This is a genomic window from Pseudomonas sp. NPDC087346 (assembly GCF_044744235.1).
Lineage (GTDB): Bacteria > Pseudomonadota > Gammaproteobacteria > Pseudomonadales > Pseudomonadaceae > Aquipseudomonas.
The window spans coordinates 61,835-177,177 of the sequence record NZ_JBIUXX010000003.1 but is presented as its reverse complement, the minus strand read 5'-3'; the positions used below and the strand labels follow the sequence as shown (position 1 = coordinate 177,177).

The following is a 115,343-nucleotide window of genomic DNA, read 5'->3' as shown; positions in this document are numbered from 1 at the left end:
TCCGCGCCGCAGACATGAACGGCCCGTGGACGTTTACCCCGGCGGACAAACTGCCAGCGGACTTCGCCAACATCCCGGACGACAGCCCGAAGGAAAACGTCAAAGCTTCGGTCGCCGGAACGCCTCAGGCCAAGGAAGCGGCAATTGCCGCCACGATTCCACAGACCTCGGCAATCAAGAAAAGCGCAGTAAAAATGACCGCGCCGCAATTCGACGGCGAGCCACAACTTAAAGCCATCAACAACACTCCACTGCAATACGTGATCAACAGCGCCACGCCGATCATCCGTGTCGACAACAACAGTTGGTATGCGGTGGAAAACGGCATCTGGTTTAACGCCAGCTCGGTGAATGGTCCCTGGACCGTCGCCAGTTCGGTGCCGGCGGTGATCTATTCGATTCCGCCAAGCTCGCCGATGCATTACCTCACCTACGTCAAAGTCTATGAGTCCAGCGGCGATACCGTAGTGGTCGGTTATACCCCCGGTTATCAAGGCTCGACGCTGGACCCGAACACCGGCGTGGTGGTTTACGGCACCGGTTATCCGTACACGCCGTGGGTCGGTAGCGTCTGGTACGGCCCGCCGGTGACTTACGGTTTTGGTGTCGCCATACGCTATACGCCATGGACCGGCTGGACCTTCGGTTTCGGTTTTGGCTGGAGCTGGGGCGGCAATACCGCTGCCATGGGTTGGGGTTGGGGCGCCTATCCGTGGTGGGGCAATTACGGCTGGGGTTATGCCTGGGGCCCGCACTTGTATCCGGCGCCACTGGCGTGGGGTGGAGCTGCTTACGGCTATCACGGCGGCGCGGTTGCCTGGGGGCCAGGCGGATGGGCTGGTACTACCGGCAACATTTATCACCAGTGGGGAGATCGCGCGACGGTCAGCCGCACGGGTGCGGGTTACAACGCCTGGACGGGCAATCGCTGGGCGGGTCAGGTCGGTTCTTCCTATAACTCGCGCACCGGGGTTGCTGCGGCCGGCCAGCGTGGCGCGGTGCACAATGTCTACAACGGCAACTATGCGGCCGGACGCAGCGGCGTAGTGGCAGGACCCAATGGCGGAGCAATTGCCGGCGAGCGAGTCACCGCAGGCAATGCCCGCAACGGTACTCAGGTAACGGCCAATCGCGGTGCCGTGTACAACCCCAACACTGGCAACACCACTCAATATGGCGGGATTCACGGACGCAACGGTGGCGCGGCGCACTACGGAGACAACGTGTACGCCGGCCATGACGGCAACGTCTACAAGAAGACCGACAGCGGTTGGCAGTCGATGGTCCAGGGTGGCGCAACACGAACGGCGCCGGTCAACAACAATGCCCAGTTGCAAAACCTCAACCGCGAATCCGCTGCTCGTAACTTCGGTAATCAGCGGACCAACAATTTCAGCAACTCCTCGCAGTTCATGAATCATTCGTTCGGTGGGGGCAGCGGTGGCGGACTGCATCGCCGCTAAGCGCGTGCGAACGCTGAAACGGAAAAACAGGGCTGGCCTTGCATCCGGGTTTGCTGTTAAAAAAACCCGGGCCAGCGCCCCTGCCCTGTTTTGTCGTCGGAGAGTTATTCCCATGAGCCAATGGCCAGATACCCGCATTCTTGATCTGCTCGGCATTGAATTGCCGATCATCCAGGGCCCGATGGCCGGGGCTACCAACTCGTCGATGGTGATCGCTGTGTGCAACGCTGGCGGCCTCGGCTCAATGCCGGCAGCCATGCTGAGCATCGAGCAACTGCGCGATGAGTTGAAGACCATCCGCCAGCAAACGAACAAACCGTTCAACGTCAATTTCTTCTGCCACCAGCCGCCGGCCGCTGATGAACAGCGCGCGCAAGACTGGAAGAACCTGCTGGAACCGTATTACCGCGAACTTGCCGTCGATTTCGATGCACCGACACCCGTTTCCAACCGTGCGCCGTTCGATGCTGCAGCATGTGAAGTGCTGGAGGAATTTCGCCCGGAAGTGGTGAGTTTCCACTTCGGCCTGCCGGAAAAATCCTTGCTGGATCGGGTCAAGGCTACCGGTGCAAAAATCCTCTCCTCAGCAACCACCGTCGATGAAGCGGTGTGGCTGGAGCAGAACGGCTGCGACGCGATCATCGCCATGGGCTACGAAGCCGGAGGACACCGCGGGATGTTTCTCAGCGATGATCTCAGCAGCCAGGTTGGCACTTTCGCGCTGGTGCCGCAGATCGTCGATGCCGTGACGATTCCGGTGATTGCCGCCGGGGCGATTGCCGATGCTCGCGGGGTTGCGGCGGCGTTTATGCTCGGAGCTTCGGCGGTGCAGGTAGGTACGGCGTATCTGTTCACTCCTGAAGCGAAAGTCAGCGCCTCACATCACAAAGCCCTGCGAACCGCCAAGGAAAGTCAAACCGCGATCACCAACATCTTTACCGGACGCCCGGCACGCGGCATTCTCAATCGAGTGATGCGCGAACTGGGGCCGATGTCGCCTGATGCCCCGGCGTTCCCGTTGGCCGGTGGGGCATTGATGCCCTTGCGCGCCAAGGATGAAGCAGACTTCAGTAACCTCTGGGCGGGTCAGGCATTCACGCTGGGCAAGGACTTGAGCAGCGCTGAATTGACTCGGCAATTGGCGGACGGTGCGTTGGGGAAACTGGCTGCCAAACACGCGTAAAACAACATCCAAAGATCGCTGCCTCGTTTCACTCGTGAGCGCCTACAGGTCGAGCTGCCGAGGGGTGCGATCTTTTGACTCACCACGTTTTCACCAATGCTTTCCGTTTAGCGGCATTTCGCTATATATTTCACTATATAGCGTTAACCCCCTCGCATCGGCGCAGTACACCCCTAACAATAACTGCCCTCTGCACTAGCCAACAACGGAGCTGTTACATGACCACTCGTGCCTCACGCTTTGCCCCAACCTGCCTCGCCTCCCTGCTCGCGGTATTCGCCATCGGCGCCGCTCAGGCCGATGACGTGCAGGTCGCTGTTGCAGCCAATTTCACCGCGCCGATTCAGGCCATCGCTGCCGACTTCGAAAAAGACACCGGGCACAAACTGGTCGCAGCCTACGGCGCCACCGGGCAGTTCTACACCCAGATCAAAAACGGCGCGCCGTTCGAAGTGTTCCTCTCGGCAGACGACACCACGCCTGAGAAACTCGAAAAAGAAGGCGACACCGTCAAAGGCTCGCGCTTCACTTACGCGATCGGCACTTTGGCCTTGTGGTCGGCCAAAGAAGGTTACGTCGATGCCAAGGGTGACGTGCTGAAGAAAAACGAATATCAGCATCTGTCCATCGCCAACCCGAAAGCCGCGCCATATGGTCTGGCCGCCACTCAGGTGCTGGAAAAGCTGAAACTGACCGAAGCCACCAAAGCCAAGATCGTTGAAGGCCAGAACATCACCCAGGCGTACCAGTTTGTCTCCACTGGCAACGCAGAGCTGGGTTTTGTAGCCCTGTCGCAGATCTACAAGGACGGCAAAGTCACCAGCGGTTCGGCGTGGATCGTGCCTGCCAGCATGCACGACCCGATCAAGCAAGACGCGGTGATCCTCAACAAAGGCAAGGACAACGCTGCCGCCAAAGCACTGGTTGAGTACCTCAAAGGTCCGAAAGCCGCTGCCATCATCAAGTCTTACGGCTACCAGCTCTAAATGTCGCTGACGAGTGCCGACTTCGCGGCGATCTGGCTGACCCTGAAACTGGCGTCCCTGACCACCGCAATCCTGCTGGTCGTCGGCACTCCGATTGCCCTGTGGTTGTCGCGCACCAGTTCCTGGCTGCGCGGCCCGATCGGGGCCATCGTTGCTCTACCGCTGGTGCTGCCGCCCACCGTTATCGGTTTCTATCTGTTGCTGACGATGGGACCCAACGGTTTTCTCGGGAAGTTCACCCAATGGCTGGGCCTCGGCACGCTGACGTTCAGCTTTACCGGGCTGGTCATCGGCTCAGTGATCTACTCCATGCCGTTCGTGGTGCAACCGTTGCAGAACGCGTTCTCGGCGATTGGCACCCGTCCTCTGGAAGTCGCGGCGACCTTGCGCGCCAACCCATGGGATACCTTTTTCAGCGTGATACTGCCTTTGGCACGCCCGGGTTTTATCACCGCGGCGATCCTCGGTTTCGCGCATACCGTCGGCGAATTCGGCGTCGTGCTGATGATCGGCGGCAACATTCCCGACAAGACCCGAGTGGTCTCGGTACAAATCTACGATCACGTCGAAGCAATGGAATACGCTCAGGCCCATTGGCTGGCGGGCGCCATGCTGGTGTTTTCATTTGTGGTATTGCTGGCGCTGTACTCCAGCCGCAAGACCCGCGCAGGCTGGAGCTGATCGATGATAGATGCGCGTTTGAAAATCGCTTATTCGGCGTTCAGCCTGGATGTCGACCTGCACTTGCCGGGTCGTGGCGTCACCGCGTTGTTCGGTGCCTCCGGTTCAGGCAAAACCACTTGCCTGCGCTGTATCGCTGGCCTTGAGCGAGCGGAACAGGGTTTCGTCCAGATCAACGACGAGATCTGGCAGGACAGCGACAACGGCATCTTCGTCCCGCCGCACAAACGTGCGCTCGGTTACGTGTTCCAGGAAGCCAGTTTGTTTCCGCATCTGTCAGTGCTGGCCAACCTGCAATTCGGCCTCAAGCGCATTGCCAAGTCGCAACGTCGGGTCGATATGGCGCAAGCCACCGAACTGCTGGGCATCGGCCACTTGCTGGAGCGTCATCCGCAGCATCTGTCCGGCGGTGAGCGCCAGCGGATCGGCATCGCCCGGGCGCTGTTGACCAGCCCGAAACTATTGCTGATGGACGAACCCCTCGCTGCGCTCGACAGCCAGCGCAAAAGTGAAATCCTGCCCTACCTGCAACGCCTGCATGACGAATTGGACATCCCGGTGCTCTACGTCAGCCATGCTCAGGATGAGGTGGCGCGCCTCGCCGATCATCTGGTCCTGCTGAGTGACGGCAAGGCCCTCGCCAGCGGCCCGATTGGCGAAACCCTCGCGCGTCTGGACTTGCCGATGGCCATGGGCGATGACGCCGGCGTGATCATCGAAGGTCAGGTCAGCGACTACGACACCGACTATCAACTGCTCAGCCTGCAATTGCCGGATACGCGGCTGACTATTCGTGTCACTCACGCACCGATGAAGGTCGGTCAGGCGTTGCGCTGCAAGGTGCAGGCACGGGATATCAGCCTGACGCTGCAAAACAGTGAATTCAGCAGCATTCTCAATCGGCTACCGGTGACGGTGGTCAGCGAGCAAGCTGCCGACAACGCCGCCCACGTGCTGATTCGACTCGACGCGGGTGGCACCCCGCTGGTGGCGCGGATAACACGGTTCTCCCGGGATCAACTCGGAGTGCACGCAGGCCAGCAATTGTGGGCGCAGATCAAGGCAGTCGCGGTACTGGCGTAAATCCTTTGGCACGACGGCCATGGCGTGCGGTCAATCGCTGTAACAGACCGCTTCGCCGCCAGGAACACCGCCATGCCAGACACCGCGCAACTTGATGTGCTGCCGCCAGACCTGCATTACGTCGATGACACCCAACCGGGCATCAGCCGTAAAAAACTGCGCGGCAAATTCGCTTACTTCGATCCAGACGGACAGCGCATCAACGATGCCGACGAAATCCAGCGCATCAACTCTCTTGCCGTGCCACCGGCCTACAGCGATGTGTGGATCTGCGCCGACCCGCGTGGTCACCTGCAAGCCACCGGCATCGACGCTCGTGGTCGCAAGCAATATCGTTATCACCCACGCTGGCGCGAAGTGCGTGATGCCGATAAATACTCGCGTTTGCGCGAGTTTGGTCTGGCCCTGCCCAAGCTGCGCAAACAACTCGAAACGCTTTTGAGCGCACCCGGCTTCAGCCGCGACAAAGTCATGGCCACGGTGATTACCTTGCTGGATGCAACATTGATCCGCGTCGGCAATACGCAATATGCCCGCGACAATCGTTCCTATGGCCTGACCACCCTGCGCAGCCGCCACGTCGAGGTCAATGGCAGTGCGATCCTGTTTCAGTTTCGCGGCAAGAGCGGCATCGAGCATCAGATCACCGTCAAGGATCGGCGTCTGGCGCGGATCATCAAGCGCTGCCTGGAGATTCCGGGACAGAATCTGTTCCAGTATCTGGACGAAAACGGCGAGCGGCACACTGTAAGCTCGCACGACGTCAACACCTACCTGCAAACCCTGACCGGCGCCGACTTCACCGCCAAGGACTACCGCACCTGGGCCGGCAGCGCGCTGGCATTGGCAGTATTGCGCGAGTTGCAGTGGGAGTCGGAAGCCGAGGCAAAACGGCACGTGGTCGAGATGGTGAAAGGCGTCGCCAAGCAGTTGGGCAACACGCCAGCGGTATGCCGCAAGTGCTACATCCACCCGGCCGTGGTCGAGCGTTTCATGCTCGGCGCATTGGCGGAACTGCCGCGCCCACGAGTGCGCAAAGGTCTGCGATCCGAAGAGGTGGCGCTGGCGATGTTTCTCGAACGAATGATCGACGCGCCTTGATCGAACACAAACCGTCGTTTAGGCTACCGACCTTTCTTCTCTCAGGACGACCGCAGAAGTGAACAACTAAGCCTTCAAAAATGTAATCGCGACACGCGTTCTGTAGCGCTTGTCAGTGTTCACGACATTTTTTGGAGGTGCCGATGACTCACGTCTCGCGTACGTCTGCACTCGTCTCCCTGAATCAATTGGGTTTTCAGTTCGCCAATGGCGAGACGATTTTCAATGAATTGAATCTGCAGTTTGATCACGTCCCTACGGCTATTGTCGGGCGCAACGGCGTCGGCAAAAGTGTCCTCGCACGGTTGGTCGCGGGGTATTTCGAGCCTACGGCGGGCAGTGTCACGCGCACTGTTCCGGTGACTTACGTGGCTCAAACCTTTAGCGCCGAACCTGGACAGACTGTGGCCGATGCGACCGGAACTGCCGCAGTTCTCAATGCGCTGAGTCGCCTGCAACATGGCAGTGTTGCGGCAGAAGACTTCGAGATCATCGCCGATCGCTGGGACTTGCCCGAGCGTCTGCGCCAACGCCTCGATGACGCTGGACTCCTCGACGTCAAACCCACCGACCTGACAAGCAATCTCAGCGGCGGCCAACAAGCCCGACTGGCATTAATTGGCGCGCTGCTCAAGCCGCAACATTTATTGCTGCTGGATGAACCGACCAATCATCTCGACGCCTCAGGCCGCCAGTGGCTCATCCAGCAACTGGAACAGTGGCGCGGTGGACTGATCGTCATCAGCCACGACCGGCAACTGCTTGAGCGTATGCAGCGCATTGTCGAGCTGACCCCGTTGGGCGCCACGGTATTCGGTGGCAACTACTCGGTGTATCAAGCGCAACGACAGATCCATCAGGCCGCCGCCCAGGCATCGCTCGATCAAAGCAGGACCGAGCGGCGGCGCGAACAGCAGCGCTTGCAACGCGAACACGACACTATCCAGCGCCACGCCGCCCATTCCAAGCGCAATGCCGAAACAGCCAACGTTTCCAGAATCGAACGAGCGAGCATGAAAGGCGCGGCTAGGGAAGTCATGGGCAACGTGCGTTATGACCAGCAGAAACGTAAATCCGAACTCGATGCCCAAGTGCGCGAGGCTTACGCCAAGGTCACGCCCGAACAAGTCGTGCTGATGAACTTGCCTGGCAGCGTCATCCCTGCATCGCGCCAGGTGTTTACGCTGGTCGAAGCACGTTTGCCGTGGGTTCCTTCGAGCCCGCTCACACTCACGCTCACTGGCCCCGCGCGCATCGCAGTCAGCGGCCCGAATGGCTGCGGAAAATCGACCTTGCTGAAAATGCTCGCCGCCGAACTAGAACCTGCCAGCGGCGAATGCATCACTCATGTGCCGGCCGCGTTTCTAGATCAACATCTGACGCTGCTGGATGATCACATCAGCGTCGTTGAACAGTTGCAGGCACTGAATAGCCCATTGAGCGAAAGCGAACTGCGCAGCCAGTTGGCGCACCTGCAACTGGACGCCCGACGAGTCACCCGGCCCAGCGGCTCTCTCAGCGGCGGTGAACGCTTGAAAGCCGCACTGGCGGTGGCGTTGTGGCGCAAAACGCCAGCGCAACTGCTGTTGCTTGATGAGCCAACCAATCATCTGGATCTGGCCTCAGTGGAAGCTTTCGAGCAGGCGTTGCAGACGTTTCCCGGAGCAATTGTCGCGGTTTCCCACGACCCGCACTTTCTTCAGGCGCTGAACCCGACTCATCACTTGAGTTGGCAGCACGGAGAATGGCTTCTGCAACCGACGAACTGACCTGGCTATTTTTTGCACGATTCGTCAGGTCTTCTATAGTTGAGTGGATACGAACCCGCCGCGGTGAAGCCATGGAAGACATTTTCGTCGTGAAGCGCTGCAACAAGATCGTCATCCATGGTCGACGGGAAGGAGAAACCCTCCACGAGCCGGCCGAAGCCAGCAGTTGGTATCGCATCAACGATACCCGCACCGGCGGATTCATTGGCGATGGCTACGATCTTGAAGAGGATGCCAAACGTGAATGCCGGCGCCTCAACGAGGTCAGCTCGCCGCCAACTGTTCGAGAGTATTCCGGCCGCTGATATTTATGGGCGGGTCTATACTCAAATCAGCTGAAGGATCAGCACCCCAACGGCAGACAGCTCGCACCCTTGCGGGCTTTTTGCTGCCCCAAAACGGTTTCTCTTAACGGAGGTGATCCATGTCCGAGAAAGAGTCCATCACCACCCTCCTCACCCTGCTCGATGTTCGTCAGGTGCGCCTCGCTGCCGCCTGCAAGGAGATCGCCGACTGGGTCGATCATCAAGGCGGACACCCGACTGCCCTGCGCATTCGTGATCGCCTCAACGACATCGAAAAAGACACACCGCAGATTCGCAGCACACTCTCTGCGCTCAAACCGGTTGACCGGCCACTGCCTCGATTCAGATAAGCCTGAACCGGTAAGCAAGAGCTTCCAGGTGTGCAATTTGCCCGATGAAACGAACGTCCTTGGTCGCGTGCGGTCACTACTTATGCACGTCACCAAGGAGACTTTTCATGGTTATCCATTTCAAGGTAGCGGGTCATCTGGCCTGTGGTCACAAGGGCAGCAATCTTACTTCGAGCAATGAACTCAACCGAGTGAAATGCCGCAGCTGCCGTAATACCGACGCCTACAAGAATGCGCGCAAAGATCAACGTAACGCCGCGCGCCGCGCATCCCGTCGCACTCAAGCCGTTCATGGTGCCTCGAACTGGCGCTCGGAGTGGACTGAGCGGTTGACCGCCCTCGCCGGCCGTCAACGATTGCCAAGAGGCTTTGCCGGACAAGCGTTTGTCTGAAGCTGAAGTCAAATATGCATAAAGGGCCGATTTTTCGGCCCTTTTCACGACTGTAGATGGCTGGATACTCAGCCGCAGAGTGCCGTTATTTGAAGCGTGTCACCCTAAGCGCAACTACCGCGATTCGCTCAACCAGTTCATACCCGGGCTCAAGCAGTTCTTCGCCGAACACATCCGGATCGAGTTCGCGATAAGTCCAGCCGAACTGCTCTCCAGATAACATTGGCTCGATGGCGTCGGCAAACGGGTCATGCCCGGCGATCATCGCCACGCCGGTATACAACAGCAACGTTCCGCCAATGCTCAACCGAGGTAATGCCTCACGGACAATTCGCACCGACAATGCCTCGCCCAGTGCTCCCCCTCCATGGCGATAGGCCCGTTGATGTTGATCATTCATATACGGGGGATTGGCAACAATCAGATCAAAAAAACCCTCGACACTGGTCAGCAAATCGCTGTGATACGCCGTCACATTGATGACGCCCGCCAGCTCGGCATTGACCGCCGTCAGGCGCAGCGCCCGTGGGTTGATATCGACGGCAACCACCTCGGCCTCGTGCCGCGCCCGGGCTATCAGCACTGCGCCGACGCCAGCGCCGCAGCCGATATCTACTGCACGCCGAATCGGTTCGAAACGCTGCTGCAGACAATCCTCGATCACCAAGGCGAATCGATAGGTGTCCGGGCCAAAAAATACCGAATCATTCTGCGTGGTTGGATACGCGGAATGCGCAAACAACAGATCGCCCAGCGAAGACCAGCGCACCGTACTGCGCCACAACGAACCACTTTGCTCAATGATTCCGGCCTGCTCCAGGGCACGCAGTTCATCAGCCGAAAACAACTCGTTATCGAACGGCATCGACCAGCCGAAAACATCACGCTGATCCTTGGCAAGTGGTGTGGCAGAGCGCTGATAAACTCGCTGGTGCGTGAGCGGCGTCGGCGTGATGAATCGATACCCGCTGCGGCGCAGGCGCTGGCCAAGCTCAAGCAATCCTCGATCGACTGTTTCTTGTACAGACATGGGTTCTCCTTGTATCAACGCAATTGCGCACGCAACTCAATGAAGCGCCGGGTGGCGTAAAGCCCGGCAGGACGCCAATGGCGCAGTGGCGAAAGCCATGGAATCAGCGCGTGCAATTGATCAGCCGGAGTCAGGTCTGCGAGGCGCAGCTTCAAACTGTCGGTTTCCGGATCGGCGGACTCGTCTTGCTCATCCTGAACCTGCTTGCGCGACGCACGCGTACAACGCTGCGAATCCTGTGAACCATCAACAATCCAGTCGCTCAACAGTTGTTTTTCATAGCCACTGAACACACCAAACATCGCCGCGTCACTGCCTTCGATCAGTTTCCAGAATCGACTTTCCTCAGGCGCTACACCACGTTTGATCCAGCCCTTGCGCTCCAGCGCGGCCAGAAAGCCGCCCATCTGGCCCGGCGTCGACAGCCACTGATTGATGGTGCGGTTTTCGACGCGGCAATAATCGGAATGCATGTGCTGCCCGAACAGCGCTTTGCGTTCAAGCATCGACACCACTTCACGATGCAGATCGAAGTCTTGAATGACTTCCGTTGAGCCGATTCCCAGATCATTCAGGCGATAACCCAACGTCACGCGCCGATAGAACTCATCGCGCCCTTCCCCGACCGGCATTAAGTCGAGCAACGATTGCACGGCTTTGCGTGCATGCCCGGTACTGGCGTTATCGATGGTCACATGTAGCCGAAAGTAATGCGGGTCGATGCCCAATTCGCCAAGTTCATAGGCACTGATCAGCAAGTGCAGCGGCAACTGTTCGTAACCGAGGTTGTAGCCGATGACCTCCGGTAAAAACTCGTCGTTGCAATGGCCCAGCGCCAGTTGCACGGCGCCTTGTAGAAAGTGTTCATCACTGAGGTCGCGCGGATTGTCACAAGCATTCTCCGAAAGCAATTTGCGGTAGATCACTACGTGATTCTGCCGCGCTACGCCGTCGCCCAGCTCTTCGAGATAAGTGTCGATCAAGCCATCGAAGCGAACGTCCCGCCAATGCTTCAAGACACCTGCCAACCAGGCGCCATCAACCTCTTTAGTCGGTGCGACATGCCGCAAAAAATACAGAGCATGAGATTTTTTGTGAAAGTATCGCCGTGGCGCGCCTTGCTGCCGGGACGCCAGATACTCCGCATATTCGCGTGCCACCGCTGCACAGCGAGTTTGCGACCATTGCAGCAGTTGCTCGGCATCGGTGGGCAATTCGTTTGGCAGATCGGCAGCACGCGCCAGTTGTCGCCGCAGGAAACGCCGGGCCGCAACGTTAGGGTCCGGCACGTCCTTGAGCAGCATTTCATACAGTTGGCGATTCGGGCTGTCAGCCGCGATAGACAGCGGGACATCGGCTCCAACCGGGGATTCAATCAGTGTCATGACGTCTACCTCAAGTTGGCCGCAACTACGGCGTCATGATCAAAAGAGCTCGGGGATTGGCGCAAATTCCATCTTTTTAACCAGCATACGACGTACCGCTGGAAACGAATCGAACCTTGGCATGAACGTTTTCGCCGAGCAGATCCCTTGGATTGCTGGAGATACGCTTGAACACCCGAAGGGTCCCCGGCTGGGCAAAAACGTCCTGAGCCAGTTGAACTGGCAACCTCTCCACAACTTCGAGGTTGCCGACGTGCGTGCACCAATCACGGAATACCTGCAAGTTCTGGCCATCAACCGCCCGGCTTGAGCACGACCTTGGTCCAGCCATTTTCACGGGCATCGAAATGTTTGTAGGCGTCGGGGCCTTCGTCGAGTGTCAGACGGTGAGAGATGATCTGTGAAGGTTTGGCGCGACCGTGATGGATCAACTCGCCGAGACGTCGGTTGTAGGCCTTGACGTTGGCCTGACCGGTGCGGATCTGCTGGCCCTTGAACCAGAACGCGCCGAAGTCGAAGGCCATCTTGCCCTGCTTCGCCAACTCGTTTTGCGCCTTTGGATCTTGCGGAACAAACACGCCAACTACCCCAATGCCACCGGTGGCTTTGGTCGAGGCGACGAGGTTGTTCATGGTCAAGTGATTGGCTTCGTGACCATGTCGGTCACAGCATTGATAACCCACACACTCACAACCGCGATCCGTGCCTTTTCCGTGGGTAAGATTGAGGATCTGGTCGACCGCTTCCTTCTCCACCGAGTTGATTGGCGTGGCACCCAGTTGCGCAGCCAGTTTCAACCGATCTGGATGATCGTCGACGACAAAAACCTGCGACGCGCCCTTGATCATCGCCGAGTGGGCTGCCATCAAACCGACCGGTCCCGCACCATAGATCGCAATGCTTTCACCGGGCAGTAATCCAGCGAGTTCGGTGGCGTGCCATCCGGTGGGAAAGATGTCGGAGAGCATCACGTAATCTTCTTCACGCTCCTGCGCGTCTTCCGGCAATACCAGGCAGTTGAAGTCAGCGTAAGGCACTCGTAACAACTCAGCCTGGCCGCCCTGATAAGGGCCCATTTCGGCGAAACCATAAGCTGCCCCGGCGCTGCCCGGGTTGGCGGTCAGGCAAAAACCGGTAAGGCCTTTTTCGCAGTTCTCGCAGAATCCGCAGCCGATATTGAACGGCAGGCACACACGGTCGCCGACCTTGACGCGCTCGACGGCGCCGCCGACTTCGATCACCTCCCCCAGATTCTCATGTCCGAATACCCGTCCCTGTTCGAACGAGGTCCTGCCCTCGTACATATGCAGGTCGGAACCGCAGATATTGGTGGTGGTGATGCGCACCAGAACGTCGGTTGGTTTCTCGATTTTTGCGTCCGCGACGTTCTGCACGCTGACATCCCGCGGGCCGTTATAGACGATTGCTTTCATGTTGTTCTCCCATTGGCCGGACGAAGGGAAATTTCGTCTGCTCAGACTTATCTGTGTGAGCACAAGGAACCTGCGTTCCAATATTTCGGGCCAATGAGTGACGAGCGGTTAATCGATACGCAACACGTCAGAATCCCGGAATCTTTTGCTGTCAGCGTTTTCTCTATCCCTTGCTGTGTTCCGGCGACGAAACCAGGGAAGCCCTGCCGAGCAAGCGCAGTAAGATGGCTCGGAACGGAGGATCAATCATGGATCTGTTATTTCTCGGCACCTCGGCCGGAGTGCCCACCCGCAATCGCAATGTCAGCGCCACTGCCCTGATCGAATCATCGGGTCGGGGCTGGTATCTGGTGGATTGTGGTGAGGCGACCCAGCATCAATTGCTGCGTACGCCATTGTCGCTCACGGAGCTGCGAGCGATTTTCATCACCCATGTGCATGGTGACCACTGCTTTGGCTTGCCCGGTTTACTGGCGAGTGCGGGGATGTCCGGGCGCACCAAACCGCTGGAAATCATTCTTCCAGGCGCATTGCATCCATGGTTGCAACTCAGCCTGGCGGCCACCCAGTCTTTCCTGCCATTCGAGCTTCAGTTGCACGACGTCGATACTCTGAAGGAGTGGCGCAATGGCAACGTGAAAATCGAAACGGTGGCCCTGTCGCATCGCGTACCCTGTCATGGGTACGTATTTGACGAGATCAATCCTGAGCCGCGCCTCGATCTGCAACGCCTGGAGGCCGACGAGGTGCCGCGCGGTCCGATCTGGGGCGAGTTGGCGCACGGGCGGGACGTCGAGCATGCGGGCCGGCGATTTTGCGCAGAACATTATCAGTGCCCTTCGCGACCGGCTCGCCGGATCATTGTCTGCGGTGACAATGACGCTCCGCAACTGTTGGCCGACGTTGCGCGCTCTGCGGATGTGCTGGTGCATGAAGCGACTTTCATTCAGTCCGCCATCGATCGCGCCCGCGCCAGTTACGGCCACAGCAGCGCTGCCGCAGTGGCGCAGTTTGCCGAGTCGGTGGGCCTGCCCAATCTGGTGCTGACCCACTTTAGCGCTCGTTATCAGCCACATCCCGAGCGCAGCCCGTCGATTGAAGATGTGCGAGAAGAAGCCGCCACGCATTACAGCGGACGGCTGATTCTGGCACGCGATCTACAGCGGTATCACATCGACAAGACAGGTTGTTTGCAACCGGTAGAGGCCGAGCGCAAGCAATAGCTTTACCCTTATTCTGCTCGATCGGCACCATCATTGTCCTGATCAGGTACTTCAGGTGCACCTCGCAGACGTGAACAGCGCACCATCGGCAAACAGATCAATCAACTATTCTTTGCTGATCGGGTTCTTCGCCAAAAAGTCTGAACAATGCACCGGTTCCACCTTCTAAACGCTTAGAACAAGGTTAAAGGCAGAGACAATGGATGCTTCCGCTCTTACCGCTCGCGTTTCCTCCCCGAGGCAAAGTGCCGTTACCAGACGTCTGGCTTTTGCAGTCGGCCTGCTGTTTATTGCCGGTGTCACGGCAGCGATCGTTGCCTTGCTGACCATTGCCAGCCATCTGGATTCGGAAGATGTCCGCGAGAACCAGTTCTATTCGGCTCGCGCTCTGGAAAACCGGATTACCGCCTCAAAAAACTACATCACCAGCTATGCCGACTGGACGACAGCGTTTGAACGCTTGAGCGGTCCGGTTGATACGGATTGGGCCTACACCGACCAGAACATGGGCAAAACGCTGTTCACCAGCGACGGTTACGACGGTGTGTTCGTGCTCGACCCACAGCGAACGAAATACGCGATGATCAGGGGGCAACTGATTCAATCCGATATTTCTGCTTTTGTTCAAATCTCCGCATCCTCGTTGTTGGATCAGGTACAAAACCAGGCGGATATCACCAAGCCAATCAGCACCTACTCGTTGTTCGAAGGATGGCCCGCGCTGATCACCGCTTCGGCGATTCTGCCTAATGACGAGCGGCCGATAGCTGACTCGAAGACAACTTCGGTTCTAGTGTTTGTCGATAAGTTGACTCCGACGAAGTTGCGCGCTCTGGGCAGTGCCTATGGCCTGGACAATCTAAACCTTGCGCTGGACGAAACCCTCGACGACAGCCATCCACGCGTCCCGCTGGACAGCACCGGATACAGCCTCATAGCGGATCTTGAACGTCCGGGACGCCAGTTGCTCTGGTCATTGATGCCTACGTTGGTCGGGACGATGTTGGTGCTGATGCTGCTGACGGCCTACTTCTTTCGCCATGCGCTGCGCTCTTCCAGATATGTCGACCGTAGCTTTTCGGCCATGCAGTCGACCAATCAGGCACTCGAGGCCGCCAATCAGGCGCTTGAAGCCAGCGAAGAACGCTTTCGGGCGGTTGCGGAAGCTGCTTCCGACTGGATATGGGAAATCGACAAGCAACAGAACATCACTTACCTGTCTGGCCGCTTCAGCGCGGTCACCGGTTTTCCTGCAGAGCAATGGCTGGGGCGCAATCTTGAGCAATTGTTGTCTTGCGATACGACACCGCTTTCGCTGTGGCTCGGCAAGATGACCGAAGACGCCAATGCGAGCGACCTGCGCTGTACTTATCGCGACCATGCCGGACAAACGCGCTATTGCCGGGTCTCCGCGAGACCGATTATCGACAAGGAAATCGTGATCGGTTATCGCGGCACGGCCAGCGATATCACCGATGAAGTGGCCGCTCACGCGCAAATTCAGCATCTGTCGATGCATGACGCACTGACCGGCCTGCCCAATCGCAACAAGCTGGCGCGTTTTCTCGAGGATGCGTTGCTGCTCAAGGAACATGCCTCGCCGCTGTCAGTGTTGATGATTGATCTGGACAACTTCAAACCGATCAACGACTCGCTGGGTCATCCTGCCGGAGACGCAGTTTTGCAGGAGGTCGCGGGGCGTTTGCGCGAATGTACCCGTGACCACGATCTGGTCGCGAGGCTGGGTGGCGACGAGTTTGTGGTGGTGCTGAGCGGAATGGACAGCCACAACGAGATCGATAAATTCTGTACGCGCCTGATCGGCAGTCTGCATCAACCCGTGATGCATGAGGGCAAGGCGTTGCACATCGGTGCAAGCGTCGGCATTGCCCTCAGCAGGCGCCAGGGATTCATGCCCAGCGAACTGATTCGTTGCGCGGATATTGCGCTGTATCAGGCCAAGTCGGATGGCAAGAACACCTGGTGCTATTTCGAGCCGCACATGAGCGACCAGATTCAGACTCGGCGGCAACTTGAGGATGATCTGCGCCGCGCGATGACCCGTGATGAACTGGTGCTGCATTACCAGCCGCGCTACAAGGTCAATGGCAAGGAAATCGTTTCCGTGGAAGCGCTGGTCAGGTGGCAACATCCGACCCAGGGCTTGCTGGGGCCTGACTTGTTCATTCCGCTGGCGGAGCAAACGGATCTGATCGTACCCCTGGGGCGATGGGTATTGCGCGAGGCGTGTGAAACCGCACTGACCTGGCCGGACGATGTGATGCTGTCAGTCAACTTGTCTCCAGCCCAGTTCACTCGCAGTGACGTAGTTGAAGACGTGCGTGAAGTCCTCGTCAACACTCGCTTTCCGGCTAGTCGACTTGAACTGGAAATTACTGAAAACGTCATGCTCAACGATACCGAGGGCGCATTGAAAAGCATGAATGCGCTGAAAGAACTGGGTGTTCGACTGAACATGGACGATTTCGGTACTGGTTACTCTTCGCTGGGCTATCTGCGCGCCTATCCTTTTGACGGGATCAAGATCGACAAGCGCTTCATCGCCTCCATCGGCAGCGGCGAGAATGATCGCGCGGTGGTGCAGGCGATCATTAGCCTTGGCAAGGCGTTGGGGCTTACGGTGACCGCCGAAGGTGTGGAGACCGAGGAACAGCTGGATATCCTCGGCGAGGATCAGTGCCAGGAAGTTCAGGGTTACCTGTTGAGCCGTCCAGTGGACAAGCATGCATTTTCGACACTTTTGAAAGCATCACGGCAAACCACAGTAGCACCCGCTGTCAGGGCGAAACGCCAAAAACTTGCCGAATGACCGTGCACTCCTATATTCATAGGCATCTGCATATCCATCGATGCTCGACGAGCGCGTCCATGCCAAGCCCCGACCAGTTGATTATCTGCGAGCACTGCGACTGCGTTTACGAAAAAGTCCCGCTCGCCAAACACCAGAAAACCCTCTGCGTGCGTTGCGGCGGCGTGCTTCAGCGCTTCAACGGTTTGACTGTCGAGCAGCGCCTGGCACTAAGTTTTACTGCTGCGATGCTGTGGCTCTTCGCCAACTTCTATCCGGTGATGAGCATCAGCATGCAAGGCCTGAAAAACAGCGCGACGCTGTGGGACTCGGTGCTGGCGTTGAGTCAGGGACCGATCACCTTTATGGCCATGGTCGCGGCGATTTCGATCATCATCGCCCCGGCGTTTCAGCTGGTTCTATTGATTTGGGTATTGAGCTACGCCCTCTCATCACGCCGGGCTCCGGGCTTCAAACTGTGTATGCGCTGGCTGGAAACGCTGCGTCCGTGGAGCATGCTGGAGGTGTGTCTGCTGGGGGCGATGGTGGCAGTCTTCAAACTGGCGGGGCTGCTCGATGTGCTGCCGGGTATTGGTCTGTTCGCTCTGGCGGTGCTGAGCCTGATGATGATCCGGATCGCCGGACGCGACATTCGTGATCTCTGGGACATTCTATGAGCCGGCCGCCGACTGCAAGCGAACTCAACCTGTGTCTGTGCCACAGCTGCGGACTCGCCTGTGACATGAGCGAAGAGCCGCACCAATGTCCGCGCTGCGACGCTCCGCTGCATCGACGCAAAACCAACTCGTTGAATCGCACTTGGGCCTACATGCTTGCTGCACTGGCGTTTTATGTACCGGCCAATCTGCTGCCGGTGATGAACACCACCATGCTCGGCAACGGCGCCGACAGTACGATCATGAGTGGCGTGCTGGAGTTTTGGGAAGGTGGCGCGTGGGATATCGCCTTGATCATCTTCATCGCCAGCATCGCGGTGCCTGGGATCAAGTTTGTCGCGCTATCGCTACTGCTGATCACCGTGCAACGCGACAGCGCCTGGGCACGCAAGCAGCGTTCGAAGTTGTTTCGTTTCGTCGAGTTGATCGGTTATTGGTCGATGCTCGATGTCCTGGTGGTCGCGCTGGTCGCAGCGCTGGTGAAATTCCAGACCCTGGGGGATATCGAGCCGCGACCGGGCATCCTGTTTTTTGGGTTAGTGGTGGTGTTTACGATGCTTGCTGCGATGAGTTTTGATCCTCGGCTGATTTGGGACAATCAACCAGCTGAAGAGGACGCGGATCAACTCACGGCTCAAGCCCAGAACAGCAACTGAAACATCTGCCACGGAGTCATCTTCATCACCATCATCAGCACAATCACAAACATCCCGGAAAACCCGACAACGCCCATCCAGAACCACTTCCGGTAAACAGACCGGTACTCGTCATCAAGCCCCTGCCCGCTTGCAGCCGCAGCCGAACTCAAGGCATGCAAGCGTGTTTGCAGTCTCAGCACGGGTAACCAGATCGTCCCTATGCACAGATAGATGATCAATGAGGTCATGACCCAGTCAGTGGTCATGGGCATATCGGCAACTCTCACCATCAGCGCACCCGACAGGATCTGAATGAAGCCTGCCGGCGTGGTGATCCAGGTATCGAATCGAATGACCATTCTGGCGACATGCGCGATCACTTGCGGATTGCCCGTTCGACTTGCGGCGATCAAATACAGGTAAGAGCCCATGCCGAAGCCGAACAGGAAAATAGCCGCGATGATGTGGATGTATTTCAGGCTCAAATAGAGCATGTCAGCGCTGCCCGTCAGAAAAGTCTACGGACAGGCTCAGGTTCTCTGGATCGTTGATCGCAGCCATGTACTCATCGACGCTGATTTCACCCACGCACGGTCGCGCGCCAGGTTCAGGCAAGTAACCTTTGTGCATTTTTGCCGCAAGGGCAACCGCGGCGCAGCTTGGGATCTCCGGGCCTTTATCGTTCAGCGCAGTGAGTTGAGCGGTCATCGATAATGGTTTGCCTTCGATCCCGAGGCCTTTGATGTCGATGTACATCGCACTTTTACCATCGCCGAAACGCTCGAACCAGGTACCCAGCCGATGCAGTCTCCCGGCCCACAGGACGTGATCTTTAACCAGTCCTGTCCTCAGCGCCTGAGCAAGCAAGTAATTGGCGACGCCGCCAAGCTGGAGGCCTGCACCCGCCTTGAAACTTAGCGTCTGGGCGCCATAGCGGCTGGCGAAAATATCCATGTCCGGCACATCGACATTGGCCAGCACGCGAGTGCCCAGATCTGGCATCTTGCGCAGGGTCAGATCCTGCCAGCCCAACACTTCGTGCACTTGGCCATTCTTGAGTTGCTTGATCGGTTTGCCTGCATAAGCCAGTACGCCTTCAATGGTCGATAGACCCGGCATTTTCGCCGAAGAGGAAATACCGTGCTCGATGGAGTCGATACGCGAAAAGCGATGACGATGCTGATCGATGATGGCCGACGATAACGTCGGCACCGAGCTGCAACCGCTTAGAATTGCCACTCCCGCCTGTTTCGCCCGCGCATCGAGTGCGCTCACGCCGTTAACGAAGGTGCGGCAATCCGACAGGTCGCAATAGTTCACACCAGCGGCAATGCAGTTTTCGGCAACCGCGTACGATTGCCCCTGAAACGGACCGCCGGTGTGGATGACCAGGTTGATGTTCATCGCACTCAGAGCTGTCTTGAAGTCAGCTCCCATTGCATCGCCGCACCAGCCTTCGCAGGTTGCGCCTGATGTGGAATTCAGCTCATCGACTTTGTGTTGCAGCTTTTCCGGGTCTCGACCAGAGAGCAGCAGAACGATGCCCGGCATCATCACCAAATGCTTGCACACGATACTGCCGAAATTGCCGTAGCCTCCGACCACCATCACCCTGAACGTCATTCAATTCTTCCCTAAAAACTCGATGGCACCGCGATCTGACTTGATGCTTGGCTCGCGGAGGCGCGAGCTTCTCTGATATCAGGTAGCCACGCAAGGGACGCTGCCACTCTCGCCCTATATGTCGATGATCGCGCGCAAAGCAGACCGATGCCGCGACCTCGTTGCTCACCCGGCCCAATAACCCGAAAATACGCCAATACCGTGCAACGGCACGGAACAACCGCAGCAGCACTTACGCCATAGAAGGCAGGAGCCAGAATAATGTTGGAACACATGTGGCGCAGCATCCACTCCCCGGGCTACTTCCCCAACGTACTGGAGTGGATGATCCATATTCTCCTGAATCCTTTCATGGTGATTATGTGCCTGATGGTCGGAGCGCTGGCCGGTAAATGGTGGAGAGCATTCTTATACGGCAGCCTGATTTGTTATGTGATATTCCTGAGCCGATCGTCATTTTATCGGTGGGAAAGCATTTTCCCCGAAGCCGGTCTGCCTGCGCTGGCGATCGTTGGTGCACTCCTGGCCCTCCTTGGCTTCTATCTGAAAGGCGTACTCAGAACTCGCTCAGAAGCAAGACCCGAAGGACACTGGCTGCGCAAGCTATATCAGAGCCTTAAAGTCGTCATGCTGACAGTCATGGTGATGTTCTGGGTAGTTGTCGTGCTGTTTGTCTTGGTCTTTACCATCTCGGTCGCTACCCAACCTTCGTTGGCGCACTGATCGACCTCCGGCTAGTTAGGACCGTTTTGGCCTGAACCGGGTTCTGCAAGGAAAAACGCAGGCAAGGCAGAGAATCGAAGTCACGGGTCAATGGAAGGGTTTGATTGATCGAATCATTGCCCGGAAGCCTGGACATTGAGTCCGCTCGGGCCTGGAGTTGCGAACCAGTGTCAAAATTGCGACCCGGAAACAAACAAGGGTTTGCATTAGCTTTCGCTCGCAAACCCTTGATTCAAGATGGTGCCCGAAGCCGGAATCGAACCGGCACGCCCTTACGAGCGGGGGATTTTAAGTCCCATGCGTCTACCAGTTTCGCCATTCGGGCGGTAGCGCTGTGTTGCAGAGGGGGAAATATATACATCAGTTCCCGGTGAAGCAAGTTTGCGATGGCTGATTTCAAGACTAAATCTTGCAGCGCACTGCAAATAAAAAAGCTCCGTAAATCATGGATCTACGGAGCTTGTTTATAGTGGAGGCCGAGGTCTGAATCCAACTGGCGTCAGCGGACTTGTAAACCACACTATAAATTCAAGCAGATCAATAGGTTAGCATCAAATACGTTTCGTAGGCTACTGATCTTTAACGGCATCCGGACCGAGAACCCCAAAGGAAAGCTTCCGGGTTGCGTAGCGCGGTCCTCTTGGTCAATCCGGCAGCCAGGCGTTTCGCCATGCCAACAGATGTTCGTCCTTGAGCACCCAGTTATCGAGTACCACATTGCGCAAAGCATCTCCGGCCTTGGCGCTGGCATCGGGTTCGGCGAGGTGTTCGCGAATCGCGGCAATCCAGTATTGCGATTTGTTCTTGACCCTCGTCACCGGGAAATCGTCCCGGTAACAGAGGATGTCTGAGCAAATCACGGGGAAACCACAGGCGCCATATTCCAACAACCGTAAATTGCTTTTGCAAGTGTTGAAAAAATTGTCCTTCAGAGGTGCCAAGGCCAGGTCCAGGTTCAAGCCAGCCAGTTTTGCCGGGTAATCTTCGATCTTCACCCCCCTATGGAACTCATGAACATAGGGGCGAAGAGCCTGTGGGCACATACCCATGAACACCCATTCAACCTCCCCTGCCAGCTCGCGAACCACTTCGGCAATGACTTGCAGGTCGCCGCTGTGACTTGAGCCGCCTGCCCAGCCGACCCTTGGCTTGCGGCCTTGTTGGCGATGGCTGGTCAGGTCACTCCACCAATGGCTTGGCAGACGGTTTTCCACCACCCGGATGTCAGCGTTGAAACCCTTCAGCGCATTGGCCAGCGGCTGAGTCGATACCACCAGCCGATCGCACAGCCCTACGGCTTTCTTCAAGCGTTTGGCGATGTCTTTAGGAAGTAATTCGAGATTTAAGTTACCGGCGGGTACGTCAAGAATGTAGTCATCCAGTTCGTAAACCTTGAAGGCATTGGAGAACGACTTGGCGTCCTGCATAGACTCCAGGTCAGGCGTTGCGTATTGCTCCTGGAAAATGATCGTATCCGGCGCCATGCGCTCCAGTTCCGTCGGTTGAAGTCCCTCGTCGGTCACCCACCCCCCGATCATTTTCGCGGCTTTCAGGGCAGCGAAGGGCTGACGCACCCGATAATGTCCGCAGCCGAAAGAGTCGAGGGGATGGCACAGCACATGAGGCAACTCACGACTGGCGAACGGGTGCCAGTCAGTATCGCGGTAGTATTTGGAGGAGAAGCCGCTACCCTCCAAGGTCAGGTTGCGGTTGTAGGCCGGGTCGCTGGCGATTTGCGCAAGCCAACGCTGGTACATCACCGACTGTTCCCGCTTGAACCGCTTGCGCTTGGCTTCTTGCTTGGTCGTGTCGACCTTGTTCTGGCTCACGCTGGCTTCATGAACCAGCACCGCGTACGGCGTCCAGACAATCAATCGCCCAGCCTGACCGACTTTCAGACACAGATCCACGTCGTTATAGGAAATGGCCAGGCCGACCTCGTCCATTCCACCCACTTGCTGGTAGAGCTCGGTGCTAATCATCAGGCAGGCAGCGGTTACAGCGCTGTAGTTCTGATCAAGATGCAAGCGGTGAAGATATCCGTTGGACTGCATTGAGTCGCCGATAAACGGGTGGTCTGCGACGCCACGCAAACCCAGCACCACGCCTGCGTGCTGAATAGTGCCATCAAGGAATAACAGCTTGGCGCCTACTATCCCCACTTCCGGCCGCTGGGCGTGATGGAGCATCGCACTAATCCAGTCGCCATCAATGATCGCGGTATCATTGTTGAGCAGTACAAGGTATTCACCACGGGCATGGCCGGCGGCAAAATTATTAATCGCCGCATAGTTGAAAGGATGCGGGTAACGCAGGATGCGCACTTTGGGGTTATTCAAGTGCTCCATACCGTTGAACCAATCCCGGGCCTCGGCGGTTTCACTGTTGTTATCAACGATGATCAGTTCGTAATTTGTATAGCTGGTTTTCTCCATGATGCTTTCGATGCAGCGAAGCAGCATCGCCAGGCAGTCCTTGGTAGGAATAAGGATGGAGACCATTGGCTGTTCCGCGTGTTGGTAGATCACACGGTTAGCCATTGGCAAAGGTCCGGCCTGCAGCTCATGAGCCACGCCCAGTCGCTGCAAGTGCGCCTCGACGATGGCCGCCGAGTTCGCGATAACCTGGGGCTCACCGAGCCACTGGGAGAAGTTGATTGTCTGGTGCACCAGCACATCAGCAAGGTGCCCAACCGTGCCCAGTCCATGAGTTTCAATCAGCCGATAAAGCAAGTCATGGGGGGCCAGTTCACTGAAGGCGGGATCAAAGCCTTCAGCAGCCAACGCGGACTCGCGACTGAAGGCCAGTGCGCGGCCGACATACGGATAACTGCGCAACATATCCAGGTTCAGATCTGGCTTGAATACCGGGTCTTGGCAGCCGGTAGCGGTCAGTGAGTCTTCATCGCTGTAGCAAACGCTGACGCCGGGATTCAGGGCAATGCCTTCGGCCAGTAAAAGCAGTGCGTGGGGATCAAGTTCGTCGCCGCCCCGCAGCAGATAACACCAGTCGACATCAATGTCCTGCAACAGCTCGTTAAGCTGGCTCGGCCAGGATGTAGCCAGCGGCAGCCAGACAAGATTAGCCGCCGGTGTCACCCCTACTGGCTCGGCATTAGAGAGCACCACGATCGCCGCCGCCCCGTAAAGCTGGCGCTCGATGCTTTTCAGGCTGGAACGCAACAACCCGATGTCGCCAGTGGTATCAGTTAACACCAATAACACGTCCGGCTGCCGTGTCCAGCTCGCTAGCCGCGCTGGTAAACCCTCAATCTCGACAGCAGCCAGTTGCCGAGTAGCTAACCAGCGCCGATAAAGGTCAATACTGCGCTGCTGTCGGCCAACATTGGCCAGCACGCCGAAAAAAAGCGCTAAAGAGTGTGCCAAGGTACCGTCGAGCTGACCGCATTCAGTTTCGAAATCTTTCTCCGCCAGCTGAATACGTTTCAGGGGCGCAAACATTTCCACGCGCGCCATGAACATGGTGCCAGCAAAAAAATCCGCCTCGTCGATTCCCTGTGGATCAATGCCCGCTCGCTCGGCCAAAGTGACAAGCAACGCGTAGTTGATTTTATTAACGTACTTGGCAACTGGCAGCTGGTATCGCGGAGTACCCAGCATTGGAGCGAGCATCGGGTCGCAAAGGTGCTCTAGCGATCGGCGAAAACGCACCGGGTTGAGCAGGTCATCGAAAAGTTCAAGGCCCCAGTCGCTCTCCGCGCCCAGGTGCACCGAACGCTTGGTATGCAACTTGACCAGCGTATGGATGTTATCGGCACGCAAAAAGGGCAGCACCCTCAGAAACGGCAGAACGTCCCTTCCGTGGTTAGGTACCCGGTATAGCGAATAACTCAATCCGCTGGCCTCTAGCTGAGCACATACCCCATCATCATGTCCGGCCACGCAGGTTACGTAGAGATGCAGTCGTTCGGGCAGCCTGAGCAAACGAACCAAGATGTCTCGTAGCACTTCGGGATAATACGCATGGATAACCACACCTACTGGCGGCTCACCGTCTTCAAGTGGTGGCTGCTGCGCAACCAGCACTTCGCACCCTTTGAGCAAGTCCGGGCTGCTGCCCGAAATGACTGGCTGAACTTCAGTAGTCTGGCAAACAGATTGGGTTGTTGGTGGAATTATCATGTTTAAACCAAATTAAATAGAGGGCGAAAATAGAGCATCGCTGGATGCGCCTTCTCAGCGGAGGCGATCGTAGGTATCCGCTTTAGTGACAGCACTGCCCCATCGCTTGGCAAAAAATAATCGACAGTAAACGAAGCTCTCGCAGCTGTTCGCAGCTTAACAACGACGGCACTTTATCCTCTGAAGGCGTCTTAAAATTCGTCGGCGAGTGTAAGCACCAGATCTTTAATGTCGGCAGTGGCGGCATTTTCTTCAAAAATCATTTCACATCCAAATGATGTCGCCTGCATGCCGCGCTTCAAAGGCTTGGATAAGGCCACTAATACTTTAACGACAGCATAATTAATAGCCCATATGAAATCTCGCCCCTGATCCGATTATCCCGCTGTTAAAGCGGATGCCACTCCAAGGCACGTCCGTACCCATGAATATCCATGAGTGAAAAATGTCAAAGCGCAGACTTTCGTATAAATGCAGCGATTGGCAACGGTGAAGACTAACCAACTGAAAGAACTTAAAGCGTGCTCGTAATCTTGTGGGTCACAGTGGTGTAACTTCATTTTGCGATAGCTGGCACGCCACCGGGGCCACCGTTGATCCTGCGAGTAATTGCTTTGACTTCATTTTGAGACTGCAGAGCAGGTTTTTGGATAGTCGGGATGACCTGATTGATCAGAGATACGGCCATGCGAAAGCTGGCAACGGATTTTGAAGCAGCATTGATCAAACTCTAAAAATCTTCCGTTCTTAAGCAGCCGAATGGAGGAGCATCTGCAAAAATTTGCGGAACACCCCACTTTTTCGCAGGCAATAAAAAACCCCGTAGATCACTGATCTACGGGGCTTTTAATAGTGGAGGCCGAGGTCGGAATCGAACCGGCGTAGGTGGATTTGCAATCCACTGCATAACCATTTTGCTACTCGGCCTCAAAACGATCGCTGTCAGTAGCACAACAACAACCGCGTACAAATTGGAGCGGGAAACGAGACTCGAACTCGCGACCCCGACCTTGGCAAGGTCGTGCTCTACCAACTGAGCTATTCCCGCTTGGTGATGCGCATTCTATAGAATTAAGAAGGCTCGTCAACCCCTTGATTCAAAAAAGTTTTATTTCTTTTGAACGTCGGTCTTCAGATGCGGCCAGGCAGCGCGCAGGTATTGCACCATCGACCATAACGTCAGGCCAGCCGAGATCATCAACAAGGCATAACCCAGCAGGACCCAGAGGCTGAAGTCCCGTGGACTACCCAGCAGGATCACCAATGCAAGCATCTGCGCGGCGGTTTTCCACTTGCCAAGATTCGACACTGCTACATGAGCGCGAGCACCCAGTTCGGCCATCCACTCACGCAGTGCCGAGATCACGATCTCGCGGCCGATGATAACTGCGGCTGGAAGGGTCAGCCAAAGGTTGCCGTGTTCCTGCACCAGCAGCACCAAAGCCACTGCCACCATCAACTTGTCGGCGACCGGATCGAGAAAGGCTCCGAAAGGCGTGCTTTGCTCCAGTCGACGGGCCAAATAGCCATCCAGCCAGTCAGTCGCCGCAGCAAAGGCGAACACCGAGGCGGAAGCCATGTAACTCCACTGGTAAGGCAGATAGAACAGCAAAATGAAGATCGGAATGAGCAGGACGCGTAGAACGGTAATCAGATTAGGGATATTCATCGGCACAACTGGCTACGAGGTGAGTTGGCATTCTACTCGCTATGCAGGTTCGCATAAATCGACTCAGCGAGCTTTTTACTGATCCCCGGTGCTTTGGCGATCTCTTCGATGCTTGCACGAGACAGCTCTTGCAATCCACCAAAATGTTTCAACAAATCGCGACGTCGGGTTGGCCCTACTCCCGCAATGCCTTCAAGCGTAGACGTTCGGCGAGTTTTACCGCGTCGTGCACGGTGTCCGGTAATTGCAAAACGGTGAGCTTCGTCGCGAATTTGCTGAATCAGATGCAATGCCGGCGAATCACCACGCAAGGTGAACTCGTGCGCGGCATCATTAAGATACAAAGTTTCGAAGCCAGCCTTGCGCGTCGCGCCCTTGGCGACGCCGAGCAGGATCAGATCCGGCACCGCCAATTCATTGAGCACGTCACGGGCCATCGACAGTTGGCCCTTGCCGCCGTCCACCAGAAGAATATCCGGCAGCTTACCCTCGCCGTCCTTCAATTTGCTGAAGCGACGGGTCAATGCCTGGTGCATGGCGGCGTAGTCATCGCCCGCCGTGACACCTTCGATGTTGTAGCGACGGTAATCGGATTTGATTGCCCCTTCCGGGCCGAACACCACGCACGATGCGACAGTCGCCTCGCCACTGGAGTGACTGATGTCATAGCATTCGAGGCGCTGCGGTGGCTCATCAAGATTCAGCACTTCAGCCAGCGCTTCAAAACGCGCAGCCGTATGCTGACGGTTGGCGAGACGCGCACCCAATGCCTGTTCGGCATTGGTGACGGCCAACTGCTGCCATCGTGCACGAGTGCCACGCACCCGATGACTGATGGTCAACTCGCGACCACGCAGCTCATGAATGGCGTCGATCAACGCGGCCGCATCTTCGGGCACCACGTTGACGATCAACTCGCTTGGCAGGTCGCGTTCCGGACTGCTGATGAAATACTGCCCAAGAAACGCCGCCATGACCTCGGCAACTTCCTCTTCAATACCGACCTGCGGGAAGAAGTTCTTGCTGCCCAGCACTCGCCCGCCACGCACACTGATCAAGTGAACGCAGGCACCGCCCGGGTTTACGAACGCGGCAATCACATCGATATCGCCGGTCCCGCCTTCCATGCTCTGCTGATCCTGGACTCGGCGCAGCAGCGCGATCTGGTCACGCAGTTCGGCAGCACGTTCAAATTCAAGATTGATCGCAGCTTCTTCCATCGCACTGGAGAGTTCGTTAGTCAGGGCATGACTGCGCCCTTCCAGGAACATCACCGAATGGCGCACGTCCTCGGCGTAGACCTCAGGCTCGACGAACCCGACGCAAGGCGCCTTGCAACGCTTGATCTGATATTGAAGACAGGGCCGGGTGCGATTCTTGTAGTAGCTGTCTTCGCATTGACGAACGAAAAAGGTCTTTTGCAGCAGACTGAGGCTTTCACGTATCGCTCCGGCACTCGGATACGGGCCGAAATACTTGCCTTTGGCTTTCTTGGCGCCGCGATGAATGCTCAGCCTTGGGAATTGGCCATCAGAAAGAAATACATAGGGGTAGGATTTATCGTCGCGCAACAGAATGTTGTACGGCGGCCGCCACTCCTTGATCAAAGTCTGCTCGAGCAGCAGCGCTTCCGTTTCGTTGGCAGTAATGGTCGTCTCGACCTGTGCGATACGCCCCACCAGCGCTGCGGTTTTAGGCGCCAGTCCGGTCTTGCGGAAATAACTGGCCAGACGCTTCTTGAGGTTCTTGGCCTTACCGACGTAAAGCAGACGCGCATCGCTGTCGAACATGCGATAAACGCCCGGGCGCCCACTGACAGTGGAAAGAAAGGCGCCGGAATCGAATGTTTCAGTCATGGTCAGAGGCTGGCATCGACCATGCCATGGCGAACCGCCAAAAGCGTCAACTCGACATCACTGCTGATCGAAAGCTTCTCGAAAATACGATAGCGGTAGGTGTTGACCGTTTTCGGCGACAGGCAGAGTTTGTCAGAAATGATCTGCACCTTCTGACAGCCGACAATCATCAGCGCGATCTGGATTTCACGCTCGGACAAGGCGTCGAACGGCGAGTCATTGCTTGGCTGAAACGACTTGATCGCCAGTTGCTGGGCAATTTGCGGACTGATGTAACGCTGACCCGCAAATACCAGCCTGATGGCCTGAACCATCTCCGGCAAACCTGCACCCTTGGTCAAATAGCCAGCGGCTCCAGCCTGCAACAGACGTGTAGGAAACGGGTCTTCTTCGCACACCGTTACCGCAACGACTTTGATGTCGGGATGACTGCGCAACAGCTTGCGAGTGGCTTCAAGGCCACCGATGCCAGGCATCTTGACGTCCATCAGCACTACGTCCGGCTTCAGTTCCCGGGCCTTGATCAGGGACTCTTCCCCGGATTCGGCCTGACCAACCACTTGTAAGCCATCGATATCGGCCAGCATCCGTGTAATGCCCGTACGAACGAGATCGTGGTCATCGACCACTAGCACCCTAATCAAGCAGACACCTCGCGAAATGGTCTTATTGGGATGCCGGACACCTTAGCAAAAAGAGTCGCCCAGACCTAGCGGCAAGCAGCATATAAAAAGTTTCAATTCATCATGGAGGGCTTACAGGCCGTGCGTTTCAGAGCACATGTGTACTGATATCCCGCTGCATTCTCAGGAAACACTCGTCCTTGCCCACAACTGCCAGGCCCTTTCGCTCATACAGGTTTCGGGCCGGATTATTTTCGAACACCGTGAGGCGCAATGCCGGTCGCCGCTCCCTTTGCGTGATCGCAATAACCTGATCAATCGCCCAGGAACCAGCCCCCACGCGCTGAAACCCCTGATCAATCTGCAATTCACGGATGTACAGCGCCCGAGCATCGCGGCTCAGGCTGAAAAAACCCGCCAATACACCATTGCTTAGAATCATCTGATTATCACGCCCGGCCCAAGCGACATCGAACGCTTCGTCCTGCCATAACAGATCGTGCTTAATGTAGTAGGGCAGCATGTTTCGGCAAGTCAGATCCCGGGCAAAGCTCAAGTCTTCGGGCACCGCTGGACGCAACTCAAACATTTTCATATTTGCGCTACTTCGATGACCTGCCCTCGCCACTGTTTGCCGTCGCGTCGGGCGATGACCAGCAAATTACCCGGCCCATCCGCAGCCATAACCAGCGTCCCCTCGGATGACCAGACCGCACTGCGCCCTGCAGAAACCCAGCCGCCCGTGACACCGCCATGATTGGCCATCAGCACCGCCATTGAATGCTCGCGCGCGTAGGCCTGCAGCAAGTTTGTGTCTGTTGCATAACCCTTTTCGCTGATCAGGACTCCCGCCGCATACAGATCCGCGCCTAGTTGCGCGGCTGCAGCGGCATGACTGGCGTGGGTAAAGTCCGCACAAACCGCCAACGCCACGGCATCACTACCGATATTCAGCAGCGATCCGCCATATCCCGCAGCAAATACGAGTTCCTCGCCGGTGTGCAGGTGTTGCTTGCTGTAGACGCTTAGCGAGCCATCTTTGTGCAGTATCAACGCGCCAATGAACGTTCCGGAGTTTTCTTTGAGTCGAACAGGCATGCCAACCACGGTCGTGACGCCAAGTTCCCGGGCAAGATCCCTTAACGGCTGCAACACCGCATCCTCTGGGTCGATCGCCTGCTTCGCCGCTGCTTCGCCCTCATAACCAGTCAGCGACAGCTCAGGAAATACCAGCAACTCAACGCCCTGCTCCGCTGCCTCCTGGATAAAACGCAGATGTCGTTTGATGTTCGCGGCAAGATCGCCTGCAACCGAGATTGATTGAGCGGCGGCGATGGTTAACTTCGACATGCTTCTTCCTTAAATTCGGCCAAAACGCACATTGCGGTACATCGTTGATGAACTCAAGCGATAGCCATTGACCCGCACATTCGATAGCATTTTGTGATTGCTGATGCGTGCCCGCCTCTAGTAAGCTCGTCGCATTCATTGGAGAAACAGCATGTTCAACGCCCTCTTACAGCTTCTGACCGTCAGCGCCCCGCGCTCGGTTGCTGCTGCCCGGGCAAATGAACTCAACGCTCCAGTAAACTTTTATTTTGGGTATTGGTTTAGCCACTGGCGCGCCTGATACCCAAACGGCGCCCATACAAACGGATCGCCTACCAGAGAATTCTAAACCCCCGGTCGGCCTCCCGACCGGGGGTTTTGTTTTTTCTGGCCCCAACCTTTTTAGCAGCACACCAGACACTTTGAGGATTTACGACATGAACTACGCCACTTATTACCGTTACGACTTTTTTACCGCTTGGCGATTTACCAGCCTCCGCTCGGGACAGCCTGCCGCCTCCGATCGGTCACCCACAGGTGGCAAGCAAACACACGTAGCCAATACGGCCAATTGTCGAACACCCCAGTAGGGCCGAGTGAGCGGGAAGCACCCGCCGCCAGCCCAGGAAGCCCGAATATGAACTCGTCCGTCTCTGCTTTGCCACTGTCCACCCTGAATTCCGCCAACGAAGCGCTGACCCTGCGCCTGCCCAGCTCGTTGCAACTCAAGCAGCAATTGCCTCTGAGCAATGCCCTGAGCCAGCAAATCGCCGCCCACCGCCAGGCGGTCCGCGCGATCTTGAATGGTGAAGACCATCGCCTGCTGGTCATCGTTGGCCCTTGCTCGATTCACGATCCGAAATCCGCAATCGAATACGCCGAAAAGCTCGCCCGACTTGCCCATGATGTCAGCGACGAAATGCTTCTGGTGATGCGCGCCTACATCGAAAAACCCCGAACTACCGTCGGCTGGAAAGGCCTGGCTTACGATCCGCATCTGAACGGCAGCGACGATATGAGCGGTGGTCTGACACTGTCCCGTGAACTGATGCTTGAAATGATCCGCCTCGGTCTGCCCATTGCCACTGAACTGCTGCAACCGATGGCTGCCGGCTACTTCGACGACCTCCTGAGCTGGGTGGCTATCGGTGCACGTACCACTGAATCGCAGATCCATCGGGAAATGTCCAGCGGCTTGAGCATGCCGGTCGGCTTCAAGAACGGCACTGATGGCGGCGTAACCGTGGCGGTGGACGCCATGCGTTCCGCTGCTCACCCGCATCGACACTTCGGCGTCGACAGTCAAGGCCATCCGGCGATCATCCAGACGCCCGGCAACCCCGACACCCACATTGTGTTGCGCGGCGGCCATCATGGGCCGAACTACGACCGCGACAGCGTTGCCCGGATACACGCCGACCTGGCTCGCGTGAAGATCCCGAGCCGAATCATGGTTGATTGCAGTCACGCCAATAGCGGCAAGGACCCGATGCGCCAGCCCGGTGTATTCAATGAAGTTCTTGAGCAGCGCCTGCAAGGTGATCGTTCGTTGATCGGCATGATGATCGAATCCCATCTGTTCGAGGGATGTCAGTCACTCAGTCCTTCGCTGCGTTACGGCGTGTCGGTCACCGATGGATGCCTGGGGTTCAGCGATACTGAACAGTTGCTGTTGAACGCAGCTGACCGGTTGCGCACGCAATCCCCAGCCTGACAACCGAAACAGCCTTTCCGGGCCCGGAAAGGCTGACGCCCCTCGGCGCATTTATTGATAATTACGCCCGCACGCGTATCCGGGTTACACGGGAGGCTTGGCTGACATCGTCAAGCCGCTCAACCGTATACGACACCTGCACCACTGTTTCCCGGTGTTCTCGCCAGAATCGGTGAGGCACGATAAAAACTAAAGGCTGCCCGGTATTCTCCCGAGTAATGTCCCGATCATCACGATGATTGAAATACTCGCCATCGCACCGCAGATAAACCAGCTCCCCCTCCAGCGCCTGAACATTGCCGATCACCACCGTGATGCCATCCACCGAATCGGCGGCCTCAAGCTCACCGTCCGGAGCTTCCAGTACATCAGGAGCTGCAAGCTCCACCCGTATCAGTGGCGCTAACAATAGGCGGACTGAAGCAGACTGCCGCACCTTTGCATCGACTGACTCCACGCGGTAGCTGATGCTGACCCTTTCCCCGGAATGCTCAGCGATACAGTCTGCGGTAATCCAGAAAGAGAGCACCTGGCCAACAGCAAAAGACTCGACCGCCAGCTCATCAAGGAATGCATCTTCCCCCGCTTCGTTCTGCAATGTCAGCACAACCCGGTCACCGCGGGCCATTCGGGCATAGGGTTGCACCATCACGCTTGTACCTTCCGAGACGCGTGCCGGGTCCAGCGTCTCCCCCACCGTTTCGTCAACAGACGGCGCAGGCAAAAAAGGCTCCGGATCGCCCACATTCAACTGCAATCGACTGGATGACACCGGCTCCGGCAATCCCGTGCTGTGCAGGGTCCAGTAAATTTCGACTGATCCCTGTTCCAGAGGTGCGATGTGAGCTGCCTTTACGACGAACACGACTTCCTGCCCCACGCGTCCCTCACTGATATAGCGGCAAATCTGGTGTTCGTGAGTCACACCCTCGGCATCGAGCCCACTCCAACTCAAGATCAGTTTGTCACCACATTTCATGTGCGGATAAGGCGCAACCCTGACAAAGGCTCTGCTCAGATTAGGGTCGAGCATGCCGCCCTCGAGCACTTCGGTAGCCGGAGCCGGCAACAGTGTGACGAACGTTGCGACTGCTGGTGGCGAAGAGCGATAGCAGAACTCAAGGCGCCCCCCTTCCGCCTTGAAACTCAGATCACCACTGCCCGTTGACAGCGTCACAGGGGAATCGATATTTGCTTTATGCATAGTCATTCGTGCCTCCACTCCTTGGATAAACACCGCCTATTTAAGACAGCGTCGAACGAATTCCATTGAACATCATCCTTCGACCAGGCGATGTCAGCTCGATGCCTTCCACCCCCGAGTCAAACGCACCAGAGTACGTAGGCATCCGGTCGTGAATAAGCCATATCGGCGTTAAAGATTGCCAAATGTTCCGACAGGCCCCGCAAACAGATCCGAAATGTCGTACGCAATCTAGTCCGGTTTCCCCTCTATATCAGGGCATCTTCAGACATCGTCAGCCTGCCGGGGTGTTTTACAGTGGCACGCAGAAATTACTGATCAAGCGCAGCTAAAGAGGTAGGAACATGCAACGGAATGCAACAACCCGGTACCCGATCCTGTTGGTTCATGGCTTGTTCGGATTTGACCGAATTGGCCGATTTGAACTCTTCCACGATGTCAAGCAGGCACTGCGAGATGCGGACTGTCAGGTGTTCGTACCGCAACTGTCAGCCGTCCATGACAACGAAGTGCGCGGACAACAATTACTGAACCAGATCGAGCGAGTTCTGGAAGGGACAGGTGCAAGCAAAGTAAACCTGATCGGCCACAGTCAGGGCGCGCTGACCTGCCGCTATGCGGCGGCGCTTGAACCACTGAAAGTCGCTTCCGTTACCTCGGTAAGCGGTCCCAATCATGGCTCTGAACTGGCTGACTCATTGCGCAAGGCCTTGGTTCCCGGGCGCCTGCCGGAACATGTCGCAGAAGAGCTCGCCACACACTTTGCGCAATGGATCTCGCTACTCAGTGGGCGACCGGCATTGCCGCAGAACGCTGTCGCAGCACTGAATGCCTTGACGACCGAAAGTGTTGGCCAATTCAATCAAAAATATCCCCAGGGACTGCCCTCTGTCTGGGGTGGTCAAGGTGCTGAACAAGTCAACGGCGTTCACTACTATTCGTGGAGCGGCACGTTGCAAGCTGATTTGATAACCAACCTGCGACCACTGGACCCTGTGCATGGTGTGTGCCGGGCGCTGTCCAGCCACTTCGTCATCGACGAAGGGCAGAATGACGGTTTCGTCGGCCGCTACAGTTCTCACCTGGGTACCGTCATCCGCTCCGACTATCCGTTCAATCACCTCGACAGCCTGCGGCGCTCGGCCGGGCTGTCTTCCGTCATCCCCGACGCAATCGACCTCTATACTGAACACGCCTTACGATTGCAGGCTGCTGGCCTGTAGGCCGACACCTATACATCTATTGGAACTTTGCCGGGAAATCGGCCACTGAATCCGGTAGGCTCCACATTTTACTGAAATAGATCGGAGATTTTTCCCATGGCTAAAGCCACTGCCCGCCACATCCTGGTTTCCAGCGAAGACAAGTGCAACGAACTCAAGGCCCAGATCGAAGGCGGTGCTGATTTCGCCGAAGTCGCCAAAGCCAACTCCAGCTGCCCATCCAGCCGTCAGGGCGGTGATCTGGGTTCGTTCGGTCCTGGCCAGATGGTCAAGGAATTCGATACCGTGGTGTTCAGCGCGCCGATCAACGTCGTGCAAGGCCCGGTGAAGACCCAGTTCGGTTATCACCTGCTTGAAGTCACCAGCCGCCAGGACTGATCCCTCGTCCGGTTTGCTGTGCAACGGCCCGCCTTTTGGTGGGCCGTTGTGTTTCGGTTACATGATACGGCTGGCGACTGGCGCGCCGCTGGCGTACAACTTGCGCTTATCGATCACCCGGCTTTAAGGCTGACAATGCGACTGGTTTTTCCCACATTGATGTTCACTGCCGTGGCCCTGCTGCTGAGTGCCGCTGGTGTGAACGCCGCACCGCAACATGCGTTGACCGTCTATGGCGAACCGGCCAAGTATCCGGCCGGATTCAGTCACTTCGACTATACCAATCCGCAAGCGCCCAAGGGCGGCACCATGCGCCGCTCAGCGGTTGAAATCGGTCACTTCGATCACATCCTGCCGTACATCGACAAAGGCATCGGCGTCTCGCAGATCGACGGCATGCTGTATTCACCGCTGGCCCAGCGCTCGATGGACGAGCCCTATACCGTCTATGGATTGGTGGCCAAACAGATGGAACGCTCGGCCGACGGTTTGTCCCTGCGTTTCTTCATCGATCCCAAGGCTCGCTTCGCTGACGGTAAACCGATTACCGCCGAAGACGTGCGCTACACCTATGATCTGCTGATGACTCAGGGTAGCCTGCGTTATCGCACCCAGTTCGCAGACGTCAAAGGCGTTGAAGTGGAAACGCCGCTGACCGTGCGCTTCGATTTCAAAAGCAACGAAAACCGCACCTTGCCGCTGGACATCGCCACCCTGCCGGTATTTCCCGAACATTGGTGGAAGACCCGCGACTTCGCTGGCGGTGGCGGATATGAACCGCCTCTAGGCAGTGGCCCCTACCGGGTCGGCAAAGTCGATTCCGGGCGCAGCATCACCTTCGAACGCAATCCCGACTGGTGGGGCAAGGACCTGCCGGTCAGTCGCGGTTTGTACAACTTCGACCATTTCAGCATCGAGTACTTTGGTGATACCGACGTCGCCCGCCAGGTGCTGCGCGGCGGTGCCTACGATTACAACCGTGAGTTCTCGGCCACCGGCTATTCCATCGGTTACGACAGCCCGGCGCTGAGCGACGGCCGCTTGCAGAAAGCCCACCTGGCTACCGAGGCGCCACAATCAGCCCAGGGTTTTGTGTTCAACACGCAAAAGCCATTGTTCCAGGATCGCCGCGTACGCCAGGCGCTGGCCATGCTCTGGGATTTCGAGTGGACCAACCGGCAGATGATGCGCAACATGTACATCCGCCAGCAGAGCTACTTTTCCAACTCCGAACTTGCTGCCCGAGAACTGCCCGACGCGGCTGAGCTGAGCATCCTTGAACCGCTGCGCGGACAGGTACCCGAAGAAGTTTTCAACAAAGTCTTCGAAGCGCCAAAAACTGATGGCACCGGGCTGATCCGCGACAAGCAATTGCAGGCGCTGGAGCTACTTGAGCAGGCCGGCTGGCAACCCGATGGCGACCAATTGGTCAACGCCCAGGGTGAGCCATTGAGCTTCACCTTTCTGGTCAGCCAAAACGGTCTCGACCGCATGCTGCTGCCGTACAAACGCTCGTTGAAGCAGATCGGCATCGACCTCAACATTCGTCGCATCGACTCCTCGCAATACGTCAATCGCCTGATGAGCCGGGATTACGACATGATCGTCACCGGCTATCCGGTCACCACCTCACCCGGCGGTGAGCTGCTCAACTACTTCGGCTCGGTTTCAGCCAACGATCCCGGCGCCAACAACTACATGGTGCTAAAGAATCCGGCGGTCGATACCTTGATCAACGGCCTGATCCGCGCCTCGACCCAGAGCGACATGCTGCATTACGCCCATGCGCTGGATCGGGTGCTGCAATGGAATTACTACTGGATTCCCAACTATTACCCGCCGGGAACCTCGACCGTCTGGTGGAATCGTTTTGGCATGCCGGCGACTCAGGCCAGTAATGACGAAGCCATCGAGAGTTGGTGGGAAATCAGCAGTACACCGCTGACCAACCAGCAGATGACCGCCGAAAAAATCGGCCGTGGCAGACCCGGAGGGCCGCACTGATGTTGGCTTATATACTGCGGCGCCTGCTGCTGATCATCCCGACGCTGGTGATCATTCTGCTGGTCAACTTCGTCATCATCCAGGCCGCACCCGGTGGCCCGGTCGAACAGGCCATCGCCCATTTGCAAGGGATTGGCGGCGCCAGTGTCGGCGGCAGTTCCAGCGAGACCATGAGCAGCACTTCCCGCGCCAGTCGCGGCCTCGATCCGCAACTGATCAAGGACATCGAAAAACAGTACGGCTTCGACAAACCGGCCCACGAACGCTTGTGGCTGATGCTGAAGAACTACGCGCAGCTGGATTTCGGCAAAAGCTTCTTTCGCGGCGCTACGGTTACCGACCTGATCCTCGAAAAAATGCCGGTGACCATCTCCCTCGGCCTGTGGGCGACGTTGATCACCTATCTGGTGTCGATCCCGCTGGGCATCCGCAAAGCCGTGCGCCACGGCAGCCATTTCGACATCTGGAGCAGCACGGCGATCATCATCGGCTACGCGATGCCGGCGTTTCTGTTTGCGATGTTCCTGATCGTGGTCTTTGCCGGAGGCACGTCGCTTAACTGGTTCCCGGTGCGCGGACTGGTTTCGGACAACTTCGAATCGCTATCAACCCTTGGCAAGATCGCCGATTACTTCTGGCACTTGGTGCTGCCGGTTACCGCGTTGGTGATCGGCGGCTTCGCGACCCTGACGATCCTGACCAAGAACTCGTTCCTCAACGAAATCACCCGCCAATACGTGGTGACAGCCCGGGCCAAAGGTTTGAGCGAACGCCGCGTGCTCTACGGACATGTGTTCCGCAATGCGATGCTTTTAGTGGTTTCCGGAATTCCTCAGGCGTTCATCAGCGTGTTTTTTGCCGGTTCGTTGCTGATTGAGGTGATTTTCTCCCTCGACGGCCTCGGGCGCATGAGCTACGAAGCAGCCGTTTCGCGTGATTACCCGGTGGTATTTGGCTCGCTGTTCATCTTCACTCTGTTCGGCCTGCTGATAAAACTGATCGGCGACCTGTGCTACACGCTGGTCGATCCGCGTATCGACTTCGCCGCGAGGAACGCCTGATGTTCAAGCTCTCGCCTCTGGGGCGTCGTCGATTCGAACGATTCAAGAAAAACCGTCGCGGCTGGTGGTCGCTGTGGTTGTTCATCGGCCTGTTCCTGTTGAGCCTCGGCGGCGAAATGATCGCCAACGACAAGCCGTTGATCGTCAGTTATCAGGGCCAATGGTATTTCCCGGTGTTCAAGCGCCACACCGAGCAGGAGTTCGGCGGACAGCTGCCGTTCCAGGCCGATTACCGCAGCGACTACGTGCAGAACCTGATCCGCAAGGACGGTGGCTGGATGCTGTTCCCGCCGATCCCGTTCAGCGATGACACGCCGAACTACGACCTCAACCAGCCTGCGCCAAGTCCACCCTCCTCGGTCAATTGGCTGGGCACGGATGATCAGGCGCGAGATGTGTTGGCACGGGTGATTTTCGGTGCGCGGGTGTCGATTCTGTTTGCCTTGATGCTGACTTTTGTCAGCGCGCTTATCGGCATTGCCGCTGGTGCGTTGCAGGGTTATTACGGCGGCTGGGTCGATCTGATCGGGCAGCGATTGCTGGAAGTCTGGTCAGGATTGCCGGTGCTGTATCTGCTGATCATTCTTTCCGGTTTCGTCGAGCCGAATTTCTGGTGGCTGCTGGGGATCATGGCGCTGTTTTCATGGCTGGCACTGGTCGATGTGGTGCGCGCCGAGTTTCTGCGCGGGCGCAACCTTGAATACGTCAAGGCAGCCCGGGCGTTGGGCCTGACCGACCGCAAAGTGATTTTCCGGCACATTCTGCCGAACGCGATGAACGCCACGTTGAGCTACCTGCCATTCATTTTGACCGGGGCGATTTCCACGCTGACGGCGCTGGATTTCCTCGGATTTGGCATGCCGGCCGGCAGCGCCTCTTTGGGTGAACTGATCGGCCAGGGCAAGCAAAACCTGCAAGCGCCGTGGCTCGGACTGACCGCGTTTTTCACTCTGGCGCTGATTCTGTCCTTGCTGGTGTTCATTGGTGAGGCGCTGCGCGATGCCTTTGATCCACGATCCTGATTTTGCAAAAGCGAGCCGGACACTTATATGAGTGAAAACCTGATCGAAATCCGCGACCTCAACGTCGCTTTCCACGGCCAGACCGTGGTGCGCAACCTGTGCCTGGATATTCGCCCCGGCGAGTGTCTGGCGCTGGTTGGCGAGTCGGGTTCCGGCAAGTCGGTGACCGCACACTCGATTTTGCAATTGCTTCCCGAAGGCGATGCGCAAACCACTGGCAGCATTCGCTATCGCGGCCAGGAAATTGTCGGTACCGAGCCCAAGGTCTTGCGCGAACTGCGCGGTAATCGCATCGCGATGATCTTTCAGGAGCCGATGACCTCGCTGAACCCGCTGCACAGCATCGAGAAACAGATCGGTGAAACGCTACTGGTGCATCGTGGCCTCGGCGGCAAAGCGGCGCAAAAACGCATTCTCGAACTGTTGGAACTGGTGGGCATCCAGAAACCGAAAGAGCGACTCAAGGCCTATCCGCATCAATTGTCCGGCGGCCAGCGGCAACGGGTGATGATCGCCATGGCCCTTGCTTGCGAGCCGGAGTTGCTGATCGCCGATGAGCCAACCACCGCCCTCGACGTCACTGTGCAGCGCAAGATTCTGCTGCTGCTCAAATCCCTGCAACAACGTCTTGGCATGTCGCTGCTGCTGATCAGCCACGACCTCAATCTGGTGCGCAGCATTGCCCAGCGGGTCTGCGTGATGAAGGCCGGGGAAATCGTCGAGCAGGCTGAGTGCGAAACCCTGTTCACCGAGCCGAAACACCCTTACAGCTGCGTGCTGCTGAACGCTGAGCCGGAGGGTGAAGCGCTGCCTCGGGACGAGCGCGAGAATGTGCTGGAGGTGGAAGATCTGCGCGTCGATTTCGTTGTCGGCGGCGGACTGTTTCAGCGTAAGCAATACCTGCGCGCCGTGGACGGGATTAGCCTGAATATCCAGCGTGGCAAGACGCTGGGGATCGTCGGCGAATCCGGCTCGGGCAAATCGACGCTGGGTCAGGCAATCCTGCGTCTGCTTGATTCCGAAGGCAGCATTCGCTTTCAGGGCGAAGCGCTCGACGGTCTCGATCAGAAGCAATTGCGGCCTTGGCGCCGGCAGATGCAGGTGGTGTTTCAGGACCCGTTCGGCAGTCTCAGTCCGCGAATGTCAGTGGCGCAGATCATCAGCGAAGGTCTGGAGGTACATTGCCAATCGACTGCCAATGAGTGCGACGACCAGGTAATTCGTGTGCTCAAGGAAGTCGGCCTCGACCCGGAAAGCCGTCATCGTTATCCCCATGAGTTTTCCGGCGGCCAACGCCAGCGCATCGCCATCGCCCGTGCTCTGGTGCTGAAACCGGCGTTGATTCTGCTGGACGAGCCGACTTCGGCGCTTGATCGCACGGTGCAGAAACAAGTGGTCGCCCTGCTCCGCGATCTTCAGGAAAAACACGGATTGACCTACTTGTTTATCAGTCACGATCTGGCGGTGGTACGTGCTTTGGCCCACGACATGATCGTGATCAAGGATGGCAAAGTGGTGGAGCGCGGGCCCAGCCATGATGTGTTTGATGCGCCGCAGCATCCTTATACCAAAGAGCTGTTGGCGGCGGCGCATCCGGGGTAAGTGCATTAATTTAAATCGCATTACGGCTATCGCGAGCAGGCTCACTCCTACAGGGAATGCGTTTCAAATGTGGGAGTGAGCCTGCTCGCGATGAGGCCCGTTCAGCTGAAAAATTCAGGACTTCTGCCCATGAACACCACCGAAAGCCTCAAGGATTACCAACGGGTTCGCACGCTGGCGATCCGTTCGTTGTTCGAGATTATCGAGCAGTCGAGCGAAGGCACGGTGATCGTCGATCGCGACGCAAACATCGTCTGGATGAACGAGCGTTACGCACGCCGCTTCGGTCTTGAATCGGCTGCGGGTGCGATTGGCAAACCCTGCGAAAGCGTGATTCCCGGCAGCCTGTTGCGCGAAGTCGTGCGCAGCGGCCGGCCGATTCTTCTGGACATGCAAGACACACCGAAAGAGCCGCTGGTAGTGATGCGTCTGCCAATCCACGACGATGCTGGCGCCGTGATCGGCGCTATCGGCTTCGCCCTGTTCGACGAATTGCGCAGCCTGTCGCCGATGCTCAAGCGCTACCTGAGCATGCAGGAAGAACTGGCCTCGACCCGCTCGCTGCTGCGTGCGCGCCAGACCAAATACAACTTCGCCCACTTCATCGGCACCAGCGCCGCCAGCCTCGAAGTCAAACGCCGCGCGCGGCGTAGTGCGAGTGCCGAGTCACCGGTGTTGCTGCTCGGCGAAACCGGCACCGGCAAGGAGTTGCTGGCTCAGGCGATCCACGGTGCGTCGCCCCGAGCGCACAAGGCTTTCGTCAGTATCAACAGCGCAGCGATTCCCGAGGCGCTGCTTGAAGCGGAGTTCTTTGGCACCGCACCCGGGGCCTTTACCGGAGCCGACCGCAAGGGCCGCACCGGCAAGCTGCAGATCGCTCAGGGTGGCACGTTGTTTCTCGACGAAATCGGCGACATGCCGCTGCCGTTGCAAAGCAAACTTTTGCGGGTTTTGCAGGAAAAAGAGTTCGAACCGGTGGGTTCCAACGAAGTGATTCAAAGCGATGTGCGCGTCATTGCCGCAACCTCTACCGATCTGGAAGCGGCGATCAAGCGTGGGGAGTTCCGCGCTGATTTGTACTATCGCCTCAATGTGCTGCCGATCAACGTTCCGCCGTTACGCGAGCGTCTGGATGATCTGCCGGCGCTCAGCGAGGCGATTCTTGAAGAGCTGCGCAGCCAACACGAACTCGACCGCGAAGCATTGGGTCTGCTTGCAGAGCATGCCTGGCCGGGGAACATTCGCGAGTTGCGTAACGTGCTGGAGCGGGCGGCGTTGCTCAGTGATGACTTGATGCTGACGGCCAATGACATTCGTGCAGCGATTGGCACGTTTACGCCCGTGGAGCGAGAGTTGGTAGTGGCACTGCAACCGTTACAGCAGGAGACGTTCAGCGAGGCGCGAGAACGATTTGATCGCCAGTTGATTCAATCAGCCCTCGCGCAATGTGGGGGCAAGGTGGTTGAGGCGGCTGCGCGGTTGGGGCTTGGACGGTCGACGCTTTACAAGAAGATGGTGGCGTTGGGGATTGTATAGTCTCAATAACGAGACTTTAGTCTTCTTTTGTAGACGGGATTTTAAAGATCAAAAGATCGCAGCCTTCGGCAGCTCCTACAGGGTTGATACAAGTCCCATGTAGGAGCTGCCGAAGGCTGCGATCTTTTCGGGCACAAAGAAAATCTCACTATTGAGACAATCTAACAACAATCAAGTCATCAAAAAGCAATAAATCTATATTTATCAAAAGGTTAGCTACTTGGCACACATCTAGCTATCGCTCATCCCCACCAGCAACACCCACAAAAATAACAATTCGAAGGAGCACTCCATGAGTGTGATCATTGCCTTGGCAGCCCTCGCGCTGCTGATGCTCGCCGCCTACCGTGGCTACAGCGTTATCCTGTTCGCCCCGATTGCCGCCCTCGGCGCTGTCCTGCTCACCGATCCTTCCGCCGTCGCCCCTGCCTTCACCGGGGTGTTCATGGAAAAAATGGTCGGTTTCATCAAACTGTACTTTCCGGTCTTTCTGCTCGGTGCGGTGTTCGGCAAGCTGATCGAGCTGTCCGGATTCTCGCGCTCGATTGTCGCCGCCGCCATTCGCCTGCTCGGCACTCGCCAGGCAATGCTGGTGATCGTGCTGGTGTGCGCCCTGCTCACCTACGGTGGCGTGTCGCTGTTCGTGGTGGTGTTTGCGGTGTATCCGTTCGCTGCGGAGATGTTCCGTCAGAGCAACATTCCGAAACGCCTGATCCCGGCGACCATCGCCCTCGGCGCGTTTTCGTTCACCATGGATGCCCTGCCCGGCACGCCGCAGATTCAGAACATCATCCCCAGTACCTTCTTCAACACCACCGCATGGGCAGCGCCGTGGCTGGGTTTGATCGGGACGATTTTCGTGTTCTGCGCCGGCATGCTGTTTCTGCAACGTCAGCGCAACAAGGCCCAGCGCGCCGGTGAAGGCTACGGCACCGAGTTGCGCAACGAGCCGGAAACCGCCGAAGACCTCAAACTGCCGAACCCATGGCTGGCCATCTCACCACTGTTGGCGGTGGGCATCATGAACCTGCTGTTCACCCACTGGATTCCGCAGTGGTACGGCAAAACCCATAGCCTCTCGCTGCCGGGCATGGCCACCCCGGTGACCACCGAAATCGCCAAACTCACGGCAATCTGGGCAGTACAAGCCGCGCTGTTGGTGGGCATTCTGATGGTGTTGGCGTTCGGCTTTCAGGCGATCCGCAGCAAACTCGCGGAAGGCAGCAAAAGTGCGGTCAGCGGTGCTCTGCTGGCGGCAATGAACACCGCGTCGGAATACGGTTTTGGTGCGGTGATTGCCTCTCTTCCGGGGTTTCTGGTGCTGGCCGACTGGCTCAAGGGCATTCCGAATCCACTGGTCAACGAAGCGATCACCGTCACCCTGCTGGCCGGCATCACCGGTTCGGCGTCGGGTGGTATGAGCATCGCGCTGGCGGCGATGTCCGAACAGTTCATCAGCGCTGCCCATGCGGCGAATATTCCGCTGGAAGTGCTGCACCGTGTGGCCGCGATGGCTAGCGGCGGCATGGACACCCTGCCGCACAACGGCGCGGTGATCACACTGTTGGCGGTGACTGGCCTGACTCACCGCGAAGCCTACAAAGACATTTTCTGTATTACGCTGATCAAGACCCTGGCGGTTTTCGTAGTGATCGGCACTTTCTACGCCACTGGCATTGTGTGAGGTATTGATGACGACTCTTTCGGGCAAAACCGCACTGGTTACCGGTTCCACCAGCGGCATCGGTCTGGGCATCGCGCTGTGCCTGGCCAAGGCTGGCGCCAATCTGATTCTCAATGGTTTTGGCGATGCCTCGAAGGTGATCGCTGAGGTCGACCAGTTCGGTGGCAAGGTCGGGCATCACCCGGCCGACGTCAGCGATCCGGCGCAGATTGCCGACATGGTCGCCTACGCCGAGCGCGAGTTTGGTGGCGTCGACATTCTGGTCAACAACGCCGGCATCCAGCACGTTGCCGCAGTGGCGGAATTCCCGGTGGAGCGCTGGGATTCGATCATTGCGATCAACCTGTCGTCGGTGTTTCATAGCACGCGCCTGAGTCTGCCGGGTATGCGCAGCAAGGGCTGGGGGCGGATCATCAACATCGCCTCGGTACACGGTCAGGTGGGCTCGACCGGCAAAGCCGCGTACGTGGCGGCGAAACACGGGGTGATCGGCCTGACCAAAGTGGTCGGTCTGGAAACCGCGACCAGCAACGTCACCTGCAATGCGATCTGCCCGGGTTGGGTGCTGACGCCGTTGGTGCAGAAGCAGATTGATGATCGTGCGGCCAAGGGTGTTGATCCGCAGCAGGCGCAGCATGATTTGCTGGCGGAGAAACAGCCGTCGCTGGAGTTTGTTACGCCGCAGCATTTGGGGGAATTGGTGCTGTTTTTGTGCAGCGAGGCCGGCAGCCAGGTGCGTGGCGCGGCGTGGAATATTGATGGCGGCTGGTTGGCGCAGTAGGCAGGCCGTAAAACCGCGTTATCGTTCATCGCGGGCAAGCCACGCTCCCACAGGATTTGGGTTGTAGCCAGGTTTTGTGAACACCACAAAACCCGTGGGAGCGTGGCTTGCCCGCGAAGCGATCTGAAGATAAAACAAGAGGCAAATCCATGTCCGAAATCCTTTGGCAGCCCGACGCCAAACGCATCGCCGAGTCACGCATGGACAGCTTCCGGCGCCTGATCAATCAGCGCCATGGCTTGAACCTGACTACCTACACCGATCTGCACTCCTGGAGCATCGAGCAGCGCGAAGCGTTCTGGCAGGCCATCGTCGACTGCTTCGACATTCGTTTTCATACCCAACCCGATGCTGTGCTGCGCGAGGGCAGCCAGATGCCCGGCGCCGAATGGTTTCCCGGCGCAACCCTGAACTTCGCCGAGCATCTGCTGCGCCGCCGCGACGATGCCGTAGCAGTGATCGCCGTGGCGGAAAACGGCCAGCGTGAACAATTGACGTGGGCTGAACTGGCAGAACATGTCGCCGGTTTCCAGGCCAGCCTGCAAGCGGCTGGTGTCGGCCTCGGCGACCGGGTGGCGGCGTGTATGCCGAACACCTGGCAAACCCTTGTGGCCATGTTGGCGACTACCAGCCTTGGGGCGATCTGGTCATGTTCTTCGCCGGACTTCGGCACGCACGGGGTGATCGACCGCTTCGGTCAGATCGAGCCGAAAGTGCTGATCACCTGCGCCGGCTATCGCTATGCGGGCAAAGAAATCGACCAGACCGCCAAGGTCAACGAGATCCTCGAACGACTGCCATCGTTGCAGCAGTTGATCATCGTGCCTTACGCCAAACCGCAGGCCCGCGCCGACGATTATCGGACCGATGCCAACGTCACCTTGTGGGACGATTTTTATCAGTCCGGTGGCGAACCGCACTTTGTACCAGTGCCGTTCAATCATCCGCTGTACGTGCTGTATTCCAGCGGCACCACGGGTGTGCCCAAGTGCATCATTCACAGCACCGGCGGCGTACTGCTGCAACATGCAAAAGAACATGGCCTGCATGTCGATCTTGGCCCCGGCGACCGTTTGTTCTACTACACCACTTGCGGCTGGATGATGTGGAACTGGCTGGTCTCGGCGCTGGCGGTCGGCAGCGCGGTGGTGCTGTACGACGGCTCGCCGTTCCATCCGGGCAACGAACGCTTGCTGGAGTTGATCGACGATGAGCGCATCAGCGTGTTTGGCACCAGCCCGAAATACCTCGCTACTCTGGAAACCAGTGGCATCAAGCCGCGTGAACAGCATGATCTGAGCAGTCTCAAGACTTTGCTTTGCACCGGCTCCGCACTGTCGCCGCAGAGCTACGACTTCGTGTACCGCGATTTCAAATCGGACGTGTGCCTGAGTTCGATGTCTGGCGGCACCGACATCGTTTCCTGCTTCGTCAACGGTAACCCGATATCGCCGGTACGCCGGGGCGAGAACATGGGCAAGAGCCTGGGTATGGCGGTTGAGGTGTGGAACGACGCGGGCAGTCCGGTGATTGGCGAGAAAGGGGAAATGGTCTGTACCCGTCACTTCCCGGCGATGCCGATTGGCCTATGGAACGATGCCGACGGTGAAAAACTGCGCAAATCGTATTTCAGCTTGTTTCCCGGGGTCTGGGCGCAGGGTGATTATGCCGAGCAGATGGCGCATGGCGGGATGGTCATTCATGGCCGTTCGGATGCGGTGCTTAACCCCGGTGGCGTTCGCATCGGTACCGCGGAGATTTACCGTCAGGTCGAGAAAGTCCCGCAAGTTTTGGACAGCGTGGCCATCGGGCAGCAATGGCAGGACGATGTGCGTGTGGTGCTGTTTGTGCGTTTGCAGGATGGGCTGGTACTCGATGACGCGCTGCAACAACAGATCCGTCAGGTGATTCGAGCCAACACCACGCCACGGCATGTGCCGGCCAAAATCCTCGCGGTTACCGATATTCCGCGCACCATCAGCGGCAAGGTGGTTGAGTTGGCGGTGCGCAATGTGGTGCATGGTGAGCCGGTGAAGAATACCGATGCGCTGGCGAATCCCGAGGCGTTGGAGCAATTCCGCAACCGAATGGAATTGGCTGACTGACCACCCGATTCACTGTGGGAGCCAGCCTGCTGGCGATAGCGGTGTGTCTGTAAGAGATTATGAAACTGACACACCGCTATCGCCAGCAGGCTGGCTCCCACAGGGGTCAGCTTCAATCCATCAAGCCCCAGTCGCCCGATGTCGGCGACGGCGGGGCCGGTTCTGTATCGGCATGCAACTTCAGCCGCAGCCGCAAATTGTTCTGCGAATCGGCATGTTTCAGTGCCTCTTCCTCACTGATCGCCCCCTCCAGCACCAGCCGGTAAAGCGCCTCATCAAAGGTCTGCATGCCCGCCTCAGCGGATTTTTCCATGATGCCCTTGAGCTCACCGAATTCGTTGCGGCGGATCAGATCAGCGATAGTCGGCGACCCCAGCATCACCTCCACCGCCGCTCGCCGCCGCCGCCCATCAATCGTGCGTACCAGCCGCTGTGAAACAAACGCTTTGAGGTGATTGCCCAACGCATGCAGCAACTGAGGACGGCGCTCGTCGAGGAACATGTTGATGATCCGGTCCAGCGCCTGATTGGCGTTGTTCGCGTGCAGCGTCGAGAGCACCAAGTGCCCGGTCTCGGCGAATGCCAGCGCATGGTCCATGGTTTCACGGTCGCGGATTTCGCCGATCAGCACCACATCCGGCGACTGGCGCAGGGTGTTCTTCAGCGCGGCGTGGAAGCTGCGGGTATCGACCCCGACTTCGCGCTGGTTGATGATCGACAGTTGATGGCGATGGATATACTCCACCGGGTCCTCGATGGTGATGATGTGCCCGCTGCTGTGACGGTTGCGATGGTCGATCAACGCCGCCAGTGAAGTAGATTTACCCGAATCGGTAGCACCGACAAACAGGATCAGCCCCTGCTTGAGCATTACCGACTCCAGCAACACCGGTGGCAGCTTAAGGTCCTCGAAACGCGGAATGTCGAGTTTGACGTTACGGATCACGATCGAAACGTCATTGCGCTGCTTGAAGATGTTGACCCGAAACCGGCCAATGCCAGTGCGGGAAATCGCCAGGTTCATTTCCAGATCCCGGTCGAACTCCCGGTGTTGTTCGGCGTCCATCAGGAATACCGCGATGGCCGCGACTTCCCCGGGTTTGAACGGTCGGTCGCTCAACGGCGTCAGCACGCCATCAAAACGCGCACTCGGTGGCGCTCCGGTGGAGAGGAACAGGTCCGAACCGTGCTGACTGGCCAGACGAATTAACAGTGCGTCGATTTCCATGGCAAAAAGCACCCGCTAAGCTTTCAATGTTCAGACATGACCCGCCGTCGTGACGCAATCGGCCGTTGAGCGTCTATCGTCCTGCAAGCATAGTAGACGCCGCCTTACCGACAGATGCCCAGGATACAAGTGATGAACGCTGCACCCACCCACGATGACGCCCAGGCATTGATCGCCCGTACCGACTGGAGTCGCAGCCCGCTCGGTGACGCCAGCCTATGGCCGCAGAGCCTGCGCACTGCGGTGGACATCGTGCTGCACTCGCCGATGCCGATGCTGTTGCTCTGGGGGCCGCAGCTCACGCAGATCTACAACAACGGCTTCGCGATGCTTGCCGGCAGCAAGCATCCGCACGCTTTCGGACAACCTGCGCACCTTATCTGGCCAGAACTTCGGGAATTCACTGACCCGATTTACAGCGCCGTCCTACAAGGCCAGGTGCGCTCCTACAATGAACGGCGCTTTACCTTGCAGCGTGACGGCAAGGAATCCGACTTCTGGCTGGATCTGACCTACAGCCCGATTCGCGACGAAAGTGCTCAGGTTGCCGGGATTCTGGTCACCGCCATCGAAACCAACGAGCGCCGGCGGATTGCCCTGGAACTCCAGCAGCGTTCGGAAAACAGCCTCAAGGCCCAGCGTGAAACCGAAGAGCGCCTGCAATTGGCGCTGGCCGCCACCGACGCCGTCGGCACCTGGGATTGGGATATCGGTGAAGACCGCTTCATCGCCGACGCGCATTTCGCGCAACTGCACGGCGTCGATCCGGCCCTTTCCGGAAAACTGCCCATCAGCGATTACCTGCAAGGCGTACACCCTGAAGACCGCGCCCTGATTGCGCGCAGCATCAAGCACTGCATCACCCACGGCACCGAATACGCCGAGGAATACCGTTTGTTGCAACCCGACGGCACGCTGCGCTGGGTGTTTGCCCGGGGCCGCTGCTACAAGGATCACCACGGCCGGCCGGTGCGTTTTCTCGGCGCGGCGCTGGATCTGACCGAGCGCAAGCACACCGAACAGGCGCTGCGGCAGAGCCAGACCGAGCTGCAACTGATCATCAACGCCATGCCGATCCTGATCAGCTATGTCGATCAGGAAGAACGCTTTCGCCTGAACAATGCCGCGTACCTCGACTGGTACGGTTTGACTCCGCAGGAGCTGTACGGCCGGACCATTCGCGAGGTGATCGGCGAAGAAGCGTATTTCCTGCGTGCGCCATACATCGCCGAGGCGCTGGCCGGGCGACCTTGCTCTTACAGCCTGTACACGCCGCATCGCGATGGCAGTTCGCGGCATGCCCTGATGAACTACCTGCCACGCCACGGGCCGGATGGCGCGGTGAACGGTTTCTACATTTTCGTGATCGATGAGACCGAACGTAAAAAAACCGAGGAAGCCCTGCGCAACCTCAACGAAACCCTCGAAGAGCGGGTCAGCGCCCGGACCGAGCAATTGGCCAAGGCCAACCAGCGTTTGCAGAATGAGATGTTCGAGCGCGAGCGCGCCGAGGACGCCTTGCGTCATGCGCAGAAAATGGAAGCGGTCGGCCAGCTCACGGGCGGCATCGCCCATGACTTCAACAACATGCTGACCGGGATCATCGGCAGCCTCGACTTGATGCAGCGCTATATCGCCAATGGCCGCGCCGACGAGATCGGACGCTTCACCGAGGCGGCGGTGTCGTCGGCCAACCGTGCGGCAGCGCTGACCCACCGACTGCTGGCGTTCTCCCGCCGCCAGTCGCTCGACCGCAAGACCCTCGACGTCAACGAGCTGATCCATTCGCTGGAAGACCTGATTCGCCGGACCAAGGGCGATCCAATCGAGCTCTCGCTGAACATGGCCGACGACGTCTGGTCGATCAGCACTGACGTCAGCCAATTGGAAAACGCCCTGCTCAATCTGGTGATCAACGCACGCGATGCGATGCCCGAGGGCGGTGAACTGCTGATCGAGACCGCCAACGTCTACCTCGACGGCACCGACATCACCACGCTGGAACCGGTGCAGGCCGGGGATTACGTGATGATCGCCGTCAGTGACAATGGCAGCGGCATGACCCCGTCCGTGCGGGCCAAGGCGTTCGATCCGTTTTTCACCACCAAACCGATCGGCCAGGGCACCGGGCTCGGGTTGTCGATGATTTACGGCTTCGCCCAACAATCTGGCGGTCACGTCAGTCTCGACAGCCTGCCGGGTCAGGGCACTTGTGTGCGGCTGTATTTGCCTCGACTTTATGCGATGCCAGCGCAGACTGAACCTGTCGCTGAGGCGTTCGAAACCCCAGAGGCGATTGCCGGGGAAACCGTTGTGGTGGTGGAGGACGATCCGGCAGTCAGAATGCTGGTGCTCGATCTGCTCAAGGAGTTGGGTTACCGCGCTTACGAGGCCGAGGATGCGAAATCCGCGCTGCCAGTCCTCGAATCAAATGTACGCGTGGATCTGCTGGTGACGGATGTCGGTTTGCCCGGCATGAATGGCCGGCAACTCGCGGAAATCGCTCGGCAGCATCGACCCGGGCTGAAAGTGCTGTTCATGACTGGCTATGCGCAGAACGCCGCCGAGCGACAGGGATTTCTCGAGGAAGGCATGGACATGGTCGCCAAACCGTTTGCCCTGGAACTGTTGGCCAACAAGATTCGCGCGATGATCGGCTAAACGCCCTGACTTGAGGCATAATCCCGCGCCCCGCCGTCACCCCGTTATCAGGTACCGCAAGATGAAAGCCCAAGCCCGCCACATTCTGGTGAAAACCGCCGAAGAGGCCGAACAGCTCAAACAACGCATCGCCAAGGGCGAAGCCTTCGATGTGCTGGCCAAGAAATTTTCCACCTGCCCGTCCGGCAAGCGCGGCGGCGATTTGGGTGAAGTTCGCCCGGGACAGATGGTCGGGGCGATTGACGCGGTGATCTTCAAGAAACCATTGCGTACTGTGCACGGGCCGATCAAGAGCAAGTTTGGCTATCACCTGGTGCAGGTGTTTTACCGCGATTGAGCGGTTGGCTTAAGGCTCTATCGCGGGCAAGCCCGCTCCCACAGGGTCGGTGGCGTTCACAAATTTTGCGTACGACTTGGTTCTTGTGGGAGCGGGCTTGCCCGCGATCCGATTGCGCAGCAAGCGGCCATTAAAACGCTTACTTTGGAATCAGTGCCCCTGGTACCTGAATCACCTGACTCGCCAACCGATGCCCCGCCTCTGCCGCCTGCTCCGGGCTGCCACCGAGCAATCGACTCGCCAGATACGCAGCGCTGAACGAGTCCCCCGCCGCCGTGGTGTCCACGACTTTCTCGACCTTCTGCGCCGGCACTTCGAACGTCTCGCCGTCACAACGAATCAGGCAAGCCTCGGCCCCGCGCTTGAGCACCACTTCCGAGGTGCCGATCTGCGCATAGGCGTCGAACACCGCCGCATCATCGGCAAACTGAAACAGCGCCTGCTCGTCATCGACGGTCAACAACGCCAGATCAACGTGCGGCAACACGCTGCGATAGGCCGCGCGCGCCTCTTCTACCGAAGCCCACAGGCGTGGCCGATAATTGTTGTCGAAGACGATTCGCGCATCGCGCTGACGGGCTTCGATCAGGGTCTGGATGAGTCTTTCACGTCCTTTTGCACCCAGTACCGCCAGGGTAATTCCGCTGAAATACAAAACGTCGTAATCCGGCAATGCCGCCAGAATCGGCTCGGCTGCAGGCGTGGTGAAGCAGTCGCGCACTGCGGCTTCGTTGCGCCAGTACAGGAAGCGACGTTCGCCGGCAGCATCGGTTTGAATGCAATACAGGCCCGGCAAACGGCCCGGCAGGCGCTGCACCAGATCCAGGCCAATGCCTTCGTCGGCCCAGATGCGGCACATGGCGTCGCTGAAGCTGTCGTCGCCCAGCGCGGTGACGTAATCGACCTGCGCCTGCTCGCCCATGGCGCGGGACAGATAGACCGCCGTGTTAAGCGTGTCGCCGCCGAAGCTTTGTTGCAGGCTGCCGTCGGCGCGTTGCTGAAGTTCGATCATGCATTCGCCGATCAGGGCGATGCGCGGGGTGTTGGGGCCCAGTGGGCTTAGGGTGGTCATGAGTACAGGATCTCTGTTGAAAGCTGTGGCGTCTGGGCAGGCCTCATCGCTGGCAAGCCAGCTCCCACAGGGGCGGTGTTGAGATAGAACATTTGTACACAACACAAACCTTGTAGGGCTGGCTTGCCAACTTCCTCAAATCCAGTGTTGAAATACTAAATCTGTAAACAACACAAACCTTGTGGGAGCTGGCTTGCCAGCGATGGCCGCACCTCGGTCTGAACCTTAGAAACAGGTTTCCATGTTCTCGATCACCGTCAGTTGCTCATCCACCAACAACCCCACTCGCCATTTATCGAATGTCAGGCACGGGTGCGATGTGCCGAAGGACACGATGTCGCCCACGCGCAAATCAACACCCGGCGCCACGGTCATAAATGCATGCTGGTCCATCACTGCCGTCACCTTGCACGCGCCGACATCGTCGCCCACGGCCGGCAGCACACCGGCCTTGTAGCGCAGCAACGGCACCGGCAGCCCGGCGTCAAACGCGACGTCACGCTTACCGAGGGCGATCACCGCAAAACCCGGCTCCGGCATCGACTGCACGTGCGCCCAGACTTCCAGCGCCGGACGCAAACCTTCCTGCAAATCGCTGCGACGATCCAGCACGCAGCACTGCGCCTCTTTATAGATGCCATGGTCATGCGCCACATAACTGCCCGGGCGCAACACGCTGAGGAAACGCCCGGCGGCATTTTGCGCTTCGAACGATTCGGCGATCAGGTCATACCAGGCCGAACCCGATGCCGTAACGATTGGTTTGGCGATAGCGAACGCGCCGCTGTCCTGCAACTGCACCGCCAGCCGCACCAGCGAAGCAGCGAACTCGCGAATGCCGTTGACCGCGTGATCGCCGTGAATCACGCCTTCGTAACCTTCGATCCCGGTCAGCGCCAGCGCCGGTTGGGCGTTGATGGCTTTGGCCAGTTCGATGACTTCCTGTTCGCTGCGGCAACCGCAGCGGCCGCCGACTACGCCGTACTCGATCATCACGTTGAGCCGCACACCACGCAATGCGAAGTAGGCGCCCAGATCGGCAACGTTGTCCGGGTGATCGACCATGCAGTAGAAATCGAAAGTCGGATCAGCCAGCAGATCGGCGATCAACGCCATGTTCGGCGTGCCGACCAATTGGTTGGCCATCAATACCCGGCGTACACCGTGGGCATAAGCGGCGCGGGTCTGAGTCGCACTGGCAAGGGTGATGCCCCAGGCGCCGGCGTCGAGCTGACGTTGAAACAGCGCCGGCGTCATGCTGGTCTTGCCGTGTGGCGCCAATTCGGCACCGCTGTCGCTGACGAACTTCTGCATCCAGCGGATGTTGTGTTCCAGCGCCTCGCGGTGCAGCACCAGCGCCGGCAGGCTGACGTCACGCGCCAGATGCGCGCCAATGGCGGCGGCGCCTTTTTCCACAGCAGTATTGATGGCAGTCGTCATGGTCGAACTCCTCACAGTCGCGGTTGCAGGCAGCCGCGTTTATTCGTTGATTCGCCGGGCGAGGCTGTTGGCGCTCTCGATCAGAACCCGGCGATAGTCGTCGTAATTGGTTTTGGCGTCGGCCCTTGGGGCGACGATGCACAAGGTACAAATGGCCACACCGCTGGGGTCTTTGACCGGGGCGGCGAAGCAATGGGTAAAGGTGTCGGCAACGCTGTCGAACGAGAAGAAACCGTCGATCCCGGCCTGACGGATTTCCACCAGAAAACGCTCCATCGGCAGGCGTTCGCCGCCCGGCAGAATGTAGTCATCGGCGTCGATCAGGTCGTTGATCTGTTGATCACTCAAGTGCGCGAGCAGCAGACGACCGGAAGCGGTCCATGGGATCGGCGCGTTTTCGCCAATGTCGGAGGAAATACGGAAGTGCCGCTCGCCCTCCTTCATCAACGCCACCGTGTATTTGCGCCCGTTGAGCAGACACATCTGCGCGGTTTCGCGGGTCTGGCTGACGATCTCCTGCAAGGCGTGATCGGCTTCACGGCTGAGGTCGAAATGACGCAGATGCGCCTGACCGAGAAAGTACAGCTGGCGACCAAGATAGACGTGACCGTCCTTGCCCACCGGCTCCAGAATCCGTCGCTCCAGCAGGGACGCGACCAGTTCGTAGACCGTGGATTTCGGGCTGCCGATGCCATTGGCGATGTCGTTCGGACGCAGCGGCTGGCCGATCTCCTTGAGGAAATCGAGAATATCGAACGCCCGGTCCAGACCGCGGGCCCGGCGTTTGATGGTGTCTTCGGTCATTTCAGTGGTTCCCATAAAAGTACCGGGAGTTTACCGAGAGTGCTGCGTCGACCGTTAGGCCGCCATCGCGGGCAAGCCCGCTCCCACAGGATCTGTGCACAGCCAAAGAATGCATGTACACCAACAATCCTGTGGGAGCGCGGCTTGCCCGCGATGGGCGCAACTCGGTTCAGGCCTTTTTCTTGTACGCGATGCAATCGATCTCAACCTTGCAATCGACCATCATGCTCGCCTGCACGCAGGCCCGGGCCGGTGCATGCTCAGGTTTGAAGTACTCGCCAAAGACCTTGTTGAAACTGGAGAAATCCCGTGGATCATCCAGCCAAACCCCGGCACGCACCACGTCTTCCAGGCCATAACCGGCCTCTTCGAGAATCGCGATCAGGTTCTTCATGGTCTGGTGGGTCTGCTCGACGATGCCGCCAACAATGATCTCACCATCCACCGCCGGTACCTGCCCGGAAACGTGCAACCAGCCATCGGCTTCAACGGCGCGGGCGAATGGACGCGGCTGGCCGCCAGCGGCGGTGCTGCCGGTACCGTAACGAGTAATGCTCATGGGTGTTTCTCCTGATTACAAAAGTGAAAAGTCAGAACCGCGTGCTTTTGAGAAACTCTGCCAGCCGCGGTGATTGCGGGCGTTCGAACAGCTCCTTGGGAGGGCCCTGCTCTTCGATCCGCCCCTGATTCATGAAAACGATTTTGTCCGAGACCTCGAAAGCGAAACGCATTTCGTGGGTCACCAGCAGCATGGTCATGCCTTCGTCGGCCAGACCCTTGATCACGTTGAGCACTTCGCCGACCAATTCCGGATCGAGGGCTGAAGTGACTTCGTCGAACAGCATCAGGCTCGGGTTCATCGCAATTGCCCGGGCAATCGCCACGCGCTGTTGCTGACCGCCGGACAACTGACCGGGAAAGTGATTGCGCCGTTCCAGCAGGCCGACACGTTCCAGCCATTTCTCCGCCAGCACCACGGCTTCGTCCTTGTGCATTTTCTTCACCTTGAGCAAGCCCAGGGTGACGTTCTGCAATGCGCTTAGATGCGGGAACAGGTTGAATTGCTGGAACGCCATGCCGGTCATTGCGCGATGACGGGCGATGGTTTTTTCCGCATGACGCACGCGCTTGCCGTTGACCTCGTCGTAGCCGATGGATTCGCCGTCGAGCAGGATCTGCCCGCCCTGGAATTCTTCGAGCATGTTCACGCAGCGCAGCAGCGTGGTTTTACCCGATCCGCTGGAGCCGATCAGCGTCACGACATTGCCGCGCTGCATGCTCAGATCCACGCCTTTGAGCACTTCGACCGCGCCGTATTGCTTGTGCAGGCCACGAATATCCAGCAGCGGCTGGCCGTTGTTAACGTTCGAAACTGGTACTTGAGTCATGGCAGGGCCACCCGCTTTTCAATGTGCCGGCCGAGTAACTCGATGCCGTAGTTGATGACGAAGAACAGAAAACCGGCGAACAGATAGAACTCCAGCGTCATGAAGGTCCGGGCGATGATCTGTTGAGTGCTGAGGAGCAGTTCGGCCACGCCGATCACCGAGAGCAAAGTCGAAGCCTTGACGATTTCGGTGGACGAGTTGACCCACGTCGGCAGGATCTGCCGCAACGCCTGCGGTAACAGCACATAGCCGAGGGACTGATAGAACGTCAGACCAATCGCCTTGCCCGCTTCCATCTGCCCGCGAGGCAAAGCCTGCAATGCCCCGCGCACGATCTCGGCGACATGCGAGCCGCAAAACAGCGTCAGGCCCAATGCACCGGCCTGAAACGCGCTGATCTGCCAACCCAGCGCCGGCGCCATATAAAAGCAGGCCAGCACCAGCACAAACACCGGCGTACCGCGAATCAGGTCAACGTATAAACGAAACGGTGCGCGCATCCAGAACTTGCCGTAAGTCAGCACCAGCCCGGTCACCACACCCAGCATGGTGCCGAACAGAATCGCCAGCGCCGAGACCTGAACACTGGTCAGGAATCCTTGCCACAACACGTCCCGAGCAATCCACAATTCATGTAACCAACTAGGGGATTCGTACATCGCAGCCTCCTATCGGCGGATCGCCAGACGCTGCTCCAGGTAACGCAGCAGCATGGCAATGAGGTAACAGGCCGCAACATAGAGCGCCGTGGTGACCATCCAGGTTTCAATCACCCGGTAGCTCTCCACGTTGATCTTGCGCGCGTAATAGGTCAGCTCCGGCACCGCGATTGCGGCGGCCAGCGAGGTGTCCTTGAACAGCGAAATGAAGTTGTTCGACAGCGCCGGCAGCACGTTGCGCAACATCACCGGCACCGTGACGTAGGCTTTCACCTGCCACTCGCCGAGACCGATGGCCAGCCCCGCTTCGCGCTGGCCTTTGGGGATGCTCAACAAGCCGCCGCGAAATACTTCGGTCAGGTACGCCCCGGCGTACAGCGACAACGTGATGATGAACGAGGGAATCTTGTCCAGACGAATTCCCAGGCTCGGCAACGCAAAGTAGATCAACAGAATCAACACCAGAATCGGCGTGTTACGGATCACCGTCACGTACACCGATGCCAGCACCCGCAAGACGCGATGCCTGGACAACAAGGCAAACGCCATCAGCAGGCCGATCACGCAGCCGATGGCGATCGACACCAGTGCCAGTTCGAGACCCAGACCGAGCCCCGCCAGCAAGGTGTCGAAATCGCGCCATACGGCGGCAAAGTTCAACTGATAGTTCATGGTCAGCAGTACCTTGAGCGGGGCGACTTGGAATCGCCCCACTCTCACGGGATCATTTGAATTCGACTGGGAAACCGATCGCGGGCGATGGCAGGTCAACACCGAACCACTGCTTGAACGAGGCTTGATAAGTCGGGAATTCAACACCGGTCATGGCTTCATGCAGCGCGGTGTTGACGAAGTTCAGCCAGTCCTGATCGCCGCGTTTGACCGCGCACGCGTAGGTCTGCGGGCTCCACGCATAGGTCGGGCTGCGATAGCGACCAGGGTTTTGCACCATCAGGTATTTGACCGAGGACTGGTCGGTAGCAGCGGCATCAGCGCGACCGGAGTTCACCGCCTGATACATCAGATCAACGCTGTCGTACTGATCGACCTTGGCCTTGGGCAGCGCCTGATGCACCAGTTCTTCGGCGTACACGTTTTGCAGCACGGCCACCGTCACGCTGTCGCCGGCAGCCTGCAGGTCTTCGATTTCCTTGTACTTGCTGTTGATCGGCAACAACAGACCAACACCTTCACGGTAGTACGGCAGGGTAAACGCCACTTGCTGCGCACGGCTGGCGGTGACAGTGATGAACTGACAGCTCATATCGACCTTGTCAGTCAGCAGATTGGGAATCCGTGCATCGGACGACTGCACGACAAACTCGACCTTGCTCGGATCATTGAACAACCCTTTGGCCACCATCCTGGCGATGTCGATATCAAACCCCTGCAACTTGCCGTCCGCGCCTTGGAAATGCCAAGGAGCGTTGGTGCTGCCAGTGCCCACGATCAGTTTGCCGCGAGCCAGAACACTGTCGAGCTTGCTGTCGGCGGCCTGCGCCATACCCATGACAGCGGACGAAGCCGCAAGAACAAAAACACACGCTTTGAACAAGGAAGGTCGGCGATGCATGGCAAGCACTCCAGGATGGTGTTTATTCCGCTATACCGGAACTCGGTTTGTTACTACGGAATAGACAGCAGAAAGTGTGCCACAGGTCTCAGTGACCGTCTCATATAAAAAAACGTGTTTTGAATCAGGGAGTTACAGTTTAGAGGTAACGGTGTTACGCGGACGCAGGAAAATCCAGCGCTACGATTAGCTACAAAGTTGGGCATTGGTGACACGTTTGGTGAGCACTCAGCACCCTTTCAGTGTTGTCGGGATCGGATTGGATTGAATCCGATCCCGACAAGATCTTTTCTGTGAGAATCAGCTTCTTACTCTGCGCTTCAGTCGTTAAGGGTCAGGAAATCTGAACGAGCTTGATCTTGCGAAACTTCCCGCCGGCCTGGTGCCCATTCAGCGCCAATGCAAACAAATCCTTTTCATCATCTACAACTTTAGTAACCTCGAACTCGATTGCGTTGTGCGAGTAATCCCTCCCAGGCTGAATTTTTAGCTCTTGCCGGTAACCCGTCATCTCCAGAGCCAGATTTACATAGCTCTCGGAAGCCTCGCGAAAAAGAGATTCAAAGCTCAGACGGTACTTGCCGATTTCCAGTTGCAATGTTTGGCTCACCATGACACCCCACTCGACATGACAATAACCGTCACGGAACTCGGCCTTCGCTCTTGGATTGTGAATTGGTTTATAAATTTCCCAGTGCTTCTCGCCTTGAGAAAAATCACCATTGAGAATCAGATTTTCTGCACTCATGTTTGCGGGTCCTGTCGTTGAGTCGAACACCTCCATGCGTCATTGGGAATCAATGTGCTCAGGAAGCGGCCCATTCATTCAGCGCTCAAAAAAGTATTCGCACACCTGTCAGGTCTGACAGTAGACACGCTTTGGTTTCTGCTCTTAACTTTCGAATCGTTCTCGGATGGTCACTGAAAAGGAGATAACAGTGAGCACGATGACCTCTTCTTCCCGCTTGGCCCCGGTTTACCGCAAAGCCCTGAAAACCTGGCGCCCGGTGATCCTGTATTTCGCCAATGAGCACTGCCCTGCCTGCGAGTTCGCCGGGCCGGTATTTCGTCAGGTCGCCGAACCGTACCGGCATCGCGCCAATATCTACATGCTTAACACCCGTGAGTCGCCGCGCCATCCATTGGTCACCGGTACGCCGACGGTGCTGTTCTACAAGAACGGCAAACTTATGAAGAAGCTCAAAGGCATCGGCACAGAGGAAACACTGGCGGCGGACTTTGCCCGGCATATTGGCAGGACCAGGGCACCGGTGGTGCAGCAGAAACCACGGCATGACCTGGGTTGGCTGCGTCGCACTTTGCGAAACCTTTGCACCATCCCGCGTGTGCAGTCACGTCGACTGCACGCGATATCCCTGTAGGAGCTGCGGCACGCTGCGATCTTTTGATTTTGTTTTTTTAAGATCAAAAGATCGCAGCGTGCCGCAGCTCCTACAGGGGAGATCCGCGTTTAAGCGGTATCACGCACCAACAACACCCGCGTCACCCGCCGTTCCTCGACCGTTACCACCGTCATCTGCCAGCCTTCATACTCCAGACGATCACCGACCACCGGCAATCGATCCAGCAAGCTCATCACCAGCCCGGCCAGGGTTTGATAATCCTCGGTCGGCTGCGCACCAAACCCGGTGCGCTCACGAACACGCATCAGATTCAACGCACCGTTGACGATAAAACCACCCTGCTCCTCAACTACGTCCGGGCCTTCGATTTCGCTGGCGTCCGGCAACTCGCCGGCAATCGACTCAAGAATGTCGGTCATGGTCAGCACGCCGACAAAGTCACCGAATTCGTTGACCACAAACGCAATGTGGGTCGACGCCTGACGCATCTGCTCCAGCGCGTTGAGGATCGAATAGCTGTCGAGCAGATTGATCGTCTTGCGTGCCAGATGCTCCAGGTTCGGCTCTTCGCCAGCCAGGTAAACCTTGAGCAACTCCTTCTTGTGGACGAAGCCCAGCGGCTCATCCACCACGCCGTGACGAATCAACGGCAAACGCGAGTAGGACGAATGCATCAAGCGTGTGCGAATGGTTTCGGCGTCATCGGCCAGATCGATCGTGTCGACATCGGCACGCACGGTCATCAGGGCACGGATCGGCCGCTCGGCCAGTTGCAGCACGCCGCTGATCATCACTCGTTCACGTCGGTCGAACAGCTCGGTGATCGGCGCTTCGCCATTGTCGAGCAGGTCGGAAATCTCCTCGCCCACCTCCTCCTCTTGCAGTTTCCGGCCACCCAGCAAACGCAGCACTGCATGCGCCGTACGTTCACGCATCGGCCGCAGGCCTTGCATCGAACGCTTGCGACGAGCGCGGGCGATCTGGTTGAACACCTCGATCAGGATCGAGAAACCGATGGCCGCGTACAGATAACCTTTCGGAATGTGGAAACCCAGACCTTCAGCGGTCAGCGCGAAGCCGATCATCATCAGGAAGCCCAGACACAGCATGATCACTGTCGGGTGCGCATTGACGAAACGGGTCAACGGCTTGCTCGCGACGATCATCAGGCCAATCGAGATGATCACGGCGATCATCATCACCGCCAGTTCATCGACCATGCCCACGGCGGTAATTACTGCGTCCAGCGAGAACACCGCGTCCAGCACCACGATTTGCGCGACGATCGGCCAGAACAGCGCATAAGCGGCGTTGGTCGAGCGTTCGCCGACATGGCCTTCGAGCCGTTCGTGCAATTCCATGGTTGCCTTGAACAACAGGAACACACCACCGAACAACATGATCAGGTCGCGACCGGAGAAGCTCTTGTCGAATACCTCGAACAGCGGCTGCGTGAGAGTAACCAGCCAGGAAATACTCGCCAGCAGGCCCAGACGCATGATCAACGCCAGCGACAGGCCGATGATTCGCGCACGGTCACGCTGATGCGGCGGCAGTTTGTCCGCGAGAATCGCGATGAACACCAGATTGTCGATACCCAGCACCAGCTCAAGCACGATCAGGGTCAACAGGCCAAGCCAGGCCGTGGGGTCAGCTATCCATTCCATAAAATGTCTTGATCTCTAATCAGTGAATTCAGGCTGCCAGACACGGCAAAACGCAACGCGAAAGCTCTGGGGCTGCGTTGAATACGATAGTCGGAAGTCGAAAGACTGGATGTTGCGAGTGCGTCAAGACCGCGCCGTGGCGCGAGGGAGTCAGATAACTGGGAGGCTCCGAGAGGGTGTTCATGCAAATCCTGAATCAAAATTGGCCTTGGAGAGTACAGGCTGTAGTGCCTGAATCCCCAGCGCGAAATCATTTCAAAATCTGTATGAACTGCACTTTCCAGGTCCTTATCGCAGGCAGGCCGGCGCTCAAAGATCGCGTTTGCCCATCACCCGCTCGGCATTCGCGCCACAACCCATACCCTCCGGCCGGGTGCGAATGTCGTCGATCACGCAGAGAAGTCGCGCCTTGTTTTGCGCAAGTTGCAGCTGCATGGCTTCAATCTGCTCCACCTTGCGCGTCAGACCGGCAATCAGTTCGTCTTCCTTGAACTCACCGGTCGCGGCGTCAGGCAGTAATACTTTGAGCTCTTCAAGGCTGAACCCGGACTGCTGCGCGAGCCGAATGATGTTCAGCGACTGCAGGACTTGCGGCGGATAACGCCGATAACCATTGCCACCGCGCTCGACCTTGGGGATCAGCCCTTGTGCCTCATAAAAACGAATGCGCGAAGCACTCAAGCCGCTCATTTGCGCCAATTCACCAATCTTCATTGCGGCCTCGTTTTCTACGCTTGACATTAAAGTTAACTTTAAGCTTAGCCTCGCTGCATTACCGACGAGGAGTCAAGCATGTCACCCTTCCAAATCCTGCAATTGCCCAACGGCCAGACCATCGGCAATCGCATCGCCAAAGCCGCCATGGAAGAAAACCTCGCCGACCTCGAACAGGCACCCGGCGCCGCGCTGTATCGCTTGTATCAAGCCTGGGCCGAGGGTGGAGCCGGACTGTTGTTGACCGGCAACGTGATGATCGATCGCCGCGCCATGACCGGCCCGGGTGGCGTAGTGCTGGAGGACGAACGTCATCTGCAACGCTTTCGGCAATGGGCAACCATTGGCCGCGCCGGCGGTGCGCAATTCTGGATGCAACTCAATCATCCCGGACGCCAGACCCAAGCCAATCTGGGCCAACAAGCCTGGGCACCTTCCGCGGTGGCAATGGATTTGGGATCGTTCTCGAAGATGTTCGCCGAACCCAAACCCATGACCGAAAACGACATCGAAGAAGTCATTCAGCGCTTTGCCACCAGCGCCGTACTCGCGGAAAAGGCCGGTTTCACTGGCGTGCAGATTCATGCAGCACATGGCTATCTACTCAGCCAGTTTCTCTCGCCACTGACCAATCGCCGCACCGACCAATGGGGCGGCTCGCTGGAAAATCGCGCACGCCTGTTGCTGTCTGTCATCGAGGCCGTTCGCCAGGCCGTTTCACCAGACTTCTGCGTGTCGGTCAAACTCAACTCGGCGGATTTTCAGCGTGGTGGCTTCGACACCGATGATGCGCGACAGGTGATCGAATGGCTCAACGAGCAAGCCATCGACCTGCTCGAACTCTCGGGTGGCAGCTACGAAGCGCCGGCCATGCAAGGTGAAGCCCGCGACGGCCGGACACTCGCGCGTGAGGCATACTTTCTGGAGATGGCCAGCGAACTGGCAGGCGTGGCGCGCATGCCGGTCATGGTGACTGGCGGCATCAGACGCCGTGCGGTCGTTGAGCAAGTGCTGGATAGCGGCGTCGCCATGGCCGGTATCGCTACGGCACTGGCCGTTGAACCGGGACTGGTCAAGCAGTGGCGTGAAGGCACTGACAGCCACCCGCAGCTGCCGCCGATTCGCTGGAAACGCAAACCGCTGGCGGCACTGGCGAGCATGGCCGTGGTGCGCTTTCAGATCCAGCGGCTCAGTCGCGGCGGCAAACCGCACCCCAAGGTCTCGGCGGTTTGGGCGTTGATTCTGGATCAGTTGTACATAGGCCGGAGGACCCGCCAGTATCGGCGGGCGATGAACACATAACGAATCGCCTGTTTAACGTCCGGCGAAGCGCAATCGCGACACCTGTCGCAGATCGTCTTTCACGTAATAGTCGTTGGTCCACGTATCACCCACCGCCAACGGCTGCACCTGTTTCAGCGCCAGTTTTTTCGCGAAATAGCGAAAGCGGTAATGCTCATAAAACCGCAGCAATTCCAGGCCATAGCGATCGGCCAGATCGGTGTCGCCACGAATGATCAGGTAATTTTCGTCATTGCCGTTACTGGCTGAGGTGCTGAGGTTGTGGCTGCCGCTGATGATGGTTGGCGCATCGCTGGTGAAGTCGGTGACCACCGCTTTGGTGTGTACCAGCAGGTTGCCTTTCTGGCCCTTCATGTTTTCCTTGAGCCAGCCTTCCAGCCCGGTGTTGAGCAATGCCGTGGCGGCGAATTCGGCAGTACGGTCGGCGTGGAATCCGGTGATGCGGCTGGCGGTGTTTTGCAGGCCGAAACGCAGAATGTCGTCGTGAGGTTCGCCGAGCAAGGCGTTGAGGATCGCGTCGGGCAAGGTGAATGCGGTGACGAACAGCACATCCTTTTTCGCTGCCTGGATGATCTCGACGAACTCGCGCAGATCAGCTCCGCCAGTGCGTGGCGAGAATCCGGCAAACAGTGGCTGCGTCGGGTCCATCGGGTTGTGTTCGGTGATCCAGGTACGAGTCGCGCCGACATCGGCCGGAGTGGCCCAGACTTCTTCGAACGCTTGAAGATAACGTGCGCCAATCGCCGCATCGTCGAGTACATGCACCACGTTGGCCTGGCGATAGACGCCATTGGCGGTGAAATTGGTGCTGCCACACAACACCGCTTGCGGTTGGCGCTGACCATCGGCGGCGAGGCGGCTGAGGACGATGTATTTGTTGTGGAAGATGTTGTGCGTGACGCGCGCGCATTTGTTCGCTGCCGGAATTTTCGCCAGATTCGCTTCGTTGAGCGTGGTGTCCTCATCATCCGGGCGCGCGTGATAAATCACGCGCACCTGCACGCCCCGGGCGAATGCCGCGCTGACCGCGTCGACAATCGCCTGCAACTGGTACTCGTAGATGGCGATATCGAGTGACCATTGACCGTCCGTTGCACGCGCGATGAAAGCCAGCAAACGCTCCAGCAGGCCATTTTCCAGCCATAAGCGTGCCGCATCCGGCCAGGCTTCTATAGGCATGTTTTTGTTGGCGCTGATCTGCGCATCGAGATCGGGAAACTTGCGCTGGAACGCCTGACTGGCGGCCACCGCGCGGTTGAAGATCACGCTCTGATTGGCCGGGTGCCCATCGTCAGAAGTGATGCTCAGCTCCAGCGATTCGCCTAAAACCGGCGCATCGGCGGTGCCATACGCCAGATGCACGCGATAGTGCATGGTCGCCCCGGGATTGACCGCGTAATCGGCCCAGCGAAATTTTTGCAACGGTGCTTTGTCGCTCGGCGTGGCGTGGTACTGCGGGAACGTATGGGCTTTGCCCGGAAAGGTCAGGCTGTTGAACAGGAACAACCAGGGTTTGTCACCCTGCTGCTTTTCAATCGCAAACCCGAGCAAGCCTTTGCGCCGGGGTTCGGCAAGGTCCATGGCCAGCAGCACACCGTTGGTGCCGGCGTAGGCCTTGACCCGAAAATCGTCCTGAGGGTTCGCGACCAGTACGCGCATGGGTTCACTCCTTGTGAATGGCTGCGCTGGAGCATAGAGCGTCGATGCTGAATTGCCAGATCATTCCGAAAGCGAGTAGAACCCATCGCTGGCAAGCCAGCTCCCACAGTGTTTTGTGGTAGCCACGAGGGCGCTGACAAAACAGCTCTCACAACTTCTGGTGGTGGCCACAAAATCTGGATTCAACACAAATCCTGTGGGAGCTGGCTTGCCAGCGATGAGGCCCGCGGAGGCATCAGAGGTCATCGATATGCCGATAATCCGCTTCCAGCGCCGCAGCCAATTGCTTCGCCCGCCCCAACCGAATCGGCCCGCGCTCGATGTCGATCAACAGCCCCGGACATTCCAGCGCTGTCAGGCCCGACCATTCCTTCAAGCGCCCGTCCGTGATCACCAGCAACCGCTGCTGCTCCGCCGCAAAGCGCTTGCGCCGTAGCGTCAGCCATTGCTGCGCCTGATCCAGCGCCGACAGCAACGGCGTGCCGCCACCCGCGCCCAGATTCTCCAGCCATACGCGCAATCCGCTTGACGCCGTCAAGCCTTGCACCTGCCATTTCGGCGTGGCACCGCTGGCGGTCAATAACGCCAGCCGCGCACGCTGCCGATAGGCATCATCGAACAATTGCGCGAGCAGTCCCTTGGCATCACTCAGCGCTTGATGACGGCGAGTCGACGCCGAAGCATCGACAATCACCAGCCACAATTGATGGGCGGAACGGGTGCGCAACTGAAAGCGCAAATCGGCTCGTGTCTGCGGACGTCCGCTGAGCAGCGTTTCCGGCCAGTTCACCGCCCCGCTGCGTGCAGCATGACGCTTGCCCTGGCGGCCATTGTCGAGTTTTCCGGCACGAGGTCTGGCATTCGCCCCCGCGTCGGATCGGGGGCGAATGCCTAAGGCTTTTTTGGCCAGCTCGGCACTTCGCGGCGGGCGCCGGTGGCCAACGCCGGCGCGGGCATTTCGCCCCACTGGCCCTGGCCGTCGCTTGGATTGCTTTGACTGTTTGGCGACGATTGCGCAGGTGATTGCGGCGCGGGCGGCGACTGCTCGCGACGACGATGACGCAGGGCAAATTCGGCCACGGCGTCGATATCCTGCTCGGCAATAGCCTGAGCCCCACGCCAGGCCGCATGCGCACGAGCTGCTCGCAGCCACACCAGATCGGCACGCAAGCCATCGACGCCGGCAGCGAAACAACGCTCGGTGATTTGCGCCAGCGCGGCATCGTCGAGAGGAATATTGTTCAGGGTTTTCCGGGCGTTCTCGCAGCGTTCTCGCAAGGCTTGCTGCTCGGCTTCCCACTGCGCGCAGAACGCCTGTGGGTCGCTGTCGAAATCCAGACGACGGCGAATGATCAGCCCGCGCTCGCTCGGTACGGTATGGCCGCCAAGGGCGACGTTGAGGCCGAAACGGTCGAGCAACTGAGGGCGCAATTCGCCCTCTTCCGGGTTCATGGTGCCAATCAGGACAAACTTCGCCGAATGCCGATGGGAAATACCGTCGCGCTCAATCAGGTTGGTGCCGCTGGCCGCGACATCGAGCAGTAGATCGACCAAATGATCGGGTAACAGATTCACTTCATCGACGTACAACACGCCGCCGTCAGCCTTGGCCAATACGCCGGGGGAAAACTGTGCGCGGCCTTCGCTCAGGGCGGCGTCGAGATCGAGGGTGCCGACCAGACGTTCCTCGGTGGCGCCCAGTGGCAAGGTGACGAACTGGCCGCTGGCGAGCAGATCCGCGAGGCCGCGAGCCAATGTGGACTTGGCCATGCCGCGTGGGCCTTCGATCAGCACGCCGCCGATTTTCGGGTCGATGGCGGTGAGGTACAGCGCGAGTTTCAGATCATCGGCGCCGACCACGGCGGACAGCGGAAAGTGTGGGGTGTCAGTCATTTTCGATACTCGGTCATGGTCGGTGAAAGGCTTTCAACTGTAGGAGTGAGCCTGCCCGCGATAGCGTTTCATCAGTCAAATTTCTATTAACTGAACCGACGTTATCGCGAGCAGGCTCGCTCCCACAGGGGCTGCGGTGTGTCAGCCATCTTCTTCTATATCCAGCAGCAGATTTTCCAGCGCCTCTTTATACAGCCCCGGTTCCTGCCACATCCCGCGTTGCTGAGCTTCAAGCATCCGCTCTGTCATATCGCGCAGCGCATGTGGATTATGCTCACGGACGAAATCCCGGGTCGCCGGATCAAGCAAGTAGGCATCCGCCAGCAAGGCGTACTGGTGATCGTCGATCAACTGCGTGGTGGCATCGAAGGCAAACAGGTTATCGACTGTCGCCGCCAGTTCAAACGCACCTTTGTAGCCGTGACGCTTGACCCCGTCGATCCATTTCGGATTGGCTGCCCGTGAGCGAATCACCCGGTTCAGTTCTTCCTTCAGGGTGCGGATTTTCGGCAGATCCGGTTGGCTGTGATCGCCGTGATAACTGGCCGCTGCTTCGCCGCGCAAGGTTTCCACCGCCGCCAGCATGCCGCCCTGAAACTGGTAATAATCGTTGGAATCGAGCAAGTCGTGCTCGCGGTTGTCCTGATTCTGCAGTACCGCTTGCACTTGGCTCAAACGCTGAACGAATTGTTCGCGAGCGGCAGTGCCTTCATCCGAGCCGCCGTAAGCGTAGGCGCCCCAGTTCAGATAAACCTCGGCCAGATCCTCGCGGCTCTGCCACAAACGACCGTCGATCGCGCCCTGCACGCCTGCGCCATAAGCACCGGGTTTGGCGCCGAAAATCCGCCAACCGGCCTGACGCCGTGCAGACTCATCGTCCAGACCCGATGCCAGCAATGCTTCGCGCTCGGCGCGCACCTTGGCGGCAAGTGGGTTGAGATCGTCAGGTTCATCCAGCGCCGCCACCGCTTGCACTGCCGCGTCGAACAGCCGGATCAGATTGGCGAAGGCGTCGCGGAAGAATCCCGAGACCCGCAACGTGACATCGACCCGTGGCCGGTCGAGCAAACTCAATGGCAGGATTTCGAAATCATCGACGCGCTGACTGCCGGTGGCCCACACCGGGCGCACGCCCATCAGCGCCATGGCCTGGGCGATGTCATCGCCGCCAGTGCGCATGGTCGCCGTGCCCCAGACCGACAGGCCGAGCTGGCGCAAGTGGTCGCCGTGATCCTGCAAATGCCGTTCGAGAATCAGCGTGGCCGACTGGAAACCGATGCGCCACGCGGTGGTGGTCGGCAGGTTGCGTACGTCCACCGAGTAGAAATTACGTCCGGTCGGCAGCACGTCGAGGCGGCCACGACTCGGTGCGCCGCTTGGCCCGGCGGGCACGAAACGACCGCTGAGGGCGTCGAGCAGGCCGCGCATTTCTGCCGGGCCGCAAGCGTCGAGGCGTGGCGCGACGACTTCGCGCAGCGACTGGATGATCGCATCAACATCAGTCCACCCCGCCCCCTGTAGGAGTGAGCCTGCTCGCGATAGCGGTTTATCAGTCGCATCTGTGTCAACTGAAAGGATGCCATCGCGAGCAGGCTCACTCCTACAGGGATCATTCAGTGTTTGGGAGATTAGTTGCGCGGCGAACAGTTCGAGACGTTCGCGGGTATCACCGGCTGTGCGCCAGACTTCATCGCTGACCTGTTGCAGCTCTTCAGGGCGCGGTCCGACCCACGGCTCGGCCAACGCGCAATCCAGCGGATCGAAACCCAGCTCAAACGCCTTGGCCAGTGCCCGCAGCAGACTCGATTGCGCGCCCTTGCCGTCGCCACGCGGAATCCGCAGCAACGCCAGCAAGGTATCGATGCGCAAACGCCCGGTCGGCGATTCGCCAAAAATATGCAGACCATCGCGAATCTGCGATTCCTTCAGATCACACAAATAAGTGTCGAGACGCGGCAGCCAGATCGCTGCATCGGCGTCGCTGTCGAGCGCCGCGTCGAGTTGCAGTTCGCGGTCAATCTGCGTGTCGCGCACCAACTGCAGAATGTCGCGCTGCAACTCGCGGGCACGGCGCGGATCGAGCAATTGCGCTTCGTAATATTCGTCAGCCAACAGCTCCAGATTACGCAACGGGCCGTAGGTTTCGGCACGGGTCAGCGGCGGCATCAGGTGATCGATGATCACCGCTTGCGTGCGGCGCTTGGCCTGGGCGCCCTCGCCCGGGTCGTTGACGATAAACGGATAGATATTCGGCAGCGGACCGAGCAGTGCATCCGGCCAGCAGTTTTCCGAAAGTCCGACGCCCTTGCCCGGCAACCATTCAAGGTTGCCGTGCTTGCCGACGTGAATCACGCCATGGGCGCCGTAGGTCTGGCGCAACCAGAAGTAAAACGCCAGATAAGCGTGCGGCGGCACCAGATCCGGGTCGTGGTAAACCGCACTCGGATCAACCTGATAACCACGGGCCGGCTGGATACCAACGAAGGTCAGGCCGAAACGCAAACCGGCGATCATCATTCGCCCGTCGCGACACATCGGATCGTTTTGCGGTGTGCCCCAGCGCTCCAGCACGGCGGCGCGGTTGGCTTCGGGCAAGGCTTCGAACATTTTCAGGTAGTCATCCATGCCCAGACTTTGCTGGCATGGACGCTGATCGAGGGTGTCGAGGTCATTGCTGACGCCGCCGAGCAGTTGCTGAATCAGTTCGGTGCCGCTGGCAGGCAGCTCAGCCGCCAGCGGATAACCTTCTGCCTGCATCGCCCGCAGGATATTCAGCGCTGCCGCAGGGGTATCGAGGCCGACGCCGTTACCGATCCGACCATCGCGGGTCGGGTAGTTGGCGAGAATCAGCGCAATGCGCTTTTCGCCATTCGGCACCCGTGCCAGATCGATCCAGCGTCGCGCCAGCTCCGCGACAAAGTCCATGCGCTCTGGCGCGGCGCGGTAACAGACGACATCGGACTGACTGCGCTCACTGCGCCATGCCAGATCCTTGAAGCTGATCGGACGGCTGATAATGCGTCCGTCGAGTTCCGGCAACGCGATATGCATCGCCAAATCCCGTGGGCCGAGTCCTTGCTCACTGGCGCGCCAGCCGGGTTCGTTGTCCTGAGCGCAGATCGCCTGAATCACCGGAATGTTGCGACGAAACGGCCGCAGATGCGGTGCTTCAGGGCTGGACTGGGCGAAACCGGTGGTATTTAAAATCACCCCGACTTCGACCTCATCCAGCCAATCCTCGACCACCGTCAGGCAGCCGAGCTCTTTCAAACTGGCCACGGCAATCGGCAAGGGGTTAAGCCCTGCCGCTTGCAGACGTTGGCAGAAAACATCGATGAACGCAGTGTTCGCCGCTTGCAAATGCGAGCGGTAAAACAACACCGCCGCCACTGGTTGACCGGGCAGCCATTCGGCTTGCCAGTCACTCAGTGCGGCGGTGTTTTTTTGTGGATGGTAAATCGCCGTGCGCGGCAAGGTTTGCGGCTCGGCCCAGCCGTAATCCCGGGCCAGCCAGCGATTGGCCAGACAACGGAAAAAATCCAGCGCGTTGCCCATGCCGCCCTGACGCAAAAACTGCCAGAGCCGGTCACGATCCTCGGCACCGACGGTGCTCAAGTCACTGAGTTCCGGGTCGGGACGGTCGTCGCCCGGCACCAGAATCACCTGCACACCGCGCTCGGACAGTTCGATCAGTCGCTCGACGCCGTAACGCCAATAAGCGATACCGCCGTGCAGCGAGATCAGAATAACTTTGGCGTGACGCAGAACCTCATCGACGTAGAGGTCGACCGAGGCGTGGTTCTGCACCTGCATCGGATTGGCCAGACGCAGGCTCGGGTAATCCTCGGGTAATTGCTGCGCGGCTTCGGCGAGCAGCGCCAGGCTGGAATCGCCGCTGCACAGAATCACCAGCTCGGCGGGGGTTTGTCCAAGGTCGGCGATGTTGTCATCCGACACGAAACCGCCGGGCTGGGTCCTGAGCAGGTGCATGGGTTAAACGCTGAGCGCAGCGCGCAATTGCGCTTCGAGTTGCGCGGCGTCGAGTTCTTGGCCGATCAGCACCAGACGCGTGACACGCGCTTCATCGGCGCCCCACTGACGGTCGAAGTGCTTGTCGAAACGCGTGCCCACACCTTGAATCAGCAGGCGCATCGGCTTGTTCGGGATCGCCGCGAAACCTTTGACGCGCAGGATGCCGTGCTTGACCACGAGTTGCGTCAGGGCGTCGAGCAGCAGGCTTTCGTCAGCTTGCGGCAGTTCGATGGAGATCGAATCGAAGGCGTCGTGATCGTGGTCATCGTGGTCGTCATCGCCTTCACCGTGGTGGTGATCGTGATGGCTGTGACGGCTGTCGATGTGTTCTTCAGAGCCGGCGCCGAGACCGATCAGCACGTCCAGCGGCACGCGACCGTTGCTCGCTTCGATGATTTTCACTGCGGGCGGCAGCTCTTCGGCGACTTCAAGACGTACGCGAGCCAGATCTTCCGGACTGGTCTGATCGGCCTTGTTGAGGATGACGAGGTCAGCGCTGGCCAGTTGGTCGGCGAACAGTTCATGCAGCGGCGATTCGTGATCGAGGTTCGGGTCGAGTTTGCGCTGGGCATCGACCTGATCCGGGAACGCAGCGAACGTACCGGCAGCAACTGCCGGGCTGTCGACCACGGTGATCACCGCGTCAACGGTGCAGGCGCTGCGGATTTCCGGCCACTGGAAGGCCTGGACCAGCGGTTTTGGCAGGGCCAGACCCGAAGTTTCGATCAGGATATGGTCGAGATCACCGCGACGCGCGACCAGTTCACGCATCACCGGGAAGAATTCTTCCTGGACCGTGCAGCACAGGCAGCCGTTGGCCAGCTCGTAAACGCGGCCAACAGCCTCTTCCTCGGTGCAACCGATGGTGCATTGCTTGAGGATTTCACCGTCGATGCCGAGTTCGCCGAACTCGTTGACGATCACCGCGATACGGCGGCCCTGAGCGTTGTCGAGCATGTGCCGCAGCAACGTGGTTTTACCCGAACCGAGGAAACCGGTGACGATGGTGACGGGGAGTTTGGCCAGTGTTTTCATCGCGATGCCCTTTGGCAAGGTGGCGGGCAACGGGACGAGGACCGGCAACGCGGTCGCGCCTGCCAGAAGAGTTCGCCACCGGATCACCCCGCCCGGTTGTAGTGAGAATCTGTGACGAGGCAGGTCTCCTGGCTGACGGCGTTCAGGCATTGAGCCTGGCATTCACTGCGCCTTCCCGCCGGCTCTTTGCAGAGTCTGGCAGTGGCGTGGCAGCGAACATCGCCGTTCACAGTTGCGGGGGCAGCCGCGGCTTGAACCGCGTTCCCTTCTTAGCTTCGACAGTGTCGAAGAACCTCGAATGCGCAAGGCTACGCATCGCTTGGGAGCGGGTCAATGTCCAAGCGAGGTTCGTACCGACTGGAATGACGCCTTCGCGAGCAGGCTCGCTCCCACAGGTAGCGCTTTCCAATGTGGGAGCGAGCCTGCTCGCGAAGGTAGCGACTCGGTTTCAAGACGAACGCCCATGTCAATTTGACTCAAATCCCCCGCCCATGGTCTCCTGTGCGCCTTGTTACGGGTGCCCTTTACTGGGTGAAACGGGAAACCGGTGAATCATGTGCTTTACTCAAGCGCATGTCAGTCCGGTGCTGCCCCCGCAACGGTAAGCGAGCGAAGCGTCAGATCCACTGTGCCCAAGGCATGGGAAGGTGATGCTTGCAGGTCGGCTGAACGCCAACCCCTCGTGAGCCCGGAGACCGGCCCGCAACACACAGTGCGCGAAATCGCCACTGAACATAACAACCCGCGGTGGGCGGGCGCTGTTTGAACCTCTGCGTGCCCGGCTCGCAGGGGTTTTCATGCGCTCTACCTGTCCGCTGACACTTCAGAGGGAAGCGCCATGTCGATCATCAGCAGCACCGGCAGCAACACGGACAAAATCTCCAGCACTACCACCCTGAGCCAACGCCTGATCGCCGCCATTGGCGCGTCGATCCTCGGCGCCTGCCTGGTGTATTTCGCCGGTTTCTCGCACATCGAAGCGGTACACAACGCCGCTCACGATACCCGCCACAGCGCCGCGTTCCCGTGCCACTGAGACCTGCCGATATGATCAAGCGTATTGCGCAAACCGCAGGTTTCACCGGTCTGCTGGCCGCCCTGCTCCTCACTCTGCTGCAAAGTTTCTGGGTTTCGCCGCTGATTTTGCAGGCCGAGACTTACGAAAAATCCGAGCCGGCTGCCGTTGAAGTCCACGAACACGCCGCTGGCGCCATGGCTGCGCACACTCACGACGCCGAAGCCTGGGAGCCGGCAGATGGCTGGCAACGCGTGGTCTCGACCACTGGCGGCAATCTCGTGGTAGCGGTCGGTTTCGCCCTGATGCTCGCGGGTCTCTACACCCTGCGCGCGCCGACCAAAACCTCCCAGGGTTTGCTCTGGGGTCTGGCCGGTTACGCGACTTTCGTTCTGGCTCCGACGCTGGGTCTGCCGCCTGAATTGCCGGGCACTGCCGCAGCAGATCTGGCCTCGCGGCAGATATGGTGGATCGGCACTGCCGCGTCCACGGCTGTCGGCCTGGCGTTGATCGTGTTCAGTCGTCACTGGCTGATGAAGATCCTCGGTGTGGCGATTCTGGCAGTGCCGCATGTACTCGGCGCGCCACAACCGCAAGTGCATTCGATGCTGGCGCCGGAAGCGCTGGAAGCACAGTTCAAAATCGCCTCGCAGTTGACCAACGTCGCGTTCTGGCTGGCCTTGGGCCTGATCAGCGCGTGGTTGTTCCGCCGCAAAAATCCTGGTCAATACCACGCATGACCGATGCCAGCGCAGCGCCGACCTTTGTGGTCGGCCTGGGCTGCCAACGCGGCTGCCCCGTCAGCACGTTGCGCGCATTACTCGATCAGGCCTTGCAGGCCCATCGCATCGACCTTCAGGCGATCAAGGCCCTGGCCAGCATCGATCTGAAACGCGACGAACCCGGATTGCAGGAACTCGCCGCACAATTGGCGTTGCCGCTGTTGTATTTCAGCAGTGAAGAACTCGCCAGCTATCAGGCACGATTAAGCCATCATTCACAAATCGCCTACGAGCGAACCGGTTGCTACGGTGTCGCCGAAAGCGCCGCGCTGGCGCTGGCCGAACAGCTGATTCAGGCACCGGCAAAACTGCTGATTTCCCGGCAAAAGTACGCTCAGGCAACGCTGGCATTGGCCGGCGCCGCATAAAATCCCGATAATCTGCGCCATTGATCATGAGCATTCTTCATCTGAGTGCCCTGTGAAGCGTCACCCTGCCCTGTTTTTTAAGGATTCAACGATGACCGTCTACTTCATCGGCGCCGGCCCCGGCGACCCGGAATTGATCACCGTAAAAGGTCAGCGGCTGATCCGCAGTTGCCCGGTGATCATCTACGCAGGCTCGCTGGTGCCCGAGGCGGTGCTGGAAGGTCATCAGGCGGAAACGGTGGTCAACAGCGCTGAATTACATCTGGAACAGATCATTGATCTGATCAAGTTCGCCCATGCCAAAGGACAGGATGTGGCGCGGGTGCACTCGGGCGATCCGAGCCTGTACGGCGCAATCGGCGAGCAGATTCGCTATCTGCGCGAGCTGAACATACCTTTTGAAATCATCCCCGGCGTGACGGCTACTGCCGCGTGTGCAGCGTTGCTGGGCGCTGAACTGACCCTGCCGGACGTCTCGCAAAGCGTGATTCTGACCCGTTATGCCGACAAGACCGCGATGCCGGCTGGCGAGGAACTCGGCAGCCTCGCGCAGCATGGCGCGACCATGGCGATTCATTTGGGGGTCAATCATCTGGAGAAGATACTCGCCGAATTACTGCCGCATTACGGCGCGGATTGCCCGATTGCAGTGATTCATCGGGCGACGTGGCCGGATCAGGATTGGGTCACTGGGACGCTGGAGGATATTGCCGGGAAGGTTACCGCCAAGGGGTTTCGGCGTACGGCGCTGATACTGGTCGGGCGGGTGCTGGGCAGCGATCATTTCAGTGAGTCGTCGCTGTATCGTGCGGGGCATGCGCACCTATACAGGCCCTGAAAAGCAAAAGATCGCAGCCTTCGGCAGCTCCTACAAGGGAATGATTACACCTGTAGGAGCTGCCGAAGGCTGCGATCTTTTGATCTTGTAGACAATGCATTCATCACAGGAAAATGCATTGCCTGAATCGCAGCGAACGCCTTAGTAGTAAGCGTTTTCTTTCTGCGTGTGGTCGGTCACGTCGCGAACGCCCTTGAGCTCTGGAATACGCTCAAGCAAGGTGCGCTCGATGCCTTCCTTCAAGGTCACGTCGGCCTGACCGCAACCCTGGCAACCACCGCCGAACTGCAGAACGGCGATGCCGTCTTCAACCACATCGATCAGGCTGACCTGACCGCCGTGGCTGGCCAGCCCCGGGTTGATTTCTGTTTGCAGGTAGTAGTTGATGCGCTCGTTGACCGGGCTTTCGGCGTTGACCATCGGCACTTTGGCGTTTGGCGCCTTGATGGTCAGTTGACCACCCATGCGGTCGGTGGCGTAGTCGACGACGGCATCGTCAAGGAACGCTTCGCTGAACGAATCGATATAGGCGGTGAAGCTTTTCAGCCCCAGCGCGGTGTCTTCAGGTTTTTCTTCGCCCGGCTTGCAGTAGGCAATGCAGGTTTCGGCGTACTGGGTGCCAGGCTGGGTGATGAAGACGCGGATGCCGATGCCCGGGGTGTTCTGCTTGGAGAGCAGATCAGCCAGGTAATCGTGGGCGGCGTCGGTAATGGTAATAGCGGTCATGGAAACTCCTCGCAGGCTTGGGCGCAGTTTACGCCAATCATCGCGCCGGACAAAGTCCTAGTATTTTTGTCGGGAAAGGTTCTCGACACGCCTTTGCGCCGGTTCGCCATCAATCCGCGCTTTAAGCCACTGATAGCTGCGTTTTTCTACCCATTCGTAGCTCAACCATGAGCCGACACCGATGGCCAGCACGCACACGACGAACATCAGATAGGGATTGATCCCGTAGCGCCGCGCCACAAAACCACCCGCCGACAGCACCAGCACGTGCATCAGATACACCGAATAGGAGCAATCACCGAGCAATTTGAGCACCCGACTGCGCTGGAAATACCGCTCCAGCGCCATGCTCGCCATCACCAGCACCGCACTCGGCACGCCCCAGTTCAGCAGCCTCGGTGCCGGCGCCAGGTGATAGATCGCCAGCAACGCCGTGCCAATCCCCAACAATGGCAACCACAAGCCAGCGCCGATCCAGCCCTTGCGATAGAGCATGCCGATAGCGATACCCAGCAGGAACTCATAAACGATGTCCGAACGATAGAACTCGCTGATCCAGCCAAACCCGGTCCACGCCTGAGACACGGCAAACAGCAGCGCCGCGACCACCAGCAGACGCACCTGCAAGCGAAACAGCAACGCCCAGGCGAACAACAGGTAAAACAGGATTTCGTAGTTAAGCGTCCAGCCGACGTTCAGGGTCGGATAAAACCCGTATCCACCGGGGTTCTGCGTGGGGATGAACAGCAGCGACATCAGCAGATGACCCCAATCCAGCGTCTGATCCGGCAATACCGGGCGGGCGAATACCACCAACAGCGCCATCAACAGCGTGTACAGCCAGTAGGCCGGCACGATGCGGAACAGCCGATACAACAGAAATCGCCCTGGCGCTGGAGGATTCTCTTTGGTCGACAGGAAGATCACCAGACCACTGATGACGAAGAAGATATCGACGCCCACTGCGCCTTTATCGACAAACAACTGCCCAATCGGGCCGTGTGCTTCGAAATCGAAAAAGATCTGCATGAAGTGATGGCAGACCACGGTCCACGCGGCAAGCGCCCGCAGAGCCTGCACTGAAATCAACATATTCACCCCTCTTGAATCACTACCACTCCCCTGTAGGAGCTGCGGCACGCTGCGATCTTTTGATCTTGATTGTAAGAAAACAGATCAAAAGATCGCAGCGTGCCGCAGCTCCTACAGGGATCGTGGTGTTGCTAAAGGGTGTGACAGCAGTCAGGTATCAAAAGATCAAAGATTCTCGTAGCGGTTCATGTCCAGCACGCCCTCTTCCACCGGGTCGGTCTCGTGCAGGTATTGGCTCAGGTCGTGGAAGTAGAACCAGAATTGCGGATGGCTGCGACGGATGCCCCAACGTTCGACGATCCTCTCAAACTGCGCGGCATCCTTGGCGTTTTCCATGGCATCGACAAACTCCGCCACCTGATCGGCCGGGATGTTGAAGATGAAGTTCGGATAGCTGCTGAGCACACCCGGATAAATCGTCAGGGTGTCCAGCCCCGGCTGATAACGCAGCGACTCGCCCAACAGGAATGCCACGTTGCTGTGCGCACGGTTGCGCAGCAGGCTGTAGATTTCGCGTTTGCCGCTGCGGGTTTCGATGCGCAGCATGCTCGCTTCCGGCAGTTGATCGATGACCTTCAAACCTGCCGCCGGACGCGCTGTCAGCCGACTCAAGGCTTGTTCGGCGTCTTGCAGAGCCGGATCAATGTTGGCCCGCGAGCAGTAAGCGCTGTCACAGCGATTGATCGGGTCTGGTTTGGCATTCAGGTCGCCGTAACGCGCCAGCAACTGCTTGGCGAAATCCGACTTCGGGTCTTTCTCGTCAAGCTTCAGCGCGGTCGGCTTGTCGTCGTCGATCGCCTCGTAATCCAGCCACATCTTGAATTGGCCGCTGCTCTGATACCAATCGTCGAGGTAGTCATCACGGGAATCGGCGGGCATCAGGCGCAGGAAGTTCTGTTCGGCGCCATTGCGGATCAGGTCGAAATACAGGCGCGTTTGCGCTTGATGGGAGACGTTGCCGAACACATCGAAGTTGACCGCCAACTGGTAATACGTGCGTTCCAGCAATGGATAGTCGAACAGCCACATCGTCTGCGGCACCTGACCGATCAGGCCTTTAGTCACCGCCGCGCTGTCGAAGTGGCGAAAGATGCTCAACAGCGCGTTGTCGTTGCCGGCCCAAAGGGTCGACCAGCTCGGCGCCGGCTGATCGGCGTAACTGTCGCGACGCAAAGCCTCGTACTCGTTACGCTTGTTGCGGTAGTTGTGCCACAGGCTCAGCACGCTGCCGACGTCGTCGTTCTGCCCGGGCATCGCCAGCAAAGGCGTGGCCTGACCACGATAGTTGGGGTCGGTGATGTACAGATCGTGTTCGGGAGCCTGAAACAGTGCCCAGAAGTTGTCGCGGATCACGTCTGTGGCGATCTGGCCACGACACACCGGCCCACGAATGAAAGTGCGGACGAAGTATTCGGCGTTATCGAGCATGAACTGATAACGCGCCTGCGCCGGAATCGCCTCGAAGGTCGAAAACGGATTGGCGCGGCTCTGCGGCCCGTAACCCGGCAAGGCATTAACCTGCCAGTTGCCGCTGTAGAACAGGCTCTTGACCCGCGCCATCTTCGCCGCGCTAAGCGGATAGGTGATGTGGGTTTTATGGACGATCACCCCTTGCACCGGCCACAAGCGGTAATACACCTGCGTACCCGGGTCGTCATTCGGGCGGCGAGTGGCGATCAAGTCGATTGGCTGACCGGTCGGCGTACGCGAGCGCACCCACTGGAAGAAATGCCCCGGCTCGCCGTCCTTGAAATAGATGTGTGCGAGATACAAATGCTCGAACAACCAGCGCCCGACCAGACTCTCACGAGCGCCGGGAGTGTTGAGCAGGTTTTCCCACTGGACGATTTGCAACGCCTCTTGGGCGCTCGGCGCCAGGCCTTGCTCGTCAATCGGTGCGCCGGACGCCAGCCAGCGCTGTAGCGTCTGGTATTGCTGATTGGTCAGCCCGGTGACTGCCAGCGGCATGCCTTCCTTTCGATGGGCGCCGGCATAACCGTCGAACTCGGCGGGCATGGCGCACATATTCTGGCGATTCAGACCCAGCACGATGTCTTCCGGCAGCTTGGCGTTAGGCGTCAACGGGGTTTGGTGCCCCAGCTCCAGCATGCGCGCCATCAATGCGGCCTGACTGCCCTGAGCGTCGATTACTGAATAGAAGCCCTTCTGCTGCCAGGCACGTTTGCCGAAAGCATCGTAGAACAGCCGAGTGGTTGGCGCGGCTTGCGTGCGCTCGCCATCGTAGACCGGCATCTTGCTTGCACCCCGACCGACGCCTTCGCCGCTACCGAGGTTGAGCTGACAGGCGGAGTCGTAGCACGCATGGCAGGCAACGCATTTTTCGGTGAAGATCGGTTGAATGTCGCGGGTGTACGAGATGACGGGATCTTGCGCAGCGGCGCCCCAGCTCAGGAACAACAATACGATGCTGATGACGCGGTACGACATGACCTGATCCCGATGCTTGAAAAAACGCCGCGATTCTACCGTTATGACGCTCGTACCAACATGAGCGATATTCATGCAAAACCAGCACATGCTCCAATAGCGCGCAGGTTTGTTATGATTCCGGCCCTTCGTAATGGTCTTTTCGAGTAGTCCCAATGTCCGATCGCAGCGTTCGCCTTCAAGCTCTCAAGCAAGCTCTCAAAGAGCGCATCCTGATACTCGATGGCGGCATGGGCACGATGATCCAGAGCTACAAGCTCGAGGAGCAGGATTATCGTGGCAAACGCTTCGCCGACTGGCCGTCTGACGTCAAAGGCAACAACGACCTTCTGGTGTTGACCCGCCCTGACGTGATTGGTGGCATCGAGAAGGCTTATCTGGATGCCGGCGCCGACATTCTGGAAACAAACACCTTCAACGCCACGCAGATTTCCATGGCCGACTACGGCATGCAAAGTCTGGCCTACGAATTAAACGTAGAAGGCGCACGCCTGGCGCGCAAGGTCGCTGATGCCAAGACCCAGGAAAACCCGGCCAAGCCGCGTTTTGTCGCAGGCGTGCTCGGCCCGACCAGCCGTACCTGCTCGCTGTCGCCTGACGTCAACAATCCCGGCTACCGCAACGTCACCTTTGATGAGCTGGTGGAAAACTACACCGAAGCCACCAAAGGCCTGATCGAGGGCGGCGCCGACCTGATTCTGATCGAGACCATCTTCGACACCCTCAACGCCAAAGCCGCGATCTTTGCGGTTCAAGGCGTATTTGAAGAACTGGGCTTCGAGTTGCCGATCATGATTTCCGGCACCATTACCGATGCCTCCGGCCGTACCCTGTCCGGGCAAACCACCGAAGCGTTCTGGAACTCGGTGGCGCACGCCAAACCGATTTCGGTCGGTCTGAACTGCGCACTCGGCGCCAGTGAATTGCGCCCGTATCTGGAAGAACTGTCGAACAAGGCCAGCACCCACGTTTCCGCACACCCGAACGCCGGCCTGCCAAACGAATTCGGCGAGTACGACGAACTGCCGTCGGAAACCGCCAAGGTCATCGAAGAATTCGCCCAAAGCGGTTTCCTGAACATCGTCGGCGGCTGCTGCGGCACCACCCCGGGCCACATCGAAGCCATCGCCAATGCCGTGGCCGGTTACGCACCGCGACAGATTCCGGACATCCCGAAAGCCTGCCGCCTGTCGGGCCTTGAGCCATTCACCATCGACCGCAGCTCGCTGTTCGTCAACGTCGGTGAGCGGACCAACATTACCGGTTCCGCCAAGTTCGCCCGACTGATCCGCGAAGACAACTACACCGAAGCACTGGAAGTCGCCCTGCAACAGGTCGAGGCCGGTGCGCAGGTGATCGACATCAACATGGACGAAGGGATGCTCGATTCGAAGAAGGCCATGGTGACCTTCCTCAATCTGATCGCCGGCGAACCGGACATCTCCCGTGTACCGATCATGATCGACTCCTCGAAATGGGAAGTGATCGAAGCCGGCCTCAAGTGCATTCAGGGCAAGGGCATCGTCAACTCGATCAGCATGAAAGAAGGCGTCGAGCAGTTCATTCACCACGCCAAACTGTGCAAGCGTTACGGCGCTGCCGTGGTGGTGATGGCCTTCGACGAATCCGGCCAGGCCGACACCGAAGCGCGCAAGAAAGAGATCTGCAAACGCTCTTACGACATTCTGGTCAACGAAGTCGGCTTCCCGCCGGAAGACATCATCTTCGACCCGAACATCTTCGCCGTGGCCACCGGTATCGAAGAACACAACAACTACGCTGTGGACTTCATCAATGCCTGCGCCTACATCCGTGACGAACTGCCGTATGCGCTGACCTCCGGTGGCGTGTCCAACGTGTCGTTCTCGTTCCGTGGCAACAACCCGGTGCGTGAAGCGATCCACTCAGTGTTCCTGCTGTACGCGATCCGTGCTGGCCTGACCATGGGCATCGTCAACGCCGGTCAGCTGGAAATCTACGACCAGATCCCGCAAGAACTGCGCGACGCCGTTGAAGACGTGATCCTCAACCGCACCCCGGAAGGCACCGACGCCCTCCTCGCCATCGCCGACAAATACAAGGGCGACGGCAGCGTCAAGGAAGCCGAGACCGAAGAGTGGCGTAGCTGGGAGGTCAACAAGCGTCTGGAACATGCGCTGGTCAAAGGCATCACCACCCACATCGTTGAAGACACCGAAGAATCCCGTCAGTCGTTCGCCCGCCCGATCGAAGTGATCGAAGGCCCGCTGATGTCCGGCATGAACATCGTCGGCGACCTGTTCGGCGCCGGCAAAATGTTCCTGCCGCAGGTAGTGAAATCCGCCCGCGTGATGAAACAGGCCGTAGCCCACTTGATCCCGTTCATCGAACTGGAAAAAGGCGACAAACCGGAAGCCAAGGGCAAGATCCTCATGGCCACGGTGAAAGGCGACGTCCACGACATCGGCAAAAACATCGTCGGCGTGGTACTCGGCTGTAACGGCTACGACATCGTCGACCTCGGCGTGATGGTCCCGGCAGAGAAGATTCTGCAGGTCGCCAAGGAACAGAAGTGCGACATCATCGGTTTGTCCGGTCTGATTACCCCTTCGCTTGATGAGATGGTTCACGTAGCCCGCGAAATGCAGCGTCAGGACTTCCACCTGCCGTTGATGATCGGTGGTGCGACCACTTCCAAGGCGCACACGGCGGTGAAGATCGAGCCGAAGTACAGCAACGACGCAGTGATCTACGTCACCGACGCCTCCCGGGCCGTGGGCGTGGCGACGCAGTTGCTGTCCAAGGAACTGAAAGCCGGTTTCGTCGAGAAAACCCGCCTCGATTACATCGATGTCCGCGAGCGCACCGCCAACCGCAGCGCCCGTACCGAGCGCCTCAGCTATCCGGCCGCAATTGCCAAGAAGCCGCAGTTCGACTGGGCAAGTTACACCCCGGTCAAACCGACTTTCACCGGCTCGCGCGTGCTGGACAACATCGACCTCAACGTTCTGGCCGAGTACATCGACTGGACGCCGTTCTTCATTTCCTGGGACCTGGCCGGCAAATTCCCGCGCATCCTCGAAGACGAAGTGGTCGGTGAAGCCGCCACCTCGCTGTATAAGGATGCCCGTGAAATGCTGACCAAGCTGATCGACGAGAAGTTGATCAGTGCCCGCGCCGTATTCGGTTTCTGGCCAGCCAATCAGGTGCATGACGACGACATCGAGCTGTACGGTGAAGACGGCAAGCCAATGGCCAAGCTGCATCACCTGCGTCAGCAGATCATCAAGACCGACGGCAAACCGAACTTTTCGCTGGCTGACTTCGTTGCACCGAAGGACAGCGAAGTGACCGACTACGTCGGTGGTTTCATCACCACCGCCGGCATCGGCGCGGAAGAAGTCGCCAAGGCCTATCAGGACGCTGGCGACGACTACAACTCGATCATGGTCAAGGCGCTGGCCGACCGTCTGGCCGAAGCCTGCGCCGAATGGCTGCACCAGCAAGTGCGTAAAGAACACTGGGGTTACGCCAAGGACGAAGTGCTGGATAACGACGCGCTGATCAAAGAACAGTATTCCGGTATCCGCCCGGCACCGGGTTATCCGGCCTGCCCGGATCACACCGAGAAAGCCGCACTGTTCGCCCTGCTCGACCCGGAAGCCGAAGAAATGCGTGCCGGGCGCAGCGGCGTGTTCCTCACCGAGCACTACGCGATGTTCCCGGCAGCTGCCGTCAGCGGTTGGTACTTCGCTCACCCGCAGGCGCAATACTTCGCCGTAGGCAAGATCGACAAGGATCAAGTGCAGAGCTACACCTCGCGCAAAGGTCAGGATCTGAGCGTAACCGAACGCTGGCTGGCGCCTAACCTCGGTTACGACAACTGATAGTGATGTGCTCCTCTACGCCGGACTTACCGGCGTAGAGGAGCATTGTTTCACCCGTTCGCCGGATAGCCTGATGAACCTGGCTTCTGTGCCCGGTCGGCAACCGTTTCGATTTCCTTGATCGCTTGTCGTGACAGCTCGATGATCCGCGCGTTGCGCTCTGCCTCACGATCAAACAGCCGGCTCAGATAATCCGGGTCATCGGCGCTCACTCCCTCATCTTCAACATGCTCAAGCAATTGTGCCTCGTCGAGCTTCCTGAAATCCTCAGGCTGTTTTTCCTTGAGGTAGTCCATCCAGTAATCACGCTGGATCAGATCTTCCAGAAACTTGTCGGAGCGTTCGGCCTTGAGAACCTCAGCCCGAGCGTCCAGCAATTGTTGTGGGGATACGCCGGAAGCGAATGTCATGTTTTTCGGTTGCCCCGGCAATTCAAGCCCGTCATCCCATCCACCGGTCAAACCAATTCGATAGCCAAGGCGCATTTCCGCCTCATCGAAGTGCCTTTGCCTGGCCGCCGCTTTTGCCAGTTCATCGACCTTGTCCAGCCTGAACAGCCGACGAGAAAGCTTCAACAGCGCCTCACCTTTGGCTCCCGGAACGCCAACCGGTAAGTCGAGTAGCACGTTATGGGTGAACACTTTGCTCTCCAGACCGCTGAATGTGAGGATGCGCCCGTCGACACAAGTGCCATGGGTGGTGGAACCGCCGAAGATGACCTCTCTGAGTTCGCTATTGCTGGCGGCTGCGTCCATCACTGTCCAGACCCGCCGGGTAAGGTCGGCGCTGGCCACCCTGAACTCGCGGGAATCCTGTAACCGTTCGAGCAAATGAAAGAATGCGGCGCTGTCCGGCTCGGCCGCTAATTGATCCCAGAGCTTGTTCCTGTCCGCCAACTGCTCGGGCGCAAGGTTGGCCAGCCAAGGGGCTTTGTATTGCGCTTGAGACGGATCGATTGAAAGTATCTCGTCCGATTCGATGCTGTCGGTTGTTTCGCTGAGGCCGCCCGCAATATCGTCGGCCATTTCCTCAAGATCAGAATGCGAAAAGCCCAGCACAAGGTCGCGCTCGCCTGATGCCTGATACGTTCTCAACAGCTCCAGGGATTGCTCCGAAAGGTTGTAGTTATCTGTCAGGTCGGTCCCTTCCATCAGTTGCTCGTGACTACCGTCAAGGGCCTCCTCGGGAATCGTGGTGATGTCATTGCGACTCAGATTCAGCGCCCGCAAGTGAGTGGCATCCAGTGCACCCGCGGGCCATTCGATCAGATTGTTGTTGCGCAGGTCGAGGCTCTCCAGTCGCTCGAAGTAACTGACGTCGAATGATTCGAGATTGTTGTAGCTCAGGTCTAACCAGCTCAGGTGATCTACGCCAGCCAACTCGCTATACAAGAGTTCCGGATCGTAGAAACGGTTGCCTGAGAGTTCCAGTCGTTCGAGCGTCGCCATGTGCCTGACCGCTTCAGGTAACGCCTCCAGTTCATTGCCGTTGAGCACGAGCGTTCGTAACCGTGTGAAAGCGTTGAGAAAGCCGTTGGAGCCCTCTGCAGTCAACCTGACGCCCGTCAGATTCAGGCTGCCCACATGAGCGAAGTCGTCTCCCAGCGCAGGAATATCCCCCAATTGCAGACCGTTAAGATCCAGCATGACATCCGCCATGACGTTAGCGCCGGGTAACCTCGCTCGCCAGCAGGTAAGGACGCGCCACGCTGCCAAACTACGGTTCTGGGAGGAAATCGCCCAGTCGCCACCCCGTATTTCACGGGTGTACACCCAGCCGTTGAGCTGGCGCACCAGCCTTTCGAAACTCTGGTTCCAGCGGCTGATTCGCTCACTGATTTCGACGTTTGAGGTGCCGTTCGCGCGCATCTGCTCAATCGCCTGCAAGGCTTGCTCGTCAGTGAGCGCCGGCTGCATCCGTTGCAGGGTTCTGCGCAGTAACGCTTCACCCTCGCCGACAGGGGCGCCAGGCAAAGGTAGAAGGTGCCGCGCGATTGAAAAACCGTCCTCGGGCGGCGGAAAAGCAATGGGCACCGGTTCTCGCGCAAATGCCTCCAATGCACCTTCAGGCAGGCCGATTTCAACCTCGATCCGGTTCTGAGCTACTTGCAACGCCTCGGCCGTTGCCTGAGTCAAAGGGGCACCTGACAGGTTCGCATTGATCAGTGCATGGCTCTCAAGGACTGCTTGCGGCAGCGTGGTGATCTTGCTGTCACGCAAGTCCATCCAGGTCAGTCGCGGCAGATCCTCTGCACCCGTTGGCCAGGCTTGCAGATCGGTGTGATGCAAATTCAGCGCCTTCAGGCGACGCAGGCCACTGACGTTCAAATCGGTCAGCGGATTATCATGAATATCCAGAATTTCAAGGGCAGGCAGCGCTTCCAGACCATGCTGGAGGTTTTGTGCACCAGCCAACCGGTTATGAGAAAGATCCAGTCGGGAGAGCCTTGGCAGGCTTCCCGAATCAATCGGAAACTCCTGCAGGACGTTATCGCTCAGGTCCAGAATTTGCACTTGGCTGAAGCTCCTGAGAAAGACGCGCATTTGTGAGGCTCCAGCCAACTGGCCTTTCAAGAGCAACGTCTGCACATGATCAAATGCTCCGATCGGCAATGGCGGAAGTTCACTGAGCATCAAGCCCGACATATCCAGAGTGGAAGCGGTAATTGTCGACCCGTAACGGTTGAACAGCCCTTTGCGCCAATTGGTTCTGAGAGCGTGCGCTGCATTTGATCGCCCGATTATCTCGAGGAGTGTTTCCTGAGAGGTCACGACTTGCTGCAGCCATCTGTGGAGTTGGACGTCCAGTGAGGCGTACTGCTCGCTCAAGACATCAATCGCCGTGAATCGCTCCTGCGCGGACGGCCACAATTCAAAGAAACGATTGAATACGTTCTCGGGCGACTCATTCACGCCTTCGCCCAAACGCCTCAGCTCACCTTTGCAGTAATCCCTGACCATCTCCTCTCGATCAACAAGATGCTCGGGATGCGTCCTGACGTATTCGTAGGCAACGGTGAAATTTTCTCGGATGAATCTGGACCAATCCAGTGACAAGCCCGACCACAGCTTTTCATGTCCATTGAGCAGCCCGGCGGGCAAAGTACTGATCCCCGTATTCTTGAGGTTAAGACGCTCGAGTTCGGGCAACTCAAGCACACCGACAGGCCAGTCCAGCAATGAGTAGGCAATGATTTCCAGGCTGCGCAGGTTACGCAGCGCGGTGACGTCGAATGCGATTGGCTGGTAGCTCGACGAATACACACTCAGTGATTCGAGACGGGTCAATTGGCTTAATCGCACCGGCATATCAGCGGCAAAAGGAACTGCGCTGTACAGCGCCAACTCCCTGAGTTGCGGCATATTCTGCAAGGAGAGAGGCACATTGCTGAACGAGTCACCGGTTCCATTGATTCGCAGCGTTTTCACTTGAGTGAAATCGCCTAACAACGCGTCGGCATTGGCGTCGGTAACACAGTGCCCTCTGATGCTCAGGTCCCGAACGTGGGAAAAATCTGCCTGCAACGCCGGCCACGGTTCGTTGCACGCCAGATCGAGACGTCGGAACGCAGGACCTGTTTCCGCCAGGGGCGAGTTGCGCCAGGACTGCTTGATGCTGCGAGCTACGCTCGACTTGCCGCCGATCATCGACTGGATCGTCGGCTCCGCGGGAATACCCTCCCAGTGATCAAGAGTGGCCTCCAGCGTCTCCCACTCACGCATCCGCCGTTGCAACAATTCATAGATTTGCGCGTCACTCTTGCCTGATGCCAGATGTTCCAGGATGAACCTGCCAGCCTGTTGATCTGTTAGCGCCGGATAGACATCCTGCACTCGAGTCACAAGCAAGGGATTTACCCCCTGCCCACGACCGCTCGCGTAGTAACCCAGTCCATGTCCCTGCACTCGTGCCGGCGGCTTGAAAATGCTCTTGGTGCCGTGCCGCTTACCCGACATTCGCGCCAGCTCGACGCGATGTTGCATGACGTTGTCGATGACTGCTCGCCGCAGGCTGGCGCTCTGATAGACGTCGGAGAATCCCAGAGACCGACGGGTTTCATCTGGCAAGGCATGCATGACCGACGCGAAAAAGTTGTCACCCTGACGAGGGACACTGTTGAGTTCCTCGCCACGTTCGTTGAACGCCTGATAGGACGGGCCCTTCTTCACCAAATATTTGTGATGCACAGCGCTTTCGTTGCCGATGCTGTCCAGCAATGGCCCATCGACGCTGGCGTCACGCACTTCCAGATGCACATTATCTTGCCATCCCGGCAAACGCTCCAGTGTCCGCAGCGCCAGCCACGTGCCCTCGGACGCAGACAGATTCTCCATATGCAGGCTGGCAATCGCATGATCGAAGCGGCGTTGCTGTGCAAGCGTGCGTGACTCTTCCAGCAGCCTCAACGGAATGCGCTGACTGTTTTGCAGACGACCAAGCTCCTCGGGCCTGGCATTCAGCAGCACTCGTGTCGCCGCTGAACTGCCCAGTCCAGGCGTCGCTTGTTGCAGCCTTGCAATCCCCGGGTCTTTCAGTGACGGCTCTGCATAGAGCTTCTCGAACAACGAAGGCTGACGTGTCTTGAGGAAGTCGGCCATTTGCTTTCTGAATTCGATTGGCCTGGATGCGATGACACGAGCAGGCTCGGCGCCGAGTAACCATTGCGTTTCAGTTTCATCCAGCCCATCCAGAAAATGCTCGGCAAGGCGACCATTCAGCAAGTCGGCTCGCGTGATCTGGATCGGTGCCTTGACGCTATTGCCAGAAAATCGCGTCTCGGTGCCATACCTGGTGCTCACGCCAGACAGGCTCTGCCCTTCGAAGACCTCCAGCGACCGCCCGGCGGGCCAGCGCGGCATTTCCGTCAGCAATGGCAGAGTCAGTAAATATTGTTCATCAAGCGGTAAGCCTGTTTCGACCTGACCGATGATTCGCACCACACTCTGCTCGGCCTCGAACAGGCGCAGTGTGTCGGCCAATGCCAGTGGAGCAGGCAAATTGTCCAGATGCATCTGGCGCAGAGCGCTGTCATTGACATCGCTGATGCTGGCGATATTCAGCAGTTGCTCATCGGAAAACGCGTCGGTGGAATGCCCGATGCGGCGCAACAGGGTCAGGCGATCCCAAGTGTGCGGGCGCTCCAGGGAATGTCGCCAGGCGCCCAGTCGGTTGTGTTCAAGGATCGGCTGATAGGCGGAGGCATCGACTGGATGCTGCATGCGCCACTTCTTCAGGCTTTCGTCGAAAAACGTCTGGTAAACCTTGCCGTTCTGACGAATATAAGACTGCTCGTTCAGCCAATACAGGCCTTGCTTGTCGGGAATGGACGCGGGGGGCAATGTGACCGTACTTTCATAGGCCCCAAGATCAGGTTTCCACAGGCGGGTGCTGCCATCCGGCAACTGGACTGGCTGCAATGATTCGATCACGGGCTCGGGTTTCACGGCAGTGAGTTTGCCGAACGCTTTACCCACACCCCCCATCACCCCGATCATCGCCAGATTTTCTGCCACATCGACCAGATGGGCCTTCGCCGCCTGTCGATCCCCTTCACTCCACTCGATTGCCCCCTCAAACGACTCGTAAAGCAGTTGACCGGCCATCACCGTGATCATGATTTCGCCCAACACCGGTACGAACATCGACGCCATGTTCAGGGCGAGCATGCCGAATTCCAGCAGATGATTGAGTTTCTCCGCCCGCGCTTTTGCGTCGATATCAGCCGCAGGCACGGCATGGGCGCGTGCATCGGCGATAACCTTGGCCTGATTCTGTTTGTAGAGGTAATCCCACAGGTCGGTGTTGGCCGCCCAGATACCAGCCTCTCCTTCTCGCGTTATGCCGAACGGATCGAGATAAGGGTCCTGCACCGCTTCGCGCTGATCATGACGCTCCGGGGGCAATTCCTTGATACGGGCAATGGCGGAAATCGGTGGAACCATCTGTGCGACTTTGACCCAGATGGAACGCAACGGGTCAGATGGTGAATCTGCTGCTTTGGCGGTGAACTGACTGAAGTAATAAGGGCGGTCGGCATAGGCTACGAACTGGCTGAAAAAACGTTGATAAGACGTCGCGCCATCCAAGGAGGGGGTTGTATCCACAGCGGTGAATTTACGCTTGAACTCCGTACGCAACTGCGTCGAGGTGTAACGCTTGAGCGGATGCTCCGGGTCATGGGGGATATAGACGATGAAGTCGCTGGTATAGCGATAACGCTCACTGATACTGAACACCACGCAACCGGTCATCCTGCGTTTCATCAGACTGAGGTCGCGGAACCAGATCTGTCTGTGGCCCAGTTCAGGATGAATTTCACCTTCGACAATCTTCAGGATCATCCTGTAGTCGTCAGGCTCTATGTCTTTTTTTGCCAGAGCCACTTCGGCTGCGGCGAGTAAAGCGGCTTTCTGGCTGGTGACGAACTGCTCACGCAAAACACTCGTCGAGCGGAAAAATGCCTTTAGCCGCGTCTGATATTGCGCGCCTATATCAAGGCTTCGACAAAGCGTCAGAAACTGCCAGACGGTTATGCCGATGTCGGCGACCTCGAAGGTGTCGGGGATTGAAGTCTGCACGACAAACCCGGATCGGTGATGGAAGGCACCCTCCTCGCATTCTGACGCTTCGAAGTTATGCTGCGCAGCCTGGAGCAATGAGAGTTTCAGTACCTCGAACGAAGAAACCTCTACCTCCAGCACGCTGACTTCCAGCGGGTGCCTGAGACACACCAGGGTTTTATTGACATCGACATCGACGTTGAAGCGTTCCTTCAAGGCAGTTTTCAAGCGCTTTTCAGTAAATGCGTCGATGCTTTCAAGCGCGGACATTGTTTTGTCCAGTTGCGACTGGGCGAGAAAACCGGCGGTGGCAGTCGTTTTCAGTACGCTCAGTTGCTTCGCGCTCAGTCCGTCATACCAGTCTGGCAACTGCGTATTGGCGCTTTTGATCGCAGCACGACGTTCGGCGGTTGCATCGACCAGCCAGTCGGGCATCGCCTGTTCAAGGAACCTGGCGTGAAGGCTGTCGCTAGCGGCAGCCCCTGTTTTGACGTTAATCGCGACGGGCGACTTCGGGGGATCAATGGACATCCTGTCTCTCCTGAAAAGTAGGAGAACAGAACATCATTTCCAGACGGTCGATCTGCGGTACATAGTTATCGCATTCACCCTGAGTTGTTACTAATCGCGTCGCAGAAGACTCGACATGCGACAGCGTAAACTCGCGGATTGGCTATGCTTTCGGGACAGTCATTTCAGACGGGGGATTTATGGACGATCCAGTCGACAACAAGCCACCAACCTTCTGGCAGATGCTACACAGCGTCATGGCCGCAGCCTTTGGTGTGCAGAGCGGGAAAAACCGCGCAAGGGACTTCACTCATGGCAAGCCCAGCCATTTTCTGATTCTGGGCATTCTATTCACGGCGGTGTTCGCCTTGACACTATTTGCCATCGTCAAACTGGTGGTGCATTTCGCTGGCGTCTGAAACGTCTCAGCGCATCAGGGTTTGCAATGTGAACGGGTAGCGATACGACGCCGGCCGCCCTTTGGCTGTCAATTGACGAAAACTGATGCCGTAATCCGGTGACTCACCCATGGCCAGCATCTTTCGGGCGCGGGCCTTGTCGATCAATTGCAATGAAGGAATCTGCCGGTCGCGACCGCCGTACAGATCCAGATTCACCCCCTGATTATCGTCATGTACTTCCACCAGCGCCCAGCCGCCCAAGGTGAAGTGGCCGCCGAGCAAGGCACTCAGACGGCCGTCGACCAGCGCCCGCAACGCCGCAGGCGAGGTATTGACCGCACTGAACAACGCGTCTTTCCCGGGAGTTTTGCCGGTCTCATCCAAGGCGTGCATGGCGCCAAAGGCCATTTCATCATTAGCCGACCACACCAGCGATACTTTCGGATACCGCGCAAAAAGCAGCCGGGCCTGTTCATATGCGCGCTCTTGCGTCCAGCCGCTGTAGACCAACTGGCGCAAGCGCACTTGCGGATGTTCAGCCAATGCGCGTTGCATGCCGTGCTCGCGCAACTGCGCCGACGGGGTGATTTTCAAGCCGGAGAACGCCAACGCTTCGATCACCTCGCCCGGGGCCACTGGCGGATGCAAGCGAATCAGCTCTTTCATCATCAGATAGCCACCCTCCTCGTCATTGGGCACGAGGCTGCCGATATGTTCCTCACGCTCCCCCAACAGGCTCTGCTGATTGGCCGTGAGCGCGGCGTTGACGATAAACAGTTTCACGCCACTGCCCCGCGCCATACGCAGAATCTGTGGGGCAACATATTGCTCGTTGGCGAAGATCAGATAATCAGGGCGGTGCGGGCCTTGCAGCGCGAGTCGGGCCTGGGCCAGGGTCAACTCGGGATTACGCTGGGCGTAGAGAATCTTCAGATCGATTTGCAGATCCCGGGCTGCGGCCTGCATGAACTGCGAATAACTGACCCAGAAAGTTTCTTCGGTCGAACCCGGATTCAGAAACAGCACAGACTCTGCGCGCGCGGCAGAACCGAAAACCGCACTGAACAGTGCCAGGCTTATGTAGAGAAACTTGTGCATGAATCATCCGGGCCCCGGAAAAATGGCTGCGCATTATAGCCATCGATCCATCGACGATCTGCGCCTTTCCCGTTTTTTGTCCGACAATCGTCGGAACCGGGCCCGGACAGGGTCGTTTACTGGTGACTAACCCAGAATATCGCCGTGCCCACGACCAGAATGATCAAGAACAGAATGGCCCAGGCATCGACGCTACTATCGCTTTTCCTTGCTTTGGTTGGGTTGCTCATTGCATCGCCTCTTGTCGGTTTTATCGGTGATTGCAGAAAGACTCGACCACAGTTAAGACGATGATTGTCCGCACGACAAATGTGGGTTAGTTGACAGCCATTCTCGTTAGGCGATTTGGTTCTTTACATATACTCAAACATCACTTTTGCGCATAACTGCAAACGGGTATATTGCCCCCGGCTCCGTTAGGGAGTGCGCGACCGTGCGCGCAGAATTGCAGAGGCTCAATCGGACTCCAGCAAGCGAAAAACGCAGCGTTTTCCGAGTAGCCCCAAGCCTGAGAACAGGACTTATATGTACGTATACGACGAGTACGATCAGCGGATCATCGAGGACCGCGTCAAGCAGTTCCGTGATCAGACCCGACGCTATCTGGCAGGTGAGCTGAGCGAAGAAGAATTCCGCCCTCTGCGCCTGCAAAATGGCCTCTACATCCAGCGTTTTGCGCCGATGTTGCGAGTGGCGGTGCCTTACGGCCAGCTGACTTCGCGCCAGACGCGAATGATGGCAAAGATTGCCCGTGACTTCGACAAGGGCTATGCCCACATCAGTACCCGGCAAAACGTACAGTTCAACTGGCCGGCGGTCGAAGACATCCCGGACATCCTCGCTGAACTGGCGACCGTGCAGATGCACGCGATCCAGACCAGCGGCAACTGCCTGCGCAACGTCACCACTGACCAGTTTGCCGGCGTCGCTGCCGACGAAGTGATCGATCCGCGCCCATGGTGCGAGATCGTCCGTCAATGGACTACGTTCCACCCGGAATTCGCCTACCTGCCGCGCAAGTTCAAGATTGCCGTGAATGGTTCGACTTCCGACCGCGCCGCGATCGAAGTCCACGACATTGGTCTTGAGCCAGTGCACAACGCCGCTGGCGAACTGGGTTTCCGCGTGCTGGTGGGTGGCGGTCTGGGCCGTACTCCGGTGGTTGGCGCGTTCATCAACGAGTTCCTGCCATGGCAGGACCTGTTGAGCTATCTCGATGCCATTCTGCGGGTCTACAACCGCTATGGCCGTCGCGACAACAAATACAAGGCGCGGATCAAGATCCTCGTCAAGGCACTGACGCCTGAAGTGTTCGCCCAGAAAGTCGATGCGGAAATGGAGCACCTGCGCGGTGGCCAGACCACATTGACCGAAGCCGAACTGCATCGCGTCGCCAAGCACTTCGTCGACCCGGACTACCTGGCGCTGGATAACCAGACCGCCGAACTGGCCGCACTCGACAAAGAACATCCGGGCTTCGCTCGCTGGCGCAGTCGCAATACCCTGGCGCACAAGAAGCCGGGTTATGTCGCCGTGACCCTGTCTCTGAAACCGACCGGTGTTGCACCGGGCGACATCACCGACAAGCAACTGGATGGCGTTGCCGATCTGGCCGAGCGCTACAGCTTTGCTCAACTGCGCACATCGCACGAGCAGAACATCATTCTGGCCGACGTCGAGCAGCGCCAATTGTTCACCCTGTGGGGCGAGCTGCGCGAGCAAGGTTTCGCCACGCCGAACATCGGCTTGCTGACCGATATCATCTGCTGCCCGGGCGGTGATTTCTGCTCCCTGGCCAACGCCAAGTCGATCCCGATTGCCGAATCGATCCAGCGCCGTTTCGACGACCTGGACTACCTGTTCGATATCGGCGAACTGGACCTGAACATCTCCGGTTGCATGAACGCCTGCGGTCACCACCACGTCGGCCACATCGGCATCCTCGGGGTGGACAAGAAAGGTGAAGAGTTCTATCAGGTCTCCCTCGGTGGCAGCGCCAGTCGCGATGCGAGCCTGGGCAAGATCCTCGGCCCGTCCTTCGCACAGGACGCCATGCCTGACGTGATCTCGAAGCTGATCGACGTCTACGTTGAACAACGTACCGAAGACGAGCGCTTCATCGACACCTACCAGCGTATTGGCATCGACCTCTTCAAGGAACGCGTCTATGCAGCGAATCATTAAGAACAACGCGGTGGTCGACGAAACCTGGCACTTGCTGCCAAAGGACGCGACCCTCGACGGTATTTCCAACTGCGACGACCTGATCGTGCCGTTGGCCCTGTGGCGTGAGCATGCGCATGCACTCAAGGCTCGCGACGGCGGTCTTGGCGTGTGGCTGGACGCCGATGAAGAAGCCGAGGAAATCGGTGAAGACGTTGGCGAATTCCAGGTTATCGCCCTGAACTTCCCGGCCTTTACCGATGGCCGCAACTACTCGAACGCGCGCCTGCTGCGCGACCGTTACGGTTTCAAGGGTGAACTGCGCGCCATCGGCGATGTGTTGCGCGATCAGTTGTTCTACCTGCACCGTTGCGGTTTCGACGCATTTGCCCTGCGCGCCGATAAAGACCCGTACGAAGCCCTTGAAAGCCTCAAGGACTTCTCGGTGACCTATCAGGCCGCCACCGACGAGCCGCTGCCGCTGTTCCGTCGTCGATAAACCTTCGGGTTTATTCTGCATAAAAAAACGCCGGTCACTGACCGGCGTTTTTTATGGCTGACTGTTTTACCAGAAGCGTTGCTGGGTCAACCGGCTCCACCAACTCAGCAGCACGCGATCCACCGAGCCGCTGGCTGCCATGCCGATGCGCTCTTGCAGGCTTTTGCGCTCTGCGTAATGCAGGTGGTAGACCTCGGACTTCTTCGCCCGGTCAGCGAGGTATTCGTCGCTGGTCTTGAGTTCATCCACCAGTTGTTTGTCCAGCGCCGCGACGCCGAGCCAGACTTCACCGGTAGCCACGTCGTCGATGGCCAGTTGCGGGCGATATCGCGCAACGAAGTTCTTGAACAGTTGATGGGTGATATCCAGGTCTTCCTGGAACTTCTCCCGCCCCTTTTCGGTGTTTTCGCCAAACACGGTCAGGGTGCGTTTATATTCACCGGCGGTGAGCACTTCGAAATCGATGTCGTGTTTCTTCAGCAGGCGATTGACGTTGGGCAACTGCGCCACAACGCCGATGGAGCCGAGAATCGCGAACGGTGCGCTGATGATCTTCTCGCCGATGCAAGCCATCATGTAGCCGCCGCTGGCCGCAACCTTGTCGATGCACACGGTCAACGGCACGCCGGCTTCGCGGATGCGCGCCAGTTGCGAAGAAGCCAGGCCGTAGCTGTGAACCATGCCGCCGCCGCTTTCAAGACGCAGTACGACTTCATCTTTCGGCGTGGCCAGGGTCAGCAGCGCAGTGATTTCGTGACGCAGGCTCTCGGTGGCTGACGCCTTGATGTCACCGTCGAAATCCAGCACAAACACCCGGGATTTGGCCTCGGGTTTGTTCTTCTGCTTCTTCGCGCTTTTCTCGGATTTGGCCTCGCCTTTGCGCAATGCCTTCAATTGATCCTTGTCGAGCAAGGTTTGCTCCAGGCGTTCACGCAGCCCTTTGTAGAAATCATTGAGCTTGCTGACCTGCAACTGCCCGGCCGATTTGCGCCGGCCTTTGCTGCGCAACGCGGCAAAACTGGCCAGCACCACCAGAATGGCGACCACCAGGGTTACGGTCTTGGCCAGGAAGCTGGCGTATTCGACAAAAAACTCCACAGAGACTCCTTCAAACGATGCGCGGCTTCAAGACACGCGCGGGATGGCTCCAGCATACCCATGCACCCGCTCGGCGACCAGCCATGAAACCTCTGGCAACAAGCTTGCGACGGGTCATTCAAACAAGCGTATGTTTTTTCATTGACAGCACATGCTCATGCTCATAACCTCGCCAAACCTTCAACGTACCGGGATGACGCGGACGTGGGCAGCATCTATTTGATTCGACATGGCCAGGCCTCCTTTGGTGCAGACGACTATGACGTCCTCTCGCCGACCGGTGTGCGTCAGGCAGAAATACTCGGCAAACACCTGGCCGAGCTGGGGATCAGCTTTGATCGGTGCCTGGCTGGCGACTTGCGCCGCCAGCAGCACACAGCCAACAGCGCGCTGGAGCAATTCACCGCTGCCGGCCTTCCCGCACCCATTCTGGAAACCGACGCCGCGTTCAACGAGTTCGATGCCGAGGCAGTGATCCGCGCCCTGCTCCCGGCGATGTTGCCGGATGAACCGGAAGCCCTCGACATTCTGCGCAACGCTGCGCAAAACCGTGGCGAGTTTCAGCGTATCTTCGCGCTGATCATCGAACGCTGGCTGTCCGGCACCTACGACCCACCGGGCCTGGAAAGCTGGCTGGGGTTCGTCGAGCGGGTTCAGGGCGGTCTGCAACGCATTCTCGAACAGGCCGACGGCAACCAGAAAATTGCCGTGTTTACCTCCGGCGGCACGATCACCGCGCTGATCCACCTGATTACGCAAATGCCTGCTAGACAGGCGTTCGAACTGAACTGGCAAATCGTCAACACCTCGCTCAACCAGCTGAAATTCCGCGGTCGCGAGGTGTCTCTGGCTTCCTTCAACAGTCATGCTCACCTGCAACTGCTGAAGGCCCCGGAACTCATCACCTTTCGCTGAGTCCGGATTACTGTGACCCTGCTGCAATCAACCCAATAAGGATCGAACCATGACCTCCGTAGCTGATGCCGTACAAGCAATGAAAGCCAAGTTCAACCCAGCCGCTGCTGCCGGTCTGGATCTGGTCTTCGGTTTCCGCATCGACGAAGAAAAGAACTTCTCGCTGATCGTCAAGGACAGCACCTGCGAGCTGCAGGAAGGCGTGAATCCAGATGCCCAGGTCACTCTGGTGATGGACGGTGAAACTCTGGAAGGCATCGTCGACGGTTCGACCGACGGCATGCAAGCGTTCATGGGCGGCAAACTGCGCGCTGAAGGCGACATGATGCTGGCAATGAAACTGTCCGAACTGTTCCCGTCGTAAGACGTCAGTCGGCCATAAACAAATCCCGCCTTAATGGCGGGATTTGTCGTTTCAGGGTCACTGGATACTGGCGGAGTCCAGCTCTTTGAAGACCTGCCGATCGGCGACCTGAGTTTCACTGTCGGGGTAAATCAACGCGACAGAGCCCCCGGGGATGATTTCACCGGTTTGCGCATCACGGGCGAAAGTGATGACATACCGCTCACCCTGGTACTTCAGGTAAATGTTGTAATAATCTTGCGGCTGGTCCGGCGCTTCGAAAGCACTGTAGCGATAGCGGATGCGTGGAACCAGCATCGGCCATTCCTTGCGCAGAGAATCGCCATCTACTTTGGGTTCCGCATATTCCAGGGCAACAATTGCGCATGCTACCAACTCGTCATTGTCTGTTGATTTCAGCAGTAATGGCTGGATGCGCAACATGGTCACGGGGCTGGCTTTTCCATCGACAACATCACGACGGTACATGCCGTTGCGAAACCACTTTGAGGCGTCAAAGCGGTTTTCTTCCGGGCTCCAATCGCCGTAGTACATCATCACTTTCTCGCTCATTACATTTTCCTTTGTGTGCAGATACAAACCTATCGCACTAAAAACCAGCAGAAAAAATGCTATTGCACCCGCGCGTTTTCTAACACTGATCATCATGGCTGTGCCGGTTGCCCTTTCTTGAATTTCAGTTGTTGCTTGGGTGGCCCTAAAGGTGTATTACCCGAACGTACCTTGCCGACAGCACCGAAGTCGTCCAGTGGAAAACGCATTAATTTTTCATTATCCGAACGACTCTTGGCGTGCATCGATAATGTTTTATCCTCTCCGGTGGCCAAATCCTTTGGCCTGATCGGAGCCTTTTCATCAGGTAACTCGGCAGCGTTGTTCTTTTCTGATAATCGATGTGCTGCCAGCCGTCTCTGGTAACTCGCCTGTTTGACCTCAAAAGCTAAACTGGCTCGTTTGTCCGACGCTATACGTGCTTTCGCCCCCTCCAGCCGATCGCGGTCTGCATCGCTGCCATACGTTTGGTCGTAAAGACTGCGTCGCGGGTAAGCATGAATGGTTGCCCCGGTTGCCTCGGCAAGTTTCTGTGCAAGGCTGAGTTCGTAATGCTCCTGGCCTTCGCTGACCAGCGCCGTCTCGTCCACGCCTAATCCTGTTCGGCAGGCGTACGAAAAGATGTTGGCGCCCAGGGCAAAAGCGTCCGGCTGCAACTGACCGGCCTGAGCAGGCCCAAAGCGATAGCTGGCGTCCTTGCCTTCGATTTCGTATCCGAATTCGATGTTGAACACCACGCCGTGAGCAAAGATGTCGAGCTGTTTGATTTCGCGCTTCTCTTCCACTCGTTTGTTTATAAAGGCAACCAGTTCTGCAGCGGAATCAATCTCCAGGTATTCGGCGTTGTATGTGTTGACGACAAGCTTTCTGAGCGTTGCGCGCATCTTGGGATCGTACTCGGCAACGAAGAGTAGAAAAAAGGTCTTGTCCGCTGCGCCTTTTTTTATCGTTGAGTACGTCTTCAACTGCCCGACGCCCTGGTTGATAAAGCTCATTTTGTTGCCGTAATTTTCGCGAAAGTCAGTCCAGGCATTTATGTGATAAGAGCCTACCACCGTTACATAATCGTACTTCAGCGTACCCTTGACCTGCGTCGTCCCGTGCTGATCGCTCGTCTGAATCTGTTTTTTGTCCGGTGTAGCCACGCCGCACCTTCCTTAGTAATCGATGCCCAAAGCATCCAGATGAGCGGCTGCGTCCTTGCCCCATTGCACGACAATGGACGTTGGATCGGTGGTGAATACCCGGGCGGCGTTGCCGTGGTTGTCGGTGTGGCCGACGAGACGCTGGCCGTCGCCGGTTTCGATGCAATAGAGCATGTCGGGAATGGCTTCGCCGCTGGTCTCGTCAACCAGTTGAAAGCGCTCGCTGTGTTTGGGCACGGTGATGATCGGAGTGAACGGCGCCGAACCGACCTGAGTGCCGACGAAGACATCGCCGGACCCGGTGATGATCACGCCGCCGTGGGCCGTGGCACTGCCGAGGAAGGCGATGGGCTTGCCGTTGATCAGGATGTTGCTGATGCCCTCAGTGACGGAATCGCCACAGGCCGTGGTGTCGCCAACACGCAATACCGGCATGCCGTTGATGTTCACATTCGGTGAACCGCTGGTGCTGGGATTGGTGCCGTGGCCGGTCACCGGGCAGGCATTGAGATCGCTGAGTCGAGCGGCGGGTTTCGCCATTATCTACATCCTTGTATGGGCCAAGGCGCGGAATGTACCGGATCTAGACAACGGTTAAAAGTCCGGGCTCACGATTACTCTCAACCACAGGCGTCGCAAACGCGGCCGCCAGCAACTCCCGCGTATACGGATGCTGCGCCGAGCGAAACAGCTCGCCAGTCTCGCCTCGCTCCAGCACTTCACCGTCCTTCATCACGATCAGGTCATGGGCCAGCGCCCGCACCACCGCCAGGTCATGGCTGATGAACAGATAGGTCAAACCATGTTGCTCCTGCAATCGCCGCAACAGCGCAACGATCTGTTTCTGCACGGTGCGATCCAGCGCCGAAGTCGGTTCGTCCAGCAGGATCAGATCAGGCTTGAGCACCAGCGCCCGGGCAATCGCGATGCGTTGGCGCTGACCACCCGAGAACTCGTGGGGATAGCGGTGACGCGTCGAGGGATCGAGACCGACTTCATGCAGCACATCGATTACTGCCCTTTCGCGCTCAGCAACATTCAGATCGGTATGCACGCGCAATCCTTCAGCGATGATCTGCTCCACGCACAGGCGCGGGCTGAGGCTGCCGAACGGGTCCTGAAACACCACTTGCAGGCGCTTGCGCAACGGGCGTAGTTGCTTACCGCTCATTTGCTCCAGCGCTTCGCCCTGAAATCGAATCGAGCCTTGAGCATCAATAAGCCGCAGGATCGCCTGACCCAGCGTTGACTTGCCGGAACCCGACTCACCGACAATTCCCAGGGTCTTGCCGCGTTGCAGGTTCAAATCGATGCCATCGACAGCCTTGAGGCACGACTTCGGCTGCCACCAGCCTCCGCCCAATCGGAAATGAACCTTGAGATCGCGCACCTCAAGCAAGTCCTCCGCGACATCCCGGGACAACGCCTCACCGCCCGGTTCGGCATTCAGTAATTCGATGCTGTAAGGATGTTGCGGTGTTCTGAACAATTGCTCGCAAGGCGCCTGCTCGACAATTACGCCACCCCGCATTACGGCTACTCGCTGGGCAATATTGCGCACCAGATTGAGGTCATGACTGATGATCAGCAGCGCCATGCCCAACCGCTGTTGCAGCTCCTTGAGCAGCATCAGAATCTTGCGCTGCACCGTGACATCCAGCGCCGTGGTCGGCTCATCGGCGATCAGCAACTGCGGCTCGCAGGCCAGCGCCATGGCGATCATCACTCGCTGTCGCTGACCGCCCGAGAGCTGGTGCGGATAGGCCTTGAGCCGTTCGCCGGGTTTCTGGATGCCGACCAGTTCCAGCAACTCCAGAATACGTTTGCGCGCCGCTGCACCCGCAAGACCTTTGTGTAGCGCAAGACTCTCGCCCAGTTGTCGTTCGATGGTGTGCAACGGATTCAACGAACTCATAGGCTCCTGGAAAATCATCGCAATCCGATTCCCGCGCAATTGCCGCAAATAGCGTTCGTGTACGCCGAGCAACTCTTCGCCGGCATAACGAATACTGCCGTCAATCCGCGTTATCGCCGGATCGAGTAATTGCAGAATACTGTGCGCCGTCACCGATTTGCCGGAGCCGGACTCACCGACCAAGGCCAGGCACTCGCCCGGACGAATATCGAGGTCGATGCCGCGCACCACTTCCTGGCCATTGAATGCGACTCGCAAGTCGCGCAGTTCGATCAGATTCTCGCTCATATCAAGTCCTTGGGTCATACGCATCACGGCAGGCTTCGCCGATGAAAACCAGCAACGAGAGAATCAACGCCAAGGCAAAAAAAGCGGTCAGCCCCAGCCAGGGTGCTTGCAGATTGTTCTTGCCCTGTCCGATCAACTCGCCCAATGAGGCGCTGCCGGCCGGCATGCCAAAACCGAGAAAATCCAGCGCCGACAAGGTCGCAATCGCCCCGGTCAGAATGAACGGCAGATAGGTCAGGGTCGCACTCATGGCGTTGGGCAGGATGTGCCGACTGATCACCTGAGCATCACCCACGCCCAACGCCCGCGCCGCTTTCACATATTCCAGCCCCCGGCTGCGCAGGAACTCGGCGCGAACCACATCCACCAGACTCAGCCAGGAAAACAGCGCCATGATTCCCAGCAACCACCAGAAATCCGGTTCGACAAACCCCGACAGAATGATCAGCAGATACAGCACCGGCAGCCCCGACCAGACCTCGAGTACGCGCTGACCGAACAGATCGATCCAGCCACCGTAGTAACCCTGCAAGGCGCCAGCGGCGATGCCGATCAATGCACTAGCGGCGGTCAGCGCCAGCGCGAACAACAACGAGATCCGGGTGCCGAAAATCACCCGCGCCAATACATCTCGTGCCTGATCATCGGTGCCGAGCCAGTTGGCGCTGCTCGGTGGACTTGGCGCCGGTTCGGTCAGGTCGTAATTCACCGTATCGAAGCCGAACGGAATTGGCGCGAACCATATTCGTCCGCCCAGCCCCTCGATCAATTGCCGCACCTGAGCGCTGCGATAGTCCGGCTGAAACGGCAGTTCACCGCCAAAATCCTGCTCGGTATAACGCTTGAACGCCGGGAAATATGGTTCGCCCTTGAATGTCACCAGCAGCGGCTTGTCGTTGGCGATCAATTCGCCGCCGAGGCTCAACCCAAACAACCCGAGAAACAGCCACAACGACCACCAACCCCGGCGATGCGCCTTGAAACGTGCCCAGCGACGCTGAGCAATCGGAGAAAGCGTCAACATCAGGCAGCCCTCGCGGTGAAGTCGATACGCGGGTCGACCAGCGTGTAACAGAGGTCGCCGAGCAATTTTATCAAGAGGCCGAACAAGGTGAAGATGAACAGCGAACCGAACACCACCGGATAGTCACGCGACACCGCCGCCTCGTAGCTGAGCCGGCCGAGGCCATCCAGCGAGAAGATCACTTCGATCAGCAGCGAACCACCGAAGAACACCGTCACCAGCGCCTGAGGCAATCCTGCGACCACCAACAGCATCGCGTTGCGAAACACATGGCCGTACAACACTTGACGCTCACTCAAGCCCTTGGCTCGCGCCGTGACCACGTAGAGCCGCGAAATCTCGTTGAGAAAGCTGTTCTTGGTGAGGATCGTCAGCGTGGCGAAACCGCCGATCACCAATGCACTGACCGGCAGCACCAAGTGCCAGAAATAATCGGCAACCTTGCCCCACAAGGACAACTCGGCAAAGTTGTCCGAGACCAGACCGCGCACCGGAAACCAGTCCAGCGCAGTGCCGCCGGCAAACACGATGATCAGCAACAAGGCGAACAGAAAACCCGGCATCGCGTAACCGATAATGATTGCCGCGCTACTCCATACATCGAACGCCGAGCCGTTGTGCACAGCCTTGCGAATACCCAGCGGAATCGACACCAGATAGGTGATCAACGTCGCCCACAGACCCAGCGACAAAGTCACCGGCAGCTTCTGCCAGATCAGTTCGGTAACGCTGGCGCCGCGGAAGAAACTCTTGCCGAAGTCCAGTTGCGCGTAGCTTTTGAGCATCAACCACAGTCGTTCGCTGGCCGGTTTATCGAAGCCGTACTGACGTTCGATATCCGCCACCAGTTTGGGATCGAGGCCACGAGTGGCGCGGGATTCACCGCCGATGGTTTCGACATGTGCAGCGCCTACCGCAGCGCCAACGCCAATACCTTGCAAACGGGCAATCGCTTGCTCCACCGGCCCACCCGGCGCGGCCTGCACGATCACGAAATTCACCAGCAGAATCGCCAGCAGCGTCGGCACGATCAGCAAAAAACGCCTCAGGCTATAACCCCACATGGACGTATTCCTTTTGTTGTTGCTGCATCTGTGACTGGGTCAATGCGCTCGGACTGACCTCCCACCATGTGTCGAGGCCGGCGTCGTACAGCGGCGCAATTGCCGGGCGGCCAAAACGGTTCCACCACACCGAGGAAATACCTGGCGGGTAATAGTTTGGAATCCAGTAGTAACCCCACTGCAATACCCGATCCAGTGCATGGGCGTGGCGCAGCAGACTGTCGCGATCTGCGGCCTGCACCAGCCCTTCGAGCAGCACATCCACCGCGGGATCGCGCAACACCATGTAGTTGTTGGAGCCCGGATCATCGGCACCATCGGAACCAAAGTAATTGAACATCTCGCGCCCTGGCGCCTGGCTCACCGGGTAGCCGGCGACGATCATGTCGTAGTCACGATTGCGCACGCGGTTGGTGTATTGCGCAGTGTCGACCTGACGAATATCGAAGCCGATGCCGATCTGCGCCAGGTTGCGTTTGAATGGCAACAGCAGCCGCTCGAAACCTTTCTGCCCATTGAGAAAGGTAAAGTGCAGCGACTCACCGGCAGCGTTCACCAGTTGATCGCCCCGAGGTTTCCAGCCTGCGGCTTCCAGCAGTTTCAGCGCTTGTAACTGTTCAGCGCGGATGTTGCCGCTGCCGTCGGTTTTCGGTGCCTGGAACACCTGACTGAAGACTTCGTCGGGTATTTTTCCGCGCAATGGCTCGAGGATTTTCAGCTCTTCAGCGTCCGGCAACTCAGTCGCTGAGAGTGCACTGTGCGAGAAATAGCTGCGTTGGCGCAGGTACATGCTGCGCATCATCTGCCGGTTGCTCCATTCGAAATCCCAGAGCATGGCGATGGCCTGCCGTACCCGGCGATCCTGAAACAGCGGCTTTTGCAGATTGAACACGAAACCCTGCGCGCCTTGCGCCGCACCGGGTGCCAGATGTTCGCGGAGCAGCTTGCCCTGATCCAGCGCCGCGCCGGCATAACCGATGGTGTAACTGGTGGCGGAAAATTCGCGGTTGTAATCGAAGCCACCAGCCTTGAGCACTTGTCGCGAAACGTCAGTGTCGGCGAAGAACTCCACACTCAATTGATCGAAGTTGTACAAGCCGCGATTGATCGGTAGATCCTTGGCCCACCAATCCGTGACGCGCTTAAATTTCACGCTGCGCCCGGCATCCACTGCGCTGATCCGATACGGGCCACTGCCCGGTGGAATCTCGAAACCCGCGCCATCGGCGAAGTTGCGCGTACGCCACCAGTGTTCGGGTAGCACCGGCAGCGTCGCCAGATCCAGCGGCAAGGTGCGGCTGTCGTTGTTCCTGAACACGAAGCGCACCTGGGTTGGAGACTCGACCAGCACTTCGGCGACATCACGAAACTGCTGGCGGTATTTGAGGCTGCCTTGAGTGGTGAGCAGTTCGAAGGTATAGCGCACGTCTTCGGCGGTAATCGGCGTGCCATCGTCGAAGCGCGCGGCGGGATTCAAGTAAAAACGCAGCCAGCGACGATCTGTATCCAGCTCCATTTTTTGCGCCACCAGCCCATAGACGCTGTAGGGCTCATCCTTGCTGCGATAGGCCAGCGGGGCGTAGAGCCAGCCGTCGATATCGGCGACGCCGGTGCCTTTGTCGATGTAGGGAATCAGGTGATCGAACGGGCCGCTTTCCAGCGAGGAGCGGCGCAGGCTGCCACCCTTGGGCGCATTGGGGTTGGCATAGGCCAGGTGCTGGAAGTCCGGGGTGTATTTGGGAGCTTCGCCGTAGACGGTGAGCGCGGTTTGCGGGGCGGCGAATGTGGCTGTGCTGAGTAGCAGGCAGAAGCCCAGAATGTGGTGTCTGGCAAACATTTGGCAGATCCTTTTTACATGGTGCTGCTACTGGCCCCATCGCTGGCAAGCCAGCTCCCACAAGTTCTGTGGGAGCTGGCCTGCCAGCGATGTGGCCGAACAGTCAAAACACCTTCTGCCTACCTGTGATGTGCAACAGGCCAGCAATTTTTATAGGGCAGGCTTTAGACCAAAAAGTGACTATCCACCGCCCCGACTGATCATTTTCAAAACTTGTAAGTAACCCGCGAGAACAGCGTTCGCCCAAATGGATCGCCGTATTTCGGGTCGTAGCCGCTCTGGAACGTATAGGTCTGGTTGCTGAATGGCGGCTCACGGTCAAACAGGTTTTTCGCGCCCAGCGTCACGCTCAGCGTCTTGCGCCAGGTGTAAGTGCCGGACAAATCCCAGACGTTGTAGGAGCCGACGTAGTCGTGCGTCTCACGATCCGAATCGTGATAACCGCTGGTGTAGCGGTTGGTCAGCGCGGCGCCGAACGGGCCGTAGTTCCAGCTGCCGGTCAGGCTGTGACGCCAGCGAGCCACGGCGCCGGCCGAGGCAAAGTCGCCGCCACGAAAATCGCCGAGCTTGTCGATGTAGTCGCCCTTGAGCTGCTGCTGATAGTCATAACGAGTGACGTAAGTGCCTTGCAGGCCGATGCCGAAGTTGCCGTACGGCGTGCTGGGCAAGCGGTAATCGAAGCTGACGTCGACGCCATTGGTCTTGATCTTGCCGAGGTTGGCCAGACCGGTAATGACGTGATCAATGGAGCCGTCAGGCTTGCGAATCAGGCGATCCGGATACAGCTCCGGGTTCTCGAACACTGCCGATTCCGGGAACTCGGCGATCTGGTTGGCGATGTCGATCCACCAGAAATCCAGCCCGGTGGTCAGGCGCTCGAACGGCTGGTAAACGAAGCCGAGAGTGACGTTACGAGCGGTTTCCGGGCTCAGATCGGTGTTGCCGCCAGTGCTGCGATTGAACTGCTGCGCGCAATCACGGTTGGCGATCCCGCCGTTGCTCGGATTGCCTCCGGCGCACAGTCGCGGATCGTTGTAGTTGGCATTGGTGAATGTGGTGTAGTTCGGATTGTAGAGCTCATACAGCGACGGCGCGCGAAATCCTTCGCTGTAGGCGCCGCGTACTACCAGCTCCTTGAACGGCTGAAAGCGGAACGAGTATTTCGGGTTGGTGGTGCTGCCGAAGTCGCTGTACTTGTCGTGGCGAACGGCTGCGGACAGTTCCAGGCTGTCGAGCACCGGCACATTGACCTCGGCGTATTGGGCCGAGACGCTGCGATCCCCGGCAACACTGCCGTTTGGATCGACGCCGAGGCTTTGTACATCACCGGCAAACTGCGCGAAGTCCTGATGGAAATCCTCCTTGCGGTACTCGCCACCCAAGGCCAGCCCCGATGGGCCGGCACCGAACCAGTCGCCGATCTCGCGACTGATACGCCCGTCAATCGCTTTCACTCGCCCTACGGCTGTGGCGTAGTCGCCGTCCACCGCGTTGGCCGCCAACAGTGCCTGCCCGGCGGCAGTTTGCGCGCCGAAAGGGTTGATCACGCCGTTGGTGATCCCTGCGCTGATCGCATGATCGTTTACGTATCCGCTGTCGATGCTGTTGGTGACTTTGTTCTGGTTGTACGAAGCGCCGACGTTGTAATCCCAGCCGACCACACTGCCGTCGAAACTCAGTAGCAGACGCTGGCCAACGTTGTCATCTTCATGTTGACGGGCACCAACCGCTGTTTCGCGCCAGTTCACATCGACCGGCTGCGTCGGATCAAGGGCAAAGCCGTTTGGCCCCGGTGTAATGCCGTTACCCGGATAGAACGTGGTGCCGGGGTTGACCTGATTGCCCATCAAGGTGCCGGGGCCGATCTGCGTGCGGTTTTCATTGCGCGCCCAGAAGTATTCGAGGCTGACATTGTGATCGTCCGAAAGCTTGCCGGTGGCTTTGGCGAAGGCCGAGGTCTTTTCGGTCTCCGGCACCAGATCGAGGTAATTCCACAGGCTCTGCCGGCAGATACCGTTGCGCGCCAGCAGCCCCGGCGCGTTGCAACCGGAACCCGCCAGCGGGTTGGTGGCGTTGCTGCCCTGGCTCCAGTTGGCCGGTGACGCAGTGCCGGAGGTGTAATCGAGGCCGCGAGCGGGCTGATAGTTATAGGTGTAGCGGCGATCATCGGCCGCCAGTCGTTGCTGCTTGTCGTAGCTGACCACACCGAACACGTTGAAGCGGTCATCCTGCAAATCACCAAAACCCCAACTGCCGCTGAAGTTGTGGCTTTCTCCCCCGCCCGAATGTGTCGGCGTGTCGTAGTTGGTGCTGATCTGGCCTTCGGTGAGACTGGTTTTGGTGATGAAGTTGATCACCCCGCCGATGGCGTCGGTGCCGTACAGCGCGGAGGCGCCATCTCGCAGCACTTCGACGCGATCAATGGCGGCGAACGGGATGGTGTTCAAATCGACGCCAGAGCCATTGATGGCGTTGGTCGCGTTGTTGCTCAGACGTCGACCGTTCAGCAGTACCAACGTTTTGTTCGGGCCGATGCCACGCAAGTCGGCATACGACGCCCCGCCACTGCTCGAACCCACCGACCGCCCCGAACCGACCGAAGACTGGTTGGCGGAAATCCGGCTGACCAGTTCCTCGGTCGTTGTTACTCCCTGCTCGCGCAGTTCTTCAACCCGCAGGATGGTGACCGGCACCGCAGTCTCGGCATCGACCCGGCGAATCGCCGTACCGGTGACTTCCACCCTTTGCAGTTGAGTAGTGGGCTCGTCGGCAGCGACTGCCGGCAAGGTGTTGATTGCCATCAGCAAGGCCAGGCTCAACGGGGTTCTAACGGGTGAAAATCGAATCATGAACAGCCATCCCTGCGTTTTGGTTTATGCAGGGATGTGCGACGGCGAATAAGGATTTATAGAGGTCCGGTTAGACCGTTGGGTGATGAGGTTATGCACAATTGGCAAATGCGTTTCACGCTAGCACCATTTCCCTCAGCAGCCGGGTATCCAGTCCAAATCGTTCTTGGGAAACCATCCTGAACTGCCCCTCTGCCAGCTCGCAGCTCACCAACAAATTCCACGAATGCCGGGTCGCCGCAGAAGGGATCAGCACAAACGGATGTTCAGCCAGTAAAGCATCGGCAAATAGTCGTTGATTGGGTGACGGCTTTGCCGGGCTCAACCAGTAAGGATTCGGCACATCCTCTGGTTGCACTATTTTGACCTTCGCGTCGCTGATGACCTCAAAGCACGTCAAGACATAAGCCTCCTTGTCCAACTTGTCAAAACTGCTATTGGCTGCCACCTCCAGAATGGCCGAGGACGGATCGACTGACGCGTAAATGACTCGCCGGCCGGGGATGTTCCATCGACCACCATTCAGATTTGAACCAATCCCGCGGTCCCACGTACATCCGTAGATCTCGAGATCCAGCCGCCAGGCGTACCAATGCTCATCCCAAGGCAAGGGATTCATGTGTAAACCCCGTAGATGACCTGCCCCAGGTACTGCTCCACCATCTGGAAACCCAGAAAATGCCGGATCAATTCCAGCGGCACGCGACCGTTCATGTAAGGGGTGGGTTTCTGCAGCCACTCCTCTGCCCGCGATTGACGTCCGAAGGCCCGAGTGGCCATTTCAAGCACCAGCGCATGTTGGTAGGCAATGACGCTCTGCAGCGGGTCAAGCCGCACCGATTTGCCTTCCTTCAAAAGCCGCCGCACGGTTCTGACAGACTTGCCGGTTATACGTTTGACCATGTCGCCTTGCAGGTAAAGATCTGAAGTTGAAAGCATGCTGACTACGTCGTTCAACTCAAAACCTTCATCGGTGAGGTCAACGATCCGCATGGCGTCGTCTCCGATGTTCTGACCATGCACGAGCAAATCGACAGGTTTGCCCTCGGCCCTTTTCAGTCCCGTAAGCCGGGCTACTTTTGCATTAGGCACCGCGACATCCTCCATAGGGCATCTGGCACGATCGTCGCGCCAGTGATAGCGAGAGGGATAAACAGGCGTTTCGTATTCCAAGTGTGGTGTTCGCATGATCCATCCGTTTTCAGAGGCCTGAGCGTCCAAGCCGTGAGCGACTTCAATGTCATGCCAAATGCTATAGATCACGCGTCCGACGACCAACCTGAAAAAGTCGTCGGAAATATCCGCTGTTTTGCCAAAAGACTGCCCGTTTCCGTAGGACGCTTCGCACTCAACTGCCGAAGTGATAACTCACATCCAGCCACCACTGCCGCCCGTACGGGTCATAGTTGCCCGTCGGGTAATACGGCCAGCCCGCCGAGTCATCATGTTTGATCTGATTCAGCACGTTGTTCACAGTCAGACCGACGCTGGCACGGTCGTTGAGCTTGTAGCGTGCGCTGGCATTGAATACGGTCCATGGCGACAGTCGCCCATCCCCCGCACCGTTGGTGACCGAGCCATAACGAATGCCCATCAACGTCGCCGTGGCTTGCTGATAATCCCAGGTCAGGCTGGCGTTGACCTTGCTGCGCCAGTCGTAGTTGCTGCGCGAGGTTCGCAAGTCCTGCGTCGGTGCTTCCTCGGACTCCTTGTAGTAATGCGAAAGCACCAGGGTGTAACCCAACGCTGAACTGAACGCGCCATACTGCCCGGCGCCCCAGCGGATGTTGCTCTTGAAGTCGAGGCCGCTGACCCGCTCACTGGCCGCGTTGATCGCGTTGACCCGCACCCGCTGCAACTGATTCGGATCGACAGCGGCATTCGCCGCGTTGCGGTCGATGCGTGCCAGGGTCGATTGGCACGCTGCCGAATTGATGTCCTGAGCGCCGTTGCGGCAATCGTTTTCGTCCTGCAACAGCCGGTTTTCATCAACGGTGGTCAGCAGGTCGTCGATCTCGACTCGCCAGAAATCCGTGGAGAAATCGAAGTTGCGCGATGGCGACCAGACGAAGCCGTACGTCCACGATTTGCCGCGTTCGGACTCCAGATCAGGCGTGCCGCTCTGGGTGTAGTCGACCCGCCCACGATCACACGCGCCATCCACGCCTTTGCTGCAGCCGTAATAGTCGATCTGCGCCGGGTAATAGCCGTTGCTGTCGGACTGATAGATGTAGTTCAAGTCCGGCGCACGGAAACTGGTGCCGTAGCTGCCGCGTAGCAACAGGCTGGTCAGTGGACGCCATTCCAGGCCGAGGTTGTAGGTCTTTTGCTGCTCGGTGCGACCGCTGAATTTGTACTGATCCCAACGCCCCGCGGCGGTAGCCAGAACGGTGTCGGTCACCGGAATACTGAACTCGCCACCGGCCGCATAGCGCTTGCGCGAACCGCCGGAGCTTTGCGCCGGGCTTGTGCCGTAGAAGGTACCCTCATTAAGGCCATCGTCCGGATCGATGCGATATTCCTGCTTGCCCGCTTCCAGCACTCCGGCGAATCCGACCGGGCCGGCCGGCAAATCAAACAGGTCGCCGTTGACCGAGGCGTTGTAACTGGTCGAGACCGACTTGCTGGTCTGCGTCAGGTTGCTGCGAAACTGATCCCATTCCTGCGGCGTCAGCGTCCGGTCGAGGCGCGAAGCATCCGGAGCGAACACCGGGTAGCCGCCGCGAGTGCCTAACTGCTGACCGAGATAGAAATCCTGAATCGACGCCAACGGTGTGTAGCGTGTGGTTCTGACGCTGCGATATTCCGAGCGGTTGGCCGCCAGATCGTAGTTCCAGCCAGTGTCGGCGATCTTGTCCGAGAGACCGAGAGTGCCGGTCCACGAAGTGTCGCGCCATTTGCTGTTGTTGCTGGTGCGCCCACCGATTTCTTCTTCCCCGTAACGTCGATACCAGCGCTCCAGATTGCCGGTGTTCTGATTGATGAAATCCGGCGAGGTAAATGTCGGGCCACGGGTGTTGTTCTGAATGTGATCGAGGCCGTACATCAGATCAGCAAATACCTGGCCGCTGTCACTGAAATGCCAGGTGCCACGGCTGTAGCCGTCGTAGTTTTCTTTCTGCGTCTGGATCGTCCAGTAATCGTTGTACATCTGATCGGTGCGGCAACGGCCACCGCTGTTGAACAACTTGTTGTCGAACGTGCCCTGATACGCGCCGCAACCGGGACCGAGGTAACGGTTGTTGGTGAGGTCACGACGATAACCGACATCGGCCAATGGTCCACTTTGCATAAAGCCACGGTCATCGGCCCAGATCGGATCGCGGTTGGTCAGTTCGAGACCAAACAAACCATCGAAGTCGCCCCAACTGCCACCACCGCTGATCTGCAAACGCTGATTGTCACCGCCGCCGCGCTCGGTTGTGCCGCCCTTGAGGTTGACGTCGATGCCGTTGATTTGTTTCTTGAGGATGATGTTGACCACGCCGGCAATCGCATCCGAGCCGTAGATCGCCGAGGCGCCGCTGCTGAGGATTTCAATGCGCTCAATGACCGCTGACGGGATGTTCGCCAGGTTGGTGAAGTTGACCTTGCCGTCGTACGCCGACGGGTAATCGGCGACGCGCCGGCCGTTGATCAGCACCAGCGTGTGATTGGGGCCCAGGCCGCGCAAATTGATTGCGCTGGCGGCCGGCTGCCAGGTGTTGCCGTAGTCCTCGCCCTGGGTCATGCCGGTGTTTTGCGTCTGGGTCGCCAAGGCGTCGTAGACGTTCTTATAGCCGCGCGCTTCCATCTCTTCGTGGGTGATGACGTTGACCGGGGTCGCGCCATCGCTCTGGGCACGGGCGATGCGCGAGCCGGTGACCGTGACTTTTTCCATGCGGTAATCGGCACTGCTGGTAGGCGCGGTAACCGCAGTGACTTTGGCCGGGGCCTCGCCTTCGCGGACGCTCAAACCCTGGCTGCTTTGATCAACCTGCAAGCCACTGCCGAGCAATGCTTTCTCCACCGCTTGCCGTCCACCCAACGCACCGCGCACAGCGCTACTGCGCTTGCCTTGCACCAGATTCTGGCTGAAGGAAATCGGCACACCGGTCTGCCGCGAGATGTCGAGCAACACTTCATCAAGCGGGCCGCTGGCGATATCGAAAGTGAACACTTGGGCGGCAGGCTCTGCGGCGAAAACCGTCAATGGCGCCAGGCCCATGGCCAACGCAGCGGCGAGGGTCAATCGAGGTAATTGTTGTTTGAATGAAAACATCGAGGGGCTTCCCTGTTGAAGGCATCTGCAGGGAATGAGCAGCGGGCCGAGGCTTTTTATAGGGCGCCGATTAGGCCGAGAAGTTATGGGGTTATAACCGGCGCCAAAATCAAAAGATCGCTGCCTCGTTGCACTCGTGAGCTCCTACAGGTGTCAGCGCAGTTTCTGAAGTTTATGAGCGCGGCTCGATGCTCACCCAGTACGGGTTATGCCAGGTCACGCGGATCGGCAGCGAGCGCTCCAGCAACTGCAACGTGCGGTCGCTGTCATCCAGTGGATAGAGACCGCTCAAGCGCAAACCCGCAACCTCCGGGCTCAGATGCAGAATGCCACGCCGATAACGACGCAAGCCGTCGATGACCTCGCTCAGCGGGCGGTCGCGCACTTCCAGGCGACCTTGCACCCAGGCGCTTTCGTGACCGTTGCTGCGTTCCAGCGCGAGAATATTCTGAGCGTCGAACAACAGACTCTCGCCCGCCTCCACCACTTGCCGGGCACCGCCGCGAGTCACCACTTCGACCTGCGAATGGAGCATCACCAAACGCGTGGCGTCGTCTTCCTGCTGCACCAGAAATTTAGTCCCCAAGGCGCGCATCCGACCGTGTTCGGTCTCGACCACAAACGGACGCGCAGAGTCCTTGGCCACATCCACCAACAACTCGCCGGCGCGCAATGTCATCAACCGTTGCACGGCATCGAACCGGGCGATCACCCGACTACGCGCATTCAGAGTCAAGGCGCTGCCGTCCTCCAGCGTGAAGTCACGGCGCTCACCGGTACCGGTCGCCAACTCCCCGGCTTCGGGCAGCCAGCCATAACGCCGGCCAAGCAGCCCGGCCAACAGTGCAATCCCGAGCACACTCAAACTACCGCTGATAAATCGACGACGGCTCGAAGGCGCATTGAGACTGTGCAGCAGACTGTCACGTGGCACGCCACGCAGAGTCGGATTGCGCAGCAGATTCAGACCGCCGCCCATTTGCTCGATGATCTGCTGATGGCGCGGATCGGCAGCACGCCAGGCCTCGAACGCGGCATGCTCGCCTGCATTGACCTCTCCCGACTGCAAAAGCGCCATCCATTGCGCGGCTTCATCAATCACCGTTTCGTCAGGCCTCATGCCTGCATCGCCTGATAGCAACGCTTGAACGCCTCGACCATGTATTGCTGCACGCGACTGGTCGATACACCGAGGCGTTCGCCGATCTGGCTATAGGTCAGGCCATCGAGTTGATGGTAAAGAAACGCCGCTTTGGCCTTGGCTGATAAACCGTTGAGTAACCGATCAACCGCAAGCAGCGCTTCGATCACCAGCGCCCGCTCTTCCGGCGACGGATGCACCGGCTCCGGTGCCAGCGCCAGACTCTCCAGATACGCGCGCTCCAGATCCTGGCGGCGCCAGCCTTCATAGACCAGCCGCCGCGCAATGGTGGTCAGTAACGCACGCGGTTCGCGGATTGCCGACGGGTCCGGCAATGCCAGCACCCGCAAAAAAGTTTCCGAGGCAATGTCCTGCGCACTGTGTGGGCAGCCGAGCGTGCGGCTGACGGCCGCGCACAGCCAGCGATAGTCCTTTTGGAACATCTGCCCAATGATCTGGTAATGCGGGTTATCAACTCCACCCATGTCTTGCTCCCTGAAACGGGGGTCTACCCGCTGCGAAAACCGTCGTTCTACCGGGATCGTCCGGCACTGATCAGGGGGCGACTTTGCTATAGCACTGGATACATTTGAAGGAATAAAAAATCAGCACAACAAAACTTTTAGCCATAAGACATTCCGTCGCCGCGTAAACACTGGTTAACAGAATGTTGACCTCTATCAGTTATGCCGATCCCGCCTCTGTCTAATCTTCCCGCTCCATCGAAAGCCAAGGACGGCTCACCGAGAGCCCGCGGCTGATCCCCTTCAAGGAAGAACTCACATGCGATCACTCAACATCATTCTGCTGGCTTCGGCGTTCAACGGCCTGACCCAACGTGCCTGGCTGGAACTGCGCCAGGCCGGGCATTCGCCCAGCGTTGTGTTGTTTACCGACGAAAACGCCGTGTGCGAGCAGATCGAAAACAGCGGCGCCGATCTGGTGATCTGCCCGTTTCTCAAGGATCGGGTGCCGCAAGCGCTATGGAGTAATCCGGTGCGCCCGGTGGTGATCATTCATCCCGGCATCGTCGGTGATCGCGGCGCCAGTGCGCTGGACTGGGCGATCAGCAATGAGCTGGCGAGTTGGGGCGTCACCGCCCTGCAAGCCGTGGAAGAAATGGACGCCGGGCCGGTCTGGGCCACTTGCGAATTCAATCTGCCGGCGGGGCTGCGCAAATCCGAGCTGTACAACGGGCGGGTCAGTGACGCGGCGATTCGCTGCATTCGCGAAGTGGTCGAAAAATTCATTGATGGTTTTCAACCGGTGGCACTGGACTACACCGATCCCAAGGTACGCGGGCGTCTGCAACCGAACATGAAGCAGGATGATCGCACTTTCAGTTGGCATGACTGTTCGCGGTTCATCAAACGCTGCATCGATGCGGCGGACGGTCAGCCGGGTGTGCTGGCCAGTCTGGAAGGTAACCAGTATTACGTTTATGACGCGCACCTTGATGTGCGTACCGGCACGCCCGGGGAAATTCTCGCGGTGCATGACGATGCGGTGCTGGTCGCAACCGGCGATCACAGCCTGTGGATCGGCTCGCTGCGACGCAAACCACAACCCGGCGAGGAAACCTTCAAGCAACCGGCGCGACATGTGCTCGCCGGGCTGCTTGCGGGCGTGCCGACGCTGCACTGGACGATTGCCAGCCAGCCGTTCAGCGGTGAGGCGTATCAGCCGATTCGTTATCGCGAATCCGGGAATGTCGGCGAGTTGACCGTCGAGTTCTACAACGGCGCGATGAGCACTGAGCAGTGTCAGCGAATGGTTGAGGCATTGCGCTGGGCCAAATCCCGCGACACTCAGGTGCTGTTGATCAAGGGTGGGCGCGGCAGTTTTTCCAACGGCGTGCATCTGAATGTGATTCAGGCCGCACCGGACCCGGGCGCCGAGGCCTGGGCGAATATTCAGGCGATTGACGATGTCTGCGAAGAGTTGCTCAGTGCGCGGCAACTGGTGGTCAGCGGTGTGACCGGCAATGCCGGAGCCGGCGGTGTGATGCTGGCGTTGGCCGCCGATATCGTGTTTGCCCGGGCCGATATCGTGCTCAATCCGCATTATAAAAGCATGGGTCTGTATGGCTCGGAATACTGGACCTACAGCCTGCCGCGCGCGGTCGGCCCGGCAATGGCCGAGCAATTGACACAGGAGTGTCTGCCGGTGAGTGCCAGTCAGGCGCTGCAATTGGGCATGGTTCAGGAAATCGGCCCGCGTTGCCCGGATGAATTTGCCTTGTGGCTGCTGCAACGGGCCAACGGTGCGCTGACTGATCCGACTTATGCGGCGGTGCGTGAACGCAAGCTGCGCCTTGATCATCAGTTAATGCAGGAATGCCGCGAGAGCGAGTTGCAAGAGATGCAGGAAGACATGCTCTACAACCGCAACCAGTTTGCCGAGAAATGCCGCCATTTCGTCTACAAACGCAAAGTCTGCGGGACACCGCAGCGGCTGGTGGCGGATTGGGCGCGGGTGCGTGAGGCAGAGTTGGCCGGGTAATCTTCGCCGACCATTCGGGCCTCTTCGCTGGCAAGCCAGCTCCCACAGGTTCTGCGGGTGTCCTGAAAATCCGGGTACACCCTCAATCCCTGTGGGAGCTGGCCTGCCAGCGATGGGGCCAGCACTTTCGACATCGTTGTCGACTGACATTGCGCTATCGCGAGCAGGCTCACTCCCACAGGTTCTGCGGGTGTCCTGAAAATCCGGGTACACCCTCAATCCCTGTGGGAGCTGGCCTGCCAGCGATGGGGTCGGTACTTTCAACATCGTGTCGACTGACATTGCGCAATCGCGAGCAGGCTCACTCCTACAGGTTCTGCGGGTGTCCTGAAAATCCGGGTACACCCTCAATCCCTGTGGGAGCTGGCCTGCCAGCGATGGGGTCGGTACTTTCGACATCGTTGTCG

The 115,343-nt window shown here is 58.3% G+C and carries 91 protein-coding genes, 3 tRNA genes and 2 riboswitches (1 of these 96 cut by a window edge); of the genes, 43 read left to right on the top strand and 51 right to left on the bottom strand.

Annotated features, from left to right (window positions below):
- The 10 genes from ACIOZM_RS03420 to ACIOZM_RS03375 all read left to right on the top strand — a co-directional run.
- Positions 1–1,463 carry the 3' portion of an autotransporter gene (locus tag ACIOZM_RS03420; RefSeq protein WP_401209586.1) on the top strand. It extends 991 nt beyond the left edge of the window, so only the last 1,463 of its 2,454 coding nucleotides appear in the window; the start codon falls outside the window, past its left edge; its stop codon occupies positions 1,461–1,463.
- Positions 1,464–1,575: 112 nt separating this feature from the next.
- Positions 1,576–2,646: an NAD(P)H-dependent flavin oxidoreductase gene (locus ACIOZM_RS03415; protein WP_401209583.1), complete on the top strand. Its 1,071-nt coding sequence runs from the start codon at positions 1,576–1,578 to the stop codon at positions 2,644–2,646.
- A gap of 218 nt (positions 2,647–2,864) precedes the next feature.
- Positions 2,865–3,632, top strand: coding sequence for a molybdate ABC transporter substrate-binding protein (modA, locus tag ACIOZM_RS03410; protein WP_401209580.1), 768 nt, complete (start codon positions 2,865–2,867; stop codon positions 3,630–3,632).
- Positions 3,633–4,313, top strand: a complete 681-nt coding sequence (modB, locus tag ACIOZM_RS03405) for a molybdate ABC transporter permease subunit (RefSeq protein ID WP_401209577.1) — start codon at positions 3,633–3,635, stop codon at positions 4,311–4,313.
- Between the two features lie 3 nt (positions 4,314–4,316).
- Positions 4,317–5,396 (top strand): molybdenum ABC transporter ATP-binding protein, encoded by a 1,080-nt coding sequence (gene modC, locus ACIOZM_RS03400; RefSeq protein WP_401209575.1) that lies wholly within the window; start codon positions 4,317–4,319, stop codon positions 5,394–5,396.
- Positions 5,397–5,468: 72 nt separating this feature from the next.
- Positions 5,469–6,497 carry a DNA topoisomerase IB gene (locus ACIOZM_RS03395; RefSeq protein WP_401209573.1) on the top strand — a complete coding sequence of 343 codons (1,029 nt, stop codon included), beginning with the start codon at positions 5,469–5,471 and terminating at the stop codon, positions 6,495–6,497.
- A 143-nt stretch (positions 6,498–6,640) separates the two neighbouring features.
- Positions 6,641–8,266, top strand: a complete 1,626-nt coding sequence (locus tag ACIOZM_RS03390) for an ABC-F family ATP-binding cassette domain-containing protein (RefSeq protein WP_401209570.1) — start codon at positions 6,641–6,643, stop codon at positions 8,264–8,266.
- 71 nt (positions 8,267–8,337) lie between these two features.
- Positions 8,338–8,571, top strand: a complete 234-nt coding sequence (locus ACIOZM_RS03385; protein ID WP_401209567.1) for a hypothetical protein — start codon at positions 8,338–8,340, stop codon at positions 8,569–8,571.
- Positions 8,572–8,690: 119 nt separating this feature from the next.
- Positions 8,691–8,921 (top strand): hypothetical protein, encoded by a 231-nt coding sequence (locus ACIOZM_RS03380; RefSeq protein WP_401209565.1) that lies wholly within the window; start codon positions 8,691–8,693, stop codon positions 8,919–8,921.
- Between the two features lie 107 nt (positions 8,922–9,028).
- Entirely contained in the window at positions 9,029–9,313 is a 285-nt protein-coding gene (locus tag ACIOZM_RS03375; protein ID WP_401209563.1) for a hypothetical protein, read from the top strand.
- 85 nt (positions 9,314–9,398) lie between these two features.
- On the opposite strand, the gene ACIOZM_RS03370 is transcribed toward ACIOZM_RS03375, so the two are convergent.
- Together ACIOZM_RS03370 and ACIOZM_RS03365 are read right to left on the bottom strand one after the other, a co-directional pair.
- Positions 9,399–10,343: a methyltransferase gene (locus tag ACIOZM_RS03370; RefSeq protein WP_401209560.1), complete on the bottom strand. Its 945-nt coding sequence runs from the start codon at positions 10,341–10,343 to the stop codon at positions 9,399–9,401.
- Positions 10,344–10,357: 14 nt separating this feature from the next.
- On the bottom strand, positions 10,358–11,728 hold the full coding sequence (locus ACIOZM_RS03365; RefSeq protein WP_401209557.1) for an iron-containing redox enzyme family protein: 1,371 nt from the start codon (positions 11,726–11,728) through the stop codon (positions 10,358–10,360).
- Between the two features lie 121 nt (positions 11,729–11,849).
- Here ACIOZM_RS03365 and ACIOZM_RS03360 point away from each other — a divergent pair, with 121 nt between their 5' ends.
- Positions 11,850–12,038, top strand: a complete 189-nt coding sequence (locus tag ACIOZM_RS03360) for a hypothetical protein (RefSeq protein WP_401209554.1) — start codon at positions 11,850–11,852, stop codon at positions 12,036–12,038.
- Here ACIOZM_RS03360 and ACIOZM_RS03355 read toward each other — a convergent pair.
- Positions 12,022–13,161 carry a glutathione-independent formaldehyde dehydrogenase gene (locus ACIOZM_RS03355; RefSeq protein ID WP_401209552.1) on the bottom strand — a complete coding sequence of 380 codons (1,140 nt, stop codon included), beginning with the start codon at positions 13,159–13,161 and terminating at the stop codon, positions 12,022–12,024. The two genes, ACIOZM_RS03360 and ACIOZM_RS03355, sit on opposite strands and share 17 nt — an antisense overlap.
- Positions 13,162–13,409: 248 nt before the next feature.
- On the opposite strand from ACIOZM_RS03355, the gene ACIOZM_RS03350 reads away from it, so the two are divergent.
- The 4 genes from ACIOZM_RS03350 (at position 13,410) to ACIOZM_RS03335 (ending at position 18,526) form a co-directional block, all read left to right on the top strand.
- The gene (locus ACIOZM_RS03350; protein ID WP_401209549.1) at positions 13,410–14,384 is read left to right on the top strand and encodes a ribonuclease Z; all 975 of its coding nucleotides are present in this window, start codon (positions 13,410–13,412) and stop codon (positions 14,382–14,384) included.
- A 199-nt stretch (positions 14,385–14,583) separates the two neighbouring features.
- The gene (locus ACIOZM_RS03345; protein ID WP_401209546.1) at positions 14,584–17,214 is read left to right on the top strand and encodes an EAL domain-containing protein; all 2,631 of its coding nucleotides are present in this window, start codon (positions 14,584–14,586) and stop codon (positions 17,212–17,214) included.
- A gap of 59 nt (positions 17,215–17,273) precedes the next feature.
- Positions 17,274–17,870 (top strand): paraquat-inducible protein A, encoded by a 597-nt coding sequence (locus tag ACIOZM_RS03340; protein WP_401209543.1) that lies wholly within the window; start codon positions 17,274–17,276, stop codon positions 17,868–17,870.
- Entirely contained in the window at positions 17,867–18,526 is a 660-nt protein-coding gene (locus ACIOZM_RS03335) for a paraquat-inducible protein A (protein ID WP_401209540.1), read from the top strand. The genes ACIOZM_RS03340 and ACIOZM_RS03335 overlap by 4 nt, the downstream gene beginning before the upstream one ends.
- Here ACIOZM_RS03335 and ACIOZM_RS03330 read toward each other — a convergent pair.
- Together ACIOZM_RS03330 and ACIOZM_RS03325 are read right to left on the bottom strand one after the other, a co-directional pair.
- The gene (locus ACIOZM_RS03330; protein WP_401209537.1) at positions 18,505–19,002 is read right to left on the bottom strand and encodes a DUF2269 family protein; all 498 of its coding nucleotides are present in this window, start codon (positions 19,000–19,002) and stop codon (positions 18,505–18,507) included. The genes ACIOZM_RS03335 and ACIOZM_RS03330 overlap by 22 nt on opposite strands.
- A gap of 1 nt (position 19,003) precedes the next feature.
- Positions 19,004–20,131 carry a saccharopine dehydrogenase family protein gene (locus tag ACIOZM_RS03325; protein ID WP_401209534.1) on the bottom strand — a complete coding sequence of 376 codons (1,128 nt, stop codon included), beginning with the start codon at positions 20,129–20,131 and terminating at the stop codon, positions 19,004–19,006.
- Positions 20,132–20,392: 261 nt separating this feature from the next.
- Between ACIOZM_RS03325 and ACIOZM_RS03320 the strand changes: the two genes are divergently transcribed.
- Positions 20,393–20,854, top strand: a complete 462-nt coding sequence (locus tag ACIOZM_RS03320; protein ID WP_401209532.1) for a hypothetical protein — start codon at positions 20,393–20,395, stop codon at positions 20,852–20,854.
- 238 nt (positions 20,855–21,092) lie between these two features.
- Here ACIOZM_RS03320 and ACIOZM_RS03315 read toward each other — a convergent pair.
- The 9 genes from ACIOZM_RS03315 to ACIOZM_RS03275 all read right to left on the bottom strand — a co-directional run bounded on the left by ACIOZM_RS03315 (position 21,093) and on the right by ACIOZM_RS03275 (position 30,494).
- A tRNA-Leu gene (locus ACIOZM_RS03315) sits at positions 21,093–21,179 on the bottom strand.
- A 319-nt stretch (positions 21,180–21,498) separates the two neighbouring features.
- Positions 21,499–24,900 carry a glycosyltransferase gene (locus tag ACIOZM_RS03310; RefSeq protein ID WP_401209529.1) on the bottom strand — a complete coding sequence of 1,134 codons (3,402 nt, stop codon included), beginning with the start codon at positions 24,898–24,900 and terminating at the stop codon, positions 21,499–21,501.
- Between the two features lie 949 nt (positions 24,901–25,849).
- A tRNA-Cys gene (locus ACIOZM_RS03305) sits at positions 25,850–25,923 on the bottom strand.
- 45 nt (positions 25,924–25,968) lie between these two features.
- Positions 25,969–26,044: transfer RNA gene (locus ACIOZM_RS03300), tRNA-Gly, on the bottom strand.
- 60 nt (positions 26,045–26,104) lie between these two features.
- Positions 26,105–26,665, bottom strand: coding sequence for a CDP-diacylglycerol--glycerol-3-phosphate 3-phosphatidyltransferase (gene pgsA, locus ACIOZM_RS03295; RefSeq protein ID WP_401209526.1), 561 nt, complete (start codon positions 26,663–26,665; stop codon positions 26,105–26,107).
- A gap of 32 nt (positions 26,666–26,697) precedes the next feature.
- Positions 26,698–28,521, bottom strand: coding sequence for an excinuclease ABC subunit UvrC (uvrC, locus tag ACIOZM_RS03290; protein WP_401209524.1), 1,824 nt, complete (start codon positions 28,519–28,521; stop codon positions 26,698–26,700).
- Positions 28,522–28,523: 2 nt separating this feature from the next.
- On the bottom strand, positions 28,524–29,165 hold the full coding sequence (gene uvrY, locus ACIOZM_RS03285; protein ID WP_016984198.1) for a UvrY/SirA/GacA family response regulator transcription factor: 642 nt from the start codon (positions 29,163–29,165) through the stop codon (positions 28,524–28,526).
- A gap of 127 nt (positions 29,166–29,292) precedes the next feature.
- Entirely contained in the window at positions 29,293–29,739 is a 447-nt protein-coding gene (locus ACIOZM_RS03280; RefSeq protein ID WP_401209521.1) for a GNAT family N-acetyltransferase, read from the bottom strand.
- Positions 29,736–30,494: a carbon-nitrogen hydrolase family protein gene (locus ACIOZM_RS03275; protein ID WP_401209517.1), complete on the bottom strand. Its 759-nt coding sequence runs from the start codon at positions 30,492–30,494 to the stop codon at positions 29,736–29,738. Before ACIOZM_RS03275 ends, ACIOZM_RS03280 begins: the two co-directional genes overlap by 4 nt.
- A gap of 151 nt (positions 30,495–30,645) precedes the next feature.
- Here ACIOZM_RS03275 and ACIOZM_RS03270 point away from each other — a divergent pair, with 151 nt between their 5' ends.
- Positions 30,646–30,774 carry a hypothetical protein gene (locus ACIOZM_RS03270; RefSeq protein ID WP_401209514.1) on the top strand — a complete coding sequence of 43 codons (129 nt, stop codon included), beginning with the start codon at positions 30,646–30,648 and terminating at the stop codon, positions 30,772–30,774.
- Between the two features lie 336 nt (positions 30,775–31,110).
- Positions 31,111–32,187, top strand: coding sequence for a 3-deoxy-7-phosphoheptulonate synthase (locus ACIOZM_RS03265; protein WP_401209511.1), 1,077 nt, complete (start codon positions 31,111–31,113; stop codon positions 32,185–32,187).
- A 61-nt stretch (positions 32,188–32,248) separates the two neighbouring features.
- Here the strand turns inward: ACIOZM_RS03265 and ACIOZM_RS03260 are convergent, their stop codons facing one another.
- Positions 32,249–33,397 (bottom strand): hypothetical protein, encoded by a 1,149-nt coding sequence (locus tag ACIOZM_RS03260; RefSeq protein WP_401209508.1) that lies wholly within the window; start codon positions 33,395–33,397, stop codon positions 32,249–32,251.
- 338 nt (positions 33,398–33,735) lie between these two features.
- Between ACIOZM_RS03260 and ACIOZM_RS03255 the strand changes: the two genes are divergently transcribed.
- From ACIOZM_RS03255 to ACIOZM_RS03210, 10 genes are all read left to right on the top strand, one after another.
- A complete protein-coding gene (locus tag ACIOZM_RS03255) occupies positions 33,736–34,614 on the top strand; it encodes an esterase/lipase family protein (RefSeq protein ID WP_401209505.1) in 879 nt (292 codons plus the stop codon).
- 96 nt (positions 34,615–34,710) lie between these two features.
- Positions 34,711–34,992, top strand: coding sequence for a peptidylprolyl isomerase (locus tag ACIOZM_RS03250; RefSeq protein ID WP_039758565.1), 282 nt, complete (start codon positions 34,711–34,713; stop codon positions 34,990–34,992).
- A 135-nt stretch (positions 34,993–35,127) separates the two neighbouring features.
- On the top strand, positions 35,128–36,996 hold the full coding sequence (locus ACIOZM_RS03245; protein WP_401209501.1) for an extracellular solute-binding protein: 1,869 nt from the start codon (positions 35,128–35,130) through the stop codon (positions 36,994–36,996).
- Positions 36,996–38,057 (top strand): microcin C ABC transporter permease YejB, encoded by a 1,062-nt coding sequence (locus tag ACIOZM_RS03240; RefSeq protein ID WP_401209498.1) that lies wholly within the window; start codon positions 36,996–36,998, stop codon positions 38,055–38,057. Before ACIOZM_RS03245 ends, ACIOZM_RS03240 begins: the two co-directional genes overlap by 1 nt.
- The gene (locus ACIOZM_RS03235) at positions 38,057–39,079 is read left to right on the top strand and encodes an ABC transporter permease (protein ID WP_401209495.1); all 1,023 of its coding nucleotides are present in this window, start codon (positions 38,057–38,059) and stop codon (positions 39,077–39,079) included. The genes ACIOZM_RS03240 and ACIOZM_RS03235 overlap by 1 nt, the downstream gene beginning before the upstream one ends.
- 27 nt (positions 39,080–39,106) lie before the next feature.
- Entirely contained in the window at positions 39,107–40,681 is a 1,575-nt protein-coding gene (locus ACIOZM_RS03230; RefSeq protein WP_401209493.1) for an ABC transporter ATP-binding protein, read from the top strand.
- A 129-nt stretch (positions 40,682–40,810) separates the two neighbouring features.
- On the top strand, positions 40,811–42,217 hold the full coding sequence (locus ACIOZM_RS03225) for a sigma-54 interaction domain-containing protein (protein WP_401209490.1): 1,407 nt from the start codon (positions 40,811–40,813) through the stop codon (positions 42,215–42,217).
- A 292-nt stretch (positions 42,218–42,509) separates the two neighbouring features.
- Positions 42,510–43,901 (top strand): GntP family permease, encoded by a 1,392-nt coding sequence (locus ACIOZM_RS03220; RefSeq protein WP_401209487.1) that lies wholly within the window; start codon positions 42,510–42,512, stop codon positions 43,899–43,901.
- A 7-nt stretch (positions 43,902–43,908) separates the two neighbouring features.
- Positions 43,909–44,682 carry a 3-hydroxybutyrate dehydrogenase gene (gene hbdH / locus ACIOZM_RS03215; protein WP_401209485.1) on the top strand — a complete coding sequence of 258 codons (774 nt, stop codon included), beginning with the start codon at positions 43,909–43,911 and terminating at the stop codon, positions 44,680–44,682.
- 149 nt (positions 44,683–44,831) lie between these two features.
- The gene (locus ACIOZM_RS03210) at positions 44,832–46,787 is read left to right on the top strand and encodes an acetoacetate--CoA ligase (RefSeq protein ID WP_401209480.1); all 1,956 of its coding nucleotides are present in this window, start codon (positions 44,832–44,834) and stop codon (positions 46,785–46,787) included.
- A 112-nt stretch (positions 46,788–46,899) separates the two neighbouring features.
- Here ACIOZM_RS03210 and ACIOZM_RS03205 read toward each other — a convergent pair whose 3' ends face one another.
- The gene (locus ACIOZM_RS03205; RefSeq protein ID WP_401209477.1) at positions 46,900–48,015 is read right to left on the bottom strand and encodes a PilT/PilU family type 4a pilus ATPase; all 1,116 of its coding nucleotides are present in this window, start codon (positions 48,013–48,015) and stop codon (positions 46,900–46,902) included.
- A gap of 132 nt (positions 48,016–48,147) precedes the next feature.
- On the opposite strand from ACIOZM_RS03205, the gene ACIOZM_RS03200 reads away from it, so the two are divergent.
- Positions 48,148–50,676 carry a PAS domain S-box protein gene (locus ACIOZM_RS03200; protein ID WP_401209474.1) on the top strand — a complete coding sequence of 843 codons (2,529 nt, stop codon included), beginning with the start codon at positions 48,148–48,150 and terminating at the stop codon, positions 50,674–50,676.
- A 61-nt stretch (positions 50,677–50,737) separates the two neighbouring features.
- Positions 50,738–51,013 carry a peptidylprolyl isomerase gene (locus ACIOZM_RS03195; protein ID WP_007912322.1) on the top strand — a complete coding sequence of 92 codons (276 nt, stop codon included), beginning with the start codon at positions 50,738–50,740 and terminating at the stop codon, positions 51,011–51,013.
- Between the two features lie 139 nt (positions 51,014–51,152).
- Here ACIOZM_RS03195 and ACIOZM_RS03190 read toward each other — a convergent pair whose 3' ends face one another.
- The 9 genes from ACIOZM_RS03190 to ACIOZM_RS03150 all read right to left on the bottom strand — a co-directional run bounded on the left by ACIOZM_RS03190 (position 51,153) and on the right by ACIOZM_RS03150 (position 58,697).
- The gene (locus tag ACIOZM_RS03190) at positions 51,153–52,085 is read right to left on the bottom strand and encodes a sugar kinase (RefSeq protein ID WP_401209472.1); all 933 of its coding nucleotides are present in this window, start codon (positions 52,083–52,085) and stop codon (positions 51,153–51,155) included.
- Between the two features lie 225 nt (positions 52,086–52,310).
- On the bottom strand, positions 52,311–53,525 hold the full coding sequence (locus ACIOZM_RS03185; RefSeq protein ID WP_401209469.1) for an amino acid deaminase: 1,215 nt from the start codon (positions 53,523–53,525) through the stop codon (positions 52,311–52,313).
- Positions 53,526–53,564: 39 nt separating this feature from the next.
- Positions 53,565–54,329 carry an IclR family transcriptional regulator gene (locus tag ACIOZM_RS03180; protein WP_401209466.1) on the bottom strand — a complete coding sequence of 255 codons (765 nt, stop codon included), beginning with the start codon at positions 54,327–54,329 and terminating at the stop codon, positions 53,565–53,567.
- 169 nt (positions 54,330–54,498) lie between these two features.
- Positions 54,499–54,888: a RidA family protein gene (locus ACIOZM_RS03175; protein ID WP_007912330.1), complete on the bottom strand. Its 390-nt coding sequence runs from the start codon at positions 54,886–54,888 to the stop codon at positions 54,499–54,501.
- A 31-nt stretch (positions 54,889–54,919) separates the two neighbouring features.
- Positions 54,920–55,717 (bottom strand): amino acid ABC transporter ATP-binding protein, encoded by a 798-nt coding sequence (locus tag ACIOZM_RS03170; protein ID WP_401209464.1) that lies wholly within the window; start codon positions 55,715–55,717, stop codon positions 54,920–54,922.
- Positions 55,714–56,376, bottom strand: coding sequence for an amino acid ABC transporter permease (locus ACIOZM_RS03165; RefSeq protein WP_401209461.1), 663 nt, complete (start codon positions 56,374–56,376; stop codon positions 55,714–55,716). Before ACIOZM_RS03165 ends, ACIOZM_RS03170 begins: the two co-directional genes overlap by 4 nt.
- Before the next feature lie 9 nt (positions 56,377–56,385).
- Entirely contained in the window at positions 56,386–57,048 is a 663-nt protein-coding gene (locus tag ACIOZM_RS03160) for an amino acid ABC transporter permease (protein ID WP_401209458.1), read from the bottom strand.
- Between the two features lie 52 nt (positions 57,049–57,100).
- Positions 57,101–57,949 carry a transporter substrate-binding domain-containing protein gene (locus ACIOZM_RS03155; RefSeq protein ID WP_401209456.1) on the bottom strand — a complete coding sequence of 283 codons (849 nt, stop codon included), beginning with the start codon at positions 57,947–57,949 and terminating at the stop codon, positions 57,101–57,103.
- Positions 57,950–58,283: 334 nt separating this feature from the next.
- Positions 58,284–58,697 carry a hypothetical protein gene (locus ACIOZM_RS03150; protein ID WP_401209453.1) on the bottom strand — a complete coding sequence of 138 codons (414 nt, stop codon included), beginning with the start codon at positions 58,695–58,697 and terminating at the stop codon, positions 58,284–58,286.
- 199 nt (positions 58,698–58,896) lie between these two features.
- Here ACIOZM_RS03150 and ACIOZM_RS03145 point away from each other — a divergent pair, with 199 nt between their 5' ends.
- Positions 58,897–59,331: a thioredoxin family protein gene (locus tag ACIOZM_RS03145; protein ID WP_401209702.1), complete on the top strand. Its 435-nt coding sequence runs from the start codon at positions 58,897–58,899 to the stop codon at positions 59,329–59,331.
- 89 nt (positions 59,332–59,420) lie between these two features.
- Here the strand turns inward: ACIOZM_RS03145 and ACIOZM_RS03140 are convergent, their stop codons facing one another.
- Entirely contained in the window at positions 59,421–60,980 is a 1,560-nt protein-coding gene (locus ACIOZM_RS03140; RefSeq protein WP_401209450.1) for a TerC family protein, read from the bottom strand.
- Positions 60,981–61,289: 309 nt separating this feature from the next.
- Positions 61,290–61,694 carry a MerR family transcriptional regulator gene (locus tag ACIOZM_RS03135; protein WP_401209447.1) on the bottom strand — a complete coding sequence of 135 codons (405 nt, stop codon included), beginning with the start codon at positions 61,692–61,694 and terminating at the stop codon, positions 61,290–61,292.
- A gap of 78 nt (positions 61,695–61,772) precedes the next feature.
- Here ACIOZM_RS03135 and ACIOZM_RS03130 point away from each other — a divergent pair, with 78 nt between their 5' ends.
- On the top strand, positions 61,773–62,996 hold the full coding sequence (locus ACIOZM_RS03130; RefSeq protein ID WP_401209444.1) for an NADH:flavin oxidoreductase/NADH oxidase family protein: 1,224 nt from the start codon (positions 61,773–61,775) through the stop codon (positions 62,994–62,996).
- A gap of 12 nt (positions 62,997–63,008) precedes the next feature.
- Here the strand turns inward: ACIOZM_RS03130 and ACIOZM_RS03125 are convergent, their stop codons facing one another.
- The 5 genes from ACIOZM_RS03125 to cobW form a co-directional block, all read right to left on the bottom strand.
- The gene (locus ACIOZM_RS03125) at positions 63,009–64,655 is read right to left on the bottom strand and encodes a phospholipase D-like domain-containing protein (RefSeq protein WP_401209441.1); all 1,647 of its coding nucleotides are present in this window, start codon (positions 64,653–64,655) and stop codon (positions 63,009–63,011) included.
- A gap of 235 nt (positions 64,656–64,890) precedes the next feature.
- Positions 64,891–65,622, bottom strand: a complete 732-nt coding sequence (locus ACIOZM_RS03120; RefSeq protein ID WP_401209439.1) for a VWA domain-containing protein — start codon at positions 65,620–65,622, stop codon at positions 64,891–64,893.
- A complete protein-coding gene (locus ACIOZM_RS03115) occupies positions 65,547–66,548 on the bottom strand; it encodes an ATP-binding protein (protein ID WP_401209436.1) in 1,002 nt (333 codons plus the stop codon). Before ACIOZM_RS03115 ends, ACIOZM_RS03120 begins: the two co-directional genes overlap by 76 nt.
- 141 nt (positions 66,549–66,689) lie before the next feature.
- On the bottom strand, positions 66,690–70,538 hold the full coding sequence (cobN, locus tag ACIOZM_RS03110; protein WP_401209434.1) for a cobaltochelatase subunit CobN: 3,849 nt from the start codon (positions 70,536–70,538) through the stop codon (positions 66,690–66,692).
- A 3-nt stretch (positions 70,539–70,541) separates the two neighbouring features.
- Positions 70,542–71,615 carry a cobalamin biosynthesis protein CobW gene (gene cobW / locus ACIOZM_RS03105; RefSeq protein WP_401209700.1) on the bottom strand — a complete coding sequence of 358 codons (1,074 nt, stop codon included), beginning with the start codon at positions 71,613–71,615 and terminating at the stop codon, positions 70,542–70,544.
- 100 nt (positions 71,616–71,715) lie between these two features.
- Positions 71,716–71,927, bottom strand: a riboswitch (cobalamin riboswitch).
- A 186-nt stretch (positions 71,928–72,113) separates the two neighbouring features.
- Positions 72,114–72,334, top strand: a riboswitch (cobalamin riboswitch).
- Positions 72,335–72,453: 119 nt separating this feature from the next.
- Between cobW and ACIOZM_RS03100 the strand changes: the two genes are divergently transcribed.
- The 4 genes from ACIOZM_RS03100 to cobM all read left to right on the top strand — a co-directional run bounded on the left by ACIOZM_RS03100 (position 72,454) and on the right by cobM (position 74,618).
- Positions 72,454–72,651 (top strand): CbtB domain-containing protein, encoded by a 198-nt coding sequence (locus ACIOZM_RS03100; protein ID WP_401209431.1) that lies wholly within the window; start codon positions 72,454–72,456, stop codon positions 72,649–72,651.
- A gap of 11 nt (positions 72,652–72,662) precedes the next feature.
- Entirely contained in the window at positions 72,663–73,370 is a 708-nt protein-coding gene (locus ACIOZM_RS03095; protein ID WP_401209428.1) for a CbtA family protein, read from the top strand.
- On the top strand, positions 73,367–73,780 hold the full coding sequence (locus ACIOZM_RS03090) for a cobalamin biosynthesis protein (RefSeq protein WP_401209425.1): 414 nt from the start codon (positions 73,367–73,369) through the stop codon (positions 73,778–73,780). Before ACIOZM_RS03095 ends, ACIOZM_RS03090 begins: the two co-directional genes overlap by 4 nt.
- 91 nt (positions 73,781–73,871) lie before the next feature.
- On the top strand, positions 73,872–74,618 hold the full coding sequence (cobM, locus tag ACIOZM_RS03085; RefSeq protein WP_401209423.1) for a precorrin-4 C(11)-methyltransferase: 747 nt from the start codon (positions 73,872–73,874) through the stop codon (positions 74,616–74,618).
- A 141-nt stretch (positions 74,619–74,759) separates the two neighbouring features.
- On the opposite strand, the gene nfuA is transcribed toward cobM, so the two are convergent.
- From nfuA to ACIOZM_RS03070, 3 genes are all read right to left on the bottom strand, one after another.
- On the bottom strand, positions 74,760–75,344 hold the full coding sequence (gene nfuA / locus ACIOZM_RS03080) for a Fe-S biogenesis protein NfuA (RefSeq protein ID WP_042559410.1): 585 nt from the start codon (positions 75,342–75,344) through the stop codon (positions 74,760–74,762).
- A gap of 57 nt (positions 75,345–75,401) precedes the next feature.
- Positions 75,402–76,436: an acyltransferase family protein gene (locus ACIOZM_RS03075; RefSeq protein ID WP_401209421.1), complete on the bottom strand. Its 1,035-nt coding sequence runs from the start codon at positions 76,434–76,436 to the stop codon at positions 75,402–75,404.
- A 165-nt stretch (positions 76,437–76,601) separates the two neighbouring features.
- Positions 76,602–78,884 (bottom strand): fatty acid cis/trans isomerase, encoded by a 2,283-nt coding sequence (locus ACIOZM_RS03070; RefSeq protein WP_401209418.1) that lies wholly within the window; start codon positions 78,882–78,884, stop codon positions 76,602–76,604.
- Between the two features lie 155 nt (positions 78,885–79,039).
- On the opposite strand from ACIOZM_RS03070, the gene metH reads away from it, so the two are divergent.
- Positions 79,040–82,750, top strand: a complete 3,711-nt coding sequence (gene metH, locus ACIOZM_RS03065) for a methionine synthase (RefSeq protein ID WP_401209415.1) — start codon at positions 79,040–79,042, stop codon at positions 82,748–82,750.
- Between the two features lie 50 nt (positions 82,751–82,800).
- On the opposite strand, the gene ACIOZM_RS03060 is transcribed toward metH, so the two are convergent.
- The gene (locus ACIOZM_RS03060; protein WP_401209413.1) at positions 82,801–89,841 is read right to left on the bottom strand and encodes an NEL-type E3 ubiquitin ligase domain-containing protein; all 7,041 of its coding nucleotides are present in this window, start codon (positions 89,839–89,841) and stop codon (positions 82,801–82,803) included.
- Positions 89,842–90,020: 179 nt separating this feature from the next.
- Between ACIOZM_RS03060 and ACIOZM_RS03055 the strand changes: the two genes are divergently transcribed.
- Positions 90,021–90,239, top strand: coding sequence for a DUF2970 domain-containing protein (locus ACIOZM_RS03055; protein WP_401209410.1), 219 nt, complete (start codon positions 90,021–90,023; stop codon positions 90,237–90,239).
- Positions 90,240–90,245: 6 nt separating this feature from the next.
- Here ACIOZM_RS03055 and ACIOZM_RS03050 read toward each other — a convergent pair whose 3' ends face one another.
- On the bottom strand, positions 90,246–91,319 hold the full coding sequence (locus ACIOZM_RS03050; RefSeq protein WP_401209407.1) for an ABC transporter substrate-binding protein: 1,074 nt from the start codon (positions 91,317–91,319) through the stop codon (positions 90,246–90,248).
- 525 nt (positions 91,320–91,844) lie between these two features.
- Here ACIOZM_RS03050 and ACIOZM_RS03045 point away from each other — a divergent pair.
- Positions 91,845–93,503, top strand: coding sequence for a nitrite/sulfite reductase (locus ACIOZM_RS03045; RefSeq protein WP_401209404.1), 1,659 nt, complete (start codon positions 91,845–91,847; stop codon positions 93,501–93,503).
- On the top strand, positions 93,487–93,981 hold the full coding sequence (locus tag ACIOZM_RS03040; protein ID WP_401209401.1) for a DUF934 domain-containing protein: 495 nt from the start codon (positions 93,487–93,489) through the stop codon (positions 93,979–93,981). Before ACIOZM_RS03045 ends, ACIOZM_RS03040 begins: the two co-directional genes overlap by 17 nt.
- Before the next feature lie 66 nt (positions 93,982–94,047).
- Here ACIOZM_RS03040 and sohB read toward each other — a convergent pair whose 3' ends face one another.
- Positions 94,048–95,079: a protease SohB gene (gene sohB / locus ACIOZM_RS03035; RefSeq protein WP_401209399.1), complete on the bottom strand. Its 1,032-nt coding sequence runs from the start codon at positions 95,077–95,079 to the stop codon at positions 94,048–94,050.
- A gap of 204 nt (positions 95,080–95,283) precedes the next feature.
- Between sohB and ACIOZM_RS03030 the strand changes: the two genes are divergently transcribed.
- Both ACIOZM_RS03030 and ACIOZM_RS03025 read left to right on the top strand, forming a co-directional pair.
- Positions 95,284–95,994 carry a histidine phosphatase family protein gene (locus ACIOZM_RS03030; RefSeq protein WP_401209396.1) on the top strand — a complete coding sequence of 237 codons (711 nt, stop codon included), beginning with the start codon at positions 95,284–95,286 and terminating at the stop codon, positions 95,992–95,994.
- A gap of 49 nt (positions 95,995–96,043) precedes the next feature.
- The gene (locus ACIOZM_RS03025) at positions 96,044–96,358 is read left to right on the top strand and encodes an SCP2 sterol-binding domain-containing protein (RefSeq protein ID WP_123431867.1); all 315 of its coding nucleotides are present in this window, start codon (positions 96,044–96,046) and stop codon (positions 96,356–96,358) included.
- 57 nt (positions 96,359–96,415) lie between these two features.
- Here ACIOZM_RS03025 and ACIOZM_RS03020 read toward each other — a convergent pair whose 3' ends face one another.
- The 13 genes from ACIOZM_RS03020 to ACIOZM_RS02960 form a co-directional block, all read right to left on the bottom strand.
- Entirely contained in the window at positions 96,416–96,910 is a 495-nt protein-coding gene (locus ACIOZM_RS03020; RefSeq protein ID WP_401209394.1) for a hypothetical protein, read from the bottom strand.
- Positions 96,911–97,002: 92 nt separating this feature from the next.
- Positions 97,003–98,055, bottom strand: a complete 1,053-nt coding sequence (locus ACIOZM_RS03015) for a hypothetical protein (RefSeq protein WP_401209392.1) — start codon at positions 98,053–98,055, stop codon at positions 97,003–97,005.
- Between the two features lie 12 nt (positions 98,056–98,067).
- The gene (locus ACIOZM_RS03010; protein WP_401209390.1) at positions 98,068–98,595 is read right to left on the bottom strand and encodes a PAAR domain-containing protein; all 528 of its coding nucleotides are present in this window, start codon (positions 98,593–98,595) and stop codon (positions 98,068–98,070) included.
- Positions 98,596–98,638: 43 nt separating this feature from the next.
- A complete protein-coding gene (locus tag ACIOZM_RS03005) occupies positions 98,639–100,258 on the bottom strand; it encodes an ABC transporter ATP-binding protein (protein WP_401209388.1) in 1,620 nt (539 codons plus the stop codon).
- Position 100,259: 1 nt separating this feature from the next.
- The gene (locus ACIOZM_RS03000) at positions 100,260–101,282 is read right to left on the bottom strand and encodes an ABC transporter permease (protein WP_401209386.1); all 1,023 of its coding nucleotides are present in this window, start codon (positions 101,280–101,282) and stop codon (positions 100,260–100,262) included.
- Positions 101,282–102,346: a microcin C ABC transporter permease YejB gene (locus ACIOZM_RS02995; protein ID WP_401209384.1), complete on the bottom strand. Its 1,065-nt coding sequence runs from the start codon at positions 102,344–102,346 to the stop codon at positions 101,282–101,284. Before ACIOZM_RS02995 ends, ACIOZM_RS03000 begins: the two co-directional genes overlap by 1 nt.
- Entirely contained in the window at positions 102,333–104,183 is a 1,851-nt protein-coding gene (locus ACIOZM_RS02990; protein WP_401209381.1) for an extracellular solute-binding protein, read from the bottom strand. The genes ACIOZM_RS02995 and ACIOZM_RS02990 overlap by 14 nt, the downstream gene beginning before the upstream one ends.
- 206 nt (positions 104,184–104,389) lie before the next feature.
- Entirely contained in the window at positions 104,390–107,032 is a 2,643-nt protein-coding gene (locus tag ACIOZM_RS02985) for a TonB-dependent receptor (RefSeq protein WP_401209379.1), read from the bottom strand.
- A 115-nt stretch (positions 107,033–107,147) separates the two neighbouring features.
- Positions 107,148–107,651 carry an RES family NAD+ phosphorylase gene (locus tag ACIOZM_RS02980; RefSeq protein ID WP_401209376.1) on the bottom strand — a complete coding sequence of 168 codons (504 nt, stop codon included), beginning with the start codon at positions 107,649–107,651 and terminating at the stop codon, positions 107,148–107,150.
- Positions 107,648–108,139 carry an antitoxin Xre/MbcA/ParS toxin-binding domain-containing protein gene (locus ACIOZM_RS02975; RefSeq protein ID WP_401209697.1) on the bottom strand — a complete coding sequence of 164 codons (492 nt, stop codon included), beginning with the start codon at positions 108,137–108,139 and terminating at the stop codon, positions 107,648–107,650. Before ACIOZM_RS02975 ends, ACIOZM_RS02980 begins: the two co-directional genes overlap by 4 nt.
- 241 nt (positions 108,140–108,380) lie before the next feature.
- Entirely contained in the window at positions 108,381–111,293 is a 2,913-nt protein-coding gene (locus ACIOZM_RS02970; RefSeq protein ID WP_401209373.1) for a TonB-dependent receptor domain-containing protein, read from the bottom strand.
- Positions 111,294–111,465: 172 nt separating this feature from the next.
- Entirely contained in the window at positions 111,466–112,413 is a 948-nt protein-coding gene (locus tag ACIOZM_RS02965; protein ID WP_401209371.1) for a FecR domain-containing protein, read from the bottom strand.
- Positions 112,410–112,919 carry a sigma-70 family RNA polymerase sigma factor gene (locus ACIOZM_RS02960; protein WP_401209369.1) on the bottom strand — a complete coding sequence of 170 codons (510 nt, stop codon included), beginning with the start codon at positions 112,917–112,919 and terminating at the stop codon, positions 112,410–112,412. Before ACIOZM_RS02960 ends, ACIOZM_RS02965 begins: the two co-directional genes overlap by 4 nt.
- A gap of 298 nt (positions 112,920–113,217) precedes the next feature.
- Between ACIOZM_RS02960 and ACIOZM_RS02955 the strand changes: the two genes are divergently transcribed.
- Positions 113,218–114,936 carry a hydrogenase maturation protein gene (locus ACIOZM_RS02955; protein ID WP_401209366.1) on the top strand — a complete coding sequence of 573 codons (1,719 nt, stop codon included), beginning with the start codon at positions 113,218–113,220 and terminating at the stop codon, positions 114,934–114,936.
- The last annotated feature ends 407 nt before the right edge of the window (positions 114,937–115,343 follow it).

Excerpts from the sequence above, each read along its gene's own strand:
- modB (WP_401209577.1), top strand. The coding sequence starts at position 3,633 with ATGTCGCTGACGAGTGCCGACTTCGCGGCGATCTGGCTGACCCTGAAA.
- hbdH (WP_401209485.1), top strand. The coding sequence starts at position 43,909 with ATGACGACTCTTTCGGGCAAAACCGCACTGGTTACCGGTTCCACCAGC.
- modC (WP_401209575.1), top strand. The coding sequence starts at position 4,317 with ATGATAGATGCGCGTTTGAAAATCGCTTATTCGGCGTTCAGCCTGGAT.
- ACIOZM_RS02990 (WP_401209381.1), bottom strand. The coding sequence starts at position 104,183 with ATGTTTGCCAGACACCACATTCTGGGCTTCTGCCTGCTACTCAGCACA.
- ACIOZM_RS02960 (WP_401209369.1), bottom strand. The coding sequence starts at position 112,919 with ATGGGTGGAGTTGATAACCCGCATTACCAGATCATTGGGCAGATGTTC.
- ACIOZM_RS03160 (WP_401209458.1), bottom strand. The coding sequence starts at position 57,048 with ATGAACTATCAGTTGAACTTTGCCGCCGTATGGCGCGATTTCGACACC.
- ACIOZM_RS03320 (WP_401209532.1), top strand. The coding sequence starts at position 20,393 with ATGTTGGAACACATGTGGCGCAGCATCCACTCCCCGGGCTACTTCCCC.
- ACIOZM_RS03095 (WP_401209428.1), top strand. The coding sequence starts at position 72,663 with ATGATCAAGCGTATTGCGCAAACCGCAGGTTTCACCGGTCTGCTGGCC.
- ACIOZM_RS03155 (WP_401209456.1), bottom strand. The coding sequence starts at position 57,949 with ATGCATCGCCGACCTTCCTTGTTCAAAGCGTGTGTTTTTGTTCTTGCG.
- ACIOZM_RS03205 (WP_401209477.1), bottom strand. The coding sequence starts at position 48,015 with ATGGAAATCGACGCACTGTTAATTCGTCTGGCCAGTCAGCACGGTTCG.
- ACIOZM_RS03170 (WP_401209464.1), bottom strand. The coding sequence starts at position 55,717 with ATGACTCAAGTACCAGTTTCGAACGTTAACAACGGCCAGCCGCTGCTG.
- ACIOZM_RS03055 (WP_401209410.1), top strand. The coding sequence starts at position 90,021 with ATGGACGATCCAGTCGACAACAAGCCACCAACCTTCTGGCAGATGCTA.
- ACIOZM_RS02965 (WP_401209371.1), bottom strand. The coding sequence starts at position 112,413 with ATGAGGCCTGACGAAACGGTGATTGATGAAGCCGCGCAATGGATGGCG.
- ACIOZM_RS03185 (WP_401209469.1), bottom strand. The coding sequence starts at position 53,525 with ATGACGACTGCCATCAATACTGCTGTGGAAAAAGGCGCCGCCGCCATT.
- ACIOZM_RS03230 (WP_401209493.1), top strand. The coding sequence starts at position 39,107 with ATGAGTGAAAACCTGATCGAAATCCGCGACCTCAACGTCGCTTTCCAC.
- ACIOZM_RS03340 (WP_401209543.1), top strand. The coding sequence starts at position 17,274 with ATGCCAAGCCCCGACCAGTTGATTATCTGCGAGCACTGCGACTGCGTT.
- ACIOZM_RS03250 (WP_039758565.1), top strand. The coding sequence starts at position 34,711 with ATGGCTAAAGCCACTGCCCGCCACATCCTGGTTTCCAGCGAAGACAAG.
- ACIOZM_RS03140 (WP_401209450.1), bottom strand. The coding sequence starts at position 60,980 with ATGGAATGGATAGCTGACCCCACGGCCTGGCTTGGCCTGTTGACCCTG.
- pgsA (WP_401209526.1), bottom strand. The coding sequence starts at position 26,665 with ATGAATATCCCTAATCTGATTACCGTTCTACGCGTCCTGCTCATTCCG.
- ACIOZM_RS03390 (WP_401209570.1), top strand. The coding sequence starts at position 6,641 with ATGACTCACGTCTCGCGTACGTCTGCACTCGTCTCCCTGAATCAATTG.
- ACIOZM_RS03325 (WP_401209534.1), bottom strand. The coding sequence starts at position 20,131 with ATGACGTTCAGGGTGATGGTGGTCGGAGGCTACGGCAATTTCGGCAGT.
- ACIOZM_RS02985 (WP_401209379.1), bottom strand. The coding sequence starts at position 107,032 with ATGATTCGATTTTCACCCGTTAGAACCCCGTTGAGCCTGGCCTTGCTG.
- ACIOZM_RS03165 (WP_401209461.1), bottom strand. The coding sequence starts at position 56,376 with ATGTACGAATCCCCTAGTTGGTTACATGAATTGTGGATTGCTCGGGAC.
- ACIOZM_RS03010 (WP_401209390.1), bottom strand. The coding sequence starts at position 98,595 with ATGGCGAAACCCGCCGCTCGACTCAGCGATCTCAATGCCTGCCCGGTG.
- ACIOZM_RS03175 (WP_007912330.1), bottom strand. The coding sequence starts at position 54,888 with ATGAGCATTACTCGTTACGGTACCGGCAGCACCGCCGCTGGCGGCCAG.
- ACIOZM_RS03355 (WP_401209552.1), bottom strand. The coding sequence starts at position 13,161 with ATGAAAGCAATCGTCTATAACGGCCCGCGGGATGTCAGCGTGCAGAAC.
- ACIOZM_RS03275 (WP_401209517.1), bottom strand. The coding sequence starts at position 30,494 with ATGTCGAAGTTAACCATCGCCGCCGCTCAATCAATCTCGGTTGCAGGC.
- ACIOZM_RS03180 (WP_401209466.1), bottom strand. The coding sequence starts at position 54,329 with ATGACCGAAGACACCATCAAACGCCGGGCCCGCGGTCTGGACCGGGCG.
- ACIOZM_RS02970 (WP_401209373.1), bottom strand. The coding sequence starts at position 111,293 with ATGTTTTCATTCAAACAACAATTACCTCGATTGACCCTCGCCGCTGCG.
- ACIOZM_RS03025 (WP_123431867.1), top strand. The coding sequence starts at position 96,044 with ATGACCTCCGTAGCTGATGCCGTACAAGCAATGAAAGCCAAGTTCAAC.
- ACIOZM_RS03100 (WP_401209431.1), top strand. The coding sequence starts at position 72,454 with ATGTCGATCATCAGCAGCACCGGCAGCAACACGGACAAAATCTCCAGC.
- ACIOZM_RS03130 (WP_401209444.1), top strand. The coding sequence starts at position 61,773 with ATGTCACCCTTCCAAATCCTGCAATTGCCCAACGGCCAGACCATCGGC.
- ACIOZM_RS02975 (WP_401209697.1), bottom strand. The coding sequence starts at position 108,139 with ATGGAGGATGTCGCGGTGCCTAATGCAAAAGTAGCCCGGCTTACGGGA.
- ACIOZM_RS03075 (WP_401209421.1), bottom strand. The coding sequence starts at position 76,436 with ATGTTGATTTCAGTGCAGGCTCTGCGGGCGCTTGCCGCGTGGACCGTG.
- ACIOZM_RS03380 (WP_401209565.1), top strand. The coding sequence starts at position 8,691 with ATGTCCGAGAAAGAGTCCATCACCACCCTCCTCACCCTGCTCGATGTT.
- cobW (WP_401209700.1), bottom strand. The coding sequence starts at position 71,615 with ATGAAAACACTGGCCAAACTCCCCGTCACCATCGTCACCGGTTTCCTC.
- ACIOZM_RS03195 (WP_007912322.1), top strand. The coding sequence starts at position 50,738 with ATGAAAGCCCAAGCCCGCCACATTCTGGTGAAAACCGCCGAAGAGGCC.
- ACIOZM_RS03135 (WP_401209447.1), bottom strand. The coding sequence starts at position 61,694 with ATGAAGATTGGTGAATTGGCGCAAATGAGCGGCTTGAGTGCTTCGCGC.
- ACIOZM_RS03005 (WP_401209388.1), bottom strand. The coding sequence starts at position 100,258 with ATGAGCGAGAATCTGATCGAACTGCGCGACTTGCGAGTCGCATTCAAT.
- ACIOZM_RS03070 (WP_401209418.1), bottom strand. The coding sequence starts at position 78,884 with ATGTCGTACCGCGTCATCAGCATCGTATTGTTGTTCCTGAGCTGGGGC.
- ACIOZM_RS03245 (WP_401209501.1), top strand. The coding sequence starts at position 35,128 with ATGCGACTGGTTTTTCCCACATTGATGTTCACTGCCGTGGCCCTGCTG.
- ACIOZM_RS02955 (WP_401209366.1), top strand. The coding sequence starts at position 113,218 with ATGCGATCACTCAACATCATTCTGCTGGCTTCGGCGTTCAACGGCCTG.
- ACIOZM_RS03270 (WP_401209514.1), top strand. The coding sequence starts at position 30,646 with ATGTTCAACGCCCTCTTACAGCTTCTGACCGTCAGCGCCCCGCGCTCG.
- ACIOZM_RS03375 (WP_401209563.1), top strand. The coding sequence starts at position 9,029 with ATGGTTATCCATTTCAAGGTAGCGGGTCATCTGGCCTGTGGTCACAAG.
- ACIOZM_RS02995 (WP_401209384.1), bottom strand. The coding sequence starts at position 102,346 with ATGTGGGGTTATAGCCTGAGGCGTTTTTTGCTGATCGTGCCGACGCTG.
- ACIOZM_RS03115 (WP_401209436.1), bottom strand. The coding sequence starts at position 66,548 with ATGACTGACACCCCACACTTTCCGCTGTCCGCCGTGGTCGGCGCCGAT.
- ACIOZM_RS03125 (WP_401209441.1), bottom strand. The coding sequence starts at position 64,655 with ATGCGCGTACTGGTCGCGAACCCTCAGGACGATTTTCGGGTCAAGGCC.
- ACIOZM_RS03370 (WP_401209560.1), bottom strand. The coding sequence starts at position 10,343 with ATGTCTGTACAAGAAACAGTCGATCGAGGATTGCTTGAGCTTGGCCAG.
- ACIOZM_RS03090 (WP_401209425.1), top strand. The coding sequence starts at position 73,367 with ATGACCGATGCCAGCGCAGCGCCGACCTTTGTGGTCGGCCTGGGCTGC.
- cobM (WP_401209423.1), top strand. The coding sequence starts at position 73,872 with ATGACCGTCTACTTCATCGGCGCCGGCCCCGGCGACCCGGAATTGATC.
- ACIOZM_RS03145 (WP_401209702.1), top strand. The coding sequence starts at position 58,897 with ATGACCTCTTCTTCCCGCTTGGCCCCGGTTTACCGCAAAGCCCTGAAA.
- ACIOZM_RS03395 (WP_401209573.1), top strand. The coding sequence starts at position 5,469 with ATGCCAGACACCGCGCAACTTGATGTGCTGCCGCCAGACCTGCATTAC.
- ACIOZM_RS03210 (WP_401209480.1), top strand. The coding sequence starts at position 44,832 with ATGTCCGAAATCCTTTGGCAGCCCGACGCCAAACGCATCGCCGAGTCA.
- ACIOZM_RS03220 (WP_401209487.1), top strand. The coding sequence starts at position 42,510 with ATGAGTGTGATCATTGCCTTGGCAGCCCTCGCGCTGCTGATGCTCGCC.
- ACIOZM_RS03365 (WP_401209557.1), bottom strand. The coding sequence starts at position 11,728 with ATGACACTGATTGAATCCCCGGTTGGAGCCGATGTCCCGCTGTCTATC.
- modA (WP_401209580.1), top strand. The coding sequence starts at position 2,865 with ATGACCACTCGTGCCTCACGCTTTGCCCCAACCTGCCTCGCCTCCCTG.
- ACIOZM_RS03345 (WP_401209546.1), top strand. The coding sequence starts at position 14,584 with ATGGATGCTTCCGCTCTTACCGCTCGCGTTTCCTCCCCGAGGCAAAGT.
- ACIOZM_RS03385 (WP_401209567.1), top strand. The coding sequence starts at position 8,338 with ATGGAAGACATTTTCGTCGTGAAGCGCTGCAACAAGATCGTCATCCAT.
- ACIOZM_RS03360 (WP_401209554.1), top strand. The coding sequence starts at position 11,850 with ATGAACGTTTTCGCCGAGCAGATCCCTTGGATTGCTGGAGATACGCTT.
- ACIOZM_RS03240 (WP_401209498.1), top strand. The coding sequence starts at position 36,996 with ATGTTGGCTTATATACTGCGGCGCCTGCTGCTGATCATCCCGACGCTG.
- ACIOZM_RS03255 (WP_401209505.1), top strand. The coding sequence starts at position 33,736 with ATGCAACGGAATGCAACAACCCGGTACCCGATCCTGTTGGTTCATGGC.
- uvrC (WP_401209524.1), bottom strand. The coding sequence starts at position 28,521 with ATGACTGAAACATTCGATTCCGGCGCCTTTCTTTCCACTGTCAGTGGG.
- ACIOZM_RS03235 (WP_401209495.1), top strand. The coding sequence starts at position 38,057 with ATGTTCAAGCTCTCGCCTCTGGGGCGTCGTCGATTCGAACGATTCAAG.
- ACIOZM_RS03415 (WP_401209583.1), top strand. The coding sequence starts at position 1,576 with ATGAGCCAATGGCCAGATACCCGCATTCTTGATCTGCTCGGCATTGAA.
- nfuA (WP_042559410.1), bottom strand. The coding sequence starts at position 75,344 with ATGACCGCTATTACCATTACCGACGCCGCCCACGATTACCTGGCTGAT.
- ACIOZM_RS03020 (WP_401209394.1), bottom strand. The coding sequence starts at position 96,910 with ATGAGCGAGAAAGTGATGATGTACTACGGCGATTGGAGCCCGGAAGAA.
- cobN (WP_401209434.1), bottom strand. The coding sequence starts at position 70,538 with ATGCACCTGCTCAGGACCCAGCCCGGCGGTTTCGTGTCGGATGACAAC.
- ACIOZM_RS03045 (WP_401209404.1), top strand. The coding sequence starts at position 91,845 with ATGTACGTATACGACGAGTACGATCAGCGGATCATCGAGGACCGCGTC.
- ACIOZM_RS03050 (WP_401209407.1), bottom strand. The coding sequence starts at position 91,319 with ATGCACAAGTTTCTCTACATAAGCCTGGCACTGTTCAGTGCGGTTTTC.
- ACIOZM_RS03150 (WP_401209453.1), bottom strand. The coding sequence starts at position 58,697 with ATGAGTGCAGAAAATCTGATTCTCAATGGTGATTTTTCTCAAGGCGAG.
- ACIOZM_RS03225 (WP_401209490.1), top strand. The coding sequence starts at position 40,811 with ATGAACACCACCGAAAGCCTCAAGGATTACCAACGGGTTCGCACGCTG.
- ACIOZM_RS03265 (WP_401209511.1), top strand. The coding sequence starts at position 31,111 with ATGAACTCGTCCGTCTCTGCTTTGCCACTGTCCACCCTGAATTCCGCC.
- ACIOZM_RS03060 (WP_401209413.1), bottom strand. The coding sequence starts at position 89,841 with ATGTCCATTGATCCCCCGAAGTCGCCCGTCGCGATTAACGTCAAAACA.
- ACIOZM_RS03335 (WP_401209540.1), top strand. The coding sequence starts at position 17,867 with ATGAGCCGGCCGCCGACTGCAAGCGAACTCAACCTGTGTCTGTGCCAC.
- metH (WP_401209415.1), top strand. The coding sequence starts at position 79,040 with ATGTCCGATCGCAGCGTTCGCCTTCAAGCTCTCAAGCAAGCTCTCAAA.
- ACIOZM_RS02980 (WP_401209376.1), bottom strand. The coding sequence starts at position 107,651 with ATGAATCCCTTGCCTTGGGATGAGCATTGGTACGCCTGGCGGCTGGAT.
- ACIOZM_RS03000 (WP_401209386.1), bottom strand. The coding sequence starts at position 101,282 with ATGTTGACGCTTTCTCCGATTGCTCAGCGTCGCTGGGCACGTTTCAAG.
- ACIOZM_RS03350 (WP_401209549.1), top strand. The coding sequence starts at position 13,410 with ATGGATCTGTTATTTCTCGGCACCTCGGCCGGAGTGCCCACCCGCAAT.
- ACIOZM_RS03040 (WP_401209401.1), top strand. The coding sequence starts at position 93,487 with ATGCAGCGAATCATTAAGAACAACGCGGTGGTCGACGAAACCTGGCAC.
- ACIOZM_RS03280 (WP_401209521.1), bottom strand. The coding sequence starts at position 29,739 with ATGAAAATGTTTGAGTTGCGTCCAGCGGTGCCCGAAGACTTGAGCTTT.
- ACIOZM_RS03190 (WP_401209472.1), bottom strand. The coding sequence starts at position 52,085 with ATGACCACCCTAAGCCCACTGGGCCCCAACACCCCGCGCATCGCCCTG.
- ACIOZM_RS03200 (WP_401209474.1), top strand. The coding sequence starts at position 48,148 with ATGAACGCTGCACCCACCCACGATGACGCCCAGGCATTGATCGCCCGT.
- ACIOZM_RS03260 (WP_401209508.1), bottom strand. The coding sequence starts at position 33,397 with ATGACTATGCATAAAGCAAATATCGATTCCCCTGTGACGCTGTCAACG.
- ACIOZM_RS03330 (WP_401209537.1), bottom strand. The coding sequence starts at position 19,002 with ATGCTCTATTTGAGCCTGAAATACATCCACATCATCGCGGCTATTTTC.